The sequence below is a fragment of the Vibrio sp. 10N.286.52.C3 genome, from assembly GCF_041468865.1.
In the GTDB taxonomy this organism is placed as follows: domain Bacteria; phylum Pseudomonadota; class Gammaproteobacteria; order Enterobacterales; family Vibrionaceae; genus Vibrio; species Vibrio crassostreae_C.
In genome coordinates this window covers 1-115,343 of record NZ_JBFRJM010000019.1, presented here as the reverse complement: position 1 = coordinate 115,343, position 115,343 = coordinate 1, and the positions used below count along the sequence as shown (strand labels likewise).

Genomic DNA, 115,343 nt, shown 5'->3' with positions numbered 1-115,343 from the left:
TAAGGTTATACAGATACAAAAAGGGCTGATATCACTATCAGCCCTTTGTTTTTTATTCTATTTTCTCTATTCACTTAGACTGGAGATTGCCTAAACACGCGAGACTTACTTAGACAAGCAAGTTTGAGCATCGATTAAGTTAGTATCCCACTCAAAGGTTTCAAACAACCTTAGCCAAGTTTCATCAAGGTTGGCCTTCATCACCAACTCTTCTTTTGTGAAAGGATGGATAAAGCGAAGCTCAGAAGCGTGCAACAACAAACGATGCGAATCTAAATCATCACGGAACAGTCGATTGTGCTTACCATCACCATGTGAAGTATCACCGACAATCGGATGTCTTAGATGAGCCATGTGACGACGCAGCTGATGTTTGCGACCTGTCTTTGGCATCATCTCAACCAAGCAGTAGCGGCTCGTAGGAAAGCGTCCTGTTGAATATGGCACTTCTACTTTTGCTAGCGGTTCATAGACTGTCACTGCCTCTTGCGCTTCTTTGTCTTCTTTCGCGAACTTATCTGCGATCTTATCCAGCTCAACCTTAAGTGCATAATCGAGCGTATCGCCCTCTTCTATCCAACCACGGACAATCGCATGATAGGTTTTTTGCATCTCATGATTAGCGAACATTGGCATCACCTGTGAAGCAACCTCACTCGACAACGCAAACACCAACACACCCGATGTCGGTCTGTCTAAGCGGTGTAATGGAAATACATGCTGACCAATTTGATCGCGCAATGTCTGCATAACAAATTGCGTTTCGTGTTTATCCAACCATGAACGATGCACTAGCATGCCAGCGGGCTTATTCACCGCGACAAAGTACTCATCTTGATAAATGATCTCTAACATTACGCACATACCTCATCAATGCTCTGAATTGTCACTAGCAGTTCGACTTTGTCTGCCTCATTTTTCCACACTTCACCAAAATAAGGATGGATAGCAAAGCCTTTCGGTAGGCTCATTTGGGCATCCATCATTGCGTTGATCTTAACGATAAAGATCCACTGCAACCACTCTTCCGGTTGTAACGAATCAATCCCGAAAGGTTCAACGCTCGCCAGAGCTTCATCCGAAGGCGGAAGCGTGCTCCATAGCGAACATTGGCGCATTTGTTCTTCTAATTGTTGAAGTAAAAGAGGTAACTTTGTGGCTGCTGTCATTTTTCACCAAGTTATTTATCTAGTGACCTTGAAATTGGGGCATAGAGTACCATCTATTTAGGAAAGAAAGTTAGGAGCTTTATTACTATGGAAACGATTCACACGCTCACTCAGTTACTAAAGAATAGCGGTTGCCAGTACGATATCTACGACCTAGGTCGCCGTATTCAGAAGATCGACAACACCTTATTCTCTGATGTTGAGCAAGGGAAACAGCCGTACCCATTTCCACTTCAGAAACAAGCTCACTTAGCGATTAGTTACTGGAACGAACACAAGCAACCTTGGATCTGGTTCCTAAAATTCAAACTGGACGAAAGAGGCCTATTACATCAAGGTGATGTCGGCAATTTCCTTAAGTTTGTTATCGAAGCGATGGGCACACGTTTGAACGGTGAGATCAGCGAAGAGCAACAACAAAAGCTGTCAAACAACCCATATACCTTCAAGCCTTCAGAAGACAAAATGGCCGTGTTCCATAGCCAAGTAAGAGCAGGTTTAGACCTTGCAACGAGCCAATACTACGAACACGCTCAACACTACTTCACAGGCGATCTAGGCTGGGACAACTGGAAAACCGTTGGCCTACAAGGCATCACTGATATGTGTGCTCGTTTAGGCAGCCAACAAAATGGTGTCGCGATTCGCAAAGCATTGAATAAGCTGCCTTCAGAACCGCTATACGCGACGTTAGGTGCGCTCGAGCACACACAAATCAATGACAAGCTCGCTCAACGCTTACAAGAAATGGCAGAGAATGAGATTAACAGTCAAGAGCCAGATCTGTTCTTACTGTCAGCACTGGTACGTGCCCTTTCTGGCGCAGAGCAAAGCACAACCAACGCCGTAATTAACCAAGTTCTGGCTAGCCCGCGCTTAAGCCACCAAGAAGTATTGATTGGTTTGGCTGGTCGCAGCTGGCACGCACTGCAAGATCCTGCGATTGCTGAGCAGTTCTTGCTGCGTCTCGCACAAACGGGCAACCAAAACTTGTTCAATCAGTTATTTGCAGATTTAGTGATGATTCCGACACTGAGAATGGTATTTTTACCATTATTGAACTCGAACCCATCACCAGAACTCGCCAATGCACTTGTAGAATTACAACAAGCGGCTAAGTCGCAATAGATACCAGACAGAACAGCTCAGTAGCTCATAACAAAAAGCTCAAATCACGAACGGAATAGAGAGATAAAAGGAAGTATGGATTAAATGATAGATAACTTATTGGCTATTTTGATGCTGTGCTTCTTTTGCTTTCTGTTTTGGCAACAGCGCAGGCAATCCGAGCTTGCGAAAGCTGCCATTGCGAGAAAATGTAAAGAGCTCGACTTACAGCTATTAAGTGTTGCCTTTAGTGGTCATAAACTTAAGATGCGCCATGAGCTCACCACCATTTGGCGCTGGCACACCGTGTATCAATTTGAGTTTTCAGCGTTAGGTGATGACCTGTACCAAGGGAAACTGACCATGGTGGGCTTCCGTTCTATGCGGTTTGAGCTACAGCCTCATAGAATGTAACGTCGCAATACGCGGTATAACTATATTCATGATAAGGGCCAAACTGATCTTGTTTGGTCTCTTTAAATGCAAAGCCTAACTTTTCAAGTAACTTAATTGATGGGTTATGACCAACATTAACGGTCGCGACAACATTCGTTAGGTGTTCTTCAAAACAAACCAAACTAAAGAAAGGTTTTAGCACTTCACTAGCAAGGCCTTGATTCCAAAACTCCTTGTCCAGAATAAATCCCAGTTCATGCTTCCCTTCTTCAGACGAAACAAACAAATGCCCGAGGTATTCGCGGGTTTGGTTGTGGATAATGGCTCGGCAAAAACCAACGTTGTCGTTCAGTATTTCTTGAAATAGGTGTTTTGCAGAGGCAATAGAATGCGGCCCGTTCATTTCAGCACGATTGATGGGGCAGCAATTCAACTTGATAAAGTCATGTTCTAACTGCTCGGTATAAGGTACCAACAGCGTTCTTGAGGTTGCTATCGTCATAAAACACTCCTTGTGTTGACCATTAGCAGAAAAGCAGATGTCGCGTGCTTAGATAAAAGCTCCTGAATTAAAGAGAGCCCCTAGATAGAGAAAAAGCCTTAGGAAAAGAAAAGCCCCGACACCGAAGTGTCAGGGCTAGGGTCTTACTCGCAGCAGTCCGGCTACTAATTAATGCTCCATGCATCATCCATAATAGTGGCTGTAATCCTTCAGCTCTTTCCTTTACTTCGCCGTCCTAGCGGTGTCCAATCATCCTGAAAGCTAACAATCCTAGTTAGCGCACATCACTTGTTCCGTGAGCGGTGTCCTTTACATCGTCCTGATGCTAATCCAACCCTTTAATCCTAAAGGTGTCCATTGTCATTCCGTTGCAGCTAACTTCCTGTTAACTGACTGTATCCCTACAATGTCCTTACGCTCCATGCTTGATCACTCAATCCTAAGTAACCAAATCTTCATCCTGAAGATAACCAAATCCTTGGTGCTTTCCTGTTCCGTGTCAGAATCCTTCCGACAAGGTTTAATTTACGCGATTTAGGATTTCGGACAATAGATTTGCATCACATTTTGAATTCAAGAAAGTTGTTAATTATATAAAACAATTAAAATTCAACACCTTAACCATATGCGCATCAATCTCTCTAGCGATGTATTCGTGTTATCTCACAACCTTTGTAAGAGATCTCTCACAAGCCATGGGCGGTTTTATGATTCGCTATCATTCACCAGAGCGAGTAAAATGACTAAAGACTAAAAATGGAGATCAACATGCTGACAAAAGATGTTTCTGAAGAGTTGAAATCAGTGCTTGAAGGACTGCAAGCGCAAGGGAAAGAGCCGACAGTTGCTTTAGTTAAGGCTCGTATGAGCACATCCGTTCCGATGCCCGCTTTAATCACGACCATCAAGAGCTGGAAAAGCGCAAATCGTGTTCCTAAAGTTGAAGTCGCGACACAAGAAGAGCCAGCACTTGATCGTGTTAGCCAACTGGAAAAGCAAATCCTTGAACTCACTGCTCGCGTTGCCATGCTTGAAGCTAAACTAACTGATCAATAAGGCAACTGAGCAATAAGTTGACCGATAAATAAGCTAACAGAGAAATAGAACACTATGAAGATATGGGTTGATGCGGACGCTTGTCCAAAGGTTATCCGAGAAACAATCGTACGCGCAGCTGAGCGCACAGGGGTTGAATGTACCTTTGTGGCAAACCATCTGGTTCCCGTTCCTAAACGCAATAACATTCACTCAATTCAAGTGCCAAGCGGGTTTGATATTGCTGATGATGAAATCGTAAAGCGCACTGAACCCGGCGATCTTGTGATTACATCCGATATCCCTCTGGCTGACGAAGTGATCACTAAAGGTGGGCAAGCACTCAGCTCTCGTGGTGAGCTTTACACCAAAGAGACCATTAAAGCGCGTCTGAACATTCGTGACTTTATGGATACCATGCGCTCAAGTGGCATCCAAACGGGTGGACCAAGTGCCCTTTCTCAAACCGACCGTCGTGAGTTTGCCAACCACTTAGATAGAATTCTAGCCAAACGCTAGCTGGCTCATCCGAGCTTAACCTAGTTCTATCTCTCCATAAAAAATCAAAAAACCTGCAAACAATGCAGGTTTTTTTAATATCAATTAGAAGAAGGTTTCCCCTACTCTACAACTAAGGCGTGTAGTACGTTGCAGCGCCTGGACCTACTGGTAGACCGAATACGAATACCCATAGGTAGAACAAGATGCTCCAACCAAACATGAATACCATTGAGTAAGGCAACATTGTCGCGATCAGTGTACCGATACCTAGGTTCTTCATGTAGCGAGTTGCTACGGCAAGGATAAGACCGAAGTAGCTCATCATTGGTGTAATGATGTTGGTTGTTGAATCACCGATACGGTAAGCCGCTTGAATCGTTTCAGGTGCGTAGCCTACTAGCATTAGCATTGGAACGAAGATTGGCGCTGTTACTGCCCACTGTGCAGAAGCTGAACCGATCATCAGGTTAATGAAACCACACATTAGGATGAATGCGAAGAACAACATTGGACCCGTTAGGCCGATATCCTGAAGGAATGTTGCGCCGCCTACAGCAACCACTTGACCAAAGTTCGTCCACTTAAAGAAAGCAACAAACTGTGCAGCAAAGAATACAAGAACGATGTACATGCCCATTGAAGACATCGACGTTGCCATTGCATTAATCACATCACGGTCATTCTTCATTGAACCGGTAATTTTGCCGTAAACAAAACCAGGAATAGCAAAGAATACAAAGATAAACGCGACGATACTTTTCAGGAATGGAGAGCCTGAAATCGTGCCCGCCTCTGAACGTAGAACACCGTCAGCAGGAACAACAGTCCAAGCTAAAAGCGCACTCACGATTAATACAGCGACACCCGCCAATCTAAGGCCTTTCTTCTCAATAGCAGTAAGCTTACCCATTGAGTCATTTGAAAGATCTTCAGACGCGTCTTCGACATTGTATTTACCCAGTTTAGGTTCAACAATCTTCTCTGTTACCAATGCGCCGGCAATCGAGATAAAGAAGGTCGAAATAAACATGAAGTACCAGTTTGATTCAGGGCCAACAGAGTAAGATGGATCAAGCATTTGTGCTGCTGTTTCTGTGATACCAGAAAGCAGTGGATCAACCGTACCGATAAGTAGATTTGCAGAATAACCACCAGATACACCAGCAAATGCTGCCGCTAGACCTGCTAATGGGTGACGACCCAATGAGTGGAAAAGCATTGCTGCAAGAGGGATAAGTACTACGTAACCCAGCTCTGAAGCCGTGTTAGAGATAATACCGGCAAATACCACGGTCACAGTAACCATGCGCTGAGATGCGCCCATTACCATGCCGCGCATTGCCGCAGATAATAGACCTGAGTGCTCAGCAATCGCAACACCTAGCATTGCAACAAGTACAGTACCAAGTGGCGCAAAGCCAACAAAGTTCGAAACTAGATTCGTTACGATGAGTTGTAAGCCTTCAGCATTAAGTAAGCTTACAACGTGGATCATACCATCAGCAGCACGACCACTAGCACCTTCAGGGCGAGGGTCCATGACAGACACTTCAAAGTAACCAGCAATACCTGAAGAAACTAGGATTGCGACACAGAAGATAGCAAAAAGAGTGATTGGGTGGGGTAAAAGGTTCCCCAAATATTCAACGCTGTCTAAAAAGCGTGTGAAAATAGGTTTTTTTGGTGCGTTGTTTTTTATTGAAGCAGATGAACTCATCTGTTCCCTCCTTGTGTAGTGATTCCTGTGCAATTGTGACAAAGATGTTCAAATTGCCAGCGAAGGGTACGCGACAAAAATATCAATTAGAAATTCAAAATGTTACAAAGTGTGTAACAAACGACGACTTTTAACTCTATTTGAACAATTAATTAGCAAATAAATCTATATTAAACACAAAAACTAGATTTATAATTTACAACAACGCATTCACTAGAAATATAACTCACAATATAACCCATTGATTCACTTGAAAATAAAATACACCGTACGTTAAATACACACTCGATATCCGGTTAAGTTCCTCTCGAAGGAAAAGAAAAACAGACAAATGAATGAAGTTTGACTTTCCCCTCGTTTTTACACACATGTCACATCATATTGACGGTTATTTTTGAACCGCTTTAAATCTTGGATTGGATTTACAGATCACATAGTGACGCCCTCTACGCTTAACTATCTGGCAATCAGGGTGACGGCTTTTCGCACTTTTAAGTGATTTAACAACTTTCATTATTTAGCTCCCTTACCTAATTGACCAAAACGACGAGTGAAGTTCGCAACGCGTCCCTCTTTATGTAGCACTCGTTGTTTGCCCGTATAGAAAGGATGCGACTTTGGCGACACCTCAATTGTGAAGTAAGGGCAAGTATTGCCGACTTCCCATTCGATAGTACGGTCTGTTTTTAGCGTTGAGCCGATTAAGAAGTACTCATCGACACTGGTGTCATGAAAAACCACGGGACGGTAATCTGGATGGATATTCGGTTTCATTGTATTCCCCTTAAATAACCAACTTGATATGTTATAACACTACAAGTGACAATTGTTATCAAAAGAAAAACAAGCGATTTTATGATATTTTTCCGTCTTAATCGTAATCAGAGAACACCCAACTATGTACACAATTGAACCTGTTGGCTTTATTGAGTCTCCTTATAAAGAGAAGTTCGCTGTGCCAAGGCAGCCCAGGTTGGTACCCACATCCACCTCAAGAGTCAGATTGGTTGATGCAGCAAACTGCCTTGAGTCTGTTCGTGATATAGAGCAATTTAGCCATGTTTGGTTACTATTTCTGTTCGACAAGAACCTTGAAGCAGGCTGGAAACCAACTGTGAGGCCACCTCGCCTTGGCGGGAATGAACGTATTGGTGTATTCGCGTCACGTGCCACATTCAGACCAAATGGAATTGGCATGTCTGCGGTTGAACTAAAAGGTGTGTCTCAAGAGAAAGGACAGACTTGGTTGGATCTCGGCAGCGTCGACTTAGTAGACGGTACACCGATCATCGACATCAAGCCTTATATCCCCTACTCAGATTCGATTCCGGATGCATTGGGAGGGTTCGCCGCCGACGAACCAGAGGTGCTCGACGTTAACTTTTCGCAGCAAGCGCAAAGTAAGCTCGCAAGCCATCCACAGGCGCGCCATATCATTCAAGTGATCAAAGAAGTATTAGGCCAAGATCCTCGCCCTGCCTATAAGAAAGGTAAACCTGACAGTAAGGAATATGCGGTAAATTTGTTCGATCTTAACGTGAAATTCGTAGTTGAAACGCTTTTCATCAATGTAACTGACATTGAACGCTTTTGAGATCCCAAATAGGCTGATATTATATGCGGCTATATCAGATTTGCTGTGGTCACGAACGACAGCAAGTTTTCTTTTATCAATGATGAAACGGATACCATAGAATGCGTACCAGTAACTACCTTCTTTCTACTCTGAAAGAGACTCCAAACGACGCAGAAGTTATCAGCCACCAGCTGATGCTACGTGCAGGTATGATCCGTAAGCTAGCTTCAGGTTTATATACTTGGCTACCTACTGGTCTACGTGTACTGCGTAAAGTCGAAAATATCGTTCGCCAAGAGATCGATAATGCAGGTGCCGTTGAAATCTTGATGCCCGTAGTTCAACCGTTTGAGCTTTGGGAAGAGACTGGCCGTTCTGAAAAGATGGGGCCTGAGCTACTTCGTTTCACAGACCGTCACTCTCGTCCATTTGTTCTTAGCCCAACAGCTGAAGAAGTGGTAACGAGTCTAGTACGTAACGAGATCAGCTCTTACAAACAGCTACCTCTAAATCTGTACCAAATCCAGACTAAATTCCGTGATGAGCGCCGCCCTCGTTTTGGCGTAATGCGTGCACGTGAATTCTCTATGATGGATGCGTACAGCTTTGATATCGACAAAGAAGGCTTAGAAAAGTCTTACCAAGCGATGCACGATGCTTACTGTAAAGCATTCGACCGTATGGGCCTTGAATACCGTCCAGTATTGGCAGACTCTGGCGCAATCGGCGGCAGCGGCTCTCAAGAGTTCCACGTTCTTGCTGAAAGCGGCGAAGACCTAATCGCATTCTCAACTGAGTCAGATTACGCAGCAAACATCGAAAAAGCAGAAGCACTTGCTCCTACTGAAGATGCAGCAGCACCAACTCAAGAGATGGAACTGGTTGATACACCAAATGCGAAAACTATCGCAGAATTGGTAGAGCAACACGGTCTAGCAATCGAGAAGACAGTTAAGACTCTATTCGTTAAAGCTTCTGATGAAGTAGACGCTGATATCATCGCGCTAATCATCCGTGGTGACCACGAACTGAACGAAGTGAAAGCAGAGAACCTTCCACAGGTTGCTTCTCCACTAGAGATGGCTTCTGAAGAAGAAATCCGTGCACTTGTTGGCGCTGGTCCTGGTTCACTTGGCCCTGTTGGCCTAGAGCTACCATTCATCGTTGACCGCTCAGTTGCTGTAATGAGTGACTTCGGCGCTGGTGCAAACGTAGACGGTAAGCACTACTTCGGAATTAACTGGGGTCGTGACGTTGAGCTTGCTCAAGTTGAAGACCTACGTAACGTAGTTGAAGGTGACCTTAGCCCATGTGGTAAAGGTACTATCCAGCTTAAGCGTGGTATCGAAGTGGGTCACATCTTCCAACTGGGTAATACTTACTCTAAAGCAATGAACTGTAACGTGCTTGGTCCTGATGGTAAGAGCGTAATCCTAGAGATGGGTTGTTACGGTATCGGTGTTTCACGTGTTGTTGCATCTGCTATCGAGCAAAACCACGATAAATTCGGTATCACTTGGCCAGACGCACTAGCGCCGTTCCAAGTTGCTATCGTACCAATGAACATGCACAAATCTGAGCGCGTTAAAGAAGCAGCTGAGAAGCTATACGCTGAATTAACAGCTATGGGTATCGAAGTTTTATTCGATGACCGTAAAGAGCGCCCTGGTGTTATGTTTAAAGATATCGAGCTTGTGGGTATCCCTCACACTATCGTTATCGGCGATCGCAGCATGGACGAAGGTAACTTCGAATACAAAAACCGTCGTACTGGTGATAAAGAAGCTATCGCAATGGACACGGTTATCGAGCACCTTAAGGCTCAACTAGCTTAGTAATCCGATTACTGACTAGATAAACATTGAAAGGCTGCCGTTAGGTGGCCTTTTTTGTGCCTGTCATTTCGCTTCAAACTCCCTTCTATTTATCAGTAGAGTAAATAACGTAAGTTAATCCCCTGTTCATCTTTAAATCCGTATATTGGTGTCATCAACTTTTTGGACATGCTCACCATTGGAGGTATCGATGGATATCAAAAGCTTACTGAACCAAGCACTTAAATCAGATCTCGTAAAACAAGGTACTCAGCAACTTTCACAAGGGTCTTCAAGTTTAAGTGGCCTTTCTCAAGGCAGCAATAGCAAGAGTAGCAGTAAAAGTACACTCGGAGCCTTCGGTGCAGGCGCAGTTGGCGGAGGACTGTTAGGTGCGTTAATGGGCTCTAAGAAGACTAAGAAAATGGGTAAGAAAGCGGCTGGGATTGGCGGCGCAGCAGCACTGGGCGCTTTGGCTTATAAAGTCTACAACGACTACCAGTCCAAACAAGGCCAGACACCTAACGCCGAACAGGCTCAGTTTGATGAAAATGATGCAAACCACAGCGTGCTGATTCTACGATCGATGATTGCCGCGTCTAAAGCTGATGGCCATGTTGATGAAGAAGAGATGGCTAAGATAGAGGAAGCCGTCGAGAATATGGGCGCTGATTATCAACTGACTAAATTGGTCTCTGAAGAACTGCATAAGCCACTCGACCCAAGCGAAATCGCTCAACTGGCAACGTCACCTCAACAGGCGAGTGAGATCTACTTAGCCTCTTTGATTGTGGCCGACGAACAGAATTTCATGGAAAAGGCGTACCTGAAAGAGCTCGCGAAACAGCTCAATCTTGCTGATGAAGTCACCTATCAACTTGAACAACAAGTCTCTGGCTAATCGGCAAGTACCAAACGAAGCCGTAAAGAACGGCCTAAGCAGCGAGCTAACCAAGTGAGATATTGAGCAAGGACAAACTAACTCTGAACTTAATCAGATCCACTTTGTTTTTGCTTATCTCTATGTGTATATTGAGATCAGTTATCATTTGGTTAGGTATAAAAATGAAAGTATACGATTGTTGTGATTTGGTGCGTGAACTGTATTCTCAAATTGGCAGTGGCGACCAAGGCTATATCCCTAAAGCGATCACCTGCGCGGTAAAAACATTGAATGACCTTGCTGCCGATGAGTCTCTTCCTAAAGAAGCTCGTGAACGTGCAGCCTTTGCCGCTGCTAACTTACTGATTTCAGATTTCGAGGACTAATATGAACCTCGCTAACTTTGAAAAAATGGATCCAGTGATGTTGATGAGCATCGTCAACATGAAGCTTCGTGACGACTTCGGCGGTGATTTAGATCGAGTGGTCAACTTCTACGAAATCGACAAAGCAGCCTTAATCGCTAAGCTCGCGTCTGCTGGTTTTGAGTATCTTCCAGAAGCTAAACAGTTTCGATAGTCGTTAAAAAAATCTTCCTATTTAAAGGCCAACCTCTGTGTTGGTCTTTTTTTTGGTGATACGTAACAAGCAAACATGCAGCAAACCCGTTATAAATTATCTGTCTGCACCTATACTTTTATATCTTAGAGTCAACGAACGCGCCTTGAACCAAAGCGTATTGTTGTATAGGCTACCCAAACTAGCATATAAAACTCATCACCCAACTTGATGATAGTGAAGGATTAACAATGAAAAGACTCGGACTTTTAGCCGTTATCGCAGCCGCACTCACCGCAGGTTGCGCTTCAAATACTCAGCAAGACAACTTTCGCGAAGCCTCTTTTGAGCTGTGTAATACTGAAGTCGATATTTACTCTGTAAGCCATGATGAACGAGTTCGCATCGTCTGCTCTGATGGCTCTAAATTCGCTTTGAACAGCGAAGATACACTAGAAGTAATGCGTGATATCAACATCGACTACTGCGATGGCGAAGGCTTAGGCAAATTCAACGAGAGCCGCCACTATTACTCATTCAAGTGTAAGTCAGGCACCCTACTTAGCATCAAAAAGTAGAATCGACACTACCAAATACCAAAGGGTTAATGTGAAAGCATTAACCCTTTTTAATACCCGCTTTTCTTTACTCTTAATCCCAAATCCACCAGCCACCAGATACAAAAAATAGCTCCTTTAAAGAAGCCTCTAGTATCATTGCTTTTCAAAGTAGTTGTTTGAAATTCTAGGAGAGCACGCGGAGCTTACGAATGTAAGTGAGCATGCTCGACAACGTAATACCCAAAAAAACAAAAAAAGCTCCCAACAGGAGCCTTTCAAATCGTATTTTTCAATCAAATAGCTTTAGTTCAAGGAAAAGGCGCGGAGTTTACGAATGTAAATGAGCACCTTTGACACAGAAATTAAGCTATTTGAGCCAGAAAAATTAAGCGTAAACAGGTAGACGCTTACAGATCTCTAGTACTTTTGCTTTAGTCGCTTCGATAACAGACTCATCACCCATGTTATCTAGGATGTCACAGATCCAACCTGCTAGCTCTTTCGCGTCTGCTTCTGAGAAACCGCGACGAGTGATAGAAGGAGAACCGATACGGATACCTGAAGTAACGAATGGGCTACGTGGGTCGTTTGGTACTGAGTTCTTGTTTACAGTGATGTTTGCTGCACCTAGTGCTGCATCTGCTTCTTTACCTGTGATGTCTTTGTTGATTAGGTCAACTAGGAACAGGTGGTTCTCTGTAGAACCTGAAACGATGTTGTAACCGCGTGCTAGGAATTCAGCAACCATTGCTTTTGCGTTAGCAACTACGCGAGCTTGGTATTCTTTGAACTCTGGCTCTAGAGCTTCTTTGAACGCTACTGCTTTACCAGCGATAACGTGCATTAGAGGACCACCTTGGCCGCCTGGGAATACTGCTGAGTTTAGTTTCTTGTAAAGATCTTCGCCTTCGTTTGAAAGGATAAGACCGCCACGAGGACCCGCAAGCGTTTTGTGCGTTGTCGTTGTTACAACGTGAGCATGTGGAACTGGGTTCGGGTAAACACCTGCAGCGATTAGACCAGCAACGTGAGCCATATCTACGAAGAAGTAAGCACCTACTTTGTCAGCGATTTCACGCATGCGCTTCCAATCACAGATTTGAGAGTAAGCAGAGAAACCACCGATGATCATCTTAGGCTTGTTCTCGATAGCCAGCTTTTCCATCTCTTCGTAATCGATTTGACCCGCTTCATCGATACCGTAAGGGATGATGTTGTAAAGCTTACCAGAGAAGTTTACTGGAGAACCGTGAGTTAGGTGACCACCGTGTGCTAGGCTCATACCTAGAACCGTATCGCCTGCATTTAGTAGTGCCATGTATACAGCGTTATTTGCTTGAGAACCTGAGTGAGGCTGTACGTTTGCGTACTCTGCACCAAATAGTTCACATGCACGTTCAATTGCTAGAGTTTCAACTTTGTCTACGTACTCACAACCACCGTAGTAACGCTTGCCTGGGTAGCCTTCAGCGTATTTGTTTGTTAGCTGAGAACCTTGAGCTTCCATTACACGTGGGCTTGTGTAGTTTTCTGAAGCGATAAGTTCGATATGCTCTTCCTGACGAAGAGTTTCTTCTTGGATAGCTGCGAATAGATCCGCATCGTAATCAGCAATGTTCATGTCACGCTTAAGCATCTGTATCTCCTGACTCAGATTGTACTGAAAGTTTCAAAAAAACCACACAACGACCGAAAGCAAACGTTTCCGTCACCGTTTTGATGTGACGCATTCTACATAATTTGATCTAGGTCATAAAGAGCTAATTGCAATTTTATCATGCAGTTTTTTCATAATCACAAATAAGATTCATCATGGTTATTTGGCTTATCCAACCAAAGATGGCGCTTACTGTCAATTTTACGCTTTACACCCTGTAAAACGCAGATTACATAGGTTTACCTTAATTTTGCCCCTCAAGCTACCGAAAGCTAAGGTTTTTCTCTACTATGCACGCCTTTATTGGTTAGGTAATTATAAAAACGATGGAAAAACACTCACGTAAAGAAGATTGGGTAGCGATTCTCACTGGCACGTTTTTAGTGGCGTTAGGCGTCTTCTTTTTACAGTCAGCGAACCTGCTTACCGGGGGCACTACTGGCTTGGCTCTGCTTTTGAGTCAATTCTTGCCTGTAACCTTTGGTATTTTGTACTTTGTTGCCAATTGTCCATTCTATTTATTAGCATGGAAACGATTCGGCCGTAGCTTTGCTATTAGCAGTGCGATTTCTGGTGCTTTAGTATCTGTGTTTGCCGATCATTTATACTTAGTTATCTCGCTAGAAGTTCATAACGAGATCTATTGTGCTGTTGCCGGCGGCTTATTAATGGGCTTAGGTATGCTAATCCTATTCCGTCACCGCTCAAGTCTGGGTGGCTTCAACGTACTGTGCTTGTTTATCCAAGACCGCTACGGTATCTCGGTAGGTAAAACACAAATGGGTATTGATGCATGTATTCTGTTTGCATCGTTCTTCTTCGTGTCACCTTGGGTGATTGCCGTTTCTGTATTAGGCACCGCAGTATTGAACATCGTATTGGCAATGAACCACAAACCAACTCGCTACTCGGTGAATTACGCGTCTTAGAGTTCATTACCTGCTCTGTCGTTGCTGGCACTCGATGCTCAAACTTCTCGCAAGTAGACTCGAGGCACGATATTCCAGCCATCACTAAAACAAAAAAGGCTTTGGGGAGCACTCCAAAGCCTTTGTAGAAGCCCAATCCTTTAAGGGGAATAAGAATCAAGCTTCTTAAAATGAAACAAGGTTAACCTTCAATCAAGAGAATACGAGTCTCGTAAGGACGTAAGACTTGATGATGTAATGCAACTGAAGTGTTCGCTTGTTGATAGTTAGACAACAGACTCTTCGCCTTAGTCATATCAAAACGTTCCGGTAAAACGCACTCCGCCTCTTCACCATAATAGTTGTTAATACACAGCAAGGTTTGCCCTTCGTTCTCACGTGCATATGCAAAAATGGATGAGTGATCAGGCAATAGATCTTGATAGCTGCCATCTGTAATCACTGGCACTTGTTTACGTAACTCAATCAAACTCTTATAGAAATAGAAAACAGAGTCTTTGTCTTCCAGTGCTTGCTCAGCGTTAATCCCAGGGTAATTATTCGCTACATCAAGCCATGGCTGAGCTTGTGAGAACCCTGCGTAAGGCTCACTGTTCCATTGCATTGGTGTACGAGAGTTATCACGAGACTTCTGCGCCAAAATCGCCATCATATCTTCATGAGCCACACCATCACGGTTAACCATGATGTCGTACATATTGGTACTCTCAACATCACGATACTGGCTGATCTCGGTGTAACCTGGGTTGGTCATACCAATCTCTTCACCTTGATAGATATAAGGCGTGCCTTGCATCATGTGCACAGAAGCAGCCAACATCTTGGCCGACTCAACACGATATTGCTGATCATCACCTAAGCGGCTCACGACTCGCGGTTGGTCGTGGTTACACCAAAACAATGCACCCCAGCCCTTGCCGTTCAAACCCGTTTGCCAATGGTTAAAGATCGATTTGAGCTGTAAGAAATCAAACGGCGCATTGGTCCACTTCTCACCATTGGTGTAATCGACCTTAAGGTGGTGGAAGTTAAACACCATCGATAGCTCACTGTTATCAACGTTTGAGTATTGCTGGCAGTGTTCCAACGTGGTTGAAGACATCTCGCCTACGGTCACGCTGCCGTACTTCTGAAATACGGCTTCGCTGATCTCTTTCAGGTATTCGTGTACACGTGGACCATCGGTATAGAAACGACGGCCATCACCGATATCATCATTGGGGAAGTCTTGCTGTTTCGAAATCAGGTTGATCACATCCAAGCGGAAACCATCAACGCCCTTTTCTGCCCAAAAGCTGATAACGTCTTTCACTTCTTCACGTACAACCGGGTTCTCCCAGTTGAGGTCAGCCTGTTCTTTGGCGAATAAGTGTAGGAAGTATTGCCCAGTCGCCTCATCTAGTTCCCACGCATTACCACCGAACTTAGACTGCCAGTTAGTTGGTGCTTGACCATCTACGGGATCTTTCCAAATATAGTAATCGCGGTAAGAGCTGTTTTTGTCGCCCAAAGCAGATTGAAACCATGCATGCTCTGTCGAGGTGTGGTTTACCACGATATCCATCACGATACGGATACCACGTTGGTGCGCTTCAGACAGCAATAAGTCGAAGTCTTCCATGGTGCCGAATTGAGGATTAATCGCGTAGTAGTCTGAGATATCGTAACCATTATCGATCATAGGAGATGCGTAAACCGGGGTTAGCCAAATCGCATCGACACTCAAATGTTTGAGGTAATCCAGTTTCGAAATGATCCCTTTGATGTCGCCAGTACCTTTACTGCCACTGTCGCAGAAGCTCTTTGGGTAGATTTGATAGATGGTTGCGGTTTTCCACCAGCTTTCATCATGTTCAGTCATCGCCATCTCTAACACTCACTTACCAGAAAATATAAAATAAAAATCACCATGTGAATCATGGTCGAATAGCCGTTATAACTAAAAGAAAAAGCTATAACTAAGAGAAAAAGCGATAACTCATTTTGGAGTCATCGCTTATTCAATGCATTACGCGTTGGCGGTTTCTAGCTCGCCTTTCATCTGTGCTCGTTTATAGAAAAACAATGTCAGCATTATCGGCAGTACAACCGCCACCAGCATCGCGACTAAGTAAATCGACCAATATTGAGGTTGAATCGATAGGATGCCCGGCAAGCCGCCGACACCGATACCATTCGCCATCACACCTGCGCTGCCACAAATCGCGGCTGCAACAGCACTACCAATCATTGCGCTCAGCATTGGGAATTTGTATTTAAGGTTAATACCGTACATCGCAGGCTCTGTTACACCTAAGTAGGCTGAGATTGCCGCAGGAACCGAGATATCTCGTTCACCTTCACGCTTACTCAAGATAATGATGCCGACTACTGCCGATGCTTGTGCAATGTTTGATAGTGCAATCAAAGGCCAAATTGGTGTCCCGCCTAAGTCTTGCATCAGTTGTAGGTCGACGGCATTGGTTGTGTGGTGAATACCTGTAATAACCAAAGGTGCGTATAGGAAGCCAAAGACTACTGAACCAAGAATCGCAAAGTCACCCGTCATTGCCGCTTTAGCCGCGCATGCCACGCCATCGCCTAACATACGGCCAAATGGGCCAATGAAAGCGTGCGCTAGAATCACAGACAAAATAATCGATACGAACGGCACGACAACAAGGTACAGGTAAGAAGGAACAATACGCTTAAGGTTGGTCTCGATGAAGGCCAGAGCCACACCCGCTAACATCGCAGGGATCACCTGAGCCTGATAACCAACTTTCTCTATCACGAACAAGCCAAAGTCCCACACTTCAGGTACCGATTTACCTATCATGTAAGCGTTCATCAATTGCGGGGAAACCAAGGTCACACCGAGCGTGATGCCTAAAATAGGGGTTCCGCCGAGCTTCTTAACCGTTGCCCAACACACACCAACCGGAAGGAAGAAGAAAATAGCTTCGCCGATCAACCATAAGAAAGAGTGAACCGTTGCCCAGAATTGACTGATTTCAACTAGGGTTTTGCCGTCGAACATGCGAATGTCGCCAATCACATTACGGAAACCAAGAATCAAACCGCCAGTAATGATGGCAGGCAGCAGTGGTACAAAAATTTCGGCTAAATGGGATATACCACGCTCAAGGAAGTTCATATTTTGACGAGCAGCCAGCTTCGCCTCATCTTTTGATGATGCATCTTTACCAGTTTGCTCAATCAAAAGTGCGTACACCTCATCAACCTCGGTGCCAATCACGACTTGGAATTGACCTGCGTTAGTAAAGCAGCCTTTTACCAGTTTAAGCTTCTCTAATTCTGCTTTGTTCGCTTGTTCCGTATCGTTCAATACAAAACGCAGTCGAGTTAGACAATGGCTGACACTCGCAATATTCTCTTTGCCACCGACTAACTCGATAAGACGCGCAACGTCTTGCTTCGCTATCTTACTCATACTACCCCACCCTGGTTTCATTCAATTACTCATCTAAACCATGCAGCTATAACCACTTCGATTTAGATTAATGGGAACATTCCCAATTACGGTTATTATAATGCCCACATGAATGATAAATTAAAATGGGAACAGTCCCATTAATTGAAAGAGATCACACTCTAATTTTAATCTAAGCGGTTCAATTTCGCTTAATTGAGTGGATTATAGAATCGGAGATTGAGTGTGATGAGAGATATCTGAATTGCCTAATAGCTGAGAGATCAATAGATTAGCAGCCAACTTACCTGCAGATTGGTAACCAGGATCAATGCTAAATACTCGTGGAAATAAGAAAGAGAGAAGATCATTACCACCAACGCCGGTGACGACCACATCTTCACGTTGTCGCTCTTGCAGACGTTTGATAACACCAAGGGCAAGGGTATCACTGGCACAAACGATCGCTTGAGTCGCGGGAGTTAGAACCTCATCCACCAGCTGATAAGCACTTTCGTGATGAAGTTGGCCAGTGCGATAGTTCGCAATCACTCCGGTGCTTTCACACCAATCGAGATAAGCCTTAAGACGCAGCTCACCGGTTGATTTATCGCTAGGATCAACACCAATAAAGCCGACATCTGAGATCCCTTGCTCCGATAGATGCGCTAACGCACTATTAATCACCTGTTGGTTATCGTAGTTAATCGACGTTACATTCTCGGTATCCAGAGCAATCACCACCGCTTTGTGTTCCCAAGCTTCGATTGCCGGAATATCGCAGTCAGTAAAACCAAATACAATAATGCCATCAACGTTACGACGCTTTAGAACTTGCAGGTGCTCATTGGCTTTATCTCTATCAAGTTGGCTTTCCATGATCACGACATCGTAATCCGCTCGATACAACTCGGCCAGCATCGTGCTAACGGCTTTGTTTTCAGAGGGAGAGTCCAAACGAGAGATAATCACGCCGATGACTTTTTGGCTGCCACCGCGCATCGATTGCGCAGATTTTGAAGGCGTGTACCCAGATTCTTGAATTACTCTTTCCACCCTTTCACGGGTTTCAGGTTTCACTTTTGGATCATTGGTCAGAACGCGTGATACGGTTGACTTACCAACACCGGACAGCTTTGCAATATCAAGAATAGTGAGTTTTTTGCTCATAAAAAGTCTAACGTTAAAGGGAAGAGAAGAAAAAGTGAGGGTAGATTCCCTCACTTAACTGTTTGTAAATACTAGCAGTTCTTACTATGACTTACTTTTGGCAATTTCGATAGACTACGCGACCAAGTTCTAGACGCGCATTGTCACCTTTCGTGCGCAAAGTGATGCTGTTAATCATCTCTGAAGTGCCATCATCTAAGATGTATTTGGTTCCTGAGCCCGCTGGAACTTGAGTCAGGCGGTATTCATTATCAGGCAAGCGTAGTACCGCTTTTTCATTATCAAGGTAAGACACATCAAACGAGACGTCAGACTCACATTGATAAGTCGCGAATTGATCATTCGATGTTGCGCTATCAGTCTCAGGGGCTGCTGATTTAGAGCACCCAACCAATGCTACTGTACATAGAGATGCTACCAACATAGCTTTCATACTTCGTTCCTCATCTTTATATAGTCAACGACACTTAGCCTATTCACAGGTTCGAACAAACCTAATGTAAGTGCCTAATGATAGGTCCATACCTTAGTGATAAATAAAACGTTTAGCCTTTTAAGAAAGCGGGTACGTCTTTAATGCTATCAAGTACCACGCTAGCCAACGCTTCACCTTTTTCAGTGATGGGTTTACCCGTTCTTACCAAGACTTTAGTACCAACACCTGCTGCTTCTGCAGCCATCATGTCTTCCGCTTTATCGCCGATCATGACCGAGTTAGCCATATCAATCTTCAGAAAGTCACGAGCAGAAATGAACATGCCTGGCTTTGGCTTACGACATTCACAATCTTGCTTGTAGTCACCAATACCGTGCTCAGCGTGGTGAGGACAGTAATAAATGCCATCGAGCTCGACACCATTATCAACAAAGTTCCAATCCATCCACTGCGTTAAAGAAAGAAAACGGTCTTCACTAAACATGCCGCGAGCAATACCAGATTGGTTGGTCACTAGCACCAATAAATAACCCATATCTTTAAACGCTTTCGCCGCTTCAAACACACCATCGATGTATTCAAAGTCATGCTCATCATGTACGTAGCCGTGATCAACGTTAATCACTCCATCACGATCTAAAAAAACAGCAGGTTTAGACAAAATTTTGTTCTCTATCAACTCTCTATTAATCATTAATTATTACACGCTTTATTTGCTTCATCACTATCTATTTAGTTTTGCGTTCGTTAACGATTTGTTTCTAGCTTAGCCATACAATCGACGTTTAGCCGTCTAGACGTAAAAATATCTATTGACTTAGATCATAGAACACCATAGCATCGTCTGTAAATCGAGCGAGCTATCGACATATTATTCTGTTCTACCTGCACGGGTTTCTCTATGATTAAAGTGAATCAAGTCAATAAGGTTTTTTATCAAGGCACTAAAGAAATCAATGCCTTAATTGATATCAACCTCCACATTCCTCAAGGTCAAATCTTTGGAGTCATCGGCTCTTCAGGTGCAGGCAAAAGTACCCTAATCCGCTGTGTAAATATGTTGGAAGCCCCGACTTCGGGTGAAGTGATTGTTGATGGTATCGACCTAACAAAACTCAGCAAATCAGAGCTTAGCGAAGCGCGCCGTAACATCGGCATGATATTCCAGCACTTCAACCTGCTGTCTTCTCGTACTGTATTTAACAATGTAGCACTGCCTCTAGAACTTGCTGGTAAAGATAAAGCGATTATTGAAGCGAAAGTCAGCGAGTTACTTGAACTGGTTGGCCTTGCTGATAAGCGTGACACCTACCCGGCAAACCTAAGTGGTGGTCAAAAGCAGCGTGTGGCGATTGCTCGCGCACTGGCCTCTGACCCGAAAGTACTGCTATGTGATGAAGCCACCAGCGCATTGGATCCAGCAACAACTCAATCTATCCTTGAGCTGCTGCGTGAAATCAACCGCAAGCTGAACATCACTATCCTGCTTATTACACACGAGATGGATGTGGTTAAAAGCATTTGCCACGAGGTTGCGATCATTGGCGGCGGTGAATTGGTAGAGAAAGGTACAGTCGGTGACATCTTTGCTCATCCGAAGACAGAGCTAGCGCATCAGTTTATTCGCTCAACGTTGGATCTGACGATCCCTGAAGATTACCAAGCACGTTTGCAAGAGACTCGCGTAAACAGCAGCTACCCGCTGGTGCGTCTTGAGTTTACTGGTGCAACGGTTGATGCTCCGCTAATGACGCAAATCGCACGTAAATTCAATATCGATGTCAGCATCTTAAGTTCTGACCTTGATTACGCCGGTGGCGTGAAGTTCGGCATGATGGTCGCTGAACTGTTCGGTAATGAAGCAGATGATAATGCTGCTATCCAATTCCTACGCGACAACAATGTAAAAGTAGAGGTGCTTGGTTATGTCCTTTAGTTTCAACGAGATTGCTGACTGGATCAGCCTTAACGGTAACCTTCTATTAGGCGCAACAGGCGAAACGCTTTACATGGTTGCTGTTGCAGGCATTGTTGGCTTCGCGGTCGGTATTCCACTAGGCGTGATTCTGCATACGACTAAAAAAGGTGGCCTGTTAGAGAACACCAAAGTAAACAAGATTCTAGGTGCGATTGTGAACGTGGGTCGTTCAGTACCTTTCTTAGTTTTGATGGTTGCGATTATTCCACTGACTAAGATGCTGATTGGTACCTTCATCGGTACAACAGCAGCGATTGTTCCACTGACGATTGGCGCTATCCCATTCGTGGCTCGACTTATCGAAAGTGCACTACTTGAAGTACCAACAGGTCTAGTGGAAGCGGCCCAATCAATGGGCGCAACACCAACACAAATCATCAATAAGGTTCTGCTTCCAGAAGCACTACCGACTATCATCAACTCAGTAACGATTACGCTAGTGACTCTGGTGAGCTACTCAGCAATGGCCGGTACTGTAGGCGGTGGTGGCCTAGGTGATGTCGCGATTCGTTACGGATTCCACCGCTACGATGTGACCATCATGGCTGTGACAGTAGTGATGTTGATTGTGCTGGTACAAATTATTCAATCAATCGGTGATTCATTAGTTCGCCGCGTTGACCACAGATAAAGACTCACACATAAAGATTAGAGTCGTCTGAACCTAATTAAATAGATTTATTAAAAGGAGATTATTATGAAATTTAACCTTAAAGGTTTACTAACTATCGCAGCAGCAGCTTCAGCGCTAGTTCTAGCAGGTTGTGGTGATAAAGAAGTGGATACTTCTAAAGTAAAAGTTGGCGTAATGGCAGGTGCAGAAGCGCAAGTTGCTGAAGTGGCAGCTAAAGTAGCGAAAGAGAAATACGGCCTAGACGTTGAACTGGTTACTTTCACGGATTACGTAACACCAAACGCAGCTCTAGATGATGGTTCTATCGACATCAACGCATTCCAACACGCACCGTACCTAGATCAGCAAGTGGCTGACCGTGGCTACAAGCTAACTATCGCTGGTAACACGTTTGTTTACCCAATTGCGGGTTACTCTAAAGAAGTGAAATCGGTAGACGAAATCCAAGACGGTGCTCGTATTGCTGTACCAAACGACCCTACAAACCTAGGTCGCTCTCTACTTCTTCTTGAGCAACAAGGTCTTCTTGAACTTCGTGAAGGCGCAGGTCTTCTAGCTACAGTTCGCGACATCGTGGGTAACCCTAAGAACCTAACGATTGTTGAACTAGACGCAGCTCAACTGCCACGTTCTCTTGATGATGTTGCTCTATCTATCATCAACACAACTTACGCGAGCTCTATCAACCTGACTCCACAAAAAGATGGCGTATTCGTTGAAGACAAAGATTCTCCTTACGTAAACCTAATCGTTTCTCGTGAAGACAACCTAAACGCTGAAAACGTACAAAACTTCGTTAAAGCTTACCAAACTGAAGAAGTGTACAACGCAGCTTCTGACATCTTCCAAGGTGGCGTCGTTAAAGGTTGGTAATCAACTAAACGACAGCACTGTATAGATACCCGAAGGGGCTGACATAACGTCAGCCCCTTTTTTAATGATAAAGATTTGCTAGAAAGTAAAGCATCTCAGATTTAAGCGAAACAAAGTCGATTACTTCAGGTGATCCCAAGAGATGTTTGACACCAATCGGCAGTCATCACACTTGAAATAGAAAATATCGTGGATAGGCGCATCTAGCAGCCATTCACCACCACATTGCGGGCATTTGCGCTCTTTTTCATCTTTCAGGCTGATCCCACCGACACGGTATAAGTAGTAGTAGGTTGGAACCTTAGTCAGATACTCAATGCGCCCTCTTAGACCCCAACCGCGTTTAAACAGCACACTCTTCGTGTCACTGATCTCGGTTAGCGTTGCATGTTCCGCGCGACAACCACCACCCATTTGTACTTCATCACAGGCTTGCCATTCGGTCTGCCATTTCAACACGGCTTTATGGTCGCCATTGAAGGTAGGTGGATTGCGATACAAAGGGATTGGTAGCAAGCTATCGCCACTACGCAGCGGTGAACAGGTGTGCACGAATGTCGTGTATAACACCTGCCAGCTTGGTGTTTCATCTTCTGCCACTTCTTCTGAGTTCAGATCTCGACCTAGCAAACGCATTTTAGGCGCTAGTAGGCTCGCGTTAGACAAGCGATCAAAACACACTTTCACAAAGTCTGAGTGATTACGCGGGTGCAAGCTATCTTGCTCCGGGCACACAACGCGAACATAGAATTCACCATCGCCCATCACGATTGGGAACTCACGACCTAACACTTGTCCGTTATAACGAAGTGCATCCATTAAGCCATTAACCGCCTTGTCGACAGCGCTTACCGTTGTGTTATCAAAACACTCAAATTGAAGTTCTAGTACGTACATCTATTTATACCGCTGGTTGTAGCTTTTCTAAAAATTCTGCCAATGTCTCGGCGAGCACATCACGATTTTTGGTACCTAAGCGCTCCAAAATCACGTTACCCGTTAGGTTACAGATAGAGATAACATCCAGCTCAGCATCGGTCGCGGCAATGAAAACCGTTGGTTTTAGCTTCAAGCGACGCTGAGTTACTAGGTGACCCAAAATGTTTTCTTGTAGGCATTCGAAGTCTTCATCACTCCAAATCTGTAACAGAGTCAATTCGTTACCATCGAAAGTTGCGTTCATATCTGCGCTGAATTGTGCGCCGTAGAAAGTTTTGATGTCTTCATGCAGAGTCAACTCAATACCGGTTTCAACGTTGGTGAAATCCGCGAATTGCTCACGTGGATAGTGCTTCCACAACACGGCATCGCCACTCTTTTCTTCTACGCATGGCGATACGATGTCCACCAACTCCTCATTACGAGGTAAGCTTTGGTGTTTCTGCTGCCACGCGTCAACGTATCGCTGACTAAAAGAAAGTAGTGCGTCTTGAGCACGTTGAGTCATGAAAATCTCCTAAACACAAAATAATAAATAGAATCCGAGCCCTTTCCGCGCCGATTAAGCGATGACTTAATGACAGGGTAAGGGGGATTCAGTAAAATCGACCCCATTCTAATCGAATTTGAAACGAAAGTATGAGCAAATATTCTGACGCAAAAGAGCTAGCGGGTTTAACCCTTGGCCAAAAAACTGAGTACTCTAACCAATACGATGCAAGTTTATTGCAACCAGTGCCTCGTAGCCTTAATCGCGATGATCTTGCGCTAAACGGCGAGCTGCCTTTTGTTGGTCATGATATTTGGACGATGTACGAGCTTTCGTGGCTAAACACCAATGGTCTACCACAAGTGGCTGTCGGTGAAGTTTTCATCCCAGCAACCAGCCCAAATTTAATTGAATCAAAATCTTTCAAGCTGTACCTGAACAGCTACAACCAGACTCAATTTGAAAACTGGGATCAAGTAACCGAGCGCCTGACCCAAGATTTGTCGGCATGTGCAGGCGAAACGGTGATTGTGAATGTAAACTCAGTAACCGACTACACTAACCAACCTATCGTGACGATGGAAGGTGACTGTATCGACAACCAAGACATCCAAATCACTAGCTACGACTTTGAAGCGTCGCTGCTTGAAGGCGCTGCTGGCGAACAAGACGTTGAAGAAACACTGCACAGCCACCTATTGAAGTCGAACTGTTTGATCACCAATCAACCGGATTGGGGCAGCGTTGAGATCGCATATTCTGGTAAGCAAATTGACCGTGAAGCTCTGCTACGCTATTTAGTTTCTTTCCGTGAGCACAATGAATTCCACGAACAATGTGTTGAGCGTATCTTCACTGACATCATGAAATACTGTGCACCTTCGAAGCTAACTGTGTTCGCACGTTACACACGTCGTGGTGGTCTGGATATCAACCCATACCGTTCAACAGAGCAAGATAGACCAAGCCACAATAAGCGTATGGCTCGCCAATAATCAGGCGAGAACCACCCACACTTATTTGAACCTACCAAATCTTTAAAGGGACATTGAAATGCGTTGGTTATACGTTGTTAGTCTATTTATTTTAAGCTTAAGCACATCGGTCAATGCGTCGGTTTATTCGTCGGCGCTACTCAATGAAGCCAATAATTTGGTTGAGATCGAGCCGAGCCAAGCAAAACAAATGGCCAACAGCTACCTAACGCTGCGTGTCCTTTCTGATCAACGCGAGAAAAGCCCTTCAGCTATTTCTCGCGAAGAGACAGACTCCTCGATTCGAACACCAAACAGCAGTATCGATGCGTATAAGATCTTAGCCAAAGCGGAATACAACCTTGGCAATATGCGTATTGCGATTCAGCACATCGACAAAGCCTCCGAGCTAGCGCAAACCTATAAGCTTGATTACCTAAAAATAGATCTTCAGATCCTAAAAGTTCGCTTACTTTGGCTGAGTGATAGAAAATCAGCCAAAGCAAAATCAGAGCTCACTAACATTGAAACAAATCTAGAGTCGGTGAATAAAACCTTACGCTTAACGGAAGGCATTACCTATCGCTTGATCATGTTGAAAGCCGACATCGCCTCTTACGACAACAAGATCGATGAAGCCGAAAAGTTCTATCAAGAAGCCAAAACCTATCTCGATCAACGTTACTCTGAAAAAGTCACCATCGACTACCATATCTCCGTCGGCGAGTTTTATCTGACTCACAAAGAGTACAACCACGCGTTATCCGAGTTGTTGTATGGCTACTGGAAATCAGTAGAGGGCAATCTAAGTTCACGTTTGGCCAAGGTCAACCGCCTACTTGCGCAGCTTTTCTTTGAGCGCCAAGTGTTGGATAAAGCGTTAGAACACCTATCTCAAGCCGCTGATTTCTATGACAACTTTGAAAACTCGCCTGTCTTAGCACAAGTGCTTAAGAAAATGGGGGATGTGTACTTCTATCAAGGGAAATATAACCTTGCCTTGGTACACTTCTTCAACGTTCTTGATCACGAAAGCACTGACCGAGATATCCACCAAGTCATTGATATCCGACTAAGTCTATCGGCGACCTACTTACGCCTTTATAACTACCCTCTAGCAGAACAGTACCTAACCCGTGCCCTTGAGCTGCTGGAATATACCGACATTCCAAAGCTGGAAGGCCGTGCTGCACTGTTATCTGCAGGGTTAGCGTATCACCTACAAGAAAGCGAAGACGTGATAAAGCATGCGACACGTGCACTTGAGATCTCACGCCAGATAGAGAACATGCGCCTTTCACAACGCTCGTACTACTTACTTTCTTTGGGTTATGAACAGGCAGGTCGTCCACAGCAAGCATTGGCAAACCTCAAGCAATACAACAGCCTTGTCTCTCTAGAGCAGCAAAAACTCAACCGTGTTGGCGAAGACGCGTTCCGTCAACAGAAAGAATTTGCCGAACAAACCCTGCACTACGCAGGCCAAGCGCAAGAGCTAGAAAAGTACAAACTAGAGCATCGCAAGTTCCAGAAAATATCGTTCGCCCTATTCTTGTTCAGTATTATCTTGTTCTTCTTTGTGCTTCGCCGTGGCTACCTCATTCAAACCTTAGCCAAAGAAGTCGACTCACTACGAACAGACCTGTTTACGCACTCACGATCTAAGCTTCCGAACTTAAGAATGCTCAATGCGAAGCTCTCTAACTCGCTGGAACAAACCAGCCAGACCTTCGAACAGTGGCAACTTGGCGAATTGATTCATGAGCCACTCAACGACCGCTTACGCTTCGTGATGATTGATTTACCGTTCTTACGCAATATGTACACGCAGAACGGTTACAAAGCCGGTCTAGAACTGGAAGACGCTTTCGGTGAATTCCTAAAATCTAAGCTTGAAGGCCCAGCTCGTGTCTACCACTTCTCGGATGCGAACCTGCTTTATATCGAGCCAAACGCGGACCGTGATTTGTCGCCTGAGGACATGTTCAGAAAGATTCAGTCTTGGGTGAATGACTTCGAAACAGAGCGAAACATCAACCGAACGGTCCGTATGGGCATCGCTGACTACCCATTCTTGCCACGCGCTTACACCGCAATTAACGATCAAGAGCTGCTCGACGTATTGTTGATGTCGACCAATCTCGCCCGTGAGATCAGTCTCAAAGAGCGCAGTAGCCAATGGGTCTATCTAAAAGCTATCGATAATGCACCAGCAGCGAGCCTTGCAACTGGTAACATAAGAGAAGCGTGTAAACATGCGATTAATCAAGGGTTAATAAAAATACAATCCTCGTACCAGAATGAGGACAACATCAAAAAAATGCTAAAAGATGACTGATTTGCGAGCGGTTAAGAGCAGCAAGTCGTGACCTTATTTTTAGTTTTGTTATTATCGATGTAACGGAATTTCATCAAAATGATCGAGATCGGTCTACGCGGCGCTAATAAATACATCTATGGGCATTCTTGAAAAAGACATTCAGGCGCAACTCCACCAGCTGAAATCTCAGTTGGAGCAGGTCCGTTTGACGCAAAGAGACACCTCGTTCAAGTTTATTAGAGAACAGAAAGTTCTAAAGCGTATCGTCACGTCTTTAAGTGATGCATGTGTTGGTAGTAACAGCCATTTAGATGAAAACCTCATTGCCCTTAGGGAAGAGCTAGAAAAGCAAAAAGACATTAGCTCAATGATCCCAAAACTGGCAGTATTAGAAAGGATGCTTAAGCAGAAAACGTTGGCTATGGATAAACAGAACGGGTATCTGGACGATAGCATTAAGCACAGTGGGGAAACGCTGCAGCGCATAACTGGCCTTCCAGCACAGCTCAAACGCGACCTACGAAACTTACTTAGCTTCTCCGAATGCAATGGCAGTCAGAAAGTCGACCACGCCATGAAACTTCTCGGTATTTATGAGCGTGCCATAAAGATTATGGCGAATAACTCACGCACCCATTTTGCTGACGCTGCGCATTCTCCGGAACAAGAGCTCCTTTCCGACCTATCAAACGAACTACAACATCTGATCACTGAACTCGACTTCGAGGGTGAATCGGGTGATCTGCTTACCGATATTCGAGCGAAGCTGCTGCTTGGTGTTTCCACACAAAACCTACTTGAGCTAACACTTCAGATCCTCAAACTGGTTATTGAAGGCACCAACCTAGAACGTAAGAAGTCTGAACAATTCATCGATCAGCTTAATTCTTCTTTAGCGTCCAGCATCAAAACGGCAGACCAAAATGCCGACCAGAGCCAGAGCTACTTTGAGCACCGACAAGGTCTAAACTCTGAGTTAAATGAACTAGTCACTAGAAGCCAAAGCTCGGTAGATAAAGCGAAAGATATTGATAGTTTAAAGCTGTCGATTAATCCGCTACTCAGTGAAATCGCCTCTCTTTCGGAAAGGCTGAACCACGCAGAGCAAAAAGAACAAGCTCTGATAGAGAGAATGAGTTACGGAAAGACTCAGTTAGATTCACTCTATGAAGTGACGCAAGATTACCGTAAGCGCTTGGAAGATCAGGCTCAGCGTATGCTGCTTGATCCTCTAACCAAGGTTTACAATCGCACTGCCTTTACTGATCGCTTAGAGCTTGAGTATCGCCGCTGGATCCGCGCACAACACTCACTGCGCGTAGTACTTCTGGACATCGACAACTTCAAAGCCATTAACGATAGCTTTGGTTATACCGCCGGCGATAAAGCGCTTAAGATCATCGCAAGAACCATCACCAAAGAAGCAGGCACGACCGATACTGTGGCGCGTTTTTCAGGTGAAGAATTTGTCTTACTATTGCCAGAGCAAACCGATGAATATTGTCACCAAGTGATTCAAAACATTCAAACTCAAGTAAGCCGCTTACCCTTTAAGTTCCGTGACCAACAAATCACGATTACTTTATGCGCGGCAAGTACTCAGTTTAAAGAGTCAGATACACCTGAAGAAGTGTTAGAGCGACTCAATACAACACTAAATAAAGCAAAACAACGCGGTAATAACCAACTTGTTTGGCACTAGGCCAGCCCTAGATTTAATTTATTTCATTTTTTCAAATACTTATCACATACCATTTCCCTCAATGTTTGCTAAGCTAATGATTAACATTCGCTTAACAAGCATTCTTGGCAAGCAACGCTGTCGTATCCGTTTCGTCTGGTTAACTCTCCCCCACCTTTAACCAAACACTTTCAACGTTTGCTTCTCACTCTCGAGCCAGAGGGTCACTTCAACGTCCTCTGCTCTTTTCAACAAGGAGGCACTATGATCACTCATATCAGCCCTGCCGGTAGCATGGATTTACTCTCTCAACTTGAGGTTGAGCGTCTTAAGAAAACCGCGTCTAGTGATCTATACCAACTGTATCGTAACTGTACGTTAGCGGTACTCAACTCAGGTAGCCACACCGACAACTCCAAAGAGCTACTCGACAAGTATCAATCGTTTGATGTTGAGGTAGTGCGACGTGAGCGTGGTATCAAACTCGAGCTGAGCAACCCACCAGAGCATGCCTTTGTCGATGGTGAGATCATCAAGGGTATCCAAGAACACCTATTTTCAGTGCTGCGTGACATTGTTTACGTCAACATGCACCTCGCAGATAACCAAAGGCTCAACCTGACTAATGCCACTCACATTACCAACCTCGTATTTGGTATTCTGAGGAATGCAGGCGCACTTACGCCGGGCATCGAGCCTAACCTGATTGTATGTTGGGGTGGTCACTCTATTAATGCCAGCGAATACCAATACACTCGTGAAGTCGGTAATGAGCTCGGCCTCCGTGAACTGAATATCTGTACCGGTTGTGGACCGGGTGCAATGGAAGGCCCAATGAAAGGGGCTGCCATTGGTCACGCGAAGCAGCGTTACACCGATCATCGTTATCTTGGGCTTACCGAGCCTTCGATCATTGCGGCTGAGCCACCAAACCCAATCGTCAACGAACTGGTGATCATGCCAGATATTGAGAAGCGTCTTGAGGCGTTTGTTCGTATGGCACATGGCATCATCATTTTCCCAGGCGGCCCCGGCACGGCCGAAGAGCTGCTGTACATCTTAGGGATCATGATGCACCCGAATAACGCCGAACAGCCAATGCCGATTGTGTTAACGGGCTCGAAAGAGAGTGAGGCTTACTTCCGCTCAATCGATAAGTTCATTGGGGAAACTCTAGGGCCTGATGCTCAGAAACATTACGAGATCGTGATTGATGACCCAGCACGCGCTGCGAAAATCATGAAACAAGCGATGCCAGATGTGCGTTCTCACCGTAAAGAGACCGGTGATGCCTACAGCTACAACTGGTCACTGCATATTGAGCCTGAGTTCCAACTGCCATTCGACCCAACACACGAATCTATGGCGGCGCTTGATCTTCATATGGACCAAAAAACAGAAAGCCTAGCCGCTAATTTACGTAAAGCGTTCTCAGGCATTGTGGCTGGTAACGTCAAAGCAGAGGGTATTCTGGAGATCGAGAAGCACGGCCCATTCCTAATTGATGGCGACAAAGAGCTAATGACCAAGATGGACCAACTGCTGAATGACTTTGTTGAGCAACATCGAATGAAGTTACCGGGAGGGACCGACTACGTGCCTTGCTATAAAATCGCCTCACGTGATTAAGGCGTTTACGTTACCAACGTTTCAACTCACCAAGTGATACGTTACTATAAGGGGCTAGCAGCCCCTTTTTTATTGCCTATTTAGTGGAAACTTATGTCTATCCATCTTGTTATTATCGATGCCTTAAACCTCATCCGACGCGTGCACTCTGTTCAGCCGGATCCAACCGATATAGCAAGAACCATTACCACCACAATTCGCACTCTCAATAAGATTCTGAATGAATCAAAGCCCACCCACATCATCGCGGTATTTGATCACCATTTACAAGACCGTGGCTGGCGCGCAGATGTGCTTCCTGCTTATAAGCAGAATCGTAAACCCATGCCAGAACCATTGATGAAAGGCCTTGATGCTATTCAACAAGCTTGGTGGGAGTTAGGCATTGATTCACTGCTGTCTGATGGCGATGAAGCGGATGATCTCGTCGCAACACTGGCAAAGAAAGTGGCTGACCACGGAGAAACCGTCACCATCGTCTCGACGGATAAGGGCTACTGCCAACTGTTGTCACCAACGCTTCAGATCCGAGATTACTTCCAGCACCGCTGGTTAGATAAACCCTTTATCGAAGCTGAGTTTGGCGTTAAACCTGAACAACTGGCGGATTACTGGGGATTAACGGGCGTAAGCTCAAGCCAAGTACCGGGCATCCCAGGTATCGGGCCAAAAGCAGCCAAAGAGATATTGACCACTTACCCAGATATCGAAGCGGCCTATCAAGCAGAAGATCTGCCGAAAAAATATCGTAAGAAGTTCGACGAACACATCGAATCCGCTCGTGTATGTAAGCAAGTATCGGCACTCAAAACCGATATTGATTTAGGGTTCAACCTGCAAGATATTCGTTACGAAGCAAACGCTTAAGTCGCTGTGACTCGATAATATTGATACAAAAAATGCCCCTTAAAGGAGCATTTTTTATCACTGACACACTAACGTAAATATTAGTGCGGTGAGATGTTTGAAAGCGCCTGAATGTGGACCGTGATCTCTTCGCGATCGTGGTAAAGGTGCTTAGCCTGCATCTTGAACTTCACTTTGTTCTCAATCAGGAACACTTTTAGGTTCTCGATATCTTGCAGTACTTCATCGTAACGGCCTTTCATAGGCAGTTTAAGGTTGAACAGTGCTTCTTTCGCCCAGCCTTTGATGATCCACTCACCCATAAGGTGAGCAACACGAGCTGGCTTCTCAACCATGTCACAGATAATCCAAGTTACGTTCTTACGGTCTGGTTCAAACTTAAAGCCATCCACCATGTGGTGCTTAATTTGACCTGTTTCCATTAGGCTGTCTGCCATCATGCCGTTATCAACACAGTGAACGAACATCGAGCGCTTAACCAATTGGTAAGTCCAACCACCTGGACATGCACCTAAATCAACACCCCACATACCAGGAGCCAAACGCTCGTCCCACTCATCACGAGGGATGAATACGTGGAATGCTTCTTCTAGCTTCAATGTAGAACGGCTTGGCGCATCTGATGGGAACTTCAGACGAGGGATACCCATAAAGAACTGGGAGTTGTTCGTTGGGTAAGAGTAACCAACAAAACAGTGGCCCGGAGCGATGAAGCATAAATGAAGCACAGGCTTCTTAGCGTTATCTTTCGCTGTCATCAGGCCTTTACCACGCATCGCTTGACGCATCGGCACGGTAAATTTACGGCAGAACTTCAAAAGCTCTTTTGCTTCGTTAGTATCTGGCGTTTCAATACGGATATCACCACAACGAGGGAAACCTTCTTTCTCAGAAAGCGCCTCAAGAATTGGAGAAATACGGTCATCGGTTGGCAGGTCTTTAATTTCAACAGCCACTGCCAACATTTGACGAGCAAAGATCAGTGATTGGAAATCGATCTCTTTGATCAACTTGTCCGCTTCACCTGCTTGGTAACATTCAAACAATACAAAACCTGTATTGTTCTTTAGGCGAGGAAAACCAAACACTTCCAGTTGTGTTGCCTTGTCTTGAATTTCGCCAGCACATTCTTTTTCAAAACCAGAGCGACAATAAAGTAGTACGTGTTTCACTGAGTTACCTCTTTTATATTCAAAGCAGCGAAGGAGAAGACTCCCCAACCAATGATAAATAGTAGACCACCAAACGGAGTGATAGGGCCAAACCATTTTATTCCTGTCAGTGCCAAGCCATAAAGGCTGCCACTAAAACAAAGGATGCCGATGATAAAGCAAATTGCCGCAATGAAAAAATATTTTTGTGATTTAGCGCCAAGTTTCATCTGCAGCAGAGCGCCACACGCCAATATCGCTAGAGTATGGATAAATTGGTACTGAACACCCGTCTCAAACACGCCTAGCAGATATTCAGACAAGATAGCTTTCAAACCGTGAGCTGCAAATGCGCCAAGCATCACAGCAACCGCACCAGAGATGCCAGCAAACGTGAGTAAATACTTACTTCTCATTGAGTACCTCTTTGATAAACGCTGATAACTTCTCAACGGTTAACGCAATATTCTGCTGCTCGGTGTAACCAGAACTCTTACGAGGTTTAAAGCTGTGGTCGCCATCGGGAATAAATTCAACACGAATAGAATCAGACAGATCAAAATCAGCAAACTCTTCACGCTTACCAAAGGTATCGCGCTCACCTTGTAAAATGAGGCATGGCTTTGCTAACTCAGCCAGATGCTCACCTTTGTATTTCTCGGGTTTACCTGGTGGGTGGAAAGGAAAGCCTAAACACGCCATTGCGGCCACCTTATCAAGTTCAGACAAATGGCTCGCCATACGCCCTCCCATCGACTTACCACCAATCACAAGCTTACCGGCATCAACCTGCTCAATAATCTCTTGATAGGCTTCAAGTAGCTTAGGCGCTCTGTCAGGTGGACGACGCTTACCATCTTCAGCACGTTTAATCATGTAAGGGAAGTTGAAACGAATCACTCGTATCCCTTTAAAGGCTAACCCTTTGGCTACCGACTGCATGAACTCATGCTCCATGCCTGCGCCAGCACCATGGGCAAAGATAAAGGTGATGGGATTGTCTTCACCATCAATGATGACGTTATTCATCGAGTAAGTCCTCTTGTTCACTTTGCGCTTTCGCTAGCATCCAGTCGCGGAAGGTAGCAATACGACCCATGTCGGCTTGTTTCTCATGACAAACCACATAGAAGGCGTTCTTACTCACCAACACTTCATCAAAAGGCGCAATCAAACGACCCGCTTCGATTTCAGGCTGCGCCAACACGTTGTTACCCAGAGCAATGCCCTGGCCGTGAGCCGCTGCCTGCAGCACCATGGTTGAGTGACTGAAGATAGGGCCGTGATTAACGTTTACCCCATCGATGCCATTTTGCTTAGCGAACTGTTTCCAATCCTTTCGAGAAGTATCATGCAATAGCGTATGACATGCTAAATCACTGAGAGATTCTAATGGTTTTACTCCTAGCAGCACGGAAGGTGAGCAAAGAGGGATCAAGTATTCTTGGTAAAGCTTATCGGCTCTAAGCCCCGACCAATTACCTCGGCCATAATAGATAGCGACGTCTACATCATCGGTTAGCGAGCCTTCATCCATATCAACGGCTTTGATTCTTACATCAATATCAGGCTCTTGCTGATTAAAGTCAGCGAGCCTTGGTACCAACCATTGAATAGCAAAACTCGGCGGTAAACTGATGGTCAATGCGCCCTTCTCACTTCGCTCCAGCACTTTGTCTGTCGCTTCTGCTAGTGATGTGAAAATATCTTTGATATCTAAGAAGTAGCTTTGACCTTCTTCAGTTAGCAGCAAAGAGCGGTTTCTTCGGCGAAACAGCTTCAAAGATAAGAATTCTTCAAGCGCTTTGATCTGATGACTGACTGCCGCTTGAGTAACAAACAACTCTTCTGCAGCACGCGTAAAACTCAAGTGTCGAGCTGCAGCTTCAAACACTCTTAGCGAGTTTAATGGGGGTAATCGACGAGACATAGTTACTCTCTAAATAAGCATTAGTTTTTTTTATCTGAAACATTATAATTTGTCCATTGCCTAGCAGCCAGAGAAATTCTATATTTCATCCCGCAGCAGCTAGCCTGAACGGCTTGATTCTCTCTAGAATCAATTGGCTTAGCTCCTGCGATGTTGTGTTTGCAAACTCGTTCTTTTCGAGTTGGGTAGAGTTCTACCAAATGTTTTGTTGCAGTTTATACTGAAACGAGGCATGTACTTCCTGTATTTATTTTGACCTGTCTGTCAAATTTGTTTACACCGCCTTATGGGCGGTGTTTTTTTATGTGCAAAGAAATGTAACAACAAGTTTATCAATAGCTGTGCTAATTAATCTTTATTATTTTTCATCGCCAATCACAGAATCAGACACCCACTCAAATAATCAACTGAACACATACAAATAGCACCATTGAGTTGCACTAAAAAGTAACAGAATACTTCAAGATACTCACACTTCTTCGGTACTTATAAACCCGTTTAGAACACACTCTTTCTATCAATCAAAAATTTCAAAGCTGAGCATGACGATAGCACGCCCAAACTCACGCCTCTGTCTGACTACTGTAAATCATTCACAATAGAAAATAAAAAAGCCGCTTACTTTTCAGTAAACGGCTTTGCAAAATGATTAACGCTTGGTCAACACACCACTATGGGCGGTAAACCTTAACGTTATGGAAGCCCTGCTCTTGTAGGTAAAGTGCCTGTAGACGGCTCATTACACCACGGTCACAGTACAGCAAGTACTCTTTCGCTTGGTCTAGGTCGCCAAACTGAGTCGAAAGCTTGAAGAATGGGATGTGTTTAATTTCAACACCCTCGATCTCTAATGGGCTTTCGTCTTCTTCTTCTGGGCTACGGATATCAAGAACGATAGCGTGCTCAGCAACAGCTTGAACTTGTTCAACTTCAGGCGCTTGCTCTTGGCTCTCTTTCTCGATGTCACGGATATCCATAACACGAGCGTTCTCGATCACTTGATCCAGCACTTCAAAGTTAAACTTAGCTTCTTCTGCTTCCAGTTTGCCTTTCTTCGCTTTCACTGTTGGCTTCTTAGAAATAACACCACAGTACTCAGGCATTACCTTAGCGAAGTCTTCAGTACCGATGATACGAGAAAGGTCGATGATGTCTTCTTTATCCCAGTTGATAAGCGGACGAAGAATCAAAGTATCTGTCACGTTGTCGATGTGACGCAGGTTAGTTAGCGTTTGGCTTGATACCTGACCTAGTGCTTCACCAGTAACCAACGCTTCGATCTTGAACTTGTCTGCAACCATACCACCAGCACGCATGAACATACGCTTAAGAACAACGCCCATTTGGCCGTCTTCTACGTTCTCAAGGATTTCAGCAACCACAGGTTCAAAGTCTACAGAAATGAACTTCACCTTTGCAGATGAGCCGTATTTATTCCATAGATAGTGAGCCACTTGTTTAACACCAATCTCGTGCGCTGGGCCACCAAGGTTGAAGAAACAGTAGTGAACCTTAGAGCCGCGTTTGATGTGCAGGTAACTTGAAACACCAGAATCAAAGCCGCCAGAGATCAAGCTCAGTAGATCTTCTTGAGTACCAAGAGGGAAGCCACCGAGGCCTTTGTGACGAGCTAGAACTTGGTTTAGCTTGTCGTTAGCCACTTCAACCTTAACGGTTACATCAGGGTTCTTAAGTCGAACTTTCGCTGACTCAACTGCTTGGTTTAGACCGCCGCCTACGTAGCGCTCAAGTTCAATAGAGGTAAAGTCATGCTTACCACGACGCTTAGCACGTACAGAGAAAGTCTTGCCTTCAATGTCAGCACGGCTGCGTTCTAGTACTTGCTCGTAAATATCGTGCAAGTCTTTGAATTCAGACTGTTGAACTTCAAGAGAGTGGTGAATACCTGGAGTGTGAGTCAGAGCCTCTAACACTTCTGCGTAGTACTGGTCACTCTCAGACGTCACTTCAATATGATCGCGACGGTTGAATACCGCAACACTTTCACAGCGACGTTGAATAACGTTACGAATGTTGCACTCTAGAATCCTTGTGAAGCGCTTACGCACCGATTCACTTTTTACAAAAATTTCCGGATGGGGCTTAACAATAAATTTCATAGTACTTTCACAACATTAATGTTCAAAATTTTGAAAACGCTCATCGCCAAGTAAATTAGAGAATTTACACAGCACTTGAAGCAAGAATAGATCATATCTAAATCTAAGGGCGCGAATTATACATGAGAAAGTGAAGCAAGGAAAAGAGTGCTTGCTGTAACACCATCATTAAACCGCTTGTTATTAACAGTAGCAGGTTTCGAAACGACATAAATGCCGCAGAGAGAACCATTGAAGACCAGCAAACAAAAAGCCCAACCTCATTATAAGGTTGGGCTTTCGATGCTATCTGCATGCTACCGTGTGTACACGTATCGGCTATTCATTAATAACAGGCACTTCGTCACTGTAAAGCGGCTCGCCCTGCATGATGCTGATTTCAACGCGGCGGTTGAGGCTACGTTGCCATTCAGTATCGTTCGGCTCGACTGGCTCGGTATCCGCCATGCCGCGTACTCTCAAGCGTTGATGAGAGAAACCACGCACCTTTTCCATCTCTTGAGCAACAGACACTGCTCGCTGTGATGACAAGTCCCAATTAGAGCGATAAAGCTCGGAATCAAGACGTTGATTATCGGTGTGCCCTGAGATTCGAACGATACCCGGAACATCTTTCACCAACTCAGCAACCTGTCTCACCAAAGGTCGGAACTTAGGCTGTAGGAAAGCAGAACCCGATGGGAATGCACCCTTCTCACGAATTCGAATCACAATCTGCTGGCCAAGGTTTTCAACTTCAATCGCGCCTTGGTCTATCTCTCGCTCCAACGCCTTCTTGATGCTTTCCATCAAGGTTTCCATCTCTTGCGATTGAGCTTCAGCTTGTTGTTGCTGTTGGTCTGACTCAGAGTTTTGATTGTCGTGAGTCGAAACCTCTGGCGACTTGCCTCCGGTCATCTTGCCTTGATCACGCATGGTACCGCCAGCACGCTCAGATTCACCTTCATGAAATTCCAGCGTCTGCTGAGTGATATCTATCGTTTGCTGCATGATCACATCAATCGGTGTCGGCTCTGGACGACCAGGTCGAAACTCTTGTGCAATGATGCTGGTGCCTTTAGGAATGTCTTTCACTTCCAAGCGGTTTTGTACACCAAACGCAAATTTCATCGAGCCAGCGATCTGTTTGAACTTCAGTACGTCCATCTCAGAGAATGAGAGCAGCAGTACGAAGAAACACATCAGCAGTGACATCAAGTCAGCAAATGTCCCCATCCATTGAGGCAATCCCGGAGGAGGACATTTACATGGATTTTCTTCATCCATCTTCAACTCCTCTTACGCAGGTTCACCATCAATCGTACGCTTACCTTCGTTTAGGTAGCTCTTCAGGTAACCATCGATTACTCGTGGGTTCTGACCATCTTGAATCGCGAGTACGCCATCCATAACCAAACGACGGTTGAGTGTCTCTTGGTCACGACGCAGCGCAAGCTTGTCGGCAATTGGGAAGAACACCATGTTCGAAAGAATCGCACCATATAGGGTGGTTAAAAGTGCCACCGCCATCGCAGGGCCGATCGCTTTTGGATCATCCATGTTAGAAAGCATGGCAACCAAGCCAACCAAGGTACCAATCATACCCATCGCGGGTGCTACATCACCAAATGCAGAGAACACCTTCGCGCCCTGCTCATGACGCTCTGTGGTTAATGCGATGTCTTTTTGCAGTGCAGCACGAACTACATCTCCATCATGGCCATCCACCAAAAGATCGATGCCCTTTTGCATGAAACTGTTGTTAATTTCCATCTCTTCCAGTGCTAAAAAACCACCTTTACGAGCCGCATCAGCCATCTCTACAACTTTCGCAATAAGATCTTCAGGCTCATCCGCTTTAAACATAAAAGCTTTGCCGGCAATCTTAGTCGCGCCAAAGAACTGTCCCATGGTGAACTTCATCAGAACAACAAACGTTGAACCACCAACCACGATCAAAATGGATGTCGTGTCATAGAACATCCCGAGGCTTCCACCTAGGATCATTGCCATGATTACAAAGGCAAATCCACCAATCAAACCTATTAGGGTTGCTAAATCCACTGAGCACTCCTCATGCTTTTTTGTAGCTCTACGTCGACGATAATCTTTTTATCGGCCAGACTATAAGATCTTTTAGTAAATTCTTGGCTTAAGTATCACACTTTTCGTTTTTGAGTCACTACTATTCGCAGACTTTACCCCTATACGTAGCGCATAAACTCGATAAAGCTAAGGTTATTCAATCAAAGTGAGTTCAAGCCCCTTAAAAACGAACTTTCTAGCAAAATTCCTTTGTTACATTTGACCATATCAGCGGCCTAGGGTAACGTTCGTTCATCTTTCCAAACGCAGATTTATTATGGCTACTAAGAAACCTGAAAATATGAGCTTTGAAGCGGCAATCGAAGAGCTTGATGGCTTGGTTGATCAACTAGAAAATGGTGATCTAGCTTTAGATGATGCGCTGAAAAAATTCGAACGAGGTATCTCCCTCGCTCGAGCCGGTCAAAGTAAACTAAACGATGCAGAACAACGCGTTAGCATCTTACTGCAAAACGATCAAAATGCAGAACTTAGCGACTTTAACCCACAACCTGAATAACAAATTGTATGAGATCCCCTATGATCGAGACGTTATTGTCTTATCAAGCACGTAATAACGAGCAACTGAACCTTTGGCTTGATCGCCTGCCACACCAAAATCAAAATCTTATCAACGCAATGCGTTATGGATTGCTTTTAGGCGGCAAACGTGCGCGTCCATTTCTTGTCTACATTACAGGGGAAATGCTCGGGTGCACGGCTGAAGAGCTCGATACTCCAGCTTCTGCAATCGAATGTATTCATGCCTATTCTCTGATTCACGACGACCTTCCGGCGATGGATGACGATGAACTGCGCCGTGGTCATCAGACTTGTCACATCAAATTTGATGAAGCGACCGCTATTTTAACTGGCGATGCACTACAAACTCTCGCGTTTACTATACTTGCGGAAGGCACGTTAAGTGCTGATGGGGAAAGCAATCGCGTTCGAATGATTCAACGCTTAGCTGAAGCCTCTGGTGCTCAAGGTATGTGTATTGGTCAGGCGCTTGATATTGAAGCCGAAAACCGCGCTGTTACGCTAGAAGAATTAGAAGAAGTTCACCGAAATAAAACGGGCGCTTTAATGAAGAGTGCCATTCGATTAGGTGCACTCGCTGCTGGTGAAAAAGCGTTAGAAGTAATGCCTCAATTAGATAGGTACGCCGATGCCATCGGGTTAGCCTTCCAAGTTCAAGATGATATTTTGGATATCACCAGCGACACGGAAACTTTGGGTAAGCCACAGGGTTCTGACCAAGAATTAAACAAAAGCACCTACCCTTCTTTGTTAGGTTTAGAGGGCGCTCAAGAAAAAGCGCAAACTCTGCTACAGGAAGCGCTTCAAGCTTTGGCTGCAATCCCATACAATACCCAGTCACTCGAAGAGTTCGCCCGATACGTCATCGAGCGCAAGAACTAAGACAATAAGCGCGCATTACCTATGACTCTTGATATATCAAAGTACCCAACTCTTGCTTTGGCTGATAAGCCAGAGGATTTGCGTCTACTTCCGAAAGAGACGCTAACACAGCTTTGTGATGAATTACGCACCTATCTTCTTAACTCAGTGAGCCAGTCAAGTGGCCACTTAGCGTCAGGCTTAGGTACAGTAGAGCTAACAGTGGCTCTGCACTATGTGTATAACACTCCTTTTGACCAATTGGTTTGGGATGTTGGCCACCAAGCATACCCGCACAAAATTCTTACTGGTCGTCGCGACCGCTTGTCGACTATTCGTCAAAAAGATGGATTGCACCCATTCCCATGGCGACAAGAGAGCGAATACGACACCCTTTCTGTTGGTCACTCTTCAACATCGATCAGCGCCGGACTTGGTATGGCGATCAGTGCGAAGAAAGAAGGTAAGAATCGTAAAGTCGTGAGTGTGATTGGTGATGGCGCGATTACCGCAGGTATGGCTTTCGAAGCCATGAACCATGCGGGTGATATTCACAATGACATGTTGGTTATCCTTAATGATAACGAGATGTCGATCTCTGAAAATGTAGGAGCTCTAAACAACCACCTAGCTCAAGTTCTTTCTGGCAGTCTTTACACGTCAATTCGTGAGGGTGGCAAGAAAGTGCTATCAGGCGTTCCGCCGATAAAAGAGTTGGTCCGTCGTACAGAAGAACATCTAAAAGGTATGGTTGTCCCTGGCACTATGTTTGAAGAGTTAGGTTTCAACTACATTGGTCCAATTGATGGTCACGATGTCAATGAGTTGATTAAAACGCTCAAGAACATGCGAGATCTTAAAGGTCCTCAGTTCTTACATATCATGACGAAGAAAGGCAAAGGCTACGAGCCAGCTGAGAAAGATCCAATTGGTTATCACGGCGTACCTAAATTCGACCCTGCACATTCAAGTCTGCCGAAGAGCACCAGCTCTAAACCAACTTTCTCTAAGATTTTTGGCGATTTCTTGTGTGATATGGCGGCGCAAGATCCTAAGCTAATGGCGATCACGCCTGCAATGCGTGAAGGTTCTGGCATGGTGCGTTTCTCGAAAGAGTACCCAGAACAATACTTCGACGTAGCAATTGCTGAGCAGCATGCTGTGACCCTAGCAACGGGTATGGCGATTGCGGGTGATAAGCCGATTGTCGCTATCTACTCGACGTTCCTACAACGTGGCTACGATCAACTGATCCACGATGTGGCTATCATGGACTTACCGGTCATGTTCGCTATTGACCGTGCAGGTCTTGTCGGTGCTGATGGTCAAACACACCAAGGTGCGTTCGACTTAAGCTTTATGCGTTGTATTCCAAACATGGTGATCATGGCGCCAAGCGACGAAAACGAATGTCGCCAAATGCTTTACACTGGCCACCAGCATACAGGTCCAAGTGCCGTTCGTTACCCTCGCGGTAATGGTATGGGTACTGAGATACAAAATAAATTTACCGCGCTTGAGATTGGTAAAGGTCGTATCGTTCGCGAAAGCGAAAAAACAAAAGATGGCTCGAAAGTCGCTATCTTAAGCTTTGGTACTTTCCTTGAGAGTGCACTTCAAGCCGCTGACGTCATCGATGCGACAGTTGCAGATATGCGCTTTGTGAAACCACTCGATGAAGCTCTGATCAAACAACTTGCTGCTGACCACGATGTACTGGTAACTATCGAAGAGAATGCGATTGCAGGTGGTGCGGGCGCAGGTGTGATTGAGTTCTTGATGCAAGAGAAACTGCTGATGCCAGTATTGAACCTTGGCCTACCAGACAAGTTCATTGCTCAAGGTACGCAAGGCGAACTGCATGAAGAGCTTGGTTTGGACGCGAAAGGCATTGAGAAGTCTATCACTGACTATCTTGCCAAGTAGCTTTAATACGTAAGCTCGTAAGCTCCGCAAACAAAAAAGGTTGGCCCTAGGGTCAACCTTTTTAGTATCTGCTAATTAGTTTGGTGTATCGCCAACTAAACCTTAGCCCTTCAGTTAACTCACACTAACCAACCAGCGAAATGTGCCACGGCATACAACGAAATAGCCGCCATAATACCCGCTACAATATCGTCAATCATGATACCTAAACCGCCGTGAATTCGTGCATCTAACCAACCAATCGGCCATGGTTTCACCATGTCAAAGAAGCGGAAAAGCACAAAACCAGTCAGCAGCCACTTCCAGTCATCAGCAGGGATATTCAACATAGGCACTAAGCTCATGGTGATCCAAAAGCCCGCGAACTCATCCCAAACGATAGAACCGTGGTCATGCACGCCCATATCGTCAGACGTTACTTGGCAGATCTTAATACCAATAATGCAGCTTACCACCACCACGGCAACGTAAGCAGGAAACGGTAACTGAACCAACAATAGGTACAACGGAATTGACGCAAGCGTGCCCATTGTGCCGGGAATAATAGGCGATAAGCCACTGCCAAAACCCGTTGCTAAGAAATGCCAAGGGTTTTTAAGAGAAATAAGAGAAAGTGGGTTTGTCATCAATTAACCTTAAAGTGATCGTAACCAGTTAAGTTCCAGCTTAGTGGTTCACCATTATTGTGTAATTCAAAATATTCTACAGGTCTTATCTGGCCAATGCAGGTGACTTTTGTACCTGTGTGTGACAAAGCACTTTCCAACGACCCTTTATTCTCTTCTGGTACAGTAAAGCACAGCTCGTACTCTTCACCACTCGTTAGCGCATACTGCCGAGCTGAAATGATATCAGGAGCGAACTGACGTAATTCTGCAGAGATAGGCAGCGTGCTTACATCAATACTCGCGCCAACTTGAGAACGCTTAAGGATATGTTTTAAATCAGCAATAACACCATCAGAGATATCAATCGCAGATGAAGCAAGGTTCACTAGCGCCTGACCCGCTAACACTCGTGGAGTGCTCACATAATGTCTCTCTTCTAGCTCAGCAGCATAGGGCTTCGCTTTGTTCTGCTCTGGGTTAAGTAGCACCTCTAGGCCAGCTTTACTGTCACCTAGGTTACCTGTTACGTAAATCCAGTCACCCACTTTCGCGCCATCTCTGCGCAGCGCTCGTCCTTCAGGAACAAAGCCCTGTACCGTCAGTGTCAGGCTTAGTGGACCTTTGGTTGTGTCGCCACCAATTAACTGAATACCAAAGTAGTCTGCGAGTTTAAAAAAGGAGTCACAGAAGGGAGCAAGCCATGCTTCATCGATTTCAGGCATGGTTAAAGCAAAAGACACCCAAGCAGGCGTCGCGCCCATTGCAGCAAGGTCACTGATATTGGAAGCCAACGCTTTGTGTGCCACCCAAGCCGGATTCGCCTCAGCTAAGAAATGGGTACCAGCCACTAAGGTGTCCGTGCTGATCGCTATCTCAACATTGCCCGGCGCTTTGACCAAAGCACAATCATCGCCAGCAGCTAGAAGAACGTCTTTACGTTGTGGTTGTCGATTTACAAAATATTTTTCAATCAGGTTAAATTCGCCAGACATCACATGCCCTATCTTTAGTCTCATAAAAATCGCCGTAATCATGGATATTACAGAAATTTAGTTACAAAAAAGGCCAGCATAAAAGCTGACCTTTAGATTCAATATACGAACGTCTTATTTCTTACGAACGTGCGGTGCAGCTTTATCAAGCACACCGTTAACAAACTTATGGCTGTCTTCTGCTGCAAATACTTTTGCAAGCTCGATAGCTTCGTTGATAACCACTTTGTATGGTACATCTTCGCGACGAGTCATCTCGTACATAGCTAAACGTAGAAGCGCTAGTTCCATCAGATCCAGATCTTGCATAGGGCGAGATACGAATGGACGAAGCTTGCTATCAAGTTCCATGTGGCTAAGAGCAACACCAGTTAGTAGGTCGCGGAAGTATGCAACGTCTGTTTCTGGCATAGCAAGAGCAGGCTCTGCAGCATGATGCTCTTCTTCATCGTACTTACCACCAGATAAGAACTGTTCTTCAACGGTAGCAATATTTTCTTTAGTAATTTGCCAAGAATAAATTGCTTGTAGAGCAAATTGACGTGCGTTACGACGTGCGGCTGGTTTCACACTGGCCCCCATTAGGAATCGATTTCAGAAAGAACGTTGATCATCTCAAGTGCGCTAAGTGCTGCTTCTGCACCCTTATTACCAGCCTTGGTTCCTGCGCGTTCAATAGCTTGATCGATCGTATCAACAGTAAGAACACCAAACGCTACTGGAAGAGAATATTCCAGAGACACTTGTGCCAAACCTTTATTACATTCACTACAAACATAGTCAAAGTGAGGTGTACCGCCACGAATTACTGTACCAAGAGATACAATCGCATCGAACTTACCTGTTTTTGCAACGCGCTGCGCTACAAGTGGAAGTTCTACTGCACCAGGGCAACGAACAACAGTGATGTTGTCTTCGCTTACTTGTCCATGACGCTTTAAAGTATCGATTGCACCAGAAAGTAAACTTTCGTTAATAAAACTGTTGAAACGAGCAATAACGATAGCAATTTTTGCATTTGGCGCTGGGAAGCCACCCTCGATCACTTTCATAAGCCTTCCTTTAACTATTTTCATCAAGTGAGAATCGCCGGATTCTAGCACAAAACTGTGAGCAATATCTAATGGTAATTTAGAAGAACAGACACCGGCAATGTAAAGATGATAATGCAGCGCTGATCCCAAGCATATAGGAACAGCGAGTAACCAAGTTTGTGTGTTGAACACGTTTTGAGTCGGACTTGGCTACTTTGCTCTTTTGGCAAGATTTATCACCAAAAGAGCCACTGAAATCATCGGTAAATTATGTTGCTACAAACGGAGAAACGTCTGCTTGCTAACGCATGGTTTATTCGCAAACGTACTCAACAACGTTAAGGCCAAAACCACCCAATGCGTGGTAACGCTTAGTGCTTGAAGAAAGCAGACGCATATCGTGCACACCTAGATCTTGAAGAATCTGAGAACCGACACCAACACGACGCGAGGTACCCTGCTTCTTCGCCATAGTTGGCTGCTCGTTCTTGTCTTGCGCTTCGAATGTCTTCACTTTGTGAATCAAAGAATCAGACGACTCTTCGTTGCCAAGAATAACCAACACACCGCCTTCGTCGCCAATACGCTTCATCGCTTTATCTAGCGACCAGCTGCGTTCAGTACCACGGTCTGAATGAAGCAGATCGGTGAACGTGTCATGCAGGTGAACACGTACCAAAGGAGCACCTTCAGATAGGTCGCCTTTTTGCATCGCGTAGTGGATCTGGTTATCAATTGTATCGCGGTAAGTCACCAGCTCGAAATCACCAAACTCTGTTGGTAAATGGCATTGTGCTACACGCTCAATCGTTGTTTCTGTGTTGTTGCGGTATTCAATCAAGTCAGCAATCGTGCCTAGCTTGATGTCGTGTTTTTCAGCAAACACTTCAAGGTCAGGGCGACGAGCCATAGTACCGTCGTCGTTAAGGATCTCAACGATAACCGATGCTGGCTCGCAGCCTGCAAGACGTGCTAAATCACAACCTGCTTCTGTGTGTCCTGCGCGAGTCAGAACACCGCCATCTTGCGCTGTCAGTGGGAAAATATGACCAGGTTGAACAAGATCAGCCGCTTTCGCATCTTTCGCCACTGCCGCTTGAACCGTCACTGCACGGTCTGATGCAGAGATACCCGTTGTTACGCCCTCTGCCGCTTCAATCGAAACAGTAAAGTTAGTGGTGTACTGTGCGTTGTTATCTTGAACCATAGGCGCTAGACCCATGCGGTTTGAACGCTCTTTGGTTAGCGTCAGACAAATTAAACCACGGCCGTACATCGCCATGAAGTTAATCGCTTCTGGCGTCACATGTTCTGCTGCCATGATCAGATCGCCTTCATTTTCGCGATCTTCATCATCCATCAGGATAACCATTTTTCCTAGGCGAATGTCTTCAATAATTTCTTGAGGAGTACTAATTGGCATTGTTCTATATCCTTTGAAATGGTTCTGCTTCCTAGAACCGACACTATTTAAACCTGATGATATTGCTTCGCTTTACAAAGTCTCGCTTAACGCACTTTGTATCAACGGTTAGGCAAAACCATTCTGCTGTAAGAATTCCATCGTTAATCGAGATTCAGGCTCAGATTCTTGTTGCTGACCTTGCAGTAAACGCTCCATGTAACGTGCTAATACATCAACTTCTAGATTCACTTTACGACCGACATTGAATTGGTCGATGGTGGTTTCTGAAGAAGTATGAGGAACGATAGTCAGCTTGAATGCGTTCTTACGTAAATCGTTCACAGTCAGGCTAATGCCATCAACTGTTACTGAGCCTTTTTGAGCCACGTATTTTGAGATTTCTGCTGGCATTTCTACCCAGAATTCAATCGCACGGCCAACTTGGTTACGTTCAACAATCTCACCCACGCCATCAACGTGACCAGACACTATATGTCCACCGAAACGCGTGGTTGGTAACATTGCTTTCTCAAGGTTAACTTTATCGCCCGCTTGGTAATCGACAAAACCCGTTTTTTTCAGGGTCTCAAGCGAAAGATCTGCACTGTAGCTGTGGTCGTTATATTCAACAACTGTCAAACACACACCATTGGTAGCGATACTGTCGCCTAACTTAACGTCAGCCATATCAAGCTTACCAACATTAACCGTTACGGTGATGTCTTCTCCGCGGGGAGTGATTGCACTCAATGTACCTACGGCTTCTACAATTCCTGTAAACATTTTAAAACTCTTTTTGTTGTCAACGACACGTATGTAGTTGGAGTAACTATTTCCACTGTGGTTTCGTTACTATCTGTTTCGAAATACGGGTTTCGCAACGATACGAATATCCACACCAACCTGTCGAACATCTTTAATTTCTAGGTCAATAACGTCAGACATTGAAGTGAGCCCTAATGCACCCATCAAACCTCGTCCGTCACTGCCCATAAGTTTAGGTGCTAAATAAAGGATTAGCTCATCCACCAGCTGCTCTTCAATCAAGCTTTTTGCCAATGTTGCGCCCGCTTCGACCCAAATATGGTCGATATGATTGGCAGGTAATTGACGCATCAGATCGTGCAAATCGAGCTGACCTGCATCTGTGGTTGCGACTTCAATATCAGCAGATGCTTCGGCAACTCTCAACACCGATGTTGGAGTCTGGAATAACTTGAGTTCAGGACGCAGTTGGTTTTGACGATCAAGAATCACGCGAATCGGCTGACGCAGCTCGTCTTCAGCGTAATGACCTTTGATACTGCTTGGCAACTCTGCCCAACGAACATTCAACGACGCGTTGTCTTCAATCACCGTCTGGCTAGTTGACAACACAGCGCCTGATTTTGCTCGGTAGTTCTGAACATCACGACGTGCTTCTGGCGATGTGATCCACTGGCTTTGGCCATTTTCCAATGCCGTTTGCCCATCAAGGCTAGCGGCCATCTTTAACTGAACGAATGGCATGCCAGTTTGCATACGCTTGATAAATGCAGGGTTCAAGTCGAGAGCGTCTTGCTCTAGCAAACCGATTTCAACCTCAATACCCGCATCGCGTAGCATTTTGATACCACGACCTGCGACTTTTGGGTTTGGGTCCTGCATGGCACAAATCACTTTGGCTACTTGAGCCTTAATCAAACCTTCAGCACAAGGCGGCGTTCGACCGTAATGAGAACAAGGCTCTAGCGTGACATAAGCCGTCGCACCTTTTGCTTTGTCGCCTGCCATTCGCATGGCATGTACTTCAGCATGAGGTTCGCCAGCTTTGGCATGAAAACCTTCACCAACGATCTGACCGTCGGTTTGTACAATGACACAACCCACATTAGGGTTTGGCGCAGTAGTGTAAATGCCGCGTTTTGCTAACTGAATAGCACGCGACATCATTTGAAAATCTAGGGGAGTAAAGTTTGACATGATTGAGGAGTTAATCCTCTAATTTAGCGATTTCTTCGCCAAACTCTCGGATGTCTTCAAAGCTGCGGTAAACAGAGGCAAAACGAATGTACGCCACTTTATCCAATTCTTTCAATTGGCCCATCACAAGATTACCAATCATCTCGCTTGGTACTTCACGCTCACCAGTTGCACGGAGTTGTGACTTAATCGTACTGATCGCAAGTTCAATCGCGTCAGCACTCACTGGGCGTTTTTCTAGGGCGCGCTGTACACCACCCACCATTTTATCTTCATTAAATGGTTCGCGGTTTCCATTCGACTTTATGACTTTAGGCATCACAAGTTCTGCCGATTCGAACGTAGTAAAACGTTCACTACATGCAAGGCATTGACGGCGACGACGAACCTGATGGCCATCGGCTACCAGTCTTGAATCGATTACTTTAGTGTCGTTCTCTGAACAAAAAGGACAATGCATATCACCTCCAAATAATTGAATATCAGTGTAACGGAATTGCCAAACGTTAGGAAAGAAAAAGGGCCAATTAAGGCCCTTTTGTGTGGTGATTCATTGATTATTGCTACTCGACCGCCATTTCAAAAATGAGCTGAGGAGTAAAATTAACGACCAGCGTTAACCGCGGACTAAATAGTTCGCTTTACCTACCCATTTGTAGCTTGTCAGCTCTTCTAAGCCCATTGGGCCGCGAGCATGCAATTTCTGAGTAGACACGGCAACTTCAGCACCTAAACCAAACTGTGCTCCATCAGTGAAACGTGTTGATGCATTCACATAAACCGCTGCAGAACCAACAGAGTTAATGAAACGCTCTGAGCTCTCTAAGCTATTGGTCATGATCGCATCTGAATGACTCGCGTTGTGTACACGCATGTGGTCAATCGCTTCAGCCACATCCGCTACCACTTTCACGCCTAGCGTGTAGCTTAGCCATTCAGTGTCAAAGTCGCCTTCAACCGCATCACGTTGGTCTTCAAAACCCGCTAGCAGCGATTTTGCACTGGTATCAGCAACTAAGGTTACCTTGCCGGCTAAACGCTGTTTCAGCTTAGTTAGGAAAGCTTCAGCAACCGCTTCATGCACTAGCAGTGTATCTAACGAGTTACACGCCGATGGACGTTGAACTTTTGAGTTTTCGACCACATCGACAGATTTCTCAAGATCAGCGCTTTCATCAACGAAGATATGGCTGATACCAAAGCCGCCGATGATTACTGGGATGGTGCTGTTCTCTTTACACATCTTGTGCAGACCAGCGCCGCCACGAGGAATGATCATATCCACGTAGTCGTCCAGTTTAAGCAGTTGAGAAACGAGTTCACGATCAGGCTTCTCGATGTACTGAACAGAAGCCGCAGGAAGTTCCGCTTTCTCTAATGCAGACTGGATAACCTTAACCAGTTCCATGTTCGAGAAAAACGTCTCTTTACCACCACGTAGAATGCTTGCGTTACCTGTCTTCAGACACAGAGCTGCAATATCGATGGTTACGTTCGGACGCGCTTCATAGATAACACCCACCACACCAAGTGGCACGCGGCGGCGAGACAGTGACATACCGTTTTCTAGTACTTTGCTGTCAATTTCGCTGCCAACTGGGTCATTCAGGCTAATCACGTTACGAACATCGTTAGCGATACCGGTTAAGCGCTCTTCGTTAAGAAGTAGACGATCGAGCAGTGCGTCAGTTAAACCCGCTTCACGACCCAGTTCGATGTCTTTCGCGTTCGCTTCTAAAATCGTTGTTGCGTTTGCTTCTAGCTCATCAGCGATAATCGCCAATGCTTTATTCTTTTGCGCCGTAGATGCGGTCGCTAGGTGGAAAGCAGCGTCTTTTGCTGCGATACCCATGTTAGTTAAATCCACGTTTAACTCTCCCTAAATTCTGTCTGTCTTTGGATGCAAAAAGGTGATTCACCTTATCATCACGAGCTACTCTTGGATTATAACTAGGTCGTCACGGTGAATGACTTCTGACCCATAATCGTATCCAAGGATGTCGCCAATATCTTTACTGTGCTTGCCTGCAATTTTTGCTAGGTCTTGGCTTGAATAACTGGCGATACCACGCGCAATTACTTTGCCTTTGCTGTCTGTGACTTGGGTAACTTCACCACGAGAGAATTCGCCTTTAACTCGAACAACCCCTTTCGCCAACAAGCTGCTGCCTTTGGTGTTGACTGCGTTTACTGCGCCGTCGTCAACCACGATGTCACCTGCTGAAGCAGGGCCCGCTAAAATCCAGCGTTTACGGTTTTCAAGCGCTTCCGCTAAAGGCAAGAAACGTGTGCCTTGTGGGTTATCACTCAGTGAATCAAACACCACATTTTCAGCACTGCCCGCAGCAATAATCACTTCGATGCCTGCGCGACGAGCAATGTCAGCCGCCTGCAGTTTTGTCGCCATGCCGCCAGTACCCAACGTAGTACCGCTGCCACCTGCGATCTTACGCAGCGTGTCATCAATGGTTTTCACTTCTTTGATGAGCTCAGCATTTGGATCTTTACGAGGGTCAGCCGTAAACAGGCCTTTTTGGTCTGTTAGTAGCAAAAGCTTATCAGCACCGCACAAAATACCCACTAAGGCCGACAAGTTATCATTGTCGCCCACTTTAATTTCGTTGGTTGCTACTGCGTCGTTTTCGTTTACTACCGGAATAATATCGTGCTCAACCAGTGCGTTGATCGTGTCACGTGCATTAAGAAAACGCTCGCGATCATCGAGATCAGCACGAGTCAGTAGCATCTGGCCAATCTTAAGGCCATAGATAGCAAACAAAGACTCCCAAACTTGAATCAACTGACTTTGCCCAACTGCCGCAAGCAACTGTTTGCTCGCCATTGAGTTGGGAAGTGCGGGGTAACCTAGGTGCTCACGTCCTGCTGCAATTGCACCAGACGAAACCATAACCACAGAGTGGCCTTGTTTTTTTAATTCAGCACATTGACGAACCAGCTCAACCATATGAGCGCGGTCTAATGCCAATGTTCCACCAGTTAAGACACTGGTACCCAGTTTAACAACGACAGTTTTACGCTGTGTTGTTGTCCCGCTTTGATGATTTGTTGTCATGAAGTCTTTTATGGATAAAACAAATAAGAGGTGATGTTTTAGCAATCAAAAGGGGAATTCACAAGCAGAAAAGGTGCGAAATCGCACCTTTTTGCTTTATATAGAAGAGTAACCTTTAAAATTAGACGAATTCGACAGACTCTTCGTCTAATTGGATACTGATTTCAAACTTACTTTGAAGTTCATCAACCAGTTTCTTGTGGAAGGCTTCTTGAGTTCGAGAGACCTCAGCGACCGCCTTTTTAGGTAACGGCAAAGAATCCCAGTTACCATCGATGTTGTACTTGCCGATATTGTACTTCGCCGAATATCCCTCTTCCGACTTATCCAATTCCAGCCACCAGCCCCAGAACTCGCGTTCTTCTGGTGATTTTTTATCGTTCACACATACAGACAAGCAATCAAAGATATAGTGGCCTTCTTCTGATTGCGGTTCCCTTAAGTAAGGCCCGATCGCCTTTAAAACATTCAACAAGCGGTAATGCGTAGGTTGTTGTGTCACTTCTGACATATTGAATCTCCATTTTCAATGTTAAGAATGACGTTACTCAGACTGTTATACGTAGAAACAACGCATTTGGATTTTATAAATGACCTCTGAGTATCAGGTACTTAGTTTGTACATTTTTCATGCTTAACTAATTTAGGAGAAATGTCATCTAAATAATTCATCCTCAAGCCACTTTATCGCCAATTCGAGGGATTGCTCATAACCTTGTGTAATTGACTTAGCTTTGATTTTCTTCGCTTTTCCGTAATCACTGTAAATAGCAACCAGTTGATTATCCATTGGCGGTGAAACCGGGTCGCCTTCCAGAGCCAATGCCAAGATAGGAACACTGGTTTTACTGTTTGACAGCAAACCTTGTACCTTGAGTGACCACGCCATCAACTGCCCAGAAAGGCTATTGATATCGACCGCCCCTTTACCAAGGCGCGAAGCCAACACATCTAGATGCATTTTAGGCATCTGCTTAAGTTTGTCTGCATGAACAAAGATATCGTGAATTGGCGCGCCTAAAGAAATACACGCTTTAATCTTATGTTGCTCGAGGAAAGATAATCTCACCATCGCATTGCCACCGAAGCGGAAACCAAACAAGCCGACTTTGTGGTGATCGACCCATGGGATGTTAGGCAATTCATTCAGCACTGCTTGGTGAAGACAAGATGAGTCTTCTGTTAACGGCCAATGTGCACTGTGCCCTATTGATGGCATGTCTACCGTTAACATAGCAATGTTCTTAGGTGCTAAATAATCCCTAAACAGGCGCCACATATCGGTTTGCAAGCTATCTAGACCCGCGCTGACAATCACAACCGGTTGTGGTTTATCTGTCTTGGTTAGATGCAAGTTCGCTTTGATCTTCTTGTTTTGGTATGGAATATCAATCTGCTTGACGATCAACTTAGTGTGCTTGATCGCTTCAGAATACGCTGCGTTGGCCAACACTTGAGCCTGAGCTGCCAAGTTGTCGTTCTTGAGGTGTGGGTAACCCGCAATACTGAAGCACAACGATGCGGAAAATAGCTCTTCAGCCATCTCTTCACCATTCTTCTCATTAGAACGATTTTGATGCTGCATACCCAGCTTGGTCCATTCGTATGCCCAGTTACCACTTCGGTAACCCATGACCGTATCAAGCCACTCATCGGTTGTACGAGAGTTATCTGATGACGCGATGCGAGCCAATACCGCTTCCTGCTCTATTGGATTAACGCCTTGCCATACCCACTGAAGACGTCTTAGGTTTCGATACCATGATGAGTTTTGCTGTTCACGTTTCTCATCCAATAGCGCTTCAGAGCTTGGCATGTATTGTGTCAACATTGAGGTCTCTTTCGCTTGCTTGTGCTTTACAAACAAAGTTTCCGAAAGGTTCGAGCTCGTTTCTTCTGGTTCAGACATTGGGATACTTAATAAGAAATGGTTGTCACTAATAATATAAAAAAAAATGACCCTATAAAGGGTCATTTCTCAAAAAACTAAGTTTACGCTTATTTTGACTTGCGATTTACTGGCTCTACGTAGCTTAGGCTAGTATCCCAAGGTTGCTCAATCCATGTGTCTTGAGCGATATCAACAATGTACTCGTCTAGCAAATCAGCGCCAGATGGTTTTGCACATACAGCGATCAGTTTCGCTTTAGGGTACATTTCGCGAAGCTTACGTGCAGTGTCACCACTATCAACCAAGTCTTCAACGATTAGGAAGCCTTCGCCGTCACCTTCAGGTGCTTTAACTACTGTCATATCACGTTGGTGATCGTGGTCGTAGCTAGAAATACAAATCGTATCTACGTGACGAATACCTAGCTCACGAGCCAAGATTGCACCAGGAACCAAACCACCACGGCTTACTGCCCAGATGCCTTTCCACTGCTCTGCTGGCATTTGCTTTTCAGCAAGTTGACGGCAGTAAGTCTGCATGTTGTCCCAAGTGATAACGAATTTGTTGCTCATAGTATAAAACCTAATAATTTTGTCATGTTATTAGAGGCTATTTCAAACATAGCCTCTTCAGCGATTAAGCAGAAATCTAGACGATTAAGCGAAAATGTATTTAAGAATAAAGATAGCCGACATTACCCACACAGCAGGTGAAACGTCGCGACCTTTACCACTTAGCAGCTTAATTGCAGCGTAAGCGATGAAACCTAGTGAGATACCCTCAGCGATAGAGTACGTCAGCGGCATAAGCAGACATGTTACCACGACTGGTGCTGCTTCCGTAAGATCACGCCAATCAATGCCAACTAGGCCAGACATCATCAGAATTGCTACATAGAAAAGTGCACCTGATGTTGCGTAAGCCGGAATCATACCTGCAAGTGGCGAGAAGAAAAGAGCCAGTAGGAATAAGATACCAACAACAACAGCCGTTAGACCGGTACGGCCGCCTTCAGCAACACCCGCAACACTCTCAACATAAGAAGTAGTATTTGATGTACCTAGCAGTGCACCAATAGATGTTGCTGTAGAGTCAGCAAGCAGTGCTTTGTTCAAGCGAGGTAGTTTGCCGTCTTCTTTGATTAGGTTTGCTTTCGTTGCAACACCAACCAGAGTACCCGCTGTATCGAACAAATCGACGAACAAGAATGCGAATACCACTGAAATCATACCGATTTCAAATACAGCAGAGAAATCAAGCTGCATGAATGTAGGAGCAAGGCTTGGTGGTGTAGACATGATGCCGCCGTATTGAACGTCACCAATAACAATGCCAAGAGCTGTGATAGCTAGAATCGCAATCATTACTGCCCCTTTCACGCCACGGTGAACAAGAGCAATCGTTAGGAAGAAACCAAGTGAGCCTAGGATAGGAGCAATCGCGGTAATGTCGCCCAGTGAAACTTTAGTTGCTGGGTTAGAAACAACGATGCCTGCATTGCTAAGCGCAATAAACGCTAGGAAAAGACCGATACCTGCAGAGATACCAACACGCAGAGACATAGGGATCGAGTTGATAATCCATTCACGGATCTTAAAGATGCTTAAGAAGATGAAGATTACGCCTGATACGAAAACCGCTGCCAGAGCAACTTGCCACGTATAACCCATACCCATTACAACAGCGTAGGTAAAGAATGCGTTCAAACCCATGCCTGGAGCTTGAGCAATTGGGTAGTTAGCAACAAAGCCCATGATGAAACAGCCAATAGCAGCCGCTAAACAGGTTGCTACAAATACAGCGCCATGGTCCATACCAGCATCAGCTAGAATCATTGGGTTTACAAAAATGATGTAAGCCATTGTTAGGAAGGTTGTTAGACCTGCGATGATTTCAGTGCGCACATTGGTGCCATTTTCACTGAGTTTGAATAGCTTTTCGAACATTATCGAATCCTATAAGGGTAAAAAGTAAACGGTTGCGTAATCGATTGGCTGTGGATTATAAAGTTATCAAATAACAAATTCCAGATAGAATTAAGGCTCTAATCGATATTTATCAGAATGCCGTATGAAACAAAGCGATTAAAAATGAAGATATCATCGATAAATAACCATTAAAAACAAACAATTAACAACAATAGACTCACTAAAACTAGTTGGTTGTTTTTTCTACCATCGGTTATTTTCATTGATAATCTAGCCAGTGAATTCTGAATTCAAACTCACAATAGTTATGTATTTTTCAACAGGATCAGTAATAAGGCGCAAATTGATATTTCGGCGTTTAAAAAACAACCACGCAGAACAGCAAGGAAAGTGACAAGCGAAAGCGGTTTGGAAAAGTAGCAGGCAAAAAAAACGCCACTCAAAACTGAGTGGCGGTAGAATCTGTCAACCAAAAGGGCTGTAAAAGAATTCCAATATATAGGGGTGAACAAAACTGTTCGAGTTACATGCTTACGGTATTAGTAACCAAAGCTTGTAGGGTATGCAAAGTTGCTAGTGTAAACAGAGCTGTTAATCCAGAACATTGCAGATGGTAAACCTTTCATAACTATCACCTTAATAAATCAATAAAAAACGAATTTGATTTCTCGGTTCCTTGGAGGCGATAAAACGGACTCATCCTTTGAGCATTTACTCTTCATCTCAGAAGATGGTTATTAATATACCCTAAAGAAAAAAGATTACAAGTATTTTTTGCTATACGTCACATTTTTGGCCATTTACGGTTATTTTGCAAACTTATTTTGTAATAAAATTACAAAATAGAATTAAACAAACGTTTGCCTGCTCCATTTATAAGCATCAAGGCGCTTAGCTGTGATCAGATGGACAAGATCGCTTTCAAAATTTGAGCTATTTGAGGTTTAGAACCGCTACTCGTCAAAACGCTCAAGTGGTATGCTGTTGCCATCAAAACAGACCCATATTTTAGATTTTTGTTCTAGGTTTTTCCCCATACAAAACCTAAATATATGGTTATTAAATAAAAAAGGAGTCATCCGTGTCTGAATTCCATTCTGAGATCAGTAAATTATCCCCTGCCCCTATCTGGCAGTTCTTCGATAAGATTTGCTCAATCCCACACCCTTCTAAGCATGAAGAAGAGCTTGCTCAATACATTATTGCTTGGGCAACAGAGCAAGGCCTAAATGTACGTCGTGACCCAACGGGTAACGTATTCATCAAAAAGCCAGCAACGGCGGGTATGGAAAACAAAAAAGGTGTAGTGCTACAAGCTCACATCGATATGGTTCCACAAAAGAACGAAGACACAGTTCATGACTTTGCTAAAGATCCAATTCAACCATACATTGATGGTGAGTGGGTTACAGCTAAAGGCACAACGCTTGGCGCTGATAACGGCATGGGCATGGCTTCTTGCCTAGCGGTTCTTGCTTCAAACGAAATCCAGCACGGCCCTATCGAAGTTCTACTAACAGTAGATGAAGAAGCAGGCATGACTGGTGCTTTCGGTCTTGAAGCGGGTTGGTTAGAAGGCGATATCCTTCTTAACACCGATTCAGAGCAAGAAGGCGAAGTGTACATGGGTTGTGCTGGCGGTATCGACGGCGCAATGACATTTGAAATTGCTCGTAATGCGATTCCAGCTGACTTCGTAACACGTAAGCTAACGCTAAAAGGCCTAAAAGGCGGTCACTCTGGTTGTGACATCCACACAGGTCGTGCAAACGCAAACAAACTGCTTGCTCGCTTCCTAGCGGGTCACGCAAAAGAGCTAGACCTTCGCATCGTCGAATTCAAAGGTGGTAGCCTTCGTAACGCGATCCCTCGTGAAGGTTTCGTAACGGTTGCTGTTCCTGCGGCAAACCAAGAAAAACTGGCTTCACTATACAACTACTACACTGAGCTGCTTTCAACAGAGCTAGGTAAAGTAGAAGACAGCATCGTGACTTTCAATGAAGAAGCTTCTGTAGAAATGGGCGCACTTGCGTCAGCAGACCAAGCTCGCTTTATCGCTGCACTTAACGCATGTCCAAACGGCGTGATTCGTATGAGTGACGAGATTGAAGGTGTTGTGGAAACGTCTCTAAACGTAGGTGTTATCACAACAGAAGAGAACTCAATCACAGTACTTTGCCTGATCCGCTCTCTTATCGATTCAGGTCGTAGCCAAGTAGAAAGCATGCTTCACTCTGTTGCTGAACTAGCAGGCGCTAACATCGCGTTCTCTGGTGCTTACCCAGGTTGGAAACCAGACGCAGATTCAGAAATCATGCATATCTTCCGTGACATGTACGAAGGTATCTACGGTCACAAGCCAAACATCATGGTTATCCATGCTGGTCTTGAGTGTGGTCTATTCAAAGAACCTTACCCGAACATGGATATGGTTTCTTTCGGCCCAACCATCAAGTTTCCGCACTCTCCTGATGAGAAAGTGAAGATCGACACCGTTGAGCTATTCTGGAACCAAATGGTTGCATTGCTTGAAGCGATCCCAGAAAAAGCTTAATTCGATAAGCTATGTTTGTTCAGTAAATGGTGTTTTACAGTAAACACCGTTTATCTGAGACAAAATAAAACAGGTACTCAATGAGTACCTGTTTTTGTATCTAATCTTTGTAGCTACTACTTGTGACTAAATAAACAATTAAGCGCGTGAAGCCGCGTAGCTTTCTAGCTCATCAATTGAAGTTTGTGCCACAACTTCGCCATCGATGAAGTACGTCACCATCTCGCCATCACGAACACCGATTAACGTCGCACGCTCACCAGACTGGTAAGTAATGTCCATTTGGATCGTGTTTTCATCAATCTGCTGCATTTGACCTTTTTCGATCACATCTGCACTCGTGATAGGACCCACTGGCGCTTCCGTTAGAGACGGATCAAGTTGGTGGTTGATGTCTAGGTAAGTATCAGTCTTAGTATCAAAGATGTGCGGAGCACCTGTTAGTGGGTTGCTACCAGTCCAGAACTCTAGTGAGTTGAATACTAGGTAATCGGCAGCAACTGTTAGACCGTATGCAGGTGCAAATAGCATGTTCAAACCACCACGAGCGTAACGGTTATCAACAGCCTTGATGTTGAACTTCATTAGGTAACCCGTTACTGCGTTGCTACCAACACAGCCAGATAAAGCAACAGATACCACCGCTAGTGCTACAACTTTTGAAATTGTTTTTTTCATTTTGATCTCAATATTTGAATTTGGCCGCCAAAAAATGGCGGTGGATAATACCAACGAACTGAATGACAAATATCAGCTCTAAGTTAATGTATTGTCAGAAAATTCAAAATTTTAAACACCCTTCAATTAGCCAGATAAAAAACTGAAACCAATTCAGAAGCCCCTTCATAAAAAACTTTTGTCGTCACCGTAAAGCGATTGATTCGTACTAAAAATCAACGATTGCTACATTCCGTGTTAACGAATTATCACCATGTTGAGAACAACCTAAATGGCAAGACTAAAACCTAATCAACCATTCGAATTACTTGGTTATACTGTTCAGCCAGGACAGCGAATGGAGATTGAACTGCAAGCGGCTCAGCTTTACACGCATTCTCCACTTTCGATCCCGATTGAAATTATTCACGGTCGCCAAGCAGGCCCAACACTGATGGTAAATGCGGCTATCCACGGCGATGAGCTAAACGGTGTTGAGATTGCACGACAACTGACCAATGCGATTGATCCAAAGAAACTGAAAGGGACATTAATTGTTGTGCCTATCGTTAACGTATTTGGCTTTATCCATAAATCTCGTTACCTACCAGACCGTCGTGACCTAAACCGTTGCTTCCCTGGCAGTGAGAAAGGATCGTTAACATCACGTATCGCTTACACCTTCTTTGAGAACGTGGCAAAGCACTGTGATTACATTCTGGATCTACACACGGGCGCGATTCACCGTACCAATCTGCCACAGATTCGTGCAAACCTATCGAACCCTGAGACACTGCGCATCGCAAAAGCGTTCGCAACACCCGTGATTATTGATTCTCCACTGCGCGACGGTTCACTGCGTAGCGAAGCGGAAAAACTGGGTATTCCTGTATTAACTTACGAAGGTGGTGAAGCGCTGCGTTTTGATCACCTCGCGATTCGTGCGGGTTACCTTGGCGTGCATCAAGTGATGAAAGAAATCGGCATGCTGCGCCCTAACCGTAAGAAGTTACCAGAGCCAGTATTGAGTAAATCCACCAGCTGGATCCGCGCTGAATCAGACGGTATTTTGCGTAACATGGTAAGACTTGGCGAACAGGTTGAAGCAGGACAAACCCTTGCTTACATCAGCTCTCCATTGGGTCACCAAGAAGGCCAAGTGATCACAACCAAAGGCGGTATCGTGATTGGTCAGCAAACTCTGCCTTTGGTCAACGAAGGTGATGCTGTGTTCCACATCGCTTACTTCAAGCAAGACGATGAAGAAGTAGGACAATCAGTAGAAAGCTACATTGAAGAAGTGGCAGAAGACGATTGGCTAACTGCACTGAATAACTGATCAGACAATGCTTAACAGTTTAAGAGCTCGACGTTAAAAGCGAGAAGCCAAACCGAGCTCTTAAACACAATAAAACAGAACTCCACAAACTAAAAAGCCCCAATACACTTTTAACTGTAAAGAAAAAAGTTGTATCGGGGCTTTTTTTTCACAAATCCCTTATCTTAAAATTAAGGGATCTATAAATTAGTCATGCACTGAATTACTCAGCGTCTTCTTGCTCTTCTGCACGAGCTTTAGCGCGCGCTTCACGTGCTTGCTCAGCTTTAAGCTCTTTAGTGTGACGTAATTCATCACGCTCTTTACGCTGCTCTGATTTACGCTCGTTACGTTCAGCTTGGTTAGCGATGAAAGATGCTAGCTCTTTCTCTGCCCAATCTTGTGCTAGAGCTTCAGTTTCGAAACCAGACTCACGCTTAGATACTGTAGTGCTGCGAGACGTTACTTGACGAGTAATCTCTGCACACCAACCGTTGCGTTTTTCTGTAAGGCGGATATCAAATTTTTTGTTCTTAGACATGTTCTATTTTTTCCTAAGGGAGATCATTAAGGGATCGGTCACTTTGATAACTCCATCTAAGTGAGCATCTTTTAACACCATCCCTTGGTAAGCGCGGTATTAGAGCACAAATCAATGAATATTGCTGCAAATATTTGCAGCGGATCACACTCCCATGCTGCAAATCGTTTGCGCCGGATTTCAATGGGTTCGTAACTCTCGATTCATCATCAACTTCTGTGCAATTTTATCGACAACAATGAAATGAACTATGCTCAAACAGAGATAAATGAAAGAGATACCTGCTTGCTCAGGTTTATAGACTCTACTGTCTCACCTACTCCGCTCATAATTAAAATAGCTAAGGAGTTGCTATGGATAGCTTCATCAAAAATTTACCCAAAGTTGAGCTGCACTTACATATAGAAGGCACATTAGAGCCAGAGCTGATGTTCCAACTCGCCAAGCGTAATAACCTGTCGATTCCCTTTGAGACCCCAGACCAAGTTCGAGACGCGTACCAGTTCCACAATCTTCAATCCTTTCTCGATATCTATTACCAAGGTGCAAACGTACTGATTCATGAACAAGATTTCTACGACCTGACGTGGGCTTATCTGTTGAAGTGTCAGCAAGATAATGTGGTTCATACTGAGATCTTCTTCGACCCTCAGACTCACACTGAACGCGGCATTGACTTTGAAGTCATCGTTGGCGGGATTACTCGAGCTTTGAATCAAGTGGAGCAAGAGCTTGGTATCAGCAGCCAACTGATCATGTGCTTTCTGCGTCATCTCGATGAAGACAGCGCTTTTGAAACACTCAAACAAGCCCTTCCTTATAAAGATAAGATCATTGCCGTTGGGTTAGATTCATCAGAACAGGGCAATCCACCAGAGAAGTTTAAACATGTATTCCAAGAAGCGATCAACCAAGGCTTTCTGACTGTCGCGCACGCCGGAGAAGAAGGCCCAGCACAAAATATTATCGACGCAGTGAGCTTGTTAGGCATTACCCGAATTGATCATGGCGTTCGCTGTGTAGAAGATGAAGACTTGATGGAACAGCTAATAGCAAAACGTACACCACTGACCGTCTGCCCGCTGTCGAATACCAAGCTCAAGGTGTTTGAGACCATGCAAGAGCACAACATCGTCGAGTTGCTGAGAAAAGGGCTGTGCGTCACCATCAATTCCGATGATCCGGCTTACTTCGGCGGCTATATGAATGATAACTTCCTCGCCGTCGCCAATGCTCATCCACTGACGAAAAACGAATTAGCACAATTCACTATTAATGCCATCGAAGCCAGTTTCATCTCGCCTCACGCCAAGGAAGATCTCATCACACAGGTACGTCAATATCTTGCTGCGAATACTTAATGAGTTATCAAGATCAAAAAGGGAAGCTCTGAGCTTCCCTTTCTGTATCAATTGATAATTAATTGGCTTAGCCCGGGTGACCATCCACTCTTGGCGTTAACAGCATCATGCCGAACTTCCAGATAAACAGCCCGAACGCTAACGTCCATAAACCGGCGCTGATGTTGACCATCTCAAATAAATACGCAGGGAAGAATGTCACACCTAAACTACGAACGAGTGCCGCGATAAAAATAGCCGAGAACGCCAAAGCCATACTTGGCCCTTTATAGATAGCACGACCAGTATGTCCCATTGTCACGCGCGTAATCATCGCCAGAATTAACCCACTCAAGCCACCAATCGCAAACAAGTGCAGCATGTTGTGGCTCGCGAACGGGTTGTCTAACAGACCACGTAACAGCAAACTGAGAGGGATACATAGGTAAGCCGCATGCAGCGACCACACCAAAGGCTCAGACAAGGTTGTCCAAGGCTTCCAACGGATAAAGCGAACTAACTGAGTCACGCCAGCAAACACCATTAACTCATTACCTACTTGAGCAAAGGTCAATGGGAAGAAGCTCAACACAAATAAACCAACCAAAGGCAGATTGGCTAACCATTCCAACCAAACCAATGGCTGCGCTTTTTCAAACTCAAAACGACGTGCTGTGAAGAATGGGATCACTCGCCCACCCATCACTGATAACAGCAAGGTAAACCACCACAACATAGACTGCCAAACTGCAGACGATGGGAATGGAGGCATCCCCTTAATGGTCGCGTAACTAGCAAAGTTCGCCACGATAGCCAATATAAACAGCGGCACAAAGAATAGATTCTTCCAGCCTTTCGACTTCACGACTCGGAAACCAATTTCGTAGGCGGCGAAGATTAAGAACAGCGCCTCAACCGACGAAATCAGCCATAACGGCGCGGGGGTCCAAAACAGAATACGAGGTGCGATCCATAAACCAACCAAGGCTGCCAATCGATAGTGCTTGGTGCCGTTGACACCCGTCCACGTTTGTACCGCCGTTAACACAAAACCAACCACTATCGCCATTGAGAAACCAAACAGCATTTCATGTACGTGCCACCAAAGCGCCGGTACTTTTAGCATTTCAGGCTGACCGTTTTGGAACATGATGACCCAAGCGACAATCGCGATCACGGCATAGAGACTGCCTAAAAAGAAGAAAGGTCGAAAGCCTAAACGCAGGTAGGCTGGAATCGCGTCTTCTACACTTTTATCTGTGATATTTAACAAACTCGCTCCTAATTCTCAGATAAGCGGCCAAGGTATTACCTAAACCAAATTTTGTGTGCATCAAATCCGATGCAATATGCAGATCACATAGCATGAAACGCGCCAATTAGATAAAACCAGTAAAAACAGCGACTCACGAGATTCAATAGCCAATAAATAAGTCAAAAAAACACAACCAAAAGAGTCATAAAGACATATACATGTATAAATAGAAACTTACTGACTTTTGGTATCTCGCCACATATAGTAAGACTAGACTTAAATGGAACAACTCAGACAAGGAATGCGATGTATATTTTTGGTTATGGCAGTTTAATCAACTCATCTTCACGTCAGCTTACCGGTCAGACAGGGCAAGCGATCCCTGCGATTGTTCATGGCTTGATTCGCCATTGGAGCAAGATCGATGACAGCTATGTCTTATCCCCTTTGATCGTCAATCTCGGCGAAGGACAAGTGAATGGTGTGTTGCTTGAGGTGGATGATATTGCACTGGCTGAGTTTGATCGCCGTGAGCGTGGTTATCACCGTATCGAATTAAAGGCCTCTCAGATAGAAAGCCAAGATGAATTCAAACAGGATCAACCGATCTGGGTTTACATCAAAGACGAGATTGAAGCACCTTGCGAAAACAGCCCTATCGTTCAAACCTACGTCGATACTGTATTAGCAGGATGTTTAGAGGTGTCTGAAAGCTTTGCGGCGCACTTCGTTAAACACACACAAGGTTGGCATCACCCATTAGAAAATGATCGCCACCAGCCTAAATACGGCAACCTTGCTGGGGTTTCCGATCACCATCACAGTGTGATTGATGGCTTGATACTAACTGTACGCAGCTAGTTGATTTAGGTTGGTGAACACATTGACTCACCAACCTAAAGTGAGCTTAAACGACACGAATACCTGCTGGCATCGCACGTTCAGGTGTTAGCAATACACTTTCAGATTCATCTTCCGTTTCTGCACAAAGCAACATGCACTCAGAAGTGTGGCCTCTCATCTTCGCCTTCGCTAGATTGCACAAAACAACAACCTGCTTACCCATCAACTCTTCTTCTGTGTAGTAAGGGACTAGGCTGGTCACCGTTTGCAGTGTCTTGTCACCAACATCCACTTGCACTATGTAAAGCTTGTCGGCGTTTTCATGACGCACAACCTCAATGATCTTACCCACACGCATTTCTAACTTAGCAAAGTCACCATAAGAGACAGTATCCATTTCTCACTTCCTATATTGGTTTATTTTCACTCATTAAATCATTTACTAAAATTAAGTAAAATGTAAATGTTTACACTAGCATTAAGCCTAATAATTACAAGCGGTAAAGATCTCATTACTGGAAGTAAAATGAGAGTTTCGTTGCCTTACTATCATTGTCGGTGTTAAATAGATGAAGCAATGTATAGAGGTTAAAAATGGCAACAATTAAAGATGTAGCAAAGGAAGCTGGTGTTTCTGTTGCAACCGTATCTCGAGTGATCAACAAGTCTCCCAAGGCGAGTGCAAGCTCGGTAGAGTCTGTAACTAAAGCGATGTCTAAACTTGGCTATCGACCGAATGCCAATGCTCGAGCGCTGGTAAGCCAAAGCACGAACACTGTTGGTGTATTGGTCGGTGACATCTCCGATCCCTTTTTTGGCACGCTGGTTAAGGCTGTCGACAATGTCGCTCGTGAGAACGGAAAACATATCCTTGTCGGTAATGGCTCGCACGATCGTGAAGAAGAGAGACAAGCGATTGAATTGCTGATTAACAGCCGTTGTGACGCCCTGGTGATCCACTCTAAAGGCCTCACCGACGAAGAACTGATTGCCTATGCAAAAGAGGTCAAAGGCTTAGTACTGATCAACCGTTATATTGCTGAGATTGCCAACCACTGTATTTTCTTAGACAACAAAAAAGGTGCGTATCTTGCGACGGAATATCTGATCCGCCATGGCCATAAGAACATTGCCTGTATCGCCTCATCGCATAGCATTGAAGATGCCGATGAGCGTATCCAAGGTTACTTAGCGGCACTCTCAGATTACAAAATAGCGCTCTCTGACAGCTATATTGAATACTCAGCGCCGACCAGTGACGGTGGCGAATACGCCATGACTAACCTTCTGACTAAGTCACTGCCAATCACTGGCATTGTGGCGTACAACGATTACATGGCAGCTGGTGCTTTGTCTGTCCTTGATGAAAACGGTATTCAAGCGCCAAACAAAATGTCGATCATCGGTTTCGATGATGGTTTGATTGCCCGCTATGTTCATCCAAAGCTCACCACTATTCGCTACCCGATTCAGATGATGGCAGAGAAAGCGACACGACTCGCGTTGCACTTAGCCAAAGGTGAAAACACCTCAACTGAACCAATGATGTTCTCTCCAACTCTGGTACGCCGTAATTCGGTAGAGAAAGTCTAGGTTCTGGTCGACTCATCAAGCAATAAACAAAAAAAAGCCCTAACAGAATTGCTTCTGTTAGGGCTTTCCTACCTTACTCAGATACTCAACAATCGCGCTTAATAAACCGCACTCTTGTTGAGCGCCACTTTTGCTCATCCCCCAAGAACAACGCGATAATTCACATCGTCCTATTCACAAACAAAAGATATTGACGTAACCGCTTTGAGCTAGAGCGTACTAGTTTGAAGAATCCCCCGAAAATTCAAACTGGTAACAGGTACTGTAGTTATATTCTTGTTCAGGCTTGAGAATACAACTGTCCTGCTTCCACTCTGGGTGGTTAGGAGAGTCAGGTAAGAACTGGGTTTCTAGCGCCAAACCAGCGTAGTCTTCATAGCTGCCACCACTTCGGTTTGGTGTGCCACCAAGCCAGTTTCCGGTGTATAGCTGCATCGCAGGTTTGGTTGAAAATACTTTTAGTGTGACGAGCGCATCCGGTGAGGTTACGGTCGCGGCGCATTGAGTGCGTTTGCAGCCATCAGCCAATAAGAAAGAGTGGTCGTAACCCTTTGCTGCTTTCTGCTGTTCATCGCCCAACAAACGCTCTGAGATCATCATAGGCTGATTGAAGTCAAAGCTGGTCGATTTCACTGATTTAAGGTTACCTAACGGAATACCCACCGAATTGGTCGGTAAGAACTGATTAGCATTGATACTGACAATGTGTGACAAACAGTCGTGTCCAGCTTCAGCGCCAAGTAGATTGAAGTACGCATGATTCGTTAGGTTGACTACAGTCGGCTTGTCTGTGGTTGCAGAGTAATTAATGGAAACTCGATTGTCTTCGGTGATGTCATAACGCACCGACACATTCAAATTCCCCGGAAATCCTTGGTCGCCATCAGCAGACTCAAGAGTAAACACCACTGACGTTTCGGTTTGCTCGGCAATATTCCAACGGCGTTTATCAAATCCGTTCGGGCCACCATGTAAGGTATTGCCCGCTTGGTTGGTTTCCAGCTTGTAATTCTGACCATCAATTTTGAAACGACCATTAGCAATGCGGTTAGCATAACGGCCAACAGTTGTGCCCATATAGCTGGCTTGTTTATCGAAGTTTTCCATTGAGTTAACACCCAACAAAACTTCTCTTTTGTTTCCTTTTACTGGCAGGATACAGCTCAACCATGTTGCACCAATATCCATGAATGTCACTTGCATGCCATGCGTATTTGATAGCGTCACTAACTGAGCGGGTTGGCCATCATAGGCAGGAGTCTGCGCCATGGATTGATGCAGGTTTTGCTCTTGTGTCATTCTAAATTCCTTCTAGTGCCAGTAAAAAGCCTCTACCTGAAGTAAAGGCTTTAGCATTTGGCCTACCATGATCTTTTTACTTGGTAAGCTCTATATTAAATCTCGAAGCCGTTAGATTACTTCAACTAAGCCTGCTCCGTCTTTCGCTTGGCACACATAAATAGATTCTTTTAGCCCCGTCGCCGCTTGATATTTCTGCTCAACGGTTGTTTTGATTTCATCAACCAATGCAGGTGGAACCAATGCCACAATACAACCACCGAAACCACCGCCAGTCATACGCACGCCACCTTGCTCACCGATCACTTCTTTGACCATATCAACCAGCGTATCGATTTCTTTCACCGTGATTTCAAAATCATCACGCATTGATGCATGCGATTCAGCCATCAACTCACCCATGCGTTTCATATCATGAGTGCGCAGAGCTTGAGCCGCTTCAACAGTACGGTCATTTTCAGTAATCACGTGACGAGCACGTTTCGCGACCATTTCATCTAACTCAGACTCTTTCGCTTTGAACTGCTCAATGGTCACATCACGAAGTGCCGGAACACCAAAGATGCGCGCCGCTTCTTCACACTGTTCACGACGTGTGTTGTATTCGCTGTCGACTAAGCCGCGTTTCTTGTTTGAGTTGATGATAACCACAGCCATATCTTCTGGCATTGAAACCGCTTGAGTTTCTAAGCTACGACAATCCAAAAGCATCGCGTGGTTTGCACGACCTTCTGCAGAGATCATTTGGTCCATGATGCCGCAGTTACAGCCCACAAATTCGTTTTCGGCCTGCTGACCATTTAGCGCCACTTCGGCTTGGCTGATCTCTAGGTTATAAAGCACCTTGAATGTTTGACCAATCACCACTTCCAGTGCCGCAGAAGAACTTAAACCTGCACCTTGAGGCACGTTACCCGTTACAGAGATGTCTGCACCTGTAAATTCAAAGCCGCGACCTTTTAAGCACTTCACCACACCACGAATGTAGTTAGCCCACATCTTGTCTTGTTGGAATGTGATCTCTTGAGTTAAATCGAACTCATCGACTGCATTACCGTAGTCCACTGATACTACGCGTACAATGTTGTCGTCACGTTTAGCCGCTGCGACTACCGTTTGATAGTTGATGGCACACGGTAGAACAAAACCATCGTTGTAGTCGGTGTGCTCGCCGATCAGGTTCACACGACCTGGCGCTTGGATAATATGGGTCGCTTGGTAACCAAGGACTTGCTCAAAAGATGCTTTCACGTTTTGGATTAGGTCAGACATAAGTAAACTCTCTGGTTAAACTCTTTGTTCAATTGGTTATGGCCCTTCACGGCACCACTTTAATTCTTTTAGATTCCCTATATCGTTCGTCTCTCACGGTAGGGAATGACAACATCAGCGACTAAACTTCTAAGCTTCTAAGCTTCTAAGCTCTTAAACTTATGGGCTTCTCACCTGTCGTCATTCCAGAATCGAGGGACGAGATATCAGGAATCTCACTCGTTATCTACGAAACAGGCTATTCCTGATCTTTATAGTGAACGTCACTCAAATCACGAAGACGCTGCGCCGCTTGTTCTGCGGTTAAATCACGCTGAGACTCAGCCAACATTTCGTAGCCCACCATGAACTTACGAACCGATACGCTGCGTAGTAGCGGCGGGTAGAACAATGCATGCAGTTGCCAGTGATCGATGTCGGTGCCTTCTTCAAAGAACGGCGCATAGTGCCAACCCATTGAGTACGGGAATGAGCATTGGAACAAGTTGTCGTAACGACTGGTCAGCTTCTTAATCGCAAGCGCTAAATCATCACGCTGCTCGTCAGTCAGTTCGCTCATACGGCGAATGTGCGTTTTTGGTAGCAACATGGTTTCAAATGGCCACGCCGCCCAGTAAGGCACCACCGCAATCCAATGTTCAGTTTCAACCACAGTGCGAGAGCCGTCTTTCATTTCAGCTTCAACGTAATCCACTAAAAGATTCGAACCTTGTTGTTCGAAGTACTCTTTTAACAATTTCTCTTTGCGTTCAATCTCGTTGGGCAAAAAGCTGTTTGCCCATATCTGACCGTGCGGATGAGGCTGAGAACAGCCCATGGTCTCGCCTTTGTTTTCAAACGCTTGAACCCATAGGTAGTCTTTACCTAGCTCTTCAATCTGTTCATTCCATGTGTCGATAACACCGCGAATCTTGTTTACTGGTAACTCTGGCAGCGTTTTGCTGTGGTCCGGAGAAAAACAGATCACGCGGCTCAACCCGCGAACACCTTGAGTCTTGAATAGAGGGTTATCAGACTCTGGAGCGTCAGGTGAATCAGGCATCAACGCCGCGAAGTCATTACTGAATACATAAGTGCCGTCGTAATCTGGGTTTTCGTCGCCCGAGATACGCGTATTGGTTGGGCACAAGAAACACTCTTTCTCATACGCAGGAAGCTGCGCAGTCGATGGTTTTTCATCTTGGCCACTCCAAGGACGTTTTGCTCGGTGCGGTGATACTAAGATCCACTGACCCGTTAATGGGTTATAACGACGATGCGGGTGGTCTACTGGGTTAAATTCAACTTTTGACATGTTTAGATTGCTCTCAAATTTTGTGTCTTGGTCAATTCACCAAGATGAATAATTCTTCTACAAGGAGATTCCCTATCACGCTCGTGCCTCGCTGTAGGGAATGACGTGTGATCTCGTTGTGCTATTTGTGCAAAGGCAACCGCTTCATAGCCTTATGCTCATCCGTCATTCCAGAATAGAGGTACGAGATATCTAGAATCTCTCTTCATCTGTATTCCCCAAAGAAATTGAAGTTGCAGCTAACAACGCTGCGGCTTCAATTACGAAGGGGAATAGCCGTTCGGGTTATTTGACTGCCAATTCCACGTATCTGCCGTCATCTCCATCACGCTACGCGTCGCCTTCCAGCCAAGCTCGCGCTCTGCTTTTTCAGTGCTTGCCCAACATTCAGCAATATCACCAGCGCGGCGTGGGCAAAGTTCATAAGGAACTGGCTTACCCGATGCTTGTGCGAAGGCTTCAACCATCTCGAGTACGCTTGAGCCTTTGCCCGTGCCTAGGTTGTAAATGTGTAAACCCGCCTTCTCGCCCACCGCTTTCAATGCGGCTACGTGTCCGTCCGCTAAATCCATAACATGAATATAGTCGCGAACGCCTGTGCCATCGACTGTTGGGTAATCGTTTCCAAAAACAGCCAATTTGTCGCGACGACCTACCGCTACTTGAGCAATAAACGGCATCAGATTGTTAGGGATACCTTGTGGGTCTTCACCCATAGTGCCCGATGGATGGGCGCCAACTGGGTTGAAGTAACGCAGTAATGTCACACTCCAATCGTTCTCAGCGTTGAACAAATCACTCAAACATTCTTCGACCATGTACTTACTGCGACCATAAGGATTAGTTGTTGCACCCGTTGGAGAGCTTTCAGTAATTGGCACTACTTCTGGATCACCGTAAACGGTAGCCGAAGAGCTAAATACAATGCTCTTCACACCCGCTTTCTTCATGCTGCGAGCTAACACTAATGATCCATTGACGTTGTTATCGTAGTATTCCAAAGGCTTAGCCACCGACTCCCCTACCGCTTTCAGGCCAGCAAAGTGAATCACGGCTTGGATATCGTTTTCTGAAAACACGCTATCTAGAAAAGATTGGTCACGAATGTCGCCAAGATAAAACGTTGGTCGCTTGCCAGTTAACGATTCGATTCGTTCCAGCACTAGCTCTTTGCTGTTGCAAAGGTTATCAACAATGATTGGCTCCATACCTGCCTGTATCATTTGAATGCATGTATGACTTCCGATGTAACCCATGCCGCCCGTAACCAGTACTTTCACAATCAACCTCTCTTTGTCGTCATTCGTGGGCTAACTCGAACTGACATTCAGCTCAGTAGCACCGTATGTCAGAAATAGTAGCAGCCATTTTGACTATAATTCTGTGATCAAAACCACGAAGTGTAAACGTTTACACTAACTTTCATCATTGGTACTGTTCATGACATAGAGGAAATGTATAGCCATTAACCTCTAATTCATTGAATTTTAATAAGATAATTATAGATAGTTAGATTTGAGACATCACAGATGAGTTGGACATTTATTTTACTAAAAGTTAATGCAATGACGTCCAGTTTGATTACAATAGGTCAGTAGAATAAAGAGGTGCATTGCTTTTTTACTAAATACCAATTTCAAAGCAGCGCAATGTTCCAATAACAGGAAGTGAGTATGGCAACGTTAAAAGATATCGCGACTGAAGCGAATGTATCATTGGCTACAGTTTCAAGGGTTCTCAATGAAGATCCAACATTAAGCGTCAAGGAAGAGACCAAAAGGCGTATCTTTGAAATTGCAGAGAAGTTGGAATACAAAACCAGCAGCTCACGAAAAACCGTTAGCAGTAAAAAACAAAACCATCACTTTCTAGCACTGTATAACTACAAGCAAGAAGCTGAGGTTAACGACCCTTACTACCTATCGATTCGCCACGGGATTGAAACCCAATGCGAAAAGATGGAAGTTAAGTTAACCAACTGTTATGAAAGTAAAATACAGATCAACTCAGCGCCGATAACAGGTGTTTTGTTGGTGGGAAGAATGACACCAGAAGTTATCGAGCAAGCTAAAAAGCTGAGCGATAATATCTGTTATGTCGATTTTACCGATCACTCAGAACCTTATGACTCTGTCGATATCGACCTGGCTTTGATCAGCAAAGAGATCACCAACTTCTTTATCAACCAAGGCTATGAGCGCATCGGCTTTATTGGTGGCCAAGACGACGTCAACACCCCTGATATTCGTGAAGTGGCCTTTGCTGAATATGGTGGCCTCAAAAATGTTGTCAGTGAGCAAGACATCTACCGCGGTGACTTCTCTAGCTCATCAGGTTACAAGCTTGCAAAACAGATGCTCGCGACGGGCGACTACCCTAAAGCCATGTTTATTGCGTCAGATTCCATCGCAATTGGCGTTTTACGAGCAGTTCATGAGCACGGATTAAACATTCCTGAAGATATTGCGCTGATCAGTGTAAACGACATCCCAACAGCTAAATTTACCTTCCCATCTTTATCAACTGTTCGTATTCACTCTGAACTGATGGGAATTCAAGGCGTTAACCTGCTGATCGAGAAAGTACGCGACGGCCGAACCATCCCATTACGCGTCTATGTACCAAGCAAACTTAAGCTGCGCGATACAACAAAATAATTAAACATATCAAATAGATAAATTAAGGCTACCTTTGTTGAAGGTGGCCTTTTTTGTGCCCGTCACATACATCAATCGACACATATCCCCCTCTTTAACCTGCTGCATAAAACAGCCAATAGCATTATTTTAAGTGGATCACACAGCACCGTAAAAAGACCATAAAAAACGTGATGAAGTTTAAGTAAAACTTTTACTAATAATTATCTCAGCCAAACAATACTCGTATTCACCAAGACCCAATTACGCATAAGAAAAAATGCAAAAACGTTTCAGAGAGAACTGATAATCCACTTCCAACTATTGCATGGCCAATGGAAGGCCACGGCAATCTTCAATACGCAGATGAAGGTTTCCTATTCCCAATTGATGTACCTTTCTACCATCAGACAACCCAACTGCCGCAGACATCATGACCGTCATCTTCTACAGTGTGGGCGGTATAGTGATCTTCCTTGGCTACACATGGTGGAAGTACGGTTAATACGAGAAAAACTTATCTCCAGAAGAGAACAAACTAGAAGCAAAACCTGAACCGGTGAACGCTTAGTTCTACCCTACATTCTGATTGAATACTTAAGGTGCTCCCATTTGCTGAGTGCCTTTTTTACACCTGAAGCAAAATAAGCGAACAACAAGCACTTAGACCATTTGGCCTACCATGATCCTTTTACTCTATTCGCTGCACGTTAGCCTTTATCACCACAATGAAAGCGCACCTGATAATGGTAATGCTCTTTCAATAATTTGAATTCATCATGGACACTTGGCGTCCACGAGTCATCACCGCCAACCCCCATATGGAAGCCATCCACATAAACAAACAGCTGTTCTTGTTCGGTTAAGTCACAAGTATGTTTTGCCTTCTGTAGCTGCTGTAACCCCAAACGACTGACTGAGAAATGGAAGTCTCCTTGCAATTCGAATGCGCCCACTTTTGCCTCACGAACATCACAACGCAAGCCGCAATCAGATGGGAAAATATAAGGGGTATGCATTTGTTCAATACTTTGCTGATATAGCCCCATATGTGCGGACATCTTTCGATCTGGGTAGTTTTCGTGTGGCCCACGACCAAACCATTCCACCCCATCAGGCACATGCTTCAAAGCAAACTCAAATCCGACTCGTGGCAGAGACGGCAAGCCTTTCGCCGCTTGAACATCCACATCTAATTTGACCTCACCATCGGCAAATAATTGGTATTGCCAAGTCGACAACAAACGAACCTGATCTTCCACCGTGTGGGCAATTCTTGCAGTCACCGACACCCTATTTTTCTGAGTGATGGATGAAAATTCGATGCACTCTGGAGTGAGCCTATCTAACCTCATAGCCTGCCAGCGTGCGATCCATGAATTGGGGTCTACACGGTTTGCTTCACTGACACCGATATCGTTGTCTAATGGTGCGCGATAAAAGTTATCTCGAAGGCCACTAGCAAGCTGTTCCACCCCTTTGATTTTCCAGCTTTCTAATGTCCCAGACAATCTGTCGAACTCTACTTGATAAGCATCACCAATCACCGTCAGCAGCGTGTCGGTTTCAGTCACTTTCGGTGGAAATTGAGAGAGGTTAGCATCCAACATCAATTGTGGTTGAGTAGGTAAGCTAAGCTGTTCAATCGCCGTCACATGACCTTTATCCGCCCATGCAGTATTGGTGTTTAATACCACTTCGAGATTAAGGTAATTAAGCGCGTTGGCCGTATGAGGAATCGTCACACCATTGAGCTCTATCTGAACACTCTCGCCCGCACCAACCATCAATTCGATACAACCATCGCTCATTACTACACCATTCTGAGTAACCGTCCAATTCAACGTTTCAATGCTGCTGGTCACAAATAAATATTCGCTGTGCACCTCTATCACCAGAGGCGAAGTCGAAACCAGTCTAAACTGGTAAAACTGCTGTGCTTTTTTCACTTCCTGAAGCGTTGGATGTACCGTTCTGTCTGGGAACACCAAACCATTAATGCAGAACTGGCGATCATTAATCTCGTCGCCGAAATCACCACCATAGCCCCAATATTGTTTGCCGCTCGAATCGGTTTTGGTGATCCCTTGATCTACCCAATCCCAGATAAATCCGCCCTGTAATCTTGGGCTGTCTCTAAACGCTTGCCAATATTTATCAAAGCTACCCAGACTGTTCCCCATTGCATGGGCGTACTCACAGAGAATAAGAGGACGATGCTCGTTTGGTAGAGCGATAGCTTTACGAATACCCACGCGAGGTGTCACCTCAGGTTGACTCTCAACCACAGGTAAATCCCAATCAACGCGCGCATACATAGGACATAAAATATCGGTCGCTGCTGTATCTGCCCCGCCACCTTCATACTGAACCAGACGTGTTGGATCAGTTTGTTTCACCCATTGATACATCGCATGGTGATTACGACCAATACCCGATTCATTACCCAGCGACCAAATGATCACGCTGGCGTGGTTTTTATCGCGCTCAACCAGCCTTGTCATTCGGCTCATGTACGCATTCAACCATGACGCATCATCGGATAAACGGCACATCGGAAATTGACCATGAGTTTCCACATTCGCTTCATCAACCAGATACAGACCATACTCATCACATAATTCATACCACAATGGATGATTCGGATAATGAGCGGTTCTAACGGCATTGAAGTTATTTTGTTTGAGCAGTTTGATGTCTTGAATCATCCCCTCTCGAGTCATGGTGTGACCCAATTCAGGGTGATGTTCATGGCGATTGACACCACGAATCAGCAATGGCTTTCCGTTAACTTTTAGCAAACTATCGGTAATTTCAACACTTCGAAAGCCGACATCGTAAGCCTCACAATCGACAAGCTCATCATGTTCATTGAGCAATGACACCACACAGCGATATAAGTAGGGTGACTCGGCACTCCACTTGTTCGGGTTCACCACTGAAATGCTGTGTTCTGCGACTTCAGACCACGGCCCTTTTTCATCAACATAACGCTCACCAAAACCCACGATTTGAGGTTCGCAAGCCAACTGTCCTTGAGTATCATAAAGTTCAGCTTTCAGCTTATAGCAGCTTTCTACATCATTGCTGTGCTTGGTTATTTGCGTAGAAATATTTAAAACTGCATCGCGATAGCAAGCATCTAGCTGAGTCTCAATGCCAACATCCTCGATTGCGACCTTGGGTTTTCTCAATAAAGTCACATCACGGAATATGCCGCTGAGCCACCACATGTCTTGGTCTTCAAGGTAAGAACCATCAGACCAACGCAGCACCATCACTACCAGCACGTTCTCGCCCACTTGCAAGTATTCAGACACGTCAAATTCAGCCGGTAATCGACTGTCTTGCGAATAGCCAACCCACTTGCCGTTGCACCACAAATAAAAAGCAGAATTCACGCCGTCGAAGGTCAGCCTATGGGTATCTAATAACTCCGGTTCCGTGCAGTTAAAACGCGTTCGGTAGAGCCCTGTTGGATTATCGCTAGGGACGAAGGGAGGGTTATCAGCGAAAGGATATTTCACATTGGTATAGATCGGTTTATCAAAGCCTTGCATCTGCCAGTTGCTTGGCACTGAAATCGACTTCCATGAAGAATCATCAAAATGTTCCGATACTACCTCTTCGCAAACCAACTCTGGTGAATCGAACAGCTGAAACTTCCAAGTCCCATTGAGAGACATAACACTCGACGAGCTCTTCGTCATAGCCTCAACCAACGAGGTGTAACTATTTAAAGGAGCATGAGCCTCAACAACATTATGATGGGTGATGTGTTGATTTTCCCACTCACGGGCAGAGATGATTTGAGAGAAAGTTCTCATGACGTGTTCCTTACCAAAAGCCGTTTAACGTGAACCATTGCAAGTGATGCTCAGCGCCTCATTGCGTTCAAACATTACGAACGCCAACTAAACAGCTCTTGCAATAATCCCTTAAGAGAAGAAAAAAAGCCGCAGCCAGAACAGCTGCGGCTATTGAAATATTACTTAAAGGTACGCTTGCTCACTTTATCGAGTTTTTTCAAGATTTTATCGATTCGTTCAGGGTGAACCATAAACTCTTGGAAGCCTTTCATGCCTTCTTTGGCCATCGCAGGACCAGTGTCTCGGTCATAGAATTGAGCCGTACCATCACTGGATGCCAACATCGCGACGCCTTTGTCTAAGAACGGGTCAGACTTCGCTTTAGCTTTGTTGTTGGTTGGAATCTGTAACAGCATCTCATTGATCAGCTGCTGGTTTTCAGCGCGAGCAACAAACTCTAAGAACTTACGAGCATCTTCTTTGTTTTTCGCTTTTGAAGGTATGTGCAGCGTATCCATTGGTGCATCTTCAGACATAGGAACACTTGGGTCGATCACCGGGAACTGGAAGAAATCCATCTTGCCATCCAACTCAGCTGGGAAGTTAGGCGTGATGAAGTTACCCATCAGGTACATCGCCGCTTTACCGTTGTACAAGAAAGGTTGAGCTTCTTGCCATGAATAAGACGCGTGGTTTTCTAGGAAATAGCCAGGTTCAACTAACTCCGCCCAATTAGCGAAGGTTTTCTTCACTCGCTCATCAGAGTAAGGCACCTGGCCTTCCATTAACTGAATATGAAAATCCAAGCCGTTAGTACGCATGTTGATGTAATCAAACCAACCTGCGGCGGTCCAAAGATACTTGGTACCAATAGCAAACGGCGCTACACCATTTTCTTTAAGTGTTGCAGACGCAGATTTCAAATCATCCCACGTTTTCGGCTCCGCAATTCCATATTGCTCAAAGATGTCTTTGCGGTAGTAGATACCCCATTGATAATACGTGTACGGCACACCAAACTGCTTACCTTGTACTGTCATCGCAGGCGCGGCAGCCGCAAAGTCTTGCTTCATGTTGTTGTCAGCCCAAATATCACTGACATCCTCAAACAGGCCACGGTCAACAAAGGCTTTCATTCGGTTACCCGCATACCAAAAAACCACATCCGGCGGCGAAGTGACCAGCCAATTACGAATCGTTGTTTTATACGACTCGTGATCGTACAAGTTGTACTTCACCGTAATATCTGGGTTTTCTTTTTCAAAGCGGTTAATGATCTCGCCCCACGCCTCTTTTGGCGCAGGATCAGAAGCATCAGAGTTGATAACGAGTGTTCCTGCAAACGATGTTGCAGACATGGAGGCAGCGAGCACTGCACTGGCAGCGATATGTTTCACGTATTTCATATTGAGGTCCTTGTTATGGAGCTAAGCTCTCTAAGTCCAATTCTTATTGTTTTATCTCGTAGGGTTGTTCGTGTTTTAGTTTCTCTTCAATGATTCATCCATTCGGGATGTCGGTAGCAATAACGACTTAAAGCCTTCGCTATTGCTAGATTCGTGTATCGATTCTTATCTCGTGATTTACCCTTTGGTCGCACCTAATGTTAGGCCTGCGATAAAGTGCTTTTGCATGGTAAAGAACAGCACTACCGGTGGGATAGCCGCGACCACGGCACCCGCTGACATAAACTGCCAAGACGCCAGCCATTGGCCTTGAAGTGAGCTCAGACCCGCAGTCACAGGACGAACATCATCACTCTGAACCAGTACTAGAGCCCAGAAGAAATCGTTCCAAATAAAGGTAAACACCAATACGGCTAACGCCGCTAAAGCAGGGCGAACCAGAGGGAGTACGACATGCCAGAATATTTTCCATTCACTCACCCCTTCAACACGCGCCGCTTCGATCAGGGCATCAGGGATCCCGACAATAAAGTTACGCATGAACAAGGTACAAAAACCGGCTTGGAAAGCGATATGGAAAAAAATCAATGCCCAGTGAGTGTCGTATAGACCGAGTCCAATCGTTAAATCACGAACTGGAATCATCAGAATTTGGAACGGAACAAAGTTACCCGCGATGAACATCGCAAAAATCCACACATTGGCTTTGAAGTTGTATTTAGCCAAGGCATAACCAGCCAGTGTCGACAACGCCACGGCACCAGCAACCGCTGGCAATGTGATGATTAAGCTATTGATGAGGTACTGCCCCATCGACGTCGAGGTAAATACTTGGGTGTAGTTTTCAATGAACTGAATCTCACTAGGCCAGCCCCAGTAGTTACCTTTGTTGATGTCTTCCATCGAACGAATTGAAGTCATCATTACGGCGATAAGTGGTAATAACCACATCACAATGGAAATAGGCAGTGCGACTCGGTAGCTAATGTTGGTAAAGCGACCTGCTTTTTGAATTGGTTGTGGATACATTATTTTTCACTCCTTAACATACGCCACAAGAAGTAAGCGATATAGATATCCATAATCAGGAACAACACAACGGAAACCGCCGCGCCATAACCCATTCGATAGTTAAAGATAGACTCTTCATACATCTGGTACGCAAGTACTGTCGAGCTGCCCCAAGGGCCGCCTGCCGTCATGGTCGCCACTAGATCAAATGAACGCAGGGCACCAATTACGGTGACAACCACGGCGATAAAGGTTGCGGGTCTTAACTGTGGAAGCACCACATACCACAACATGCGCCACTTCTTTGCACCATCAAGTCGAGCCGCTTCTAACTGCTCAGGATCGAGGTTATTCAGCCCAGTTAAATATAAGATCATGCAATAAGAGATCTGAGGCCATAAGCCAGCAGCGATGATTCCGTAGGTCACATAGTCTTCATCAGCAAGTATCGAAATTGGCTCGAAGCCAAGCGACCCGAGTGCAATATTGAAAAGGCCAAAAGAGGGGTCATAGAACCAAGCAAATACGAGGCCTACCACCACTTGAGAAATAACGAATGGGAAGAAAAACAGAGATTTTACGACACGAATGCCTTTCACTTGTTGGTTGAGGAAAAGGGCAATCGCTAAGCCACACGGTGGCGCAAGCATAAAGAAGATCAACCAAAGAAAGTTATTCGTTAACGAAGTATAAAAAGCATCTGAGTCAAAAAGCTCACGATAGTTCTCAAGCCCCACCCACTCCTTTTCACCTAATCCATCCCACTCAAAGAAGCTCAGCCAAATACTGTCCAAGATGGGATAGATAACATAGAGAGAGAAGATAGCGATGGCTGGTGCCAAGAACAGCCAAGGCGAGACCTTGGAACTGATGCGCCTTTTCTTCTTCGCTGATGGGGTGCGATTTTCTGGGTATATCGTTTTCACAGATTGCTCCATTTCCCAAAATTCCTTGTATTAAAAGCTTGGTTTACTACTTGGTTAACTTCCATCTGAATTTATAAATCCCAATCAGTAGCTCAGCATTTATAATGATTACGTTCAAATATTAGGCTTATTGATAACATTACGCACAGTTATGTTTTATTTATGTAAACGTTTTCACAAAAATCAGTATAGATCGCGGGATTTATATGACGATGATCAATAAATCATGCGAGGCACCTAACAAATTTCTGATGAAAGCGTATGTTTTAAAGGCAAAGAGATGTAGTCCAACGAAGCAAGGAGAGAGCATGGCTGATATCAGCTTAAAAAAGGTCATCAAACGATATGGTGATATACAGACCATCCATGGTGTTGATCTAGAAATAAATAATGGCGAATTCGTCGTATTCGTTGGACCATCAGGTTGCGGAAAATCAACCCTCTTACGCTTAGTTGCTGGCTTAGAAGAAATCACTGAAGGCGAGATTCATATTGGAGACGATCTTGTTAACGATGTCGATCCTGCTGAGCGTGGTGTCGCTATGGTATTTCAATCCTACGCACTCTACCCACACATGACCGTGGAAGAAAACATGGGCTTTGGCCTCAAAATGAATGGCGTAGCGAAGGAAGTCGTTGAAAAGCAAGTCACCAGTGCGGCAAAAACACTCCAATTAGAGCCTTTATTGAAGCGTAAACCGAAAGAACTGTCAGGTGGGCAGCGTCAACGTGTCGCTATCGGTCGAGCAATAGTTCGTAACCCTCGCGTATTCTTATTCGATGAACCGCTCTCGAACCTCGATGCTGAACTTCGTGTCGATATGCGCTTACAAATCGCCAAATTGCACCAAGATCTGCAAAATACCATGATTTACGTCACGCACGATCAAGTCGAAGCCATGACGCTTGCAGACAAGATCGTGGTATTGAGAGATGGTCGTGTTGAACAAGTCGGTTCTCCACTCGATCTATACCACTCTCCACAAAATGAATTTGTGGCTGGCTTTATTGGCTCACCGAAAATGAATTTCTTACCGTGTGTTGTTAACAGCACCTCAGAAACGCACGCCCAACTCGCCGTTAACGGTGTCAGCCAAATCACCCTTCCCTTACCAAGCGATGGATTAAAAGAGGGACAAAGTATCACGCTGGGCATTCGACCTGAACATTTAGAGATTAACAGTGGCTCTGATATCACCATTGAATTTCAAAGTGAAGTGGTCGAGCGACTAGGGAACAGCACTTATATGTTTGGCCAGTCTTGTGGCGTGGATAGCTTTAAGGTGCACCTACCAGGAGACCAAGAGGTCACTCGATACCAATCACTTGAGCTGAGTTTCTCCTCAAAAGATTGCCACCTATTCGATGACCGAGGGCAACGAATTAACTAGACTTTAAAACGGTAGAGCTAGCTCGATGTCGCTAGCTTTGCCACTTTTCAAACTCACTTTCCGGTCGTTTCAAGCAATCACTTGCTTCCATTCTGATCCTCTTAATAGCTTATGAAATCTTACTCAAAAATTTCATCACTCTCACTGAAATATTGGGTTCTGAAGACTTATTCGAATTTTATTTATCCTTATTAGCCTTCCGGACATTAATTTGATAGTCGTTTACTAAATAATAGCTAAACTATAGTGTCGCCTACCCCTTTTTTGAGAAAACCTAAATGCCTAATGCTGATTCCACCCTAAACAAACGTATGGGAATCGTTGCGCTCACCTGGCCAATTTTTATCGAAGTTCTTTTAAGAACCGCACTCAACACCAGTGATGTATTCATGTTATCGGGATACTCGGACAAAGCCGTGTCTGCCGTTGGTGTTATTTCTCAGATATCCTTTTTCCTGATCATTGTCTCGACCATGGTCAGCAGTGGTACGGGTATTCTAATCGCGCAATACAATGGTGCTTCCCGCACTCAAGAGAGCGCTCACGTGGGTGTAGCAAGTATCATTCTGGCCATTATTGCCGGTGTGCTACTGAGTGTGATTGCCGTTCTTGTTGCTGAATATTTTATCCCGCTTTATCAACTCGAACCTCAAGTCGAACAGTACGCGCAAGAATACCTGTTCATCAGTGGTGCTCTCACCTTCAATGTAACCATAGGTGTGGTTCTCACCACTATTTTGCGCAGTCATGGCTATTCAAAGTCACCGATGGTGATCAATATGATTGCAGGTGTCATCAACGTATTCGGTAACTACTGTGCCTTATATCAACCTTTTGGTTTGCCTGTATACGGCGTGCAAGGGGTTGCGACCGCGACCGTCATTAGCCAAGTAATCGGAATGTTGATCTTGATTGGTGTGGTCAGAAGCAAAGGGATTTATCTACCAGTGAAGCAGTTTAAATCTGTGCCGAAAGCCATCTATCAAAAAATCATGAAGATCGGCTCGATGAACGCTGGAGAAGTGCTCTCTTATAACATGGCTCAGATCAGCATTACCTTCTTTGTAGTGCAGATGGGTACGTCTTCACTGGCTGCGTTTACTTACGCACAAAACATCGCTCGCCTCTCTTTTGCGTTTGCACTGGCAATTGGTCAAGGCAGCCAAATCCAAACAGGCTATTACATTGGTAAGGGTTGGATCGACGAGATTACCAAGCGCGTGCAACGTTACTTTGTGGTTGGCTTTATCGCGTCAACCGCGATCACCTGCATGGTGTATGTGTTCCGTTTCAGAATTCTCGATCTGTTCACGCAAGATCCAGAGATCATTGCGCTAACGGCGGCACTGATTGCAGGTTCCATCATTCTTGAAGCTGGACGAGTATTTAACCTTATCTTTATCTCTTGTCTAAAGGCTGCTGGCGACATTAAATTCCCGATCAAAATGGGCATTCTCAGCATGTGGGGCATTGGGGTTGCCATGAGCTATTTGCTTGGCGTGCATTGGGGTTATGGCGTATTGGGTGCTTGGATGGCAATCGCGATGGACGAATGGTTCCGTGGAATCATCATGGCCTATCGCTGGCGAGCTAAGAAATGGACTCGATTCTCTTTTTAGACTTTTTAGCCTTCCATTTATCTTCACAAGATCGAAAAACGCCGCTCCTATTTCCAAAGAGCGGCGTTTTCGTTTTTAATTACCCGAACTCATCTACGCGGTCGCAAGTGCTTTCTTTCGCTTTGCTAGTCGTCCAAAAATACCGAGCAACATAACAATGCCACACACGCCATAAACTTGCATGATGGTTGGATCGTCCGATACAAAACCCACATCCGAGAACATAACGTAAGCACCAAGCACCATGTAAAGAATAATAGCCGAAGCCTCGAAACGGAACTCCCAAGGTGTCACATCAATATTCTCATTGACTGGCATCACGTACTCAGATTCACGCGGCATAAAGTAACCAATGATGAACATCAACGCGGTACATACTACGAATAGAATCGCTAATTGATGTAGGAAGTGAATCGGTGTTTTAAATACTAGCTGCATTGCTGCGTATGAACTTACAAACACCACCAACGCCACTTTCGCCGCTACAGCGGGTACACGTTTAGATACATAGCCGACAAACACGATAGTAAAGATTGGCACACTGAAGAACCCCGCCACCATTTGAAGGTATTGGAAAAGACCTTCTGGTGCGTACATGATGAATGGTGCGATACATACCGAGATAATCGCAATCACAACACCAAAAATACGCCCTTTATCCACTAGCTCTTCGTCTGTTTTACCTTGTCCAAATAGCGGCTTATACACGTTCAACGCAAACAGAGTCGTTGAGCTGTTCAACACACCATTAAAGGTACTCAAAATCGCACCAAACATCACCGCAACGAAGAAACCCACCAGCGGCTTAGGCAAAACTTCATTAACTAAACGGGTGTACATGGTGTCTGGGTTGCCCGCATCAGCACCAAACATGTGGAAAGCGATGATGCCTGGAATGATCAAGAACAGCGGAGAGATAACCTTAATCGCACCGGCAAGGATTACACCTTTCTGACCTTCTTTCAGGTTTTTAGCACCTAATGCGCGTTGAATAATGGATTGATCAGTACCCCAGTAGTACAAGTTCACCAAAAGCAGACCAGTAAACAATGTTGAGAACGGCAGTGGATCGCTTTCTGTACCCACCGATTGAAGCTTCTCTGGTGCGGCATAAAGCAGAATATCTAAGCCAGCACCAAAGCTACCTTCGCCCAGTACCATCAAACCAAACACAGGGATCATCATGCCGCCAACAATCAAGCCTACGCCATTAATGGTATCTGCAATCACAACCGCTTTCAGGCCACCATAAATTGCGTAAAAGAAGCCAAGTAGACCAATCGTCGCCGAAATAAGCGCGATTGAGCTAAACTCTGAAATATTAAGCAGGGCCTGAACATCGAAGATTTCACCCAAAACAACGGCGCCCGCGTAAAGTGTGGTAGGCAAAATGTTGATCACGTATTGGCACAAGAAAAGTAACGTCACAAACTTCTTCACCGACATGTCGTAGCGGCTCTCTAAGAAATCAGGAATAGTGGTGATGCCTTGCTTCAAATAACGAGGAACTAACATCAAAGCGATGATCACCAAAGTGACACCAGAGGCCACTTCCCAGCCCATGACACTCATATTGTGGGTATAAGCTTGTGCGCTCATGCCCACGAAACTGGTGGCGCTCAAGTTTGTTAAGATAAGTGAGCTGGCGATTAAGCCGCCGGTTAAGCTTCTTCCGCCAAGAAAGAAACCATCTTGTGAGGTGTTTTTATCATTTTTCACTTTGTTGTAGGTAAACGCGACTACAAACCCAGTAAATAACAAAAATGACAACAGAACGGTAATAGACATTTTGTTTTCCTTAAGTTGAGTTATTGCGGCAGCAATACCTCGCTGCCGATTATAATTTTTATATTTAGATTTTTATTTGTAGGGGTACTCAGAGTCAGAGATTCACATCTTTTTTAGATGCACAATCAAGGCAGACTCTGGGTCGAGAATAGGTAAGGTCAATCCAATCTCTTTGAGGTTATCGCCGCTTAAAGTCAGTGTTTTATCTAACCATTGAGGGCGTTGCTTCATGAGTTGGAAACTGGTTTGTGGCATCTCCACTAACTTCACTTGATACAGCGCACTGTCTTCCACGCAGCTAATACGAAGTGGTGATGGCAGAGCGTACTCAGGCATCGCCAACTGACACACGGTGATCAGCATTTCATCATCATTCTGCACCCCATAGATGTTCTGGTTTTTGTCCGCAGGATCCATGCGAAAGCTGCGCCCTGAGTGCAAAATATGGCGGAACTGCTTGTGCAGAGAGATGTAGTGAGAGAAAGCTTGTTTCTCTTGTTGCGACTCTTTAACCGGGTCAAGCTCAACACCCATATGCCCCATCAAAGCGGTGACACCACGCATATTGATACTGTGACGACGATTGGTTGAATGGCACTCAGCAGGGCCAATATGCGCCCCCATAACTTCTGGTGGGAAGAAGTAACTCATGCCTTTTTGAATAGCTTGGCGTTCCAATGCATCGTTACAATCGGATGCCCAGAATCGATGTGTTCTCTTGAGGATTTCAAAATCAATGCGACCACCGCCTGATGAACAAGATTCAATCTCGACTTTAGGGTGTGCTTGATTCAGTTGATCGACGAGACGATACAAGGCTTCAGTTTGACCATGCACCGCCGCCTTACCTTGGTGGCCCGGCTGAACTAATTCACGATTCATGTCCCACTTTAAGTAGCCGATATTGTACGTAGTCAGAAGCGTATCAAGGCGAGAGAACAAGTAGTCAAAGCACGCTTCATTCTGCAAGTCTAAAACATACTGCCAACGACCAGACGGTTGATGATAACCTTGCAAACCTAGGACCCAATCAGGATGGTTACGGTATAGGTTTGAGTCTTGGCTGACCATCTCAGGTTCAACCCACAACCCGAACTCCATCCCCTGTTGGTTAACGTGTTCAATCACAGGTTCTAAGCCATTTGGGTATTTCACTTCATCGAGATACCAATCGCCTAAGGCCGTTCGTTCGCCATCACGACCAATAAACCAACCATCATCAATAATGAATCGTTCAACACCCATTGCGCCGGCTTCGGTTGCCATCTGCATGATGTATTCCGGTTTATGGTCGAAGTAGATGCCCTCCCAAGTATTTAAGTGCACAGGGCGAGGTTTATCGGTAGGGAATTGAATAATGTTGTCACGAACAAACTGCTGAAAACGTTGAGCAATACCGTTCAAACCAGAGTTGCTGTAACAGCCATAGAGCCAAGGTGTCTGGTAAGTAGCCTCTGGTTCTAGAATCGATTCACCCGCTAACAATAACTCTCCCGCTTGTACAAAGCGGCGGCCATCACTGCGAACATCAGCACGCATTTGGTGGTTACCACTCCAACCTAAATGGAAGCCCCACACCAAACCATTCTGTTCTGAGAAACCTTGCGTTCCTGCAAACATGCCAGGGAAGTTTTCATGTGAAGTACGGCCGCGACGGTTCTCTTGCATGAAGCCACCATGCTCAAAACGCTGACGTTGCGTTTGGAACTCATGACACCAACGACCATGGAACGTCATCAATTCATTGGCGTGGTTTGGCAGCGGCAACGTTGATGACAGCTTATTTAAATAGTATTTACTGCCCCCTTTGTTGGTTACTGTGATGCGCTTTTGAACCACATCCGATTCGTAATCCAGTTTAATTTCAACCGTCAATTCAAGCTTAGACACGGTGTCTTCTAGAACAAAAGTGGCTTGCTGAACCTGAGCTTCCACGCGGACGGTATTAAAAACGGGTGCCCAATCAAAACCATCACGATGCCCTTCTATTCCCGGCGCATTAAAATGACCGCTACCCAATTCAGGACAAAGAGAAAGCGGTACATCGACATCAAGGCGTGCTTGAGAGATCGGTCTCTCGGTTGATAACAAAAGATCTTCATCAATACTGGCGATCTTTGCGCCCCAGTGAAGAACCTCTGGAGTACGGCCCGATTTGATGATCAAACTGTGGTTTTTACTTGTTAGATGAATAAATTCGCTCATAGCCAATCTCATATTGTTTTCGTAAACATAAACTAAAATTAATAGTGAACTTGAAGACTGAAATTAGTACTAAAACGGCTAAATAACGTGATCTAAAAACACTTATTCGTTGCTAAAATTTGCACAAGATCGACTGTTTCCGGAAACATATTTAATGTTTCAAATGACATTTTTTTGAAAGGGAGCAGAGTTTCATTTCGCTAAATTGGATAAGCTCATCGAACGACGGGAATATTCGATGGACGGTGTGATGAGTGTAACTTTTAAAGATGTGGCGAAGCTGGCTGGCGTATCGACTCAAACAGTATCAAGGGTGACGAACGGTTCGCAAGATGTCGCAGAATCCACTCGAAACAAAGTGAATGCTGCGATAAAGAAGCTTGGATATGTGCCCAATAAAGGGGCTCAAATGCTCAGCCGTTCCAAGTCCACCAGCATAGGGTTAGTGACGCTCGATATGGCACTGCATGGCGCCGCAATGATCGCTAACGGTGTACGAATGCAGGCTCACGATATGGGGTATGGCACCGCTTTTTCTGTAGTATCCGAACCGAACCTCACCAACACCCGCGAAGCCATTCGTGAACTGATCGCCCAACAGGTCGACAGCATCATTCTCAATGTGCCTTTAAAGAGTGCAGACGCCGAATTGCTGGTAGAACAATATCAACACTTAAACCTCATCTTCATTGATGTCCCTTCTAACAGCCAAGTTAACTATATATGCGGCGATCATGCCGAGGGCGCAAAGCTGGCGGCTCAACATCTTATTGAAAATGGTCGCAGTAAATACTTGTTGATCAGCGGGCCTCATGAGTCCAGTGCCTCACAAATCCGTCTTCAGAGTTGGTTGGGTGTGCTAGCAGATGCAAACTGTCAGATACAATTTCAACATCAAGGAAACTGGCAAGCAGAAAGTGGCTACCTTGGCATTCGAGACGCCGTCGCGAAACAAATCCAGTTTGATGCTGTGTTGGTCGCCAGTGATCAAATGGCATTAGGGGTTTTACGCGCACTACAAGAATTGCAAATACCCGCACCGGACAAGGTCGCTGTTGTCGGTTTTGATGGCATAGAAGACAGCGCATTCTTCAATCCGCCTCTTACAACCATCAAACAAGATTTCACAAAAATAGGCCAGCAAGCGGTGAGACTTGCAGAGAAGCTCAACGCCAATTCTCAAGATGCCTTGTTACAACATCATATCGAAACCACACTGCTTGCGAGAGAAAGTAGCCAATCTAAGGTGACTGCCAATTATGAAAAACAAGAGATCGAAAAACTGCTGAAGAGGATTCAGAGCCTATTACCGGAATCCAACTGAAAGAAAAAAGCGCTAGGGGGAGCTAGCGCTTTTAAGACCAACTAAGTCCGTTTAGCCTGGTAGATTTTTAAGCTATATCATGAGGATATAACCAATTTTTTTACTTAGGTAAATCAAAAAGCCTATTCTTTACGACTGCTTTAAGTCGTAAATTAAGTATAGTCGGGTTCTTATAATAAACCGGATTTTTCTAAAATTAATTCATATGAATTTGACGATTAACCGACACAATAAACTATTCGGAAATCACAGATGAGATCGCATTAGTAATCAGCTTTCTAAGTAGTTTATTTTTATCATCTAAATGCTTTGCCTTTCGATAAACAAGCTGGATATCAAAATCTGGAACATCAATTGGTGGCTTCACAGCTAGTAAGGTTTCTTCACTATCCATATCCTTGCGCGCGACTAGCTTGGGGACAATACACAATAGTTCTCTGCCACGAATGAGCCGCTTAACAGTTAAAAAGTTACTGGAAGATATCGCGACTTTCCGGCTTAAACCTAGTTCCCCTAAACGAGTGTCCACTCCCGTCTTTAAAGCCCCTGCAGGGGAAACAAGCGCGTGCTCGACAGCAACAAATTGTTCTAGCGACATCGGCTCCTCAATAGATAGAACCGATTGATCAAGTAAACAAACATGTTGCTCCGTATACAAATGCTTTGTTCGATATTGCTTTGGTACCTCACCAAAGCTGCCTATCGTCATATCAAGCTTGGCATCGTCAAAGACTTGCTGATAGTTAGATCGATTTACGTTGAACAACGCAATTTGAGAATCAGGAGAGGACTGTTTAATGAGATCAAACAACACTGGAGCAAACATCTGCTCGGCATAATCGGTAAGACCAATCTTCCAACTGCCTTTGTAAGTTGTTGCATCAAATGATTTAGAGAGTAGTACTTCAGATTGAATGGTATTGAGCAAGGCATCGACAGTACTGGATAATTCAATCGCTCTATCCGTTGCTTCCATCTTGCTACCTACCCGCTCAAACAGAGGATCATCAAACAACTTTCGAAGTCGTTGAAGGCTATGACTCATTGCAGACTGACTGACATAACAGCGCTCAGCCGCTTTACTTACACTGTTCGTTTTGTATAACGCTTGCAGAGCTATCAATAAGTTAAGATCGATACCTTTCCAGTTAAAATCAGCCATCCAGAATAACCTATTTCATTAATAGTTATAATTAAAACAATTAATTTGAATCATAGTTCAAGTCACCATAAATTACGCTAAACATTTATCTGGAATCGATCATGCTTTCAATTTTTAAAACATTTTTCTGGCTTGGCTGGATTAGCTTTGGTGGGCCAGCTGCGCACATTGGCTACTTCCGTAAAACCTTTGTTGAGAAGCTTAATTGGCTATCTGATGAAGAGTACGGGCAAATTGTCGCGCTTAGTCAATTTCTACCCGGCCCAGGTTCAAGCCAAGTTGGCTTTGCGGTTGGCTACAAAAGAGGTGGCTTAACGGGTGCGATTGCTGCGTTTATCGGCTTTACTTCCCCGTCTGTCATCTTAATGTTGATATTAGCTTTGGTGAGCAATCAACTATTGGAAGCACCTCTGTTTAATTCAATCATTCACGGTTTGAAGCTACTCGCAGTGGTGGTGGTTGCTGATGCCACATTTGGCATGTACAAAAACTTTTGCCAATCGAAAGTCGCGACCGCTTTATGTGTCATGACTGCCGTGGTTCTCCTGTTGCTTCCTGGGATCTGGCCACAAATCTTGGTACTTCTATTTGCCGCAATCATTGGCAGCAAGTTTTTGACCTCACAAGACATCAAAACGGTTCCATCAACACACAAGATCTCCATAACACCGCTCGTTATTTTTGTTGCGCTGTTGGTTGGCCTTCCTCTGTTCAGTGCATACTCTCAAGGTATTGAAGTATTTGGTCTGTTCTATCAAGCTGGCAGCTTAGTATTCGGTGGCGGTCATGTGGTACTTCCATTGTTGCAGAATGGTATTGGTGACCAACTATCCCAAGATGCGTTCCTAACGGGCTATGCTGCAGCACAGGCTGTACCTGGTCCTATGTTTACCTTAGCGACATACCTAGGCTATGTATTAATGCCATCGGCACCAATTACTGGCGCTTTGTTGGCGACAATCGCCGTGTTCTTACCGGGCTTCTTATTACTACTGGGGGTATTGAAAAACTGGCAGGCAATTGCGAGTAAGCCTCTAGTAGCTGGGGCGCTTACAGGTGTGAATGCGGCTGTAGTCGGCTTATTACTTGCGGCTCTATACCAACCCATCTTCACAAGTGCAGTGAGTAGCGGCTTAGACTTCGCTCTGATCATTGTTGGTGTTTGGCTATTGAAAACCGTGAAGATGCCGATTGTAGGTTTAGTGGGGATCTTCATGTTATTGGGTGCGATTACCGGTCTCGCAATCTAAGTAATAATTGAGAGTAAGAGGTAGGGGAGCTAGTCGCCTACTTCTTACTTTAATCAAAATCGTCATCACAGCAGCAACTATACAATTGCAACTCCACCTAGCACTTCAAGCACTCGAGTGCAGCTCCCTTGGCCAAAAACCTCAGCCTAATTATTTATCGTCCTTAAATCTTAAAATAGAGAGTATTCTCATCTCTCGCCTACCTCGTGATACGTTATCGAGTATCAAACCGCAGAAAAAAGACATCACAGCGATCAAAGCTATTGAGCTAGACAAAACAGCTGTAGGTAGCCTTGCCACTAAACCCGTGTCAACGAATTCAACAATAACGGGAATACCTAAGCTCAATGAAATAAGACCAAGCAATATCGAGAGCACGCCAAAGAAAAACATTGGTTTTACATCTCTCAATAAGAACAAGATAAAGTTGAGGATCTTGAAGCCATCACTCAAGGTGTTCAGTTTACTGGAAGTCCCTTCCGGCCTAGATTGGTATTGAGTTGAGACTTCTTTGATTGACATATTATGGTGTAACGCATGCACGGTGAGCTCTGTTTCTATTTGGAACCCATCGCTGAAGATAGGTGCGGTTTTGACAAATCGATGGCTCATAATTCGATAGCCAGAAAATACATCATTCAATTGTGCATTGAATGCTAAGTTAATCAGTGATGAAAACATCTTGTTGCCAAGGATATGTCCTTTAGGATATGCACCAGAAGAGCGCTCGCGACTTCCAATAATCATATCGAGCTTTTCATTATTTAATTGCTCGATCAACACCGGGCACACTGACGCATCGTAAGTGTCATCGCCATCAGCCATCACATAAACATCAGCCTCAACATCAGAGAACATCCGCCTCACGACTTCCCCTTTACCTTGGCGAGGCTCATGTCGCACAATCGCCCCTGCTTGTAACGCCTCGTTGACCGTGTTGTCGGTTGAATTATTGTCGTAAACATAAATGGATGCATCAGGTAAGGCTTGTTGAAAAGAGGTAACCGTTTCGCCAATGGCTCCGGCTTCGTTATAACATGGGAGTAATATTGCTACTTTCTGTTTATTCATGCTCACTCCTTACTTTAAAAACTCGGTAACCATCCTCAATTCCATCGTATGTAACATCTAGCCAAGCAGGAATGTTATCTCCATAAAGCCTTCTAATTAAAGAGTCCTCGCTTCCAGAATTCTTGAGGAGAGATAAGTGAGGATCATTACCGATCAATATATAATCAACCTTTTTATCTACTATTTTTTTTCTTGCCAGAAACATGTTCTCTTCTAACATCACTTCGATTAAAAATTGGTTGCCCACAATATTTCTATGATAAGGAGCAGCAATTATACTGTTGTTCGTTTTAGCTAATACAGGTGCGCCAGTTTCTATTCCAGAAAGGATAGTATGTGAATTGATACCGTTATCTTTTAGTACATTAAAGATACTTGGTGACTTGTATTCATCATCAAAGGTAGTGGTAATTTCCCCTGTTGGAGACAATGCAATAATGAAAAATGCTACCGATAACGGAGATCCAGAAAAAATAATGATGATTTTTAATATTGTGGATCTGACATATTCAGATAGTTTAATAATAAAATATGCTTGAAAAGGTGCAGCTAAAACAAAGCACAACCTTATTACTCTAACCTGCCAAAATATCGCAAGAGCTAAATTAAACATGAATATGAGATACAGTACTGTACAGTGGTGATTTTTAATTCTTAAAACTGGGTATAGAATAGCGGGTGCCAATAGTAAGGCATAGTTATCAACAGAAAAAAAACCTTTAATTTCTATGTAATCAACTACAGATTTAGCCTCGGTGACCTGATCTAGCCAATAAAGTTTAAGTATCGGTGGGTAATCAATAAACAAAGCACTGGTCAGCGAGGGATAAAGAATCCCAACAGGAAACAAACACAACAAACCAAGGGAAACAAACAATAACATTCTTTTATTTAAGCTCATGTCATCATTAGCCAATCGATTGTAAATATTAACAAACACCCAACCACTAAGAAAAAGAATAATGAGAATGAATGATATTTCATCATATTTTAAAACAAAAAACTCATCGTAAGGTCTATTTAATAAAACAGCAAAAATAGAAAAAATAGTACAAGTTACGTATAGCTTGGAGATGTAACTAAACCATCCGTTATGAAAAAAGCTGCAATAAACCGTATAAATGACAAAGAAAGCCATAAATAACAATATATTCTCCATTCCTGTCCACAACGATAAAGACAGAAAAGCAGATTGAGCGTAAACACGCCATGATTGTTTAAGGTTGTGAATAGTAATAGGTGTTAAAGACAGAAACAGTGTTGCTAATATAAGTTGAATATTGTGATGATCAATAGAACCGGGTAAGAAATGAATAATTGAAGGGGAAGAAATAGCGAACATCATGCTTATGAAGCGATACTTACCTCCAAAGTAATGCTCACATAAATAAAAACATGACAGTGCGTAAAACAACAAATAAAACAATGGGACAATAGAAATTGAGATTGCATACGCAATACTGTCATCGACCATAAATAGCAATGGGAAAGCGACTAAAGATAGTATTAGGTCAGGAAATCGAGACCAATGAATAATAATACCATCAGCGGTATTGAAGTTGCTCATCGGCTCTAGATACCAATGGCCGTTCTTCATCCACTCTTGAAACTGAACAAAACGCATATAGTCGTCATTGTCATTCAAGTTGAGTATTGAAACGCTTTCCCACTTATAAAAAAATATCACTGTGGCACAAACTAGCCAAAGAGCAGAAATTGCAATGATATCTTTATTAAAGCTTTCGCTTTTAGGCAATATGAATATCCTTTTCATTGAGCCAAAATCAAATCCCTATTGTTCCATCTCTCTCACTTCCGCTAGTGCTCTGTTTAAGTTTTCATTAGCCACTTTATAGTAAGATGATTTTTTATCGATAGCTTGTTGTAAATATGGAACCGCCTGATCGGGCTTTCCTTGTAATATTAGGAAATAACCAACATTATTCAACGCCTCCGGAGCTTCCATATGCCTCATGAATACGTTGGTTGCTTTTTTAATATCCCCAGACGCTAAATAAATAAGTGCCAGATTATTCTGAGCTTTTTCATTATTCGGATCCAACTCTAAAGCTGAACGCGTGTATTGATAGGCTTCTTTGTAGTTACCGTACATGTAATGAGAATAGCCCATATTCAACAAAGCTTTGACTGAACTTTTATCTATCGTCAGTGACTTTTTAAAGTACTCTTGTGCAATCTGATGCTTACCGTCAACATCTTCCAGTACCCCAATCCCCATATAAGCCAATGCAGGAGACATACTATCGACCTTCAAACTGGCCACTTCACTTTGGTTCAATGCTTGGTAATTCTGGATAGTTTCACTGCTTTTTAAACGAATTTGGTCTGAATTAATCGCTTTAAAGAAATAACTCCGCCCTTCATCTGTACGACGTTGTTTGGTGTATAGCACACCTAACTGTTCCAGCACTTCAGTGTGGGCAGGGTTAAAATCTAGCGCTGCAAGGTAAGCTTTCTCGGCCAACGCATAGTTACCGCGAGACGAATGTATTTGGCCAATAGTGAACAGAGTTTTATCGTGAAACTCTTTTTCAGGGAAAGACAAAGAGCGTATGTATTCATACAACGCCAAGTCTATATTGTTGTCTCGCAGAGCAATGTCACCGCGCATGATTGCTTCTTTTTCATTTAGCGGTGGATCATCACTAGTCAAACTATCGATTGGTTTACCCGAATACAATTCGGCATCAAATTGGTTGGTTGGTTCATCAGAAGATGCGCAACCAAGTAGCAAAAATGGCAATAATAGAAGAAGAAACTTATTGTATAAAATCATAAACTTGCTCCCGGCGCACTCAATGCGTCCATTACAATCAAGAGTCCAGGGCCAAGTGCGACAATGAAAAAACAAGGCCAAATAAATATCAACATGGGGAATAACATTTTAGTCGGTATTTTCGCCGCGATTTCTTCAGCGGCTTGCTGACGCTTATCTCTAAAATCTTCAGTATAGTCACGGAGCGTTTGCGCTAAGCTTCCGCCCATTCTCGATGCATGAGAAAGCAAAGAAACCAAACCTTCCAATTCGACTAAACCGGTTCGCTCGATAAGCTGTCTAAGCGCATCAGGCATAGTGACACCCGCTTGGATTTTAGCAAACACAGTCTCTAGTTCATCCGCAAGTTCCGGCTGAGAGACATAGAGCTCTGATGCAACACGTCCAAGAGCTGCATTAAAGCCCAATCCAGACTCGGTACATACAACAAGAAGGTCTAATGCATCAGGAACACCGTTTCTGATTTTTTTCTGACGCTCTTTTTGTAGCTTACTGAGAATCATATTCGGTGTGAATGTACCAAGAAAAACACAGGTCATGATGAGTAAATTATTATAGTCTCCGCCCAACGCGATGTAATAAACCATAAAAGCAGCGACGATACCTACCAAGCTAGATAAAACCTTCAACGCATAGAAAACCGATAATGAACGTTTCTCATGGAACCCGGCATGCATCAACTTTTCCGAGTAAGTTTCATTATCTTTTTTATTACCTTTACTTAAAAAAGGGCTTAATGATTCTAACGTATTCGAGAAGTCGTATGGTTTTCTGCCAGTTGGCGCCCCGTCTTCTGATATCTGTCTCAGTTTCTTGTCCAAAGGAGAACGAGCTCCTAAAAAAAGAAATCCAAGCGTTAGTGTTAACAAGACTGTTGTAAGCAAAATCATCGAATAGATAACCATCTGAGAGCTGACCCCAAACTCTTCTAACATCTGCTTCCAAACTTCAATATTTAATAATTCCATAGGTTAAATCTCTATGTTGATGACCTTTTTAATCCACAAGGCACCGATAGCCAAAAGAACAATACCGACACTGACCATCGATAGACCTCGAGGATCTTTGTAAAGTGGTTCGATGTATTCAGGGCTAGCCACTCTCATAGCAAAAAATAAACCAAAGGGTGATAACGTTAAGATCCATGCTGATAAACGGCTTTCAGCAGAGAGCGTTTTTACTTTCCTTTCCAGTTTAAAACGAGCTCTAAGCACTTCAGATACCTTTTGCAAATTCTCAGATAAGTTACCCCCAGTCTCTTTCTGTAACATCACTGCGCTAGAAAAAGCTAGCATTGAAACGGTTGGGACTCGCTCTGCCATTTGTAAAATTGCCAAACGTAAGTCATAACCATAGTTGAGCAAGTTATAAGTGTTCTTAAACTCGGCTCCTATAGGATCAGGGAGCTCTTCGCCAACCTCGTTAAATGATTGAACCAACGGTTGTCCGGCTTGCAATGCACGTCGAATAATATCTAAAGCCTCAGGAAGCTGTTCTTCAAACTGAGCCATTCGGTAAGTCACTCGATTTTGCACAAATAGATAGGCGACAACCCAAACAAAAATGAACGCCCCAACACTGATGAACCATACTTGGTTGGTCATTATCGATATCAATGAGAGCAATACAGCACAAAGAGAAATAATCAGTAAAAAGCGGCTCAATGCCAATTTAAAGCCGGCGAGTTCTAGCATTTTCTTTAAGCCTGCAAAATATGGAATGACGATTAACTTGCGGTCTACTGGAGATAAATCTTTGTTATAGTGTTCTTTTAATAATGACAAACTCTCTGCATCGATATTACGTTGCGTCTCTTTCAAACGTCGAGACAACTCTTTGTGCTTCGCTTTTTTCCCTGCAGCAGGTAACAACAAAGCTTGAGAGATAAAAAGCACCGCAATGAATAATAGACCTAATGAAACGCTTACATTGTCCATAATCTCTCCTTAGCCTTTGGCCTCACTAAAGAGCTCGAAAGGCAAATCGAGTCCACGTTTGACTAACTGGTCATGGTATTGAGGCACAACCCCCGTTGCTGTGAAATAACCGATAATATTGCCGCTTTCATCAATACCTTTACGCTGAAAACGGAATATTTCAGACATCGTAATCACTTCACCTTCCATGCCGTTGATCTCTTGGATACTCACCATACGACGCTTACCATCTTCTTGTCGTTCCATTTGAACAACAAGGTGGATAGCCGAAGCTATTTGAGCTCGTAAGTTTTTGGTTGATATGTTCCACCCAGCCATCGAGAACATGTTTTCGACACGACTCAAGGCATCACGAGGGGTATTCGCATGAATGGTAGCAAGTGAGCCGTCATGGCCCGTGTTCATCGCAGCTAGCATATCAACCGCTTCGCTACCACGAACCTCACCAACCACGATTCGGTCGGGGCGCATACGCAGGGTATTTTTTACGAGCTCTCGCTGGCTGATTTCGCCTTTACCTTCTAGGTTTGCAGGGCGAGTTTCTAAACGAATGACATGAGGTTGTTGAAGTTGTAATTCCGCCGAGTCTTCTATGGTAATAATTCGTTGATCACGTGGAATAAAGCCAGAGAATATGTTTAACGTGGTGGTTTTTCCTGAACCTGTACCACCTGAAATCAATATATTGAGCTCGCCTTTTACTGCAGCTTCAACAAACTTAGCCATTTGGGGTGAAACTGAATTGTAGTCAATAAGGTTATCCATCGTTAAGCGATCCACAGCAAAACGACGGATAGAAACAGAAGGACCATCAAGTGCGAGAGGTGGGATAATCGCATTAACACGTGAGCCATCAACCAAGCGCGCATCTACCATAGGTGATGACTCATCGATTCGGCGTCCTACCTGACTTACTATGCGATCGATAATATTTCTTAGGTGGCGATCATCGAGAAAAGTATAGGGCGTCTTTTCAAGTTTGCCTCTTCGCTCCACATAAACGCTCTTAGGACCATTGACTAATATATCTGAGACCGTTTGATCGGCTAACAAAGGCTCCAACGGACCAAGACCAAAAACCTCATCTTCGATTTGTTTGATGACCCTTTTTCGACCTTCTGCACTTAAAGCATGGCTACCATCTTCAGCCATCAACTGAACAATAGCTTCGTGCAAATCTAACTTAGCACGCTCTTTCTCCAAGCTCGAAAGTAACCCTAAGTCTAACGTTTCAAGCAACTGCTTATGAAAGAAGTGTTTGATTGATAATTCTTGCTCCAGTACTTTTCGAGCTTCATCGATCGCTTTCTCCTTTTCAACGCTCGCTTCTGTCCGAGAGTGACTGGATGTCTCAGCACTTGATAAACGTTCAACAGGATTGGCATCTTCTGAATCATGCGAAATCTGTTCTACTTTTTTTTCAAACTCTGGATTTACATTTTTTCGTTTAAAGAACATCACAATCCCTCGTGTTTACTTTTCATCAACCCATTATGAAAACAACTTTTTCAGCCACCCTTTCTCTTCTTGTTCTGGTGGTGATAGAACATGAGACAAATCGATGATAGAGCGAGTAATAGAGCTTTTCTTTCTCGACTGAACTAACGGCTGCCCCAAGTTGGCACTCTCCAGCGCAACTTTAAAATCGTTAGGCATAAGATGTATATTGTGATTACCCACCGCCTGCTCTACATCTTTTAACTTAATTGAATGTCGCTTTTCATAACGGTTGAGAATGACCTCTATTGAGTCGCTTTGTATGCCGTACTCAAATTTCAGAGATTTAATTAGTCGACTTGTGTTTTTTACTGACACTAAGCTCTGTTGCAAAACCAAAAGTACTTTCGTCGCAGGTGATATTGCTGATGCAAACACGTGGTCTAAGCCTCTAGACAGATCAATGATCACATAAGGGTAAAAACGACGCAGAATTGGAAGTAATCTGCCAATTTTCTGAGCCTGTTCGAAATCATCTGCGTTATTTTCATGCTTAAAGCTTAGAACATGGAGACCCGATTCATGTTTGTTTACCAATGACCCCAAAGACATTTCATCCAAATCATTAGAACTGTTGATCGCATCCGAAACACTATAAGTGGGTGTTATGTTCAAATAATCAGGTATCACGCCAAATTGAAGATCGATATCGAGTAAAAGTACTTCGTTAGGGTTCTGCGTGGCCATCTCAATGGCAGTATTTAACGCTAAAGTGGTTGCCCCCATCCCTCCTTTGGTGTTCAAAAACAAGATAAACTCTCCGTAACTGGAGTTCTCAAGCTTTTCAGAGGCCGTTTTCTTCAACAGTGGCAGTAAGTCCGATAGAGTTACATTGTGAGACAAAAAATCTGATGCCCCTAAGCGAAGTGCGATTTTTAGTGACCCATTATCACTTTCATCACCGAGCACAACTAAAGACAAGTCCTTGTCTTCTAAAGACAAATCATACCCTTGCAACTCAACCATTTTTTGCGCCCAATTCCCGTGAGCTTCAACGAAAATAAGCTCTGGAACATCCGCACTTTTTAAGTACTCTTCACTCATTGCCGCAAGAGAAAACGACGTTACATGAACATTTCGACACTTTTTGAGCTCTTGGCTCATATGCGAATGAAAGGCGTCAGTGCTGTAGGCTAACCAAACCTTTAGATTCGTTTTCAAACGCGTCATATCCTTATCGTTTTCATTCGGCGTTATTTTGATCGCTTCCCCCATACCGCTACTCCCGTAATAAATAACTTATGGACACCGATTCCTTTTTTCAGAGTCCGCCCTAACCACACCTAAGCTTTCAGCTGGTAATATTGTTTCAAACGCAGGGGCGGCTAGAAATCCATTATTTCCTAGAAAGCTTAGGTTACTGATTAGCTGAATGCCATAACCCGTAGCCCTAGCACGCACAAATTTAATATCACCAAAGTTCGCTTCAAAATCAGAAGCAATCTCTCCCCCGCTCGCGTCTAAGTAAGCCACTTCTAAGTTCGCATTAGTAAACCCAACAAGAGGAATATCATCCACCACCATTCCAGCAATATTATCTCTATCTAAGACGTAACAGACCGTCGCCAACCTAGCAGCCTTCCTAGTCGCCTCACTGACCATTTGCAGCGAAAACATGTAAACACCTAACGCTAAAATCAGGAAAATTAATAGAAAAATAAGCCAAGACACTAATGTGAATTCGATGATGGCAAGCCCTTTGATACGTTTTTTTGACTTTATCATCACAATACCCTCATCACCGAAGTCACACTTAATGGAACAGCAAAACTCTCATTCGAAAAGGGAATAGACAAGAAGAGTGGAACATAGTTATAAATCACACTGACTCGTACATAACTGTCGCCTGAAGGCGGGGTTACGGTCACATCCGAAGTCGTCAATGAAGATAGTACTGCCGTCCCCACGCTGTTCTGACCATAGACCACGACATTCTGGATTTCAGATGTCGGTGCGATGGTTCCACCAATGGTTCCATACACCTCACTAACCGCATATCGAGCGCCATTTTGTACTGACTTCGATATCACATTATAGTGAATAAGAATATTGCCAAGTTCTAGAACTAAGACTAGAAAAAACAGTAAGACGGGAGTCACGATGACCACCTCTACTGCAGCCAAACCTTGTTGAAATCTATTAGATTGCTTCATGATCAAGACTCCCCACTATCGGGGTCCTTATATAGAACAATCTTATAAGTCCCTTCCGTTGTCGACGTTGTACTACCTGATCCACCAGCAACACTGCAAGAGTGGATAAACTCACCAAAAACGGCGGGTGTACCTGAGTTGTTAGTTGGTGCTTTTTGCAACAAGAAAAAGCAGCCAATTTTGTTCACGGTAAAGTCGGTTGCACCGCCACTTTTACCTGAGCAATCAACCATAGGAATGGGCAAAATTCTTCTCCAAGCAACACCATTAGATGCGCACCCAGAACCGCCACTTGCTATACAGGCATTGGTCTCTGACTCATATTGAGCATAGGTATAACTTCCGTCAGAATCGATCTCTCCCGTACTGGCATCAATCGTAATTTCATTGGTAGGTTCTGTGGTCACATAATCTGAAGGGTAATCAGATGCCGATAAGCCACCGCCATAATCACCAAAACGAGTATTTAAGCCATCGCCTGTCGGGCCAACCGTGCCGCCAGGTTTAGTTGTGATATCTTCACCAATTTTAACTGGCTGATCATAACTCCCCCCTAAACCTTCTTTGATTGTTTTACCACCGGAACCAAAGTCCAACAGGTGGTAATTACCATTGCCCATTTCAGATAAGCTATTATCTCCCACCTTCAAGGCATGAACCGTCCCTACCTCATAGCCAAATACATTGGTTATCTCTTCACCGGTCTCATCGTGAAAGCCGTCTTCTGGATCAATATCGTTATCCGAAGTGCCATCACCAATACACACACCAATGGGTACAACGTTATTAACTACATCTTGACCTGAACTGGGGCCAGCAACGGCACTTGCTGATACTGCCTTATCAAGACCAAACAGTTGAATGAAAAACTCATCCATCTCTAGTGCATCTACGCGAACTCGCACATAAACATCTTCATTTGCACCGAACGTCGCCGTGCCAGTAAAATCCTGTGGGTCATTCGAATAATCAATGCTTATAGAAGCGGTCGAGAAATCAATTTCTTGGTTCCCTGTTGAAGCAGCCATGGCATTGAGTGCCGTACCCACTTCTGCGTCTACAGCATCTTTATCTTTACTATTGTCTAATATGGTTGCGGCAGCCAACGCTGCAGAATCGACTGCATTTTGTAAGCGCGTTTTATTTACAACCATATGGTTTATGTCTATAGCTAGCGCTGAGACAGCTAAGAAAACTAACATGGCAGCAGTAATCATTATCACTACTAAGCCTTGTTGCTTTTTAGGGTTTTGTGATACTCGATACAACATATGAGTACCTCCAGATTTAGTTAAACTCTTCTAAGATCTGGCTACTACTTCCGGACAGATCATTTTCACCTCTGCCTACATATCTGTCGTAACCAGTCTGCATCCGCTCCCCTGTACCATCAGGTACTTCGAGTAAATTCTCTTGGGTCGCATTAGGGTTATACGTTTGCTCTGTTTTCACTAGTGCTACCGAGTGCCCTAAACGAGCATCGTTCGCACAGCCAACCAATAACATTGTGAGAAAGATCATCATTATTTTAGTCATATCTATCCCCTTATAAATCATGCCCAAATGAGCCTTCGCTACCACCATCGGTCGGTGATATATCCTGTGAAGCTTGAGATTGTTCTGAATCAGATTCAGACGGTTCAGCGATGTAAGCGCTTCGGCCTAACAAGTAATATTCCAAATCATTAGGATCAACAAAGGCATCAGTTGGTAACGTCACTTTCGTTCGGTCAATAGGTTTAGCGAGTCGAGGAGTAACAAGAATAACCAGTTCGGTTTCGCCAGATACATACTCTTGGCTATTGAAAAGCTGACCTAAAATCGGCACATCACCAAAGCCTGGCATCTTGTTGCTGATATCTCTCACATTCTCACTCAGTAAACCTGCAATACCGATAGTCTGGCCATCTGCTAACTCAAGAGTTGAAGATGCACTACGACGCGTAATAGGTGGAATGAAGTAAGTCGCGTTGGTAGTACCAGGATCAATCGTTAGCGAGCTACTATTCGCAATTTCACTCACATCAACAGCCAAGTTCAGGTTGATTTTTTTATCACTAAGAACCGTTGGGATGAATTTCAGCCCTACACCATATTCTTTATATTCAATGGTAATACCATCTTCGTCAGGCACCGGAATTGGAAATTCTCCCCCCGCTAAAAACTCAGCCTTTGAACCGCTTAGTGCGGTTAAGTTCGGTTCAGCCAAGACTTTTGCCACACCATTTTGTTTTGCTACGTCCAATGCGAAAGTAAACAATGTATTACTATCAATGAAAGAACCTAAAATACCGTAATCAGTAGAGGTAGGAATATTGAAAATAGGGGTTGCACCTAACACACCGGCAGGGACTGAAGACGCCCCCCAAGAAAAGTCAGATCCACTGGTTTGGAAGAAATGGAAGTTCGCATCAAACTTTCTTACCAAGCTTCTTTGAACCTCAGCAACCGTCACCTCTAACATCACCTGCTGAGCCCCTCCGATCGACATCAAATTAATAACACCGGTTGCGGCAGCTTGTTCACTTCCACTTTCTTTTGATGCGTCAGCAGCCTGCCCTGACGAATAGGTTTCTGCGATTCGCATCGCCACATTCATTTGTTGTTGGTTACTGACCTGACCGCTCAATAATAGACGGTTCTGCGCACTGTGAACTTCGATAGTTTCATCAGGAAGGAACTCATATAATTTAGCTTTGAGGCTATTAAGATCATGAGTAACCTCAATGTTAATAGACTCAATCAACCGACCTCGAGAGTCCCAAGCCATTAGGTTTGTCGCACCTAATTTTTTACCAATTAAAAACACTTCATTTGATTTTAAAATTACAATATCTAAAACTTCAGGATCACCAAGAGAAACCTTCGCCGCTTTTCCCGACAGCACGACATGCGTAGATTTATGATGTGGAACCGTGACTGTTTTTCCCGTTTGTAACGCCGCTACACTGGCCGTCGAAATACAAATCAGGCTCAAAACACACGCAATTAATATTCTCATATTTCACCTCAATCCTTGACGCGCACATTAGATGTTTCTGTACCTTTGATAATGGTAACACTCGGTCTAGGCACATATCGACGAACCACTTTTTTCTCAACTTCATGTGGGTTTCTCAAAGTCAGCTGAATATCGCCTTTGCTTTTAGCCGTGAGAAGTTTCTCTGCCTCTTTCGGCGTCATCTCAAGTGTTACCGCTCGTACAATAATCGGACTGTTTTCTTTCGTTTTAGCCGTTTGGTCGACAGCCAAAACCTTAATGTCTTTTAATACTGTTTGAGTCGCTGCAGAGTTTTTTCCGTAAGAAACGGTATTGAGAATATCAACCTTATTCCCAGGTAATAAGAAACCCGCGACACCAATTACATCATCAACACGTATCGTTACCGCACGTTTATTTTCAGGGATAAGAGCAGCCAATGTTGACCCTTCTCCAGGTACAGTAAATCGTAACTTGTGAAGCACCTCTCCGGCATAGATAGTATTCGCAACAACCTTGCCAATCAGATCCGCTTTATCCGAATAGTTATTTTCATTAATCCAATCAACTTCCATCAATCTGGTGGTTAAAAACTGATCCTCGATAATAGTTCCGGCTTCAATTTCTTGTGATGCGACAACAACGGGGTGACGCTCGACCGTTTCAACTTCAACGGTTGGCTGAACTTGATCATCCATCCACTGCTTAGCAAAAAATACAGCCGCTAAGCCGAATACTACGGACAGTAAAAACAGTAGGAAAACTTGACTCTTATTCATGTGTTATTCCTCATGTCCATCAGAGGTAAAATAAACTTTCCATGCCATGGAAAGAATATCGAATGTGATAACAGGTGGGAGTTGCTCAAACGAAAGAATGTCTTTGCTTATACCAACGAGATCTTTCGGTAAACATGGGAAAAGTGGCACTTTTAGAAGCGTGTGCATTTGAGACAAACGCTCAAAAAACCCGTCTTGAAGCTCTACCTCTTTATCAGCAACGACACTCATCCATAAAGCTTCATAATCTCGCTGATTAAGTGGCTTGAATTCAATCTTGTAACCCAAACGACGTAAAAAGGCAGGATCGCTTATTTTCTTGGGGTTTAGATTGGTAGAAAAGGCAAGAGTTAATACAAATGGCATCGTTATCTGCTGACCATTAGGCAGCGACAAATAGTCGAAGGAATACTCCATCGGTACAATCCATCGATTCAGCAATGTGTCTACAGGCATAGGTTGACGGCCAAGATCGTCTATCACGAAAATTCCATTGTTTGCCATCATCTGTACCGGGGCTAACCAGACTCGACTGTTTTCTGAGTGATTCACCTCAAGCATATCCATGGTGAGCTCACCACCGACCTGGATATTCGGTCTCTCACAGTTAAGCCAGCGCTTATCGTATTGATCTTTTAGCGAGATAGCTTTGGTACTGCCGTTTCTATCTAAAGGTTTATGGTGTTGTGCAGAGAAAACCTTGATGATATTGCCAAGCGCATAGACGGCATAAGGAATAAACACCGAAGTGTGCAAAGCGTTGACAATACGGCTAGCAACAAAGGTTTTACCAGTACCAGCATGCCCATATAACAAAAGGGCTCGCCCTGAGTTTATTGCCGGCCCTAGGACGGAAATCATTTTATCGATGCCATAGACATCACTTAACGCCGCCTCGACATGTGGACGAGTCACGAGCTCAGCCCTAAGGTCTTGCTGCTTGACCACCTCACTATATTGCTCAAGAGAAACTGGGGCTGGCCCTAAATAAGCGTCACGTTTAAAGGCAAGATCAGCTTCTTCAAATCCTTTCTCAGAAAGGGAGTAACGGACATGACTATGGGAGACTGATGAAAGAGAAAGGTCTGAGGTAGGTTGAAACACCTCAATTAATGACTTCTTCCTCAAAACGGCTAGAGCACTTTCCACTATATGGGTAACAACACACAAATAGTTAGAAAGATCTAACACATCCGATTTGGGATAGGCTGAAAGGTGCTTCAACACAAGGTTTTCTATAACAACTTCAGGAACACCCAGCATATCAAGAGATGTTGGAACAGTAGGGGCTGATATTTGAGGTTTCAAAGTTGTTGGAGCAGTACGCCCTATAATATCCATATATTATTCCTCTCCATAAAGCTAACCAACAACAGGTTCAAGTAAAGTAGCTATACATCGCCAATCCCATAACAACAGAGGGTGCAAAAGGCATCGTCACCTTATTTGAATACCTAGCATGAAAACTCGCACTTTTATCTATTACAGGGGCGACTCCACCAAGCGCGATCAACTTGTTTTCAAAATAATCTTTAACAGTGAAATTACTCGAATTGGCAAAGTTATATAGCAGGTAGAAAGTCCCGATAACTCCAGCAGAAAGTAAGATATAGTACGACGCATCAAGTAATTGTCCCCACCCGAGATACATACCCACAATACCTAATAGCTTCACATCTCCCGCTGACATAGCTCTTACAAAATATAAAAGTAATCCAAAACAAAAAAATACCAAGAATCCAACTAAGGACATTAAAAAAACATCAAAGGTGTAATTGCGGTTAAACATCGACAAAAAATACACAAATAAAAATAGAATTAACATGTTATTTGGTATGCGATGCTTCTCAACATCGCATACCGAAACTGCAATTAATAACACCCAAAAAACAGAAGGTTCATTTAACATATATTAAATTCACACACTCAATAAATGGCCTAAAACGTACTCAATAATAATGTTCAGAATACTGCTAACTATGCTGGCTCTTTAATCTTACCGATAGTAGTATTCAGTTTAGTTTCGAGTTGCGTACCCAAGCTGTTAAACAGAGTTGCAATACCTATTACCAACAATGCCGCACCGATTACGTATTCGACAACGGTCAACCCTTCTTCATCTTTCATGAATTCTTTGCAATTATTCAAAAACTTACCCATGACAACCTCTCCTTGATTTTCATAACAGGCTTCGTTTACCTGTAAAGTAAATCTAGAGGTGAGTCACACATTCGGTTAGGATTTTTTTGCCATTTACTTGCACTTTTTTGTTGTACTTCTAATCTCTGTAATAACTCCCTTATTTCTAAATTTTCACATCTGGCCCTTTATATATGATACAGGTTTAGTAGAAATGAAATTAATAACACCACTGCTATCAGATATAGATAGCGAGTTTAATTCAATTATTATAAATAAAATTAGTCGCTACTTCCCTGTGGAAAATTTTCAACAAGATATATCAGTTATCAGTAACTTAGATGTAAGAATTGTATTTTTCATTTTAAATAGAGAAAGTGAAATTCAATTACTTACCATGGCATTATCTATTTGTAAAAACCTAAACAAGCGGATAGTTTTAATTTCTCCATTTGAGATACCTAATATCATTCGAAATCATAAGAATATATTTTTCATTATAGAAACGAGTAACAATCATCTGACCAGTGCCTTCGAAGAATTAAAGAGTAAAACACAGCATATCTTTGAAGCACACTTCGACCTCGATAGAGACATGAATAGCAACAACCAGGAGCCGACCAAGCAGTTTACTTCTGAAGTTGTTAATTTTGTTATGGATAACATTAACAAGGAAATAAGAGAAACGGACATAGCTGAAAAATGTCACTGTTCAGCAACCTATTTTTCTAAAAAGTTTCATCTACACTTTGGAGTAAGCTTTAGAGACTTTGTGTGCGATAAACGAATACTGTTAGCCAAAAAGTTGATTGAGGCGGATACCGAATCAAAAATAGCTGTAATTTCTTATCAATGTGGCTACAAGGATGTGTCGTATTTTTCAAGAATTTTTAAGAAAAGGACGGGGGTAACCCCTGCAAGCTACAGACGTGCCTGCACAGATAACAGAAAACGCTAATTTTACTCCCTAAAAGAAAAAATCATGGTACATTTAACATGATTTTAACAAAAATAACCAAAAATAACTTAGCGAAAAACATGGAGTTAGACAATGATTCAGCCTAACGAGTTTAGCCAAGAACAAGCAACAGCTCTCCCTACACCCAATGACATGATTTTAAAATGGGCAGAAGAACGCCCAGATGAAGTCTATTTGAAACAGATTATTAACCGCCAATTTGTCGAATTTACTTATAAAGAAGTAGCCGACAAAGCACTGAAATTAGCGTCAGCATTAGAAGGACTCGGAGCCCAACCTGGCGATCGAGTCGCTCTCGTATCGAAAAACTGTGCAGAATGGTTCATCTGCGATCTTGCCATGATGTTAGGAGATTTTGTCAGCGTCCCAATCTTTCCTACAGCGGGTGCAGATACCATTCAATACTGTATTGAACACAGTGAATGTAAAATTGTGATTGCAGGTAAGCTTGACGATCCTAAAGCCACTCAAAAAGTACTTGATGACAATCCGAGCTTGGTGAGTATTTCACTGCCATACGACAGCGCAGCGAAGTGCCAACACACTTTCGAGAAGCTCATTGAGACACATGAACCATCAACCAAACGCCCTCAGCATCACGACGATAAGCTGATGTCACTTGTTTATACATCGGGTACATCAGGGTTACCAAAAGGCGCAATGCTCACCTACGGCGCGTTTACTTGGTCTGTTCAAAGGTTGATTGACCATATTGGGATCCAACCTGGCGATCGCCTGTTTTCTTACCTACCGCTTGCTCATATTACAGAACGCGTTTACATCTTTGGTTCTTCAGTAATGGGGGGCGTGGTTACGGCTTTCCCTGAATCTTTAGACACCTTTATTGATGATGTGAAAATGCATCGCCCTACGCTGTTTATTTCAGTTCCTCGCTTATGGACTCTGTTCCAGCAGCGAATCCAAGACAAATTGCCACAGAAGAAACTGAACTTCTTACTGAAGATTCCGTTTATCAACAACATCATTAAGAAGAAACTTGCTGATGGCTTAGGGTTAGACCAAGCTCGCGTTCTTGGATGTGGTTCTGCCCCTGTATCACCTGCTCTACTCGCATGGTATGAGAGCGTTGGCCTGCACATTACCGAGGCATGGGGCATGACAGAGTCTTTCGCCTACAGCACGCTCAATTACCCATTCAGAGCCGATAAAATTGGTACGGTTGGTAATGCAGGTCCAGGGATCGAACTCAAAATAGCTGAAGATGAAGAGATTCTAGTTCGAGGCAAAGGCTTATTCTCTGGTTACTACAAGAATGATATTGCAACCCAAGAGTCTTTTAACTCGGATGGTTGGCTTCATACCGGTGATATCGGTGATATCGATAGTGAAGGTTACCTAACGATTCGTGGGCGTAAGAAAGATACCTTTAAAACCGCTAAAGGTAAGTTTGTTGCCCCTGTACCAATCGAAAACAAACTGTTTGAGTACAGCCGCGTAGAAATGATGTGTTTGATAGGTCTTGGCCTACCTGGTCCAATCCTACTTGTGGTACCGCATGACTTCCCTAATTTCGATCGAGCTCGCTATGAGAAAACGACAAAGCGCGTTATCGAGAAAATGAACGAGCAGCTTGGTTCACACGAGAAGATCAAAGGTGTATTGATGATTAAGGAACCATGGAGCATTGAGAATGGCGTGTTAACCCCGACTCTCAAAATCAAGCGACATATCCTTGAGCAGAAATACCATGAAGTTGGTCATAACTGGCCGAAAGATAAATTGGTGGTTTGGGAAGAATAATTAAAATCGAGAGGGAGCCATTATGGCTCCTTTTTTGGCAGCAAAGTACGCTCAACCTTAGATTAGCCAGTCCCTCCCCTAACACTCCCACTCACTCCCAAAACGATTTTTTCAGTTCCTTATCAACTTGTTCCTGTGTAATCCCTACATCTCTCAACAAATACTCTGGTAGCTCAGACAGCTGCTTTCTGGTTCTACGATTTTGAAAGTACATGCCTAATTTAGAATAGAATTTCTTAATTGATAATGATGACAAAAATGAATGGTTGGTATTTGCGGTTGCTGTGATCGTATCCATAACCTTTCTCCTGTTGATCTTTTGCTTTGTTATGGTCAATAATCGACCAACAGAGCAACATCGACAAACGATAGATACTGGCATTCAGTTAAGGAAAACTAATGTGAGAGAACGAACTCCACCATTCCAAGGGATCTATTACTTTTACACGGCGGCTGAAACAGGCAGTTTTAAACTCGCCGCACAGAAACTATTTGTCACGGCTGCGGCTGTCAGCCAGCAAATTCGCCAACTTGAAGAGTGGTTAGGCGCAGACCTGTTTATTCGCCAGCACCGAAAAATAGTATTAACTCATGAAGGTGAAGTGCTCTATCTACAAGCGAAGAAAGGCTTTGCTCATATTCAAGATGGAGTAAGACGAATAAACCAAGACCCCAACCCCACTCAGTTATCGATTTCGACCGTACCCTCTTTTGCACAACATTGGTTAGTTCCTAGAATTGGCGACTTCCGCGACCGTCACCCAGATTTATCTATGTTAATAGAACCGACCAACAAACTGGTTACCTTTGAAGACTCAGCTGTCGATGTCTGTGTTCGATATGGTCATGGTAACTACCCAAACATCGAATCACGTTGGTTGATGGACGAGGTCATTTACCCGGTTTGCCACCCTATTTATCAAGAGAAACATGGTATCTATGACATCGACGATCTGCATAAAGCGGAACTTATTGAAGACCGTTGGCCTGATATGGATTGGAATCTCTGGTTACAAGTCGCAGGGGTAAAAGCTGGCCGAACATCACTGCAATTTGATGGCTCTCATTTTGTGTTAGAAGGTGCGCTATCCGTTCAAGGTGTCGCGCTTGTTAAGCACAGCTTGGTATACCGCTATTTACAAGAAAAGAAATTGGTGCGAATCGGAAACATCGCGCTGAAGCCTAAGTACAATTATTTTTTGTGTGCGCCTCCAGGTTACTTTCATCGAGAAAAGATAAAACGTTTCGAAGAATGGATGCAGAATCAGGTTAAATTATTTGGTAATACAGGTAGAGAAGAGCTTTCGATTATCCACACCGACTACGAACTCAAATGGTCGGATAATTCATAAGGCGAAACTGGTATACTTAGCTCAAATAAATGGCGAGAACATCTCATGACACAAGACAATAATCCACTTCACGGTATCACGCTACAGAAGCTACTGACTGAATTGGTTGAACATTACGGTTGGGAAGAGTTGAGTTACATGGTGAACATCAACTGCTTTAAAAAAGACCCAAGCATTAAATCGAGCTTAAAGTTTTTGCGTAAAACAGATTGGGCACGTACCAAGGTAGAGCAAATCTACATCCAACTAAAAACTAGCTAGTCCCTACCTTTAACAAACGCACCATTTACGGTACTAAAGTATGAACCCATTGGTGCGCATTCCATTCAATTTTATTATTTTCCTTTGAAAATCAATAATTAAAACAAATAGCACATCCATTCCATTGAATAATGCTCAATCAATACTAATATTATTGAACCAGAGACAGTGGGATAACTCCCCATTAACCTAGCGATTAATAAAGATTTTGTGTATGAGTAAATAGAGAGGTCAATCATGGAAGTTGATTCTGAACTCGCGTTAGACATTCATGTCCTTACCCGCAATAATTCATACTATAGGGTGATAAAAGACCTACTTTCGGTATCTATTCCTAGCGCGCAAATCACTCATTCCCAATGCTTTGTGCAAGTACCGAAACTCGAACCTGAAACGGTTGTTTTATTTGATATTCAAACAATGCCATGCCCCAAAAGATACGGATTTATCCTACATGAACGAAACGAATTTTGGTTAGCAGTCAATGTGAATGACAATACCTCTACAGTATGGCTAGAGAAAGGCTTTTCAGGGCAAGTCGGTCAGCACTTTGAGTTTATATCGAAAGCAATTTTATCTGTTTATCAAGAAGATATATGGTTCCCAAGGTCAGTGTTAAATAAGCTGGTTTCTTCCTATCAAAGCAATGAGCCTAATTATGAATCAGCTTGCGAAAATATAATCAATTACAAAGAGTTAACTAAAAAGGAAAGGGATACCTGCACATTGATGCTAAAGGGGCTTTCAAACTCTCAGATTGCATCTCAGCAGCACGTCAGTATCAATACAGTGAAAACTCACTCATCAAACTTACTTCGTAAATTAAACTTACGATCGAGATATGAACTTCTTGCTCAAGTAAAAAGCGCTAACTAGGTAGCAACAAGGTTAAATCAAAAGAAAAATGAATTATGACAAAACTCATTCTAAACTCACCCTATGCAAACGATATTTTTCACTCCATGTGATGAGGTTTGACTAACCGTTCCCTCGTAGTCTTTAGAGGCGATGCACAGATATGCATCTTAACTAACGAGGGATTGAGTTATGAAAAAGTTACTTCTTGCTACTGCTGTAGCAGCCGCTTCACTTTCTTTTGGCGCTTCTGCGGTTCAATTTAATAATGCTGTGGACTTTACGACACTGAGTAACACGGACCAAAAAACGATTCGAATTGAAGGCCGAGTTCCAAAACGCTGTCTACTGCGAATAGGTAAGAAAGATGTGAAGAATAACGTTCTACGCAAAGCGAACAAAGTGCACGAGGATTCATGGTCCAATGGCTTCAACAATAAGGAAGTTTTGGTAGGTAACTTGCGTGCATGGTGTAACTACGGAACTGATTTGGAGTTTTCAGTAACAGCTTACCAGCTAAACGGCGTAACCAAGCACAATATGAGTGAAAAAATTAACTACGCAGTGAAAATTGGTTCAGATACGGTGGCGAACACCGAAAACGACCATGGCATGGAGGTAACGGCGTCGCCAATTCCATCATTGGGCGAACACTTGGTGAACAAAATCAACAAGCATCCAATTTATGTACAACCTGAAGATTCAGGCTTTGCACGAGCAGGTAAATATAAAGGTAAAATCAAAGTGAGTCTTGCTGCAGCAGGTCCAGCAAGCTAATAACCGAATGACGCTTTATGGATAATGTCTTTTAGGCAAGAAACTTGGCTCGGTTCTCGAGCCAAGTTTATTTTATGGAGAAATATCAATGACTAGGATTATAACTCTTCTATTTTCTTTATTGTTCAGCTCAGCCCTTTTCGCGTACGAAGTCAGCCCAATCTATCTAGAACTTGATGATGTTGGTCGAAATGCACAAGGCTTGTATAAAGTGACTAATGTGGAAGAAGAACCAATCCTCTTAGAAGTAAATGTCTATCAAACTGATTTTTCTACTGGCGAAGAAATTTTAACACCATCGGAAGATGAGTTTCTCGTCCTTCCACCTCAAGCTAAAATTGACGGGCAAAAATCTCAGACTTTCCGCGTACGTTACATGCCAACAGGACCTATAAAACAAACCGTCACCTACCGTATCGTCTTTTCGCAAATTGAACTAGAAAATCAAATTGAGGAAGATGACGACAGTTCTATTTCCATGTTATTAGAGTTTGCGACTTTGGTTTTTGTCTCTCCCACATCCAGTAAATCAATTCCAACTACTACACTCCAAAATCGCCAGGTTGCTATCCGTAACGATGGCAAACGAGTACTGAACATGAATGGTATGGAGTTCAGCTTCTCTGGTGACAAAGCAAACAAAACGGTCGATTGGGAAGTATTAAGTAAAAAGACAAGCGCTTACTTAATGCCAGGAACAACCGTCAAGTACACCTTACCAAGTGAATTAGGGCAGCCAGAGAAAGTTTCTGTTAAAACAATAGACTAGTGAGGTTTTCATGAAAAATCTCATTTTATGTCTCACTCTCATTACTGTTATACAAACCGCGCTCGCGCAAAGTTGGTTGTTCCCATTCCCAGTAACTTGGGGGGAAAACACTATCGGCGAAGTAAATGCGTATTCTGATGGTATGACTGTTGGATCCATTAACGTAGAACAGCTTGTGCAGGCAACTGAAAAGCTGATCAACCCTGAGACATTGGTGGCGCTACGAAATTTCTCCGAAGAGTACATTACGATAGAACAACTGAACCATATGGGTATCAGTGCAACCTTCAATTCCTCCGATCAAAATATTAACCTAGTTATTGATGAAACCGCTGCTGCTGAGTTTTTGCTTTCGTTTGGTAGCAAATATGAACCCGCCCAATACTCAGAAAGCGCTTTTTGGACAATGCAAAATACATTAAATGCCAGTACTGACTACTCCTTGTTTAACGACTCTAATACAGAGGACACCCAAACGTGGCTTGGTGAATGGTTATTAAAAACCAATATTGGCGGCGTTCGAGGCGCTAATATTGACATTTCCGGTTTTGTTACTGGTGGTAACGATATCAACTCTGACGTCTATCGTGGCGAAGCTCGTCTTTTCTTCGATGAACCGACAACCCCTTTTCGACTTACCTTTGGCGATGTAACCCAAGCAAGTGCCGGACACCTTCCTAGTACACCTCTCGGTGGACTTGCTTTTGAACGTTTGTACCAAGACTTACAACCTACCCGGAATATCCAAAATGGCGGAACTCAACCACTGGTACTGAATGAGAGTGCTGATATAGAAGTATATATTAACGACGTTTTTCTCACTGAAATTCGCTTACCTCCAGGTCGATATACACTAGACGACTTGCCTCTCGTTTCTGGTACCAATGATGTTCGGTTGGATATTAGTTATCAATCAGGTCGAACCGATACCATCGTTTATAGCCAGTTCTTTAACTCGCGTTTGTTACGCGAAGGTATTTCAGATTTTGGATTCTACTCTGGTTTAACGTCGACGATTGAAGATAACAACTTTAAGTATGACGACGAGCAATGGGTAACTTCTGGTTATTATGACTATGGTATTAGCGATACCTTAACAGCCGGTGCAAACGCTTTGTATCACCCTGAAGGACAGCAACTAGGCGTGATTGCAACAATAGGTTCTGATTGGGGGAATTTAGGCGTTAGAGCTTCAGCACAAAACAACAAGCCCAATAACGATACAGGTAGCATCTACAGCTTAGATTATTCCCATCAACTATGGGGAACAGACAGTTATGGCTCCCCAAACTTTCGCCTTGGTAGTGAATACCAGGATAATTATTTTGCACTACCCTGGCAGATTGCAGATGCGAGTACTGGACTTCGTGTCTTTTCAAACTACGTTTTCAGTATTACGGATAACCTTAGTTTAATCCTGAGCGGTGACTATCGTGATTTTGAAGAGGCTGAAGTGCAATGGCAGGCTTCTACTGAAGTTGCTTGGCAATTTTATAATATATCACTCTCTGCTGGTATAGAGAAAGAAGATAACCCAAATGAAAACATTGACGAAACCCGTTTTACTTTTTCAGCAGATTGGGACTGGAACTCTGACAATGGAGAATACAATGCAAATATATCCTACTCCAACGAACCAGATACCTATCGAGCTCAATTTCAACGCCCATCAGAGGACTATACGGGCAGTTATGGCTATGCGATGACTGCTGAAGGCGAGAGCGACTCTCAAACTTACTCTTTCGAGGGTAATTATGTGGCAAACCGTTTTATCACAGATGCTAAGGTTTCTCACCTAGCATTTGATAACTCAGCAAACTACCAAACCGCTTCTTTACGAGCAAGTACAGCGCTTACCCTGGCTGACGGTAACTTAGCTTGGTCACGTCCCATCAATGGTCCAGTGGCAATTATTGCCGTTCATAACTCGTTAGATGCTGATGTAGAAATTAATGCGGTTGCAGATGATCCTGCAGAAGCAATATCTACCTATACTATTAGTAATGCCGTTCAGTTGTCTGGAGGGCACCAATTGTCCAGTATCTACATTGATGTGCCAGACGCACCGATAGGTTATGACTTTGGCGACCACGAGTACAGCATTACGCCAGGATCACAAACAGGCCATCTAATAAAAATCGGATCGGCAGCATCGAAAACCATCATTGGTAAAATTGAGATCGGACAAGAAAAACCATTAAAGCTCTTCCAAGGTCAGTTGGTTGGACAACAGAAAACGTATGAATTTTTCACTAATCGATCAGGCAGGTTCGTTGTGGAAGGCGTTGCACCGGGCAACTACACCATCGTCATAGATGGCTTTAGCCCAACAAAATTGAACGTCCCAGAAATCAATGACAACCTGATTTATCTACCAACTTTACTTATTAAAGAGGGATAAACCATGAAACACTTTCTAAAGATCTCAGTGTTCGGTTTAGCCATGTTATCTCAACCAATTTGGGCCGCCGAATGCAATGGCAAGTGGATGCTAAACATCGACAGAAGCAATGTTGAATTTAAGCGAGATTTAGGCGCTTATATTCCTGTTTATTTAGAGTTGTCACGTGATATTCAGAACTGTCGATTCCCAATGGCCATAGTATCGGTCAACAATAAACAATCTAGCTACTTAAGTTCAATTGGAACGAATTTGCCCCTTACTATTCTGGACAAGAACTTCCGTCAATTGAGTCACTTTCCTAGCAAAGGTTTTCAACTACCTCTGGATAATAGCCAAAGGACGAAGTTTTGGATAAAGGTACCAGAAGCTAAAGTAGCAGCATCTGGTAACTATAACGGACTTCTTGAAGCCTCTATTTCCTTAGATAGAAAGCAAGAGACCAAAAATGCCAAAGTTAAACTCAAAGTCCCAGCGTTTGTAGCTTTCAACTCAGTGCCAAATGCGCCACACGTTCAACGTTCAGGGAGCTCAGGTTATCGCTTCCAACTTGGTGATCTTGAATCTAACCGCACCTACCGTTCTGATTTTGATCTTCTTTCAAACTCGAATGTAAGGTTAGTTGTAAAGCAAAAATATGGAGAGTTAAAGCAGAAGTCGGAACCCAATATCTCGATCCCATATACGTTGCGATTTAATAATGCTTTGGTAAACCGGAAGTCAGTTTATACCTTCTCAAACAATGATGAAACCAAGCGTTGGGGGCTCCCCCTTGAAGTAATGCTAGGTAACATAGACTTTGCGAGAGCTGGTAAATATCAAGATACGATAACGGTTGAAGTTAAAGCTATGCCATAGATACACGTGATGAAGAAACCTACGGTTTAGTCAGTGGACAGCTAAAAATATTAACGAACACCGTATATGGCTCTACCACTATCCTATGAAAAGAAATTAATGCATCACTGTAACTTTAAGTTTTTGGATATAAGCACTTAAGATAAGAGAGCAGAATTAGTTTTGTTGAAAATAAAAAGGTTCATCGCG

General features: G+C 44.0%; 108 protein-coding genes. 41 read left to right on the top strand and 67 right to left on the bottom strand.

Annotated elements, in window-relative coordinates:
- Positions 1–105: 105 nt before the first annotated feature.
- Complete coding sequence (gene truC / locus AB4138_RS08415; protein WP_017060745.1) at positions 106–855, bottom strand: tRNA pseudouridine(65) synthase TruC; 750 nt, start codon at positions 853–855, stop codon at positions 106–108.
- Positions 855–1,169 (bottom strand): YqcC family protein, encoded by a 315-nt coding sequence (locus AB4138_RS08410; protein ID WP_017063358.1) that lies wholly within the window; start codon positions 1,167–1,169, stop codon positions 855–857. The genes truC and AB4138_RS08410 overlap by 1 nt, the downstream gene beginning before the upstream one ends.
- 87 nt (positions 1,170–1,256) lie before the next feature.
- Here AB4138_RS08410 and AB4138_RS08405 point away from each other — a divergent pair, with 87 nt between their 5' ends.
- Together AB4138_RS08405 and AB4138_RS08400 are read left to right on the top strand one after the other, a co-directional pair.
- Positions 1,257–2,297, top strand: a complete 1,041-nt coding sequence (locus AB4138_RS08405) for a DUF3549 family protein (protein ID WP_017060747.1) — start codon at positions 1,257–1,259, stop codon at positions 2,295–2,297.
- An 84-nt stretch (positions 2,298–2,381) separates the two neighbouring features.
- Positions 2,382–2,690, top strand: coding sequence for a DUF3301 domain-containing protein (locus tag AB4138_RS08400; protein ID WP_017060748.1), 309 nt, complete (start codon positions 2,382–2,384; stop codon positions 2,688–2,690).
- Here the strand turns inward: AB4138_RS08400 and AB4138_RS08395 are convergent.
- On the bottom strand, positions 2,656–3,174 hold the full coding sequence (locus AB4138_RS08395) for a GNAT family N-acetyltransferase (RefSeq protein WP_017060749.1): 519 nt from the start codon (positions 3,172–3,174) through the stop codon (positions 2,656–2,658). The two genes, AB4138_RS08400 and AB4138_RS08395, sit on opposite strands and share 35 nt — an antisense overlap.
- Before the next feature lie 768 nt (positions 3,175–3,942).
- Between AB4138_RS08395 and AB4138_RS08390 the strand changes: the two genes are divergently transcribed.
- Both AB4138_RS08390 and AB4138_RS08385 read left to right on the top strand, forming a co-directional pair.
- Positions 3,943–4,230 carry a hypothetical protein gene (locus tag AB4138_RS08390; RefSeq protein ID WP_017069390.1) on the top strand — a complete coding sequence of 96 codons (288 nt, stop codon included), beginning with the start codon at positions 3,943–3,945 and terminating at the stop codon, positions 4,228–4,230.
- 54 nt (positions 4,231–4,284) lie between these two features.
- Complete coding sequence (locus tag AB4138_RS08385) at positions 4,285–4,728, top strand: YaiI/YqxD family protein (protein WP_017063355.1); 444 nt, start codon at positions 4,285–4,287, stop codon at positions 4,726–4,728.
- 112 nt (positions 4,729–4,840) lie between these two features.
- Here AB4138_RS08385 and AB4138_RS08380 read toward each other — a convergent pair whose 3' ends face one another.
- The 3 genes from AB4138_RS08380 to AB4138_RS08370 form a co-directional block, all read right to left on the bottom strand.
- A complete protein-coding gene (locus tag AB4138_RS08380) occupies positions 4,841–6,427 on the bottom strand; it encodes an AbgT family transporter (protein ID WP_010436458.1) in 1,587 nt (528 codons plus the stop codon).
- Between the two features lie 388 nt (positions 6,428–6,815).
- Complete coding sequence (ykgO, locus tag AB4138_RS08375) at positions 6,816–6,941, bottom strand: type B 50S ribosomal protein L36 (RefSeq protein WP_010436457.1); 126 nt, start codon at positions 6,939–6,941, stop codon at positions 6,816–6,818.
- Positions 6,941–7,201, bottom strand: a complete 261-nt coding sequence (locus AB4138_RS08370) for a type B 50S ribosomal protein L31 (protein ID WP_136982694.1) — start codon at positions 7,199–7,201, stop codon at positions 6,941–6,943. Before AB4138_RS08370 ends, ykgO begins: the two co-directional genes overlap by 1 nt.
- A gap of 124 nt (positions 7,202–7,325) precedes the next feature.
- Between AB4138_RS08370 and tsaA the strand changes: the two genes are divergently transcribed.
- The 6 genes from tsaA to AB4138_RS08340 all read left to right on the top strand — a co-directional run bounded on the left by tsaA (position 7,326) and on the right by AB4138_RS08340 (position 11,836).
- On the top strand, positions 7,326–8,021 hold the full coding sequence (tsaA, locus tag AB4138_RS08365) for a tRNA (N6-threonylcarbamoyladenosine(37)-N6)-methyltransferase TrmO (RefSeq protein WP_050711737.1): 696 nt from the start codon (positions 7,326–7,328) through the stop codon (positions 8,019–8,021).
- A 101-nt stretch (positions 8,022–8,122) separates the two neighbouring features.
- Positions 8,123–9,838 (top strand): proline--tRNA ligase, encoded by a 1,716-nt coding sequence (locus AB4138_RS08360; RefSeq protein ID WP_102428248.1) that lies wholly within the window; start codon positions 8,123–8,125, stop codon positions 9,836–9,838.
- A gap of 190 nt (positions 9,839–10,028) precedes the next feature.
- The gene (locus AB4138_RS08355) at positions 10,029–10,718 is read left to right on the top strand and encodes a tellurite resistance TerB family protein (RefSeq protein ID WP_136978129.1); all 690 of its coding nucleotides are present in this window, start codon (positions 10,029–10,031) and stop codon (positions 10,716–10,718) included.
- 164 nt (positions 10,719–10,882) lie between these two features.
- Positions 10,883–11,086, top strand: a complete 204-nt coding sequence (locus tag AB4138_RS08350) for a YaeP family protein (RefSeq protein ID WP_008222923.1) — start codon at positions 10,883–10,885, stop codon at positions 11,084–11,086.
- Position 11,087: 1 nt separating this feature from the next.
- On the top strand, positions 11,088–11,279 hold the full coding sequence (locus tag AB4138_RS08345; protein WP_004738555.1) for a DUF4250 domain-containing protein: 192 nt from the start codon (positions 11,088–11,090) through the stop codon (positions 11,277–11,279).
- A gap of 230 nt (positions 11,280–11,509) precedes the next feature.
- Positions 11,510–11,836 (top strand): hypothetical protein, encoded by a 327-nt coding sequence (locus AB4138_RS08340; RefSeq protein ID WP_102320137.1) that lies wholly within the window; start codon positions 11,510–11,512, stop codon positions 11,834–11,836.
- Positions 11,837–12,203: 367 nt separating this feature from the next.
- Here AB4138_RS08340 and glyA read toward each other — a convergent pair whose 3' ends face one another.
- Positions 12,204–13,454: a serine hydroxymethyltransferase gene (glyA, locus tag AB4138_RS08335; RefSeq protein WP_372305616.1), complete on the bottom strand. Its 1,251-nt coding sequence runs from the start codon at positions 13,452–13,454 to the stop codon at positions 12,204–12,206.
- A 347-nt stretch (positions 13,455–13,801) separates the two neighbouring features.
- On the opposite strand from glyA, the gene AB4138_RS08330 reads away from it, so the two are divergent.
- Positions 13,802–14,404, top strand: a complete 603-nt coding sequence (locus AB4138_RS08330; protein ID WP_017060757.1) for a YitT family protein — start codon at positions 13,802–13,804, stop codon at positions 14,402–14,404.
- A gap of 181 nt (positions 14,405–14,585) precedes the next feature.
- Here the strand turns inward: AB4138_RS08330 and treC are convergent, their stop codons facing one another.
- The 5 genes from treC to gmhB form a co-directional block, all read right to left on the bottom strand.
- Positions 14,586–16,271, bottom strand: a complete 1,686-nt coding sequence (gene treC / locus AB4138_RS08325; protein ID WP_372305613.1) for an alpha,alpha-phosphotrehalase — start codon at positions 16,269–16,271, stop codon at positions 14,586–14,588.
- Positions 16,272–16,412: 141 nt separating this feature from the next.
- On the bottom strand, positions 16,413–17,837 hold the full coding sequence (gene treB, locus AB4138_RS08320; protein WP_372305610.1) for a PTS trehalose transporter subunit IIBC: 1,425 nt from the start codon (positions 17,835–17,837) through the stop codon (positions 16,413–16,415).
- A 204-nt stretch (positions 17,838–18,041) separates the two neighbouring features.
- A complete protein-coding gene (gene treR / locus AB4138_RS08315) occupies positions 18,042–18,986 on the bottom strand; it encodes a trehalose operon repressor TreR (protein WP_372305608.1) in 945 nt (314 codons plus the stop codon).
- A 91-nt stretch (positions 18,987–19,077) separates the two neighbouring features.
- Entirely contained in the window at positions 19,078–19,419 is a 342-nt protein-coding gene (locus AB4138_RS08310; protein ID WP_017060761.1) for an MliC family protein, read from the bottom strand.
- Between the two features lie 112 nt (positions 19,420–19,531).
- Positions 19,532–20,116 carry a D-glycero-beta-D-manno-heptose 1,7-bisphosphate 7-phosphatase gene (gene gmhB, locus AB4138_RS08305; protein ID WP_017060762.1) on the bottom strand — a complete coding sequence of 195 codons (585 nt, stop codon included), beginning with the start codon at positions 20,114–20,116 and terminating at the stop codon, positions 19,532–19,534.
- Between the two features lie 207 nt (positions 20,117–20,323).
- Here gmhB and metN point away from each other — a divergent pair, with 207 nt between their 5' ends.
- From metN to AB4138_RS08290, 3 genes are all read left to right on the top strand, one after another.
- Positions 20,324–21,358, top strand: coding sequence for a methionine ABC transporter ATP-binding protein MetN (gene metN / locus AB4138_RS08300; RefSeq protein ID WP_017060763.1), 1,035 nt, complete (start codon positions 20,324–20,326; stop codon positions 21,356–21,358).
- A complete protein-coding gene (locus tag AB4138_RS08295; RefSeq protein WP_017060764.1) occupies positions 21,348–22,031 on the top strand; it encodes a methionine ABC transporter permease in 684 nt (227 codons plus the stop codon). The genes metN and AB4138_RS08295 overlap by 11 nt, the downstream gene beginning before the upstream one ends.
- A gap of 66 nt (positions 22,032–22,097) precedes the next feature.
- The gene (locus AB4138_RS08290) at positions 22,098–22,907 is read left to right on the top strand and encodes a MetQ/NlpA family lipoprotein (protein WP_017060765.1); all 810 of its coding nucleotides are present in this window, start codon (positions 22,098–22,100) and stop codon (positions 22,905–22,907) included.
- A 120-nt stretch (positions 22,908–23,027) separates the two neighbouring features.
- Here the strand turns inward: AB4138_RS08290 and AB4138_RS08285 are convergent, their stop codons facing one another.
- Positions 23,028–23,804 (bottom strand): Zn-ribbon-containing protein, encoded by a 777-nt coding sequence (locus AB4138_RS08285; RefSeq protein WP_017060766.1) that lies wholly within the window; start codon positions 23,802–23,804, stop codon positions 23,028–23,030.
- A gap of 4 nt (positions 23,805–23,808) precedes the next feature.
- Positions 23,809–24,354, bottom strand: a complete 546-nt coding sequence (gene syd, locus AB4138_RS08280) for a SecY-interacting protein (protein WP_050633962.1) — start codon at positions 24,352–24,354, stop codon at positions 23,809–23,811.
- A 131-nt stretch (positions 24,355–24,485) separates the two neighbouring features.
- On the opposite strand from syd, the gene queF reads away from it, so the two are divergent.
- The 5 genes from queF (at position 24,486) to xni (ending at position 31,807) form a co-directional block, all read left to right on the top strand.
- Positions 24,486–25,331 (top strand): NADPH-dependent 7-cyano-7-deazaguanine reductase QueF, encoded by an 846-nt coding sequence (gene queF, locus AB4138_RS08275; protein ID WP_017060768.1) that lies wholly within the window; start codon positions 24,486–24,488, stop codon positions 25,329–25,331.
- A 58-nt stretch (positions 25,332–25,389) separates the two neighbouring features.
- Positions 25,390–27,648, top strand: coding sequence for a tetratricopeptide repeat protein (locus AB4138_RS08270; RefSeq protein ID WP_102393215.1), 2,259 nt, complete (start codon positions 25,390–25,392; stop codon positions 27,646–27,648).
- A 118-nt stretch (positions 27,649–27,766) separates the two neighbouring features.
- Positions 27,767–29,332, top strand: coding sequence for a GGDEF domain-containing protein (locus AB4138_RS08265; RefSeq protein ID WP_081229491.1), 1,566 nt, complete (start codon positions 27,767–27,769; stop codon positions 29,330–29,332).
- 243 nt (positions 29,333–29,575) lie between these two features.
- Complete coding sequence (gene ppnN, locus AB4138_RS08260; protein ID WP_017070492.1) at positions 29,576–30,940, top strand: nucleotide 5'-monophosphate nucleosidase PpnN; 1,365 nt, start codon at positions 29,576–29,578, stop codon at positions 30,938–30,940.
- A 93-nt stretch (positions 30,941–31,033) separates the two neighbouring features.
- A complete protein-coding gene (xni, locus tag AB4138_RS08255) occupies positions 31,034–31,807 on the top strand; it encodes a flap endonuclease Xni (protein WP_017069498.1) in 774 nt (257 codons plus the stop codon).
- 80 nt (positions 31,808–31,887) lie between these two features.
- Here the strand turns inward: xni and rlmM are convergent, their stop codons facing one another.
- The 7 genes from rlmM to pomA all read right to left on the bottom strand — a co-directional run bounded on the left by rlmM (position 31,888) and on the right by pomA (position 39,051).
- Positions 31,888–32,979: a 23S rRNA (cytidine(2498)-2'-O)-methyltransferase RlmM gene (gene rlmM, locus AB4138_RS08250; RefSeq protein WP_017070491.1), complete on the bottom strand. Its 1,092-nt coding sequence runs from the start codon at positions 32,977–32,979 to the stop codon at positions 31,888–31,890.
- Positions 32,976–33,374: a DUF423 domain-containing protein gene (locus AB4138_RS08245; protein WP_102319950.1), complete on the bottom strand. Its 399-nt coding sequence runs from the start codon at positions 33,372–33,374 to the stop codon at positions 32,976–32,978. The genes rlmM and AB4138_RS08245 overlap by 4 nt, the downstream gene beginning before the upstream one ends.
- The gene (locus AB4138_RS08240) at positions 33,364–33,987 is read right to left on the bottom strand and encodes an alpha/beta fold hydrolase (protein ID WP_372137951.1); all 624 of its coding nucleotides are present in this window, start codon (positions 33,985–33,987) and stop codon (positions 33,364–33,366) included. The genes AB4138_RS08245 and AB4138_RS08240 overlap by 11 nt, the downstream gene beginning before the upstream one ends.
- The gene (locus tag AB4138_RS08235) at positions 33,980–34,888 is read right to left on the bottom strand and encodes a transcriptional regulator GcvA (protein ID WP_012604639.1); all 909 of its coding nucleotides are present in this window, start codon (positions 34,886–34,888) and stop codon (positions 33,980–33,982) included. Before AB4138_RS08235 ends, AB4138_RS08240 begins: the two co-directional genes overlap by 8 nt.
- A gap of 671 nt (positions 34,889–35,559) precedes the next feature.
- Positions 35,560–37,008: a tRNA uracil 4-sulfurtransferase ThiI gene (thiI, locus tag AB4138_RS08230; protein ID WP_029235325.1), complete on the bottom strand. Its 1,449-nt coding sequence runs from the start codon at positions 37,006–37,008 to the stop codon at positions 35,560–35,562.
- 318 nt (positions 37,009–37,326) lie between these two features.
- Entirely contained in the window at positions 37,327–38,274 is a 948-nt protein-coding gene (locus AB4138_RS08225) for a flagellar motor protein MotB (RefSeq protein WP_017060777.1), read from the bottom strand.
- A 12-nt stretch (positions 38,275–38,286) separates the two neighbouring features.
- A complete protein-coding gene (gene pomA / locus AB4138_RS08220; RefSeq protein ID WP_017060778.1) occupies positions 38,287–39,051 on the bottom strand; it encodes a flagellar motor protein PomA in 765 nt (254 codons plus the stop codon).
- A gap of 298 nt (positions 39,052–39,349) precedes the next feature.
- Between pomA and xseB the strand changes: the two genes are divergently transcribed.
- Genes xseB through dxs form a run of 3 tightly spaced genes read left to right on the top strand, consistent with a single transcriptional unit; the run spans position 39,350 to position 42,402 of the window.
- Positions 39,350–39,592 carry an exodeoxyribonuclease VII small subunit gene (xseB, locus tag AB4138_RS08215; protein WP_010436379.1) on the top strand — a complete coding sequence of 81 codons (243 nt, stop codon included), beginning with the start codon at positions 39,350–39,352 and terminating at the stop codon, positions 39,590–39,592.
- Positions 39,593–39,612: 20 nt separating this feature from the next.
- On the top strand, positions 39,613–40,497 hold the full coding sequence (ispA, locus tag AB4138_RS08210) for a (2E,6E)-farnesyl diphosphate synthase (RefSeq protein ID WP_010436376.1): 885 nt from the start codon (positions 39,613–39,615) through the stop codon (positions 40,495–40,497).
- A 21-nt stretch (positions 40,498–40,518) separates the two neighbouring features.
- Positions 40,519–42,402: a 1-deoxy-D-xylulose-5-phosphate synthase gene (gene dxs, locus AB4138_RS08205; protein WP_372132575.1), complete on the top strand. Its 1,884-nt coding sequence runs from the start codon at positions 40,519–40,521 to the stop codon at positions 42,400–42,402.
- A 119-nt stretch (positions 42,403–42,521) separates the two neighbouring features.
- Here dxs and pgpA read toward each other — a convergent pair whose 3' ends face one another.
- The 14 genes from pgpA to AB4138_RS08135 all read right to left on the bottom strand — a co-directional run bounded on the left by pgpA (position 42,522) and on the right by AB4138_RS08135 (position 55,313).
- Positions 42,522–43,028: a phosphatidylglycerophosphatase A gene (gene pgpA, locus AB4138_RS08200; RefSeq protein ID WP_017060782.1), complete on the bottom strand. Its 507-nt coding sequence runs from the start codon at positions 43,026–43,028 to the stop codon at positions 42,522–42,524.
- Positions 43,028–44,002 carry a thiamine-phosphate kinase gene (gene thiL, locus AB4138_RS08195; protein WP_372125750.1) on the bottom strand — a complete coding sequence of 325 codons (975 nt, stop codon included), beginning with the start codon at positions 44,000–44,002 and terminating at the stop codon, positions 43,028–43,030. Before thiL ends, pgpA begins: the two co-directional genes overlap by 1 nt.
- A gap of 114 nt (positions 44,003–44,116) precedes the next feature.
- Positions 44,117–44,584: a transcription antitermination factor NusB gene (nusB, locus tag AB4138_RS08190; RefSeq protein WP_004734399.1), complete on the bottom strand. Its 468-nt coding sequence runs from the start codon at positions 44,582–44,584 to the stop codon at positions 44,117–44,119.
- Positions 44,584–45,054 (bottom strand): 6,7-dimethyl-8-ribityllumazine synthase, encoded by a 471-nt coding sequence (ribE, locus tag AB4138_RS08185; RefSeq protein ID WP_004741508.1) that lies wholly within the window; start codon positions 45,052–45,054, stop codon positions 44,584–44,586. Before ribE ends, nusB begins: the two co-directional genes overlap by 1 nt.
- Before the next feature lie 295 nt (positions 45,055–45,349).
- The gene (ribBA, locus tag AB4138_RS08180) at positions 45,350–46,459 is read right to left on the bottom strand and encodes a bifunctional 3,4-dihydroxy-2-butanone-4-phosphate synthase/GTP cyclohydrolase II (RefSeq protein WP_017060784.1); all 1,110 of its coding nucleotides are present in this window, start codon (positions 46,457–46,459) and stop codon (positions 45,350–45,352) included.
- Between the two features lie 108 nt (positions 46,460–46,567).
- Entirely contained in the window at positions 46,568–47,224 is a 657-nt protein-coding gene (locus AB4138_RS08175; RefSeq protein WP_010436361.1) for a riboflavin synthase, read from the bottom strand.
- Between the two features lie 69 nt (positions 47,225–47,293).
- On the bottom strand, positions 47,294–48,373 hold the full coding sequence (gene ribD, locus AB4138_RS08170; RefSeq protein ID WP_017060785.1) for a bifunctional diaminohydroxyphosphoribosylaminopyrimidine deaminase/5-amino-6-(5-phosphoribosylamino)uracil reductase RibD: 1,080 nt from the start codon (positions 48,371–48,373) through the stop codon (positions 47,294–47,296).
- Positions 48,374–48,413: 40 nt separating this feature from the next.
- The gene (gene nrdR / locus AB4138_RS08165) at positions 48,414–48,863 is read right to left on the bottom strand and encodes a transcriptional regulator NrdR (RefSeq protein ID WP_004734394.1); all 450 of its coding nucleotides are present in this window, start codon (positions 48,861–48,863) and stop codon (positions 48,414–48,416) included.
- A 156-nt stretch (positions 48,864–49,019) separates the two neighbouring features.
- Complete coding sequence (locus AB4138_RS08160; protein ID WP_017060786.1) at positions 49,020–50,270, bottom strand: glutamate-5-semialdehyde dehydrogenase; 1,251 nt, start codon at positions 50,268–50,270, stop codon at positions 49,020–49,022.
- Positions 50,271–50,336: 66 nt separating this feature from the next.
- Positions 50,337–51,521 (bottom strand): glutamate 5-kinase, encoded by a 1,185-nt coding sequence (gene proB, locus AB4138_RS08155; protein WP_372305604.1) that lies wholly within the window; start codon positions 51,519–51,521, stop codon positions 50,337–50,339.
- 76 nt (positions 51,522–51,597) lie between these two features.
- On the bottom strand, positions 51,598–51,987 hold the full coding sequence (gene crl, locus AB4138_RS08150) for a sigma factor-binding protein Crl (protein ID WP_017060787.1): 390 nt from the start codon (positions 51,985–51,987) through the stop codon (positions 51,598–51,600).
- A gap of 144 nt (positions 51,988–52,131) precedes the next feature.
- Positions 52,132–53,385: an esterase FrsA gene (gene frsA, locus AB4138_RS08145; RefSeq protein ID WP_017060788.1), complete on the bottom strand. Its 1,254-nt coding sequence runs from the start codon at positions 53,383–53,385 to the stop codon at positions 52,132–52,134.
- A gap of 89 nt (positions 53,386–53,474) precedes the next feature.
- Positions 53,475–53,939 carry an oxytetracycline resistance phosphoribosyltransferase domain-containing protein Tet(34) gene (tet(34), locus tag AB4138_RS08140; protein ID WP_009847475.1) on the bottom strand — a complete coding sequence of 155 codons (465 nt, stop codon included), beginning with the start codon at positions 53,937–53,939 and terminating at the stop codon, positions 53,475–53,477.
- 84 nt (positions 53,940–54,023) lie between these two features.
- Entirely contained in the window at positions 54,024–55,313 is a 1,290-nt protein-coding gene (locus AB4138_RS08135; protein WP_017060789.1) for an NCS2 family permease, read from the bottom strand.
- A gap of 1,063 nt (positions 55,314–56,376) precedes the next feature.
- Here AB4138_RS08135 and AB4138_RS08130 point away from each other — a divergent pair.
- Complete coding sequence (locus AB4138_RS08130; RefSeq protein ID WP_372128719.1) at positions 56,377–57,849, top strand: aminoacyl-histidine dipeptidase; 1,473 nt, start codon at positions 56,377–56,379, stop codon at positions 57,847–57,849.
- A gap of 138 nt (positions 57,850–57,987) precedes the next feature.
- Here AB4138_RS08130 and AB4138_RS08125 read toward each other — a convergent pair whose 3' ends face one another.
- Positions 57,988–58,527 (bottom strand): DUF3332 domain-containing protein, encoded by a 540-nt coding sequence (locus tag AB4138_RS08125; RefSeq protein ID WP_017070352.1) that lies wholly within the window; start codon positions 58,525–58,527, stop codon positions 57,988–57,990.
- A gap of 271 nt (positions 58,528–58,798) precedes the next feature.
- Here AB4138_RS08125 and AB4138_RS08120 point away from each other — a divergent pair, with 271 nt between their 5' ends.
- A complete protein-coding gene (locus AB4138_RS08120) occupies positions 58,799–59,845 on the top strand; it encodes a succinylglutamate desuccinylase/aspartoacylase family protein (protein WP_017060792.1) in 1,047 nt (348 codons plus the stop codon).
- 202 nt (positions 59,846–60,047) lie between these two features.
- On the opposite strand, the gene AB4138_RS08115 is transcribed toward AB4138_RS08120, so the two are convergent.
- Entirely contained in the window at positions 60,048–60,365 is a 318-nt protein-coding gene (locus AB4138_RS08115; RefSeq protein ID WP_372128717.1) for a DUF3622 domain-containing protein, read from the bottom strand.
- A 353-nt stretch (positions 60,366–60,718) separates the two neighbouring features.
- Between AB4138_RS08115 and AB4138_RS08110 the strand changes: the two genes are divergently transcribed.
- Positions 60,719–61,726: an adenosine deaminase gene (locus tag AB4138_RS08110; protein WP_372305601.1), complete on the top strand. Its 1,008-nt coding sequence runs from the start codon at positions 60,719–60,721 to the stop codon at positions 61,724–61,726.
- Positions 61,727–61,793: 67 nt separating this feature from the next.
- Here the strand turns inward: AB4138_RS08110 and AB4138_RS08105 are convergent, their stop codons facing one another.
- A complete protein-coding gene (locus AB4138_RS08105) occupies positions 61,794–62,978 on the bottom strand; it encodes an NnrS family protein (RefSeq protein ID WP_372305598.1) in 1,185 nt (394 codons plus the stop codon).
- Positions 62,979–63,266: 288 nt separating this feature from the next.
- Here AB4138_RS08105 and AB4138_RS08100 point away from each other — a divergent pair, with 288 nt between their 5' ends.
- On the top strand, positions 63,267–63,821 hold the full coding sequence (locus tag AB4138_RS08100; protein WP_017060795.1) for a gamma-glutamylcyclotransferase family protein: 555 nt from the start codon (positions 63,267–63,269) through the stop codon (positions 63,819–63,821).
- Between the two features lie 46 nt (positions 63,822–63,867).
- Here the strand turns inward: AB4138_RS08100 and AB4138_RS08095 are convergent, their stop codons facing one another.
- Complete coding sequence (locus AB4138_RS08095; protein WP_017060796.1) at positions 63,868–64,200, bottom strand: tRNA-binding protein; 333 nt, start codon at positions 64,198–64,200, stop codon at positions 63,868–63,870.
- 197 nt (positions 64,201–64,397) lie between these two features.
- Here AB4138_RS08095 and AB4138_RS08090 point away from each other — a divergent pair, with 197 nt between their 5' ends.
- A complete protein-coding gene (locus tag AB4138_RS08090) occupies positions 64,398–65,396 on the top strand; it encodes a substrate-binding domain-containing protein (protein WP_372305595.1) in 999 nt (332 codons plus the stop codon).
- Between the two features lie 219 nt (positions 65,397–65,615).
- Here AB4138_RS08090 and galM read toward each other — a convergent pair whose 3' ends face one another.
- The 4 genes from galM to galE form a co-directional block, all read right to left on the bottom strand.
- Positions 65,616–66,695: a galactose-1-epimerase gene (gene galM, locus AB4138_RS08085; protein ID WP_372305592.1), complete on the bottom strand. Its 1,080-nt coding sequence runs from the start codon at positions 66,693–66,695 to the stop codon at positions 65,616–65,618.
- 111 nt (positions 66,696–66,806) lie between these two features.
- Positions 66,807–67,967: a galactokinase gene (galK, locus tag AB4138_RS08080; RefSeq protein ID WP_048612261.1), complete on the bottom strand. Its 1,161-nt coding sequence runs from the start codon at positions 67,965–67,967 to the stop codon at positions 66,807–66,809.
- A 238-nt stretch (positions 67,968–68,205) separates the two neighbouring features.
- Complete coding sequence (locus tag AB4138_RS08075) at positions 68,206–69,261, bottom strand: UDP-glucose--hexose-1-phosphate uridylyltransferase (protein ID WP_372305590.1); 1,056 nt, start codon at positions 69,259–69,261, stop codon at positions 68,206–68,208.
- Between the two features lie 260 nt (positions 69,262–69,521).
- Positions 69,522–70,541 carry a UDP-glucose 4-epimerase GalE gene (gene galE / locus AB4138_RS08070; protein ID WP_372305588.1) on the bottom strand — a complete coding sequence of 340 codons (1,020 nt, stop codon included), beginning with the start codon at positions 70,539–70,541 and terminating at the stop codon, positions 69,522–69,524.
- A 393-nt stretch (positions 70,542–70,934) separates the two neighbouring features.
- On the opposite strand from galE, the gene ebgR reads away from it, so the two are divergent.
- Positions 70,935–71,918, top strand: a complete 984-nt coding sequence (gene ebgR, locus AB4138_RS08065; protein WP_017069515.1) for a transcriptional regulator EbgR — start codon at positions 70,935–70,937, stop codon at positions 71,916–71,918.
- A 689-nt stretch (positions 71,919–72,607) separates the two neighbouring features.
- Here ebgR and AB4138_RS08060 read toward each other — a convergent pair.
- From AB4138_RS08060 to AB4138_RS08045, 4 genes are all read right to left on the bottom strand, one after another.
- Complete coding sequence (locus AB4138_RS08060) at positions 72,608–75,724, bottom strand: beta-galactosidase (RefSeq protein ID WP_372305584.1); 3,117 nt, start codon at positions 75,722–75,724, stop codon at positions 72,608–72,610.
- 161 nt (positions 75,725–75,885) lie between these two features.
- Entirely contained in the window at positions 75,886–77,112 is a 1,227-nt protein-coding gene (locus AB4138_RS08055) for an ABC transporter substrate-binding protein (RefSeq protein ID WP_372305580.1), read from the bottom strand.
- Positions 77,113–77,289: 177 nt separating this feature from the next.
- The gene (locus AB4138_RS08050) at positions 77,290–78,141 is read right to left on the bottom strand and encodes a carbohydrate ABC transporter permease (protein WP_050649668.1); all 852 of its coding nucleotides are present in this window, start codon (positions 78,139–78,141) and stop codon (positions 77,290–77,292) included.
- Positions 78,141–79,061 carry a carbohydrate ABC transporter permease gene (locus tag AB4138_RS08045; protein WP_050619981.1) on the bottom strand — a complete coding sequence of 307 codons (921 nt, stop codon included), beginning with the start codon at positions 79,059–79,061 and terminating at the stop codon, positions 78,141–78,143. The genes AB4138_RS08050 and AB4138_RS08045 overlap by 1 nt, the downstream gene beginning before the upstream one ends.
- A 296-nt stretch (positions 79,062–79,357) precedes the next feature.
- Here AB4138_RS08045 and AB4138_RS08040 point away from each other — a divergent pair, with 296 nt between their 5' ends.
- Both AB4138_RS08040 and AB4138_RS08035 read left to right on the top strand, forming a co-directional pair.
- On the top strand, positions 79,358–80,440 hold the full coding sequence (locus tag AB4138_RS08040; RefSeq protein WP_136973744.1) for an ABC transporter ATP-binding protein: 1,083 nt from the start codon (positions 79,358–79,360) through the stop codon (positions 80,438–80,440).
- Positions 80,441–80,718: 278 nt separating this feature from the next.
- Complete coding sequence (locus AB4138_RS08035) at positions 80,719–82,059, top strand: MATE family efflux transporter (protein ID WP_136973745.1); 1,341 nt, start codon at positions 80,719–80,721, stop codon at positions 82,057–82,059.
- Between the two features lie 93 nt (positions 82,060–82,152).
- Here the strand turns inward: AB4138_RS08035 and AB4138_RS08030 are convergent, their stop codons facing one another.
- Together AB4138_RS08030 and AB4138_RS08025 are read right to left on the bottom strand one after the other, a co-directional pair.
- Entirely contained in the window at positions 82,153–83,847 is a 1,695-nt protein-coding gene (locus AB4138_RS08030; RefSeq protein ID WP_372122410.1) for a solute:sodium symporter family transporter, read from the bottom strand.
- Between the two features lie 102 nt (positions 83,848–83,949).
- Positions 83,950–86,052, bottom strand: coding sequence for an alpha-galactosidase (locus AB4138_RS08025; RefSeq protein WP_102319934.1), 2,103 nt, complete (start codon positions 86,050–86,052; stop codon positions 83,950–83,952).
- Positions 86,053–86,302: 250 nt separating this feature from the next.
- On the opposite strand from AB4138_RS08025, the gene AB4138_RS08020 reads away from it, so the two are divergent.
- Complete coding sequence (locus AB4138_RS08020; RefSeq protein ID WP_372122408.1) at positions 86,303–87,376, top strand: LacI family DNA-binding transcriptional regulator; 1,074 nt, start codon at positions 86,303–86,305, stop codon at positions 87,374–87,376.
- Positions 87,377–87,611: 235 nt separating this feature from the next.
- On the opposite strand, the gene AB4138_RS08015 is transcribed toward AB4138_RS08020, so the two are convergent.
- Entirely contained in the window at positions 87,612–88,538 is a 927-nt protein-coding gene (locus AB4138_RS08015; protein ID WP_372057916.1) for a LysR family transcriptional regulator, read from the bottom strand.
- Positions 88,539–88,639: 101 nt separating this feature from the next.
- On the opposite strand from AB4138_RS08015, the gene chrA reads away from it, so the two are divergent.
- Positions 88,640–89,788, top strand: coding sequence for a chromate efflux transporter (gene chrA, locus AB4138_RS08010; RefSeq protein ID WP_372305574.1), 1,149 nt, complete (start codon positions 88,640–88,642; stop codon positions 89,786–89,788).
- Positions 89,789–89,938: 150 nt separating this feature from the next.
- On the opposite strand, the gene AB4138_RS08005 is transcribed toward chrA, so the two are convergent.
- The 16 genes from AB4138_RS08005 to AB4138_RS07930 form a co-directional block, all read right to left on the bottom strand.
- Positions 89,939–90,859 (bottom strand): glycosyltransferase family 2 protein, encoded by a 921-nt coding sequence (locus AB4138_RS08005; RefSeq protein ID WP_372305571.1) that lies wholly within the window; start codon positions 90,857–90,859, stop codon positions 89,939–89,941.
- Positions 90,852–92,633, bottom strand: a complete 1,782-nt coding sequence (locus AB4138_RS08000; protein ID WP_372305569.1) for a hypothetical protein — start codon at positions 92,631–92,633, stop codon at positions 90,852–90,854. Before AB4138_RS08000 ends, AB4138_RS08005 begins: the two co-directional genes overlap by 8 nt.
- Positions 92,634–92,651: 18 nt before the next feature.
- Positions 92,652–93,656, bottom strand: a complete 1,005-nt coding sequence (locus AB4138_RS07995; RefSeq protein WP_372305566.1) for a tetratricopeptide repeat protein — start codon at positions 93,654–93,656, stop codon at positions 92,652–92,654.
- A complete protein-coding gene (locus AB4138_RS07990) occupies positions 93,653–94,624 on the bottom strand; it encodes a type II secretion system F family protein (RefSeq protein WP_372174505.1) in 972 nt (323 codons plus the stop codon). Before AB4138_RS07990 ends, AB4138_RS07995 begins: the two co-directional genes overlap by 4 nt.
- A 3-nt stretch (positions 94,625–94,627) precedes the next feature.
- Positions 94,628–95,593 (bottom strand): type II secretion system F family protein, encoded by a 966-nt coding sequence (locus AB4138_RS07985; RefSeq protein ID WP_372174503.1) that lies wholly within the window; start codon positions 95,591–95,593, stop codon positions 94,628–94,630.
- A gap of 9 nt (positions 95,594–95,602) precedes the next feature.
- On the bottom strand, positions 95,603–97,051 hold the full coding sequence (locus AB4138_RS07980) for a CpaF family protein (protein WP_372074627.1): 1,449 nt from the start codon (positions 97,049–97,051) through the stop codon (positions 95,603–95,605).
- 33 nt (positions 97,052–97,084) lie between these two features.
- Positions 97,085–98,305: an AAA family ATPase gene (locus AB4138_RS07975; RefSeq protein WP_372305562.1), complete on the bottom strand. Its 1,221-nt coding sequence runs from the start codon at positions 98,303–98,305 to the stop codon at positions 97,085–97,087.
- 24 nt (positions 98,306–98,329) lie between these two features.
- Complete coding sequence (locus tag AB4138_RS07970; protein ID WP_372074623.1) at positions 98,330–98,815, bottom strand: TadE/TadG family type IV pilus assembly protein; 486 nt, start codon at positions 98,813–98,815, stop codon at positions 98,330–98,332.
- Entirely contained in the window at positions 98,815–99,243 is a 429-nt protein-coding gene (locus AB4138_RS07965) for a TadE/TadG family type IV pilus assembly protein (protein WP_372074621.1), read from the bottom strand. The genes AB4138_RS07970 and AB4138_RS07965 overlap by 1 nt, the downstream gene beginning before the upstream one ends.
- A gap of 2 nt (positions 99,244–99,245) precedes the next feature.
- Entirely contained in the window at positions 99,246–100,514 is a 1,269-nt protein-coding gene (locus tag AB4138_RS07960; RefSeq protein ID WP_372074619.1) for a pilus assembly protein TadG-related protein, read from the bottom strand.
- Between the two features lie 16 nt (positions 100,515–100,530).
- Complete coding sequence (locus AB4138_RS07955) at positions 100,531–100,800, bottom strand: hypothetical protein (RefSeq protein ID WP_372074617.1); 270 nt, start codon at positions 100,798–100,800, stop codon at positions 100,531–100,533.
- Positions 100,790–102,244 carry a type II and III secretion system protein family protein gene (locus AB4138_RS07950; protein ID WP_048605622.1) on the bottom strand — a complete coding sequence of 485 codons (1,455 nt, stop codon included), beginning with the start codon at positions 102,242–102,244 and terminating at the stop codon, positions 100,790–100,792. Before AB4138_RS07950 ends, AB4138_RS07955 begins: the two co-directional genes overlap by 11 nt.
- An 8-nt stretch (positions 102,245–102,252) precedes the next feature.
- The gene (gene cpaB / locus AB4138_RS07945; protein ID WP_372074615.1) at positions 102,253–103,002 is read right to left on the bottom strand and encodes a Flp pilus assembly protein CpaB; all 750 of its coding nucleotides are present in this window, start codon (positions 103,000–103,002) and stop codon (positions 102,253–102,255) included.
- Between the two features lie 3 nt (positions 103,003–103,005).
- Positions 103,006–104,343: an AAA family ATPase gene (locus AB4138_RS07940; protein ID WP_372305558.1), complete on the bottom strand. Its 1,338-nt coding sequence runs from the start codon at positions 104,341–104,343 to the stop codon at positions 103,006–103,008.
- A 37-nt stretch (positions 104,344–104,380) separates the two neighbouring features.
- Positions 104,381–104,911: a prepilin peptidase gene (locus AB4138_RS07935; RefSeq protein WP_372074611.1), complete on the bottom strand. Its 531-nt coding sequence runs from the start codon at positions 104,909–104,911 to the stop codon at positions 104,381–104,383.
- Between the two features lie 68 nt (positions 104,912–104,979).
- Complete coding sequence (locus AB4138_RS07930; RefSeq protein WP_372305555.1) at positions 104,980–105,162, bottom strand: Flp family type IVb pilin; 183 nt, start codon at positions 105,160–105,162, stop codon at positions 104,980–104,982.
- A gap of 193 nt (positions 105,163–105,355) precedes the next feature.
- On the opposite strand from AB4138_RS07930, the gene AB4138_RS07925 reads away from it, so the two are divergent.
- Positions 105,356–106,099 carry an AraC family transcriptional regulator gene (locus AB4138_RS07925; protein ID WP_171732469.1) on the top strand — a complete coding sequence of 248 codons (744 nt, stop codon included), beginning with the start codon at positions 105,356–105,358 and terminating at the stop codon, positions 106,097–106,099.
- A gap of 93 nt (positions 106,100–106,192) precedes the next feature.
- Positions 106,193–107,881, top strand: coding sequence for an AMP-binding protein (locus AB4138_RS07920; protein ID WP_372305552.1), 1,689 nt, complete (start codon positions 106,193–106,195; stop codon positions 107,879–107,881).
- Between the two features lie 91 nt (positions 107,882–107,972).
- Here the strand turns inward: AB4138_RS07920 and AB4138_RS07915 are convergent, their stop codons facing one another.
- Entirely contained in the window at positions 107,973–108,179 is a 207-nt protein-coding gene (locus tag AB4138_RS07915; RefSeq protein ID WP_102393184.1) for a DUF1127 domain-containing protein, read from the bottom strand.
- A 103-nt stretch (positions 108,180–108,282) separates the two neighbouring features.
- Between AB4138_RS07915 and AB4138_RS07910 the strand changes: the two genes are divergently transcribed.
- The 7 genes from AB4138_RS07910 to AB4138_RS07880 all read left to right on the top strand — a co-directional run bounded on the left by AB4138_RS07910 (position 108,283) and on the right by AB4138_RS07880 (position 115,154).
- Positions 108,283–109,233, top strand: coding sequence for a LysR substrate-binding domain-containing protein (locus AB4138_RS07910; RefSeq protein ID WP_372305549.1), 951 nt, complete (start codon positions 108,283–108,285; stop codon positions 109,231–109,233).
- Positions 109,234–109,278: 45 nt separating this feature from the next.
- The gene (locus tag AB4138_RS07905; protein WP_102319916.1) at positions 109,279–109,494 is read left to right on the top strand and encodes a VF530 family DNA-binding protein; all 216 of its coding nucleotides are present in this window, start codon (positions 109,279–109,281) and stop codon (positions 109,492–109,494) included.
- A gap of 237 nt (positions 109,495–109,731) precedes the next feature.
- Positions 109,732–110,370, top strand: a complete 639-nt coding sequence (locus tag AB4138_RS07900; protein ID WP_102319915.1) for a response regulator transcription factor — start codon at positions 109,732–109,734, stop codon at positions 110,368–110,370.
- Positions 110,371–110,541: 171 nt separating this feature from the next.
- On the top strand, positions 110,542–111,126 hold the full coding sequence (locus AB4138_RS07895) for a hypothetical protein (protein ID WP_372054894.1): 585 nt from the start codon (positions 110,542–110,544) through the stop codon (positions 111,124–111,126).
- A gap of 88 nt (positions 111,127–111,214) precedes the next feature.
- The gene (locus tag AB4138_RS07890) at positions 111,215–111,895 is read left to right on the top strand and encodes a molecular chaperone (protein ID WP_102319913.1); all 681 of its coding nucleotides are present in this window, start codon (positions 111,215–111,217) and stop codon (positions 111,893–111,895) included.
- Positions 111,896–111,905: 10 nt separating this feature from the next.
- Positions 111,906–114,296, top strand: coding sequence for a fimbria/pilus outer membrane usher protein (locus AB4138_RS07885; RefSeq protein ID WP_372054892.1), 2,391 nt, complete (start codon positions 111,906–111,908; stop codon positions 114,294–114,296).
- A gap of 3 nt (positions 114,297–114,299) precedes the next feature.
- On the top strand, positions 114,300–115,154 hold the full coding sequence (locus AB4138_RS07880; protein WP_102319911.1) for a hypothetical protein: 855 nt from the start codon (positions 114,300–114,302) through the stop codon (positions 115,152–115,154).
- Positions 115,155–115,343 lie beyond the last annotated feature (189 nt).

Bases quoted from the DNA above. Each gene is read 5' to 3' on its own strand.
- truC (WP_017060745.1), bottom strand. From the start codon at position 855: ATGTTAGAGATCATTTATCAAGATGAGTACTTTGTCGCGGTGAATAAG.
- AB4138_RS08410 (WP_017063358.1), bottom strand. From the start codon at position 1,169: ATGACAGCAGCCACAAAGTTACCTCTTTTACTTCAACAATTAGAAGAA.
- AB4138_RS08405 (WP_017060747.1), top strand. From the start codon at position 1,257: ATGGAAACGATTCACACGCTCACTCAGTTACTAAAGAATAGCGGTTGC.
- AB4138_RS08400 (WP_017060748.1), top strand. From the start codon at position 2,382: ATGATAGATAACTTATTGGCTATTTTGATGCTGTGCTTCTTTTGCTTT.
- AB4138_RS08395 (WP_017060749.1), bottom strand. From the start codon at position 3,174: ATGACGATAGCAACCTCAAGAACGCTGTTGGTACCTTATACCGAGCAG.
- AB4138_RS08390 (WP_017069390.1), top strand. From the start codon at position 3,943: ATGCTGACAAAAGATGTTTCTGAAGAGTTGAAATCAGTGCTTGAAGGA.
- AB4138_RS08385 (WP_017063355.1), top strand. From the start codon at position 4,285: ATGAAGATATGGGTTGATGCGGACGCTTGTCCAAAGGTTATCCGAGAA.
- AB4138_RS08380 (WP_010436458.1), bottom strand. From the start codon at position 6,427: ATGAGTTCATCTGCTTCAATAAAAAACAACGCACCAAAAAAACCTATT.
- ykgO (WP_010436457.1), bottom strand. From the start codon at position 6,941: ATGAAAGTTGTTAAATCACTTAAAAGTGCGAAAAGCCGTCACCCTGAT.
- AB4138_RS08370 (WP_136982694.1), bottom strand. From the start codon at position 7,201: ATGAAACCGAATATCCATCCAGATTACCGTCCCGTGGTTTTTCATGAC.
- tsaA (WP_050711737.1), top strand. From the start codon at position 7,326: ATGTACACAATTGAACCTGTTGGCTTTATTGAGTCTCCTTATAAAGAG.
- AB4138_RS08360 (WP_102428248.1), top strand. From the start codon at position 8,123: ATGCGTACCAGTAACTACCTTCTTTCTACTCTGAAAGAGACTCCAAAC.
- AB4138_RS08355 (WP_136978129.1), top strand. From the start codon at position 10,029: ATGGATATCAAAAGCTTACTGAACCAAGCACTTAAATCAGATCTCGTA.
- AB4138_RS08350 (WP_008222923.1), top strand. From the start codon at position 10,883: ATGAAAGTATACGATTGTTGTGATTTGGTGCGTGAACTGTATTCTCAA.
- AB4138_RS08345 (WP_004738555.1), top strand. From the start codon at position 11,088: ATGAACCTCGCTAACTTTGAAAAAATGGATCCAGTGATGTTGATGAGC.
- AB4138_RS08340 (WP_102320137.1), top strand. From the start codon at position 11,510: ATGAAAAGACTCGGACTTTTAGCCGTTATCGCAGCCGCACTCACCGCA.
- glyA (WP_372305616.1), bottom strand. From the start codon at position 13,454: ATGCTTAAGCGTGACATGAACATTGCTGATTACGATGCGGATCTATTC.
- AB4138_RS08330 (WP_017060757.1), top strand. From the start codon at position 13,802: ATGGAAAAACACTCACGTAAAGAAGATTGGGTAGCGATTCTCACTGGC.
- treC (WP_372305613.1), bottom strand. From the start codon at position 16,271: ATGGCGATGACTGAACATGATGAAAGCTGGTGGAAAACCGCAACCATC.
- treB (WP_372305610.1), bottom strand. From the start codon at position 17,837: ATGAGTAAGATAGCGAAGCAAGACGTTGCGCGTCTTATCGAGTTAGTC.
- treR (WP_372305608.1), bottom strand. From the start codon at position 18,986: ATGAGCAAAAAACTCACTATTCTTGATATTGCAAAGCTGTCCGGTGTT.
- AB4138_RS08310 (WP_017060761.1), bottom strand. From the start codon at position 19,419: ATGAAAGCTATGTTGGTAGCATCTCTATGTACAGTAGCATTGGTTGGG.
- gmhB (WP_017060762.1), bottom strand. From the start codon at position 20,116: ATGATTAATAGAGAGTTGATAGAGAACAAAATTTTGTCTAAACCTGCT.
- metN (WP_017060763.1), top strand. From the start codon at position 20,324: ATGATTAAAGTGAATCAAGTCAATAAGGTTTTTTATCAAGGCACTAAA.
- AB4138_RS08295 (WP_017060764.1), top strand. From the start codon at position 21,348: ATGTCCTTTAGTTTCAACGAGATTGCTGACTGGATCAGCCTTAACGGT.
- AB4138_RS08290 (WP_017060765.1), top strand. From the start codon at position 22,098: ATGAAATTTAACCTTAAAGGTTTACTAACTATCGCAGCAGCAGCTTCA.
- AB4138_RS08285 (WP_017060766.1), bottom strand. From the start codon at position 23,804: ATGTACGTACTAGAACTTCAATTTGAGTGTTTTGATAACACAACGGTA.
- syd (WP_050633962.1), bottom strand. From the start codon at position 24,354: ATGACTCAACGTGCTCAAGACGCACTACTTTCTTTTAGTCAGCGATAC.
- queF (WP_017060768.1), top strand. From the start codon at position 24,486: ATGAGCAAATATTCTGACGCAAAAGAGCTAGCGGGTTTAACCCTTGGC.
- AB4138_RS08270 (WP_102393215.1), top strand. From the start codon at position 25,390: ATGCGTTGGTTATACGTTGTTAGTCTATTTATTTTAAGCTTAAGCACA.
- AB4138_RS08265 (WP_081229491.1), top strand. From the start codon at position 27,767: ATGGGCATTCTTGAAAAAGACATTCAGGCGCAACTCCACCAGCTGAAA.
- ppnN (WP_017070492.1), top strand. From the start codon at position 29,576: ATGATCACTCATATCAGCCCTGCCGGTAGCATGGATTTACTCTCTCAA.
- xni (WP_017069498.1), top strand. From the start codon at position 31,034: ATGTCTATCCATCTTGTTATTATCGATGCCTTAAACCTCATCCGACGC.
- AB4138_RS08245 (WP_102319950.1), bottom strand. From the start codon at position 33,374: ATGAGAAGTAAGTATTTACTCACGTTTGCTGGCATCTCTGGTGCGGTT.
- AB4138_RS08240 (WP_372137951.1), bottom strand. From the start codon at position 33,987: ATGAATAACGTCATCATTGATGGTGAAGACAATCCCATCACCTTTATC.
- AB4138_RS08235 (WP_012604639.1), bottom strand. From the start codon at position 34,888: ATGTCTCGTCGATTACCCCCATTAAACTCGCTAAGAGTGTTTGAAGCT.
- thiI (WP_029235325.1), bottom strand. From the start codon at position 37,008: ATGAAATTTATTGTTAAGCCCCATCCGGAAATTTTTGTAAAAAGTGAA.
- AB4138_RS08225 (WP_017060777.1), bottom strand. From the start codon at position 38,274: ATGGATGAAGAAAATCCATGTAAATGTCCTCCTCCGGGATTGCCTCAA.
- xseB (WP_010436379.1), top strand. From the start codon at position 39,350: ATGGCTACTAAGAAACCTGAAAATATGAGCTTTGAAGCGGCAATCGAA.
- ispA (WP_010436376.1), top strand. From the start codon at position 39,613: ATGATCGAGACGTTATTGTCTTATCAAGCACGTAATAACGAGCAACTG.
- dxs (WP_372132575.1), top strand. From the start codon at position 40,519: ATGACTCTTGATATATCAAAGTACCCAACTCTTGCTTTGGCTGATAAG.
- pgpA (WP_017060782.1), bottom strand. From the start codon at position 43,028: ATGACAAACCCACTTTCTCTTATTTCTCTTAAAAACCCTTGGCATTTC.
- thiL (WP_372125750.1), bottom strand. From the start codon at position 44,002: ATGTCTGGCGAATTTAACCTGATTGAAAAATATTTTGTAAATCGACAA.
- nusB (WP_004734399.1), bottom strand. From the start codon at position 44,584: ATGGGGGCCAGTGTGAAACCAGCCGCACGTCGTAACGCACGTCAATTT.
- ribE (WP_004741508.1), bottom strand. From the start codon at position 45,054: ATGAAAGTGATCGAGGGTGGCTTCCCAGCGCCAAATGCAAAAATTGCT.
- ribBA (WP_017060784.1), bottom strand. From the start codon at position 46,459: ATGCCAATTAGTACTCCTCAAGAAATTATTGAAGACATTCGCCTAGGA.
- AB4138_RS08175 (WP_010436361.1), bottom strand. From the start codon at position 47,224: ATGTTTACAGGAATTGTAGAAGCCGTAGGTACATTGAGTGCAATCACT.
- ribD (WP_017060785.1), bottom strand. From the start codon at position 48,373: ATGATGTCGCGTGCTATTCAGTTAGCAAAACGCGGCATTTACACTACT.
- nrdR (WP_004734394.1), bottom strand. From the start codon at position 48,863: ATGCATTGTCCTTTTTGTTCAGAGAACGACACTAAAGTAATCGATTCA.
- crl (WP_017060787.1), bottom strand. From the start codon at position 51,987: ATGTCAGAAGTGACACAACAACCTACGCATTACCGCTTGTTGAATGTT.
- frsA (WP_017060788.1), bottom strand. From the start codon at position 53,385: ATGTCTGAACCAGAAGAAACGAGCTCGAACCTTTCGGAAACTTTGTTT.
- AB4138_RS08135 (WP_017060789.1), bottom strand. From the start codon at position 55,313: ATGTTCGAAAAGCTATTCAAACTCAGTGAAAATGGCACCAATGTGCGC.
- AB4138_RS08125 (WP_017070352.1), bottom strand. From the start codon at position 58,527: ATGAAAAAAACAATTTCAAAAGTTGTAGCACTAGCGGTGGTATCTGTT.
- AB4138_RS08120 (WP_017060792.1), top strand. From the start codon at position 58,799: ATGGCAAGACTAAAACCTAATCAACCATTCGAATTACTTGGTTATACT.
- AB4138_RS08115 (WP_372128717.1), bottom strand. From the start codon at position 60,365: ATGTCTAAGAACAAAAAATTTGATATCCGCCTTACAGAAAAACGCAAC.
- AB4138_RS08110 (WP_372305601.1), top strand. From the start codon at position 60,719: ATGGATAGCTTCATCAAAAATTTACCCAAAGTTGAGCTGCACTTACAT.
- AB4138_RS08100 (WP_017060795.1), top strand. From the start codon at position 63,267: ATGTATATTTTTGGTTATGGCAGTTTAATCAACTCATCTTCACGTCAG.
- AB4138_RS08095 (WP_017060796.1), bottom strand. From the start codon at position 64,200: ATGGATACTGTCTCTTATGGTGACTTTGCTAAGTTAGAAATGCGTGTG.
- AB4138_RS08090 (WP_372305595.1), top strand. From the start codon at position 64,398: ATGGCAACAATTAAAGATGTAGCAAAGGAAGCTGGTGTTTCTGTTGCA.
- galM (WP_372305592.1), bottom strand. From the start codon at position 66,695: ATGACACAAGAGCAAAACCTGCATCAATCCATGGCGCAGACTCCTGCC.
- galK (WP_048612261.1), bottom strand. From the start codon at position 67,967: ATGTCTGACCTAATCCAAAACGTGAAAGCATCTTTTGAGCAAGTCCTT.
- AB4138_RS08075 (WP_372305590.1), bottom strand. From the start codon at position 69,261: ATGTCAAAAGTTGAATTTAACCCAGTAGACCACCCGCATCGTCGTTAT.
- ebgR (WP_017069515.1), top strand. From the start codon at position 70,935: ATGGCAACGTTAAAAGATATCGCGACTGAAGCGAATGTATCATTGGCT.
- AB4138_RS08060 (WP_372305584.1), bottom strand. From the start codon at position 75,724: ATGAGAACTTTCTCTCAAATCATCTCTGCCCGTGAGTGGGAAAATCAA.
- AB4138_RS08055 (WP_372305580.1), bottom strand. From the start codon at position 77,112: ATGAAATACGTGAAACATATCGCTGCCAGTGCAGTGCTCGCTGCCTCC.
- AB4138_RS08050 (WP_050649668.1), bottom strand. From the start codon at position 78,141: ATGTATCCACAACCAATTCAAAAAGCAGGTCGCTTTACCAACATTAGC.
- AB4138_RS08045 (WP_050619981.1), bottom strand. From the start codon at position 79,061: ATGGAGCAATCTGTGAAAACGATATACCCAGAAAATCGCACCCCATCA.
- AB4138_RS08040 (WP_136973744.1), top strand. From the start codon at position 79,358: ATGGCTGATATCAGCTTAAAAAAGGTCATCAAACGATATGGTGATATA.
- AB4138_RS08035 (WP_136973745.1), top strand. From the start codon at position 80,719: ATGCCTAATGCTGATTCCACCCTAAACAAACGTATGGGAATCGTTGCG.
- AB4138_RS08030 (WP_372122410.1), bottom strand. From the start codon at position 83,847: ATGTCTATTACCGTTCTGTTGTCATTTTTGTTATTTACTGGGTTTGTA.
- AB4138_RS08025 (WP_102319934.1), bottom strand. From the start codon at position 86,052: ATGAGCGAATTTATTCATCTAACAAGTAAAAACCACAGTTTGATCATC.
- AB4138_RS08020 (WP_372122408.1), top strand. From the start codon at position 86,303: ATGAGTGTAACTTTTAAAGATGTGGCGAAGCTGGCTGGCGTATCGACT.
- AB4138_RS08015 (WP_372057916.1), bottom strand. From the start codon at position 88,538: ATGGCTGATTTTAACTGGAAAGGTATCGATCTTAACTTATTGATAGCT.
- chrA (WP_372305574.1), top strand. From the start codon at position 88,640: ATGCTTTCAATTTTTAAAACATTTTTCTGGCTTGGCTGGATTAGCTTT.
- AB4138_RS08005 (WP_372305571.1), bottom strand. From the start codon at position 90,859: ATGAATAAACAGAAAGTAGCAATATTACTCCCATGTTATAACGAAGCC.
- AB4138_RS08000 (WP_372305569.1), bottom strand. From the start codon at position 92,633: ATGAAAAGGATATTCATATTGCCTAAAAGCGAAAGCTTTAATAAAGAT.
- AB4138_RS07995 (WP_372305566.1), bottom strand. From the start codon at position 93,656: ATGATTTTATACAATAAGTTTCTTCTTCTATTATTGCCATTTTTGCTA.
- AB4138_RS07990 (WP_372174505.1), bottom strand. From the start codon at position 94,624: ATGGAATTATTAAATATTGAAGTTTGGAAGCAGATGTTAGAAGAGTTT.
- AB4138_RS07985 (WP_372174503.1), bottom strand. From the start codon at position 95,593: ATGGACAATGTAAGCGTTTCATTAGGTCTATTATTCATTGCGGTGCTT.
- AB4138_RS07980 (WP_372074627.1), bottom strand. From the start codon at position 97,051: ATGTTCTTTAAACGAAAAAATGTAAATCCAGAGTTTGAAAAAAAAGTA.
- AB4138_RS07975 (WP_372305562.1), bottom strand. From the start codon at position 98,305: ATGGGGGAAGCGATCAAAATAACGCCGAATGAAAACGATAAGGATATG.
- AB4138_RS07970 (WP_372074623.1), bottom strand. From the start codon at position 98,815: ATGATAAAGTCAAAAAAACGTATCAAAGGGCTTGCCATCATCGAATTC.
- AB4138_RS07965 (WP_372074621.1), bottom strand. From the start codon at position 99,243: ATGAAGCAATCTAATAGATTTCAACAAGGTTTGGCTGCAGTAGAGGTG.
- AB4138_RS07960 (WP_372074619.1), bottom strand. From the start codon at position 100,514: ATGTTGTATCGAGTATCACAAAACCCTAAAAAGCAACAAGGCTTAGTA.
- AB4138_RS07955 (WP_372074617.1), bottom strand. From the start codon at position 100,800: ATGATTTATAAGGGGATAGATATGACTAAAATAATGATGATCTTTCTC.
- AB4138_RS07950 (WP_048605622.1), bottom strand. From the start codon at position 102,244: ATGAGAATATTAATTGCGTGTGTTTTGAGCCTGATTTGTATTTCGACG.
- cpaB (WP_372074615.1), bottom strand. From the start codon at position 103,002: ATGAATAAGAGTCAAGTTTTCCTACTGTTTTTACTGTCCGTAGTATTC.
- AB4138_RS07940 (WP_372305558.1), bottom strand. From the start codon at position 104,343: ATGGATATTATAGGGCGTACTGCTCCAACAACTTTGAAACCTCAAATA.
- AB4138_RS07935 (WP_372074611.1), bottom strand. From the start codon at position 104,911: ATGTTAAATGAACCTTCTGTTTTTTGGGTGTTATTAATTGCAGTTTCG.
- AB4138_RS07930 (WP_372305555.1), bottom strand. From the start codon at position 105,162: ATGGGTAAGTTTTTGAATAATTGCAAAGAATTCATGAAAGATGAAGAA.
- AB4138_RS07925 (WP_171732469.1), top strand. From the start codon at position 105,356: ATGAAATTAATAACACCACTGCTATCAGATATAGATAGCGAGTTTAAT.
- AB4138_RS07920 (WP_372305552.1), top strand. From the start codon at position 106,193: ATGATTCAGCCTAACGAGTTTAGCCAAGAACAAGCAACAGCTCTCCCT.
- AB4138_RS07915 (WP_102393184.1), bottom strand. From the start codon at position 108,179: ATGGATACGATCACAGCAACCGCAAATACCAACCATTCATTTTTGTCA.
- AB4138_RS07905 (WP_102319916.1), top strand. From the start codon at position 109,279: ATGACACAAGACAATAATCCACTTCACGGTATCACGCTACAGAAGCTA.
- AB4138_RS07900 (WP_102319915.1), top strand. From the start codon at position 109,732: ATGGAAGTTGATTCTGAACTCGCGTTAGACATTCATGTCCTTACCCGC.
- AB4138_RS07895 (WP_372054894.1), top strand. From the start codon at position 110,542: ATGAAAAAGTTACTTCTTGCTACTGCTGTAGCAGCCGCTTCACTTTCT.
- AB4138_RS07890 (WP_102319913.1), top strand. From the start codon at position 111,215: ATGACTAGGATTATAACTCTTCTATTTTCTTTATTGTTCAGCTCAGCC.
- AB4138_RS07885 (WP_372054892.1), top strand. From the start codon at position 111,906: ATGAAAAATCTCATTTTATGTCTCACTCTCATTACTGTTATACAAACC.
- AB4138_RS07880 (WP_102319911.1), top strand. From the start codon at position 114,300: ATGAAACACTTTCTAAAGATCTCAGTGTTCGGTTTAGCCATGTTATCT.